This is a genomic window from Streptomyces sp. NBC_01571 (assembly GCF_026339875.1).
GTDB lineage: Bacteria > Actinomycetota > Actinomycetes > Streptomycetales > Streptomycetaceae > Streptomyces.
This window is the reverse complement of sequence record NZ_JAPEPZ010000005.1, coordinates 1-89,634: the sequence shown is the minus strand read 5'-3', so window position 1 is coordinate 89,634 and position 89,634 is coordinate 1. Positions and strand designations below refer to the sequence as shown.

The following is an 89,634-nucleotide window of genomic DNA, read 5'->3' as shown; positions in this document are numbered from 1 at the left end:
CCTCCGGAAGCCGAATACTCCGCTACGCTCCGTTTCGCGCGTCCCCGCGCGAAATGCTCCGCCTCCGGCGGGTGGTTTATGAATTCGCCCTCCGGGCGAAATTCATAAACCTGTGCCTCCGGCACGAAAGGCGTTGTATATGTGGGGTGTTGATGTTTCGAAGAGTGAGGTTTGACGGAGTGTCAGGGAGGTTTTTGGGTGCCGGTTGCTGGAATGTCCCTCCGGTCCATTCCAAGGAGTGTCAGGGATTCTCCGAATTCCCTGACCCGAAAATGAGTAGAGAACTCCGGAATTTCGTGGGACCAGTAAATCACGCAATTCCGGGGAGAGTTGGCCCCTCCGGGCCCAACTCGGCCGGAGGGCAAAGAGAGTGACGAGACGTGAGAGAACGGCTGCGAGGGTGTGGCACCCTCCGGGCACCCACACACCCCCACCCGGACGAGCACCCCAAGAGAGCCTGACGTATCCCCACGCGTATGTCGGCCAACAAGCCTCAGCGCCCTTCGTTCGAAAGTGACTCCACCCGTTGCCCCGCGCGGTCGTCCGAAGAAGGTCGTCGGCGACATAACTCGCCGAGGAGATGTGGTCGGCCTGGGGCCTGGAGTACGAGCTGCTGAGGCGATGTGACCTCGTGAACGGTAGGACTCAAACCTCAGATAGAGAAGAAGACGGATAATCGCAGGTCAGAGCGATGTTGTGACGCGGGATCTGCAGGGTCAGAGACGACAGATCCACTTGGAAACGTCGTCCGTGGCGAGACGGAACCTACCCAGAATGTCAGCTCTGCTGACATGACTTGCCCTCGAAATGTCAGCAGAGCTGACATTTCGAGGGCTCCCTGAGTCCCGTGTCGGTGTTCGAGCCCGCTTCGTGAAGATGTGTCACCCCGGGGGCGACATACGACGCGCCGAATGTCAGGGGTGCCGACATGCAAGTCAGCAGAGCTGACATACTGCCGCTGTCGAAAATCCGAAAGTGGGAGAGCAGCCACGTGTCATCCGCTCAGCCGAGGCGCCGTCAAGCCGCTCCGCGACCGAAGCCGGCGGAACTCGATCCCTCTGATCCACTGGCTGCCTTCGACGCCACGCTCGCCCCGGTGCGCAGTCTGGATGACCTGGCCCGCCAGTTCCCCGACCGGGACCTGGCGCTCAGCCGCAAGCGCGCACCGCTGGAGATGTACAGCAGCGAGGACAACCCCAACGCGTTCGCCCTGGACAGCCTGGAGTTCTTCCTTGTCATCAGCCAGTACTTCCGCGAGGCACTGCCCCTGCGGCTCATCTTCCTACTGATCGCCTGTCAGCGCGCTGGCGGCCGCATCGAGCTGACGCAGGAGGAAATGTCCAAGGTCCTGGACGTCAGCCGCCAGGCGGTCAACGAGGCGCTCCAGGAGATCATGACGCACGGGATCATCTTCAAGAGGTCGCGAGGCGTCTACCAGTTCAACCCGCCATACTCGTACCGGATCGGCGAGCTCGTCCGCACGATGGACGGTGGCAAGAAGTACGTGCGGGTAGAACAAGACGAAGTCCTTAACGAAGTCCGCCGCGACACCACGCTGCCAGACCTGGTGCGCTTCCCGTCACTGGATCACCTGCGGCGCGCCGTCGACGAGATGCGTGCCGAGCGGGCCGAACGACGGACCGAGCGGAAGAAAGCCCGACGAGCTGCCGAAGAGCCCGTCGACGGCCTGTGGGAGCTGCCTGGCGCAGCCGAGGAGGGGATGGCGCAGTGACTGCTAGTTCCATGCGTTTCGCGACAGTCAACGCCGAGGGCGTCGTCGCAGACCTGGACCTGCCGGCGACCTCATACCGGGCGCTGCTCAAGCTGCGTGCCCTCAGCGAAGCCGGCGGCCGCATCGAGATCGACCAGGCCGACCTCGCCCAGCGCCTCGACATCAGCCGCCCCGCCGTCACCGCGGCCCTCCGCCACCTCGACCTCGCCCAGCTCGTCAAGAAGACTCGGAACGGCGTCTACCAACTCAACGCTATGCTCGCCGGCTACCTCACCCCGGCCGACTGCGCAGCCGCCCTCGCCGATATGGACCCTGCCGAACGCCTCAACGCCCCCGACTTCGTCGAGCGGTACCACGAGGCCGTCAAGATGTACCAAGACCAACTCGCCCAGAAACGCCAGGCACGCGAGCAGCAGAAGAAGGCCGTCGCGGTACGCCGCGGAGCTCTGCACGCGGTCGGATAGGGATGGGCCGTGACGATCGTCGTGGGGCCGGGCACCCCTGAGTAGGTGGGGACGGCCAAAACGCCCTCGTCTTCGCGCGTCCTGCCGACGGGTTGGCCCGAACTGCTGCACCTGCTAGGCCGTCATCAGGATGGGTCTTCGGCTGAACAGCACGGGCATCTGCGGCCAGCGGGGTTCGCTCCAGGGCTCCAACTGCCCTCGCTGGAGCGCGCCGCCGTCAGAATGCTCAAGAGAGATCGAGACTGCCTCCCATGCCCATATCAAGCCCCATAGCGGCCTGGCGTAGATGGACTTCCAGACAGGCCGACAATTACGTCGAGGATGCACAACGAGCGCTGCACAGAGTCGGTTTCGAATGGGTTGTATTGCCCCTCCATATTCGCTCCGCTCTTCACTCTTATGCCCTCTGGGTCAGATGGGCTGCCCTCCATAGGCTGTGTCGCCTCATGGTCGTATTCATGGGGACCATCTTGACCGTGACGCGGCTGTCCCATGAGCCCCACTCTCGCGTTCTGGGGGCGTATTTTTTGCTAGCCGCGTTCGGCGGAATAGTCACTTTCTGGGCCCCAGCTCAAATGCGTCAACATCAGCTGGTGGCGGAGTGTGCTGAGGCGATCTACGCCGCTGCCGCAGCAGCGAACGCGGGCGGCAACGACCGGGCTGCGGCAATGTGGAAGGTCTCCATCAGCATGCGGTCCGTAGAGCGGGCCGTCTTCCGGGCCCGCCGCTCGCACCGCACCGTTGCACGAAGCCGACGATCTCGCCATGCCGTCCTGCGGCGGCACGCTGAACGCGTCGTGGCCACACTACGGGCCGCCGAGAACCAACTGGACGGAGACAGGCCCACCGCCGCCCTGGAACACCTCTCCGGGCTGCTCCTGCGGATCGCCGCCAGCAGCGCGGCCGGCCATACCGGCAAGCTCCTCCCGGACAGCCTCACCGAACCCCACAAGGACGACCACGTCCGCGACACCGAACTCTTGCGGATTGCCGCCGTCGTTCTCCTGACCCTGGCCGCCGTCGGCGGCGTGGTCGTCTTCAAGGTGCCCGATATCGCCGCCGTGAGCGTCATCATGGGCGTTGCCGTACTGTCCTCGATCGCGCTCTTCGGGCACGGCTGGACGCGGATGCTCAAGGTTATCGAGTTGGTGAAGCCGGGCTGAATCTCTTCCCGGCCGGGGCCGACCCCCTCTGCGTCAGTCCCGGTTGGTCTGGCAATGCCCTGAACGGTCCGGGTAGAGGTGCGTATCCTCCAGGGATCGCCCTGTGTGATCGGGAGGGGACATCAATGGCCGAGTACGCCGCCGGAGCGGACGACGGTGAAGAAGACGAGACGCCGGAGACCGGAGAGGACGCCGGGCAGAAGCGCGCGCCGTCCGACGCCGCAGCGGCGGCAGTCAGGGCTTGATCAAGTTCCGTAGGTGTCTGGTTCGGTTGTGATGCCCAGGATGTGAAGTGCTCGTTCGGGTTCGTTTCGAATCGCTCGGGTGGTTTTGGCGATGTTGTCGGATCCGAGGGTCTTCAGGACGCCGATGGCGAGGTTGCGGAGGGTTGCCATGGCGCGGGGTGCGGTGCCGGTGTGGACGGTGGAGGCGTCTTCGGCGAAGGTGACGTCCCTGATGTGGTGTGAGGAGTTCTCGATCCCCCAGTGCCCGCGGATCGCGGTGGCAAGGCCGGCGGGGCCGGTCTGGTGGGCGTCGAGGCTGGTGACGGCGTAGAGGCTCTCCCGGGTCTCGCGCTGGCCGGTTTGCTTGCGGCGGCGGTGGACACGGATGGCCAGGCGGCCGTGGGGGAAGGAGATCCCGCCGAGTTCGTCCGGGACGGCGCAGGTCTTGATCGAGCGGGACTCGCGCCTGCCGTGCCCGGTGGTGGAGGCGGTGTGCTGGACGGGAATATCGCGCCACGGCAGGTCCGCGAGCTGGCTGTGGGCGGTCGGCTGGTTGGTCTTGATCACGGCGATGTAGTGGGCCTTCTTCGTCTCGACCAGCCAGGAGACGTTCGCCTTGACCGAGTGCAGCGCGTCGAAGGTGACGACGGTGCCAGCCAGGTCCAGCGGTGCCAGGAGCGGTTGGAAATGTGTGGTTTCGTTCTTCTTCGCGCCCACTTCCACCTGCGCGAGGGTGACGACCGGGGCGTGGGTGACCGCGGAGAGCAGATGCCGGCGCTTCGCGGTCAGACGGGCTGATCCCTTGAGTGTCTTGCCGTCGACAGCGATCACACACGGCCGCCCGGACGCCGAGGGCGATGGCCTGTGGGCCGGCTCGGTGGCGACGCGGTGCCGGTCGGCGAGGTAGGCGCCCACCGCCCGGTCCAGGGCGTCACCGTCAACGGTCCCCAGCACCCGGCCGATCGTGGCCGGTGACGGAGTGCGTCGCCAGCCGAGCAGGTGACGCCGGATCCCGATCACTACCAGGAGTGCGTTCGAGGCGCGCTGGCCCCACTCGGCGAGTTCCTCGATGCTCCTCGCTCCCGACACGGCCGCACAGGCGCACACCAGCAAGATCGCGGTCAGTGAGTACCAACGGCCCCGCCGCGAGCGCGGATCGGGCACCGCATCGAGGTAGGAACGCAGATCGGCGACCTGACCGGCGTCCAGCGGACCCAGCCTCATCAGCACGGCAGGGACCGGAGAAGATATGGCAGCAGGCACGGGCCACCTCGTGATCATCGGGCGTAGGAACCACAATGATCACGAAACCCGTGCCTGCCCTGCTATCCACCCCAACCGACGACAGCCCGGCCAACCCTCACCACCCCGGAACTTGCAGCCGCCCTGCCTTGCCGTCGACAGCGATCACACACGGCCGCCCGGACGCCGAGGGCGATGGCCTGTGGGCCGGCTCGGTGGCGACGCGGTGCCGGTCGGCGAGGTAGGCGCCCACCGCCCGGTCCAGGGCGTCACCGTCAACGGGGGTCTTCGAAGTTAGGCGGGGTTGAGGTGTCCGCGGGCTCGGCGGGTGGTGACGCAGCGTGTGCGTAGGCGCTGGCTGTCGGCATTGCGGAAGCCGAATGCGTTGCGGGCGACGAGCTTGATGACGCGGTTGATGCCTTCGCTCTTGGCGTTGCTGTGGCCGGTGTCGATGAACCCGGCGATCTCGGGCCACCAGCGGTCGACGGTGGTGGCGAGGGTGCAGGCTTCGGGGATGTCTGAGTCCGCGCACCAGGTGAGGAACTTCCATCGGGCGTGGCCTACTTCTTCGCGGTCGGCGCCGGTTCGGGCCAGGGCGAGGAGGGTGCGCAGGCTCTCCTTGGCGATCCAGGCGGTCAGCAGCGTCTGCCCGATCGGCCCCTCGTCCAGCAGCGCGTTCCACATCGTGGCGAACTGCTGGTCGGTGAGGTCCTCACGGTTGCGCAGCAGCCGTCGACGGGCCTTCCATTCCGGGTCGGTGGCGCGTCCACGCCGGCCCCGGATCTCGGCGGTGGTGCGACGCCGTACAGCAGAGAGCATCTTGTTCGCGAGCTGGACGATGTGGAAGTGGTCAACGACCACGATGGCATCGGGCAGGCCGGTGCGGATCGCGGCCCGGTAGGTGGCTGACATGTCGATGGCGACGTAGCGGATGTTCTTTCTCCACTCCAAAGGGGTGGTGGACAGCCAGGCCAGGACGTCGGCGGCGGCACGGCCCTCGACCTGCCCGAGCAGGCCACCGGCCCCGAGCGCGTCGACGAACCCGGTGTGCCACCTCTCGCGCACCAGGTGCCACTTGCCGGTGTCCGCATCCTGTTCCCAGCGCGGCCGTCCGCGCCGGGTCTCGTCGACGCCCAGCACCTCCACTTCCGGCAGCGGCGCCTCGGTGACCTCGCGGGCGGCCGCGCGGAAGGCGTCCATCACCGTCGGCCAGGACACGTGCAGGTCACGGGCGGCCTGGACCACGGTGGAAGCAGCATCCCGCACCCGCAGGGCGGCAGCCCGGCGCAGCCGGCCGGTGATCCGGGCCCCGGCCGGTATCTGCCGAACCTGCTCGGTGAACGACTTCCGCTCGCATCCGGACTCCCGGCAATACCAACGCCGCTTGCACCACACGAACTCCAATCCCCGTTCTCCGTAAGGAAGATCACGTGGACGGGTGTACACGAGGCCCTTCACATGTGACGCGAACACGCCGCAGGAGGGACAGGCCCGGGCGGCTTCGTCCGCTGTGGTCAGATGCACCCGCCGGGTGCCGTCCATCAGCCGCTCAACGCTCTCGACGGCAAGGCCGTCCAAGTCGAGCAGCACCGCCGTATCGTTGTCCAAGCCCGTGGTTTCTGGTGATCAAACTGCCGGAGAACAGTCATGATCGCCGATGACCACGGACGCCCTGCACCCACGAGCCGACCACCCCCACGCTTACCCTCCGTGAGAACCCCGGAGGACGAAGGCTCACCCACCCCGCCTAACTTCGAAGACCCGTCAACGGTCCCCAGCACCCGGCCGATCGTGGCCGGTGACGGAGTGCGTCGCCAGCCGAGCAGGTGACGCCGGATCCCGATCACTACCAGGAGTGCGTTCGAGGCGCGCTGGCCCCACTCGGCGAGTTCCTCGATGCTCCTCGCTCCCGACACGGCCGCACAGGCGCACACCAGCAAGATCGCGGTCAGTGAGTACCAACGGCCCCGCCGCGAGCGCGGATCGGGCACCGCATCGAGGTAGGAACGCAGATCGGCGACCTGACCGGCGTCCAGCGGACCCAGCCTCATCAGCACGGCAGGGACCGGAGAAGATATGGCAGCAGGCACGGGCCACCTCGTGATCATCGGGCGTAGGAACCACAATGATCACGAAACCCGTGCCTGCCCTGCTATCCACCCCAACCGACGACAGCCCGGCCAACCCTCACCACCCCGGAACTTGCAGCCGCCCTGGGCGGCAGTGGCGAAGATCGTCGACAGCAGCAAGATCTACGCTGATCTCTTCAAGGACCTACAACTCGGCCCGGTGCTCCCCGAGATGAAGTGGATCTGCTGGGAATCGGAAAGGCCATCGCTGACCAGCGGACGAACGTTATCCCGTCTTCGGTCAACGCGTACGTGGCCGGCCTGCGCTCCATAACGCACATCAGCTGCACGGTCGAATGCTACGCATTATGGAAAGGAAGCTCTTCCCAGTACATGGTGTTATTTTGCTCCCCGACTGCAAATATACTGTTGGTCTGAGGGCTGAGGACTGGGTTAGCTTGGTGAAAGCGACGCTTCGAACACTCACGCCCGGGAAGTTGGCTGCAGCACGGCTCAGGTTGGGAGTTGCCGCCTTAGAGAAGGGGGAATTACCGCGTACATGTGCGGAATGCCGAAGTACTCGTCTTCACCTCCAACTGTCGGGTCGGACGTCATCGCACGTCCAACCGCCACGATCCCCGCGCCGGCCGCGACACTGGCTGGCCGCTAGGTAGGGCGCCGGGCCGGGCGCAAGAGGTTGGGGTTCTCGCGGCCTCCTGGGACGCGGATGATGACGACGAGACATGGATCGGATTCGCCGGCGCGCTGGACGGGTTCGATCCAGATGCTGGAGAAGAGGTTGGCCGCGCCCTCAGCTCCGACCGTTTTGTCGAGGGCGAGCAGGATGGCGAATCCGGCATTGGTGTTCTGGTATTCGGTGGCCTGCGCGACGTATTCACGCAGGGCGGTTTCGCTGGCATCGTCTTCTTCGATCTTGCATTCGACGTTGAATTGAACAGCGCCGAAGGATACGAGGATGTCTGTTCTTCCGCCCGCCTTGTCGATGACCTCCGAGTTGACGACTCCGAAGAGGGCCGAGAACTGCAGCACTTCTCGGTAGTGCTGGTGGAACAGAGCTTCGTCTACTTTTTGCTTCTTGCCGTCCTTGTCGCGCGTTCGAAGGTACTCGGTGTAGGAGCCTCCCATCTTCCGGCCGATGTCGTAGCACAGGTAGGCGTAGCGGATCGTGGTCTCAAGGAGCGTTGTGAACTCGTCTGAGACGCCGGGAAGCCAGTCGGGGGAATTCTTCAGCTGGCGCAGGAGCCGGGCTTTGAGACGACCGTACTTGGGGTCGGCGATGGCCTCGCGGACGTCTTCGTGTGTGCGCAGCCCAAGCTCCAAGCGGTCAAGGACATGCTCGGGCGTCTGCTCAACGAACGCAGTGAAGTCCTCGGAGAGTTGATGTGCCAGCCGCTGCCAGCGTCGTGCTTTTCCCGGATCACCCGCCCGCTGACTGGTGGCGTTCTCGGTGCTCTTCGTGCGGTGGAGGAGGGCGGCTTGGAGCCGCTGGGCCGCGGGGTCGTCGCGGAGCTCCTCGTCGTGGGCCACAGCGTGCTGGAGAAATCGCTGCCGGTGCTCGTGCTGGAGGAAGGTGTCTTCGATGACGGGCACCACCAGGGTCTCCACGGCGGCGGCCGCAGGGGCGTCCGTGAGTACGGCGACCGTGTTGTGCGCGGTGTATACGCGGAGCAGCGCCGTGAGAATGTCGTGCCCCTCGCCGTACCAGGGGTCGTCGGGTGCAAGGTGCGCAGCCGCGCCGTCCAGGAGGACGGTGAGTTCCGACCAGGCGAACACGTCGTTCTGGCGAGGGCGTGCCCAGGCTGGTGTGCGTGCGCGGTAGCGGTAGTCCCGGTAACGGTGCAGGGTCTCGCGCAGGGTGGCTGCGGCTGCGTGGACGCGCGTGGGTGCATCGGGGGCCGACAGGCCAAGGACAGCTTCGATTGCGCAGTGGTAGAGCTGGGCGTCCAGGCGGTCGGGGTCGAGAGTGATCAGCTCGGCCAGCCGGTCCTGAGTCTTGCGGAGTTGCTCGGCCATGGGGTCGTACTGGTCCTGTTCCAGGGCCTGGCGCAGGTCGCCGAGAGCGAGTTCGAAGGTGGCGTCCCGGCATGTGTGGTCGAGCATCAGGCAGCGTTCGAGGGCGTCACGCAGGCCGGCGCCGGGATGGTGTGCGTCGAGGACGCCAAGAAGGCGGGGGAGGCGGGTGGCCATGGCCTCGGGAAGGGTGGCCGGGTCCTCGGTTGCTTCGTCCATGGCGCCCAGGAGACGCGCGGCCTTGGTGACGCCGGCCAGGGTGAGCTGGACAAGACAGTCGGCGGCTTCCACTCCTATGAGTGCCACGGCCAGGTCGTCACCGGCATCCTGGGCTTCTTGGAGGCGGCCGAGTAGCACGCGGGTCAGCGGCAGGCCAAGTTCACGTGCCAGGGCAGGGCGGCTGGCGAGGACGTCGGTGGCACTGGCGAAGGCAGCATGGTTGCTGTTGGTCCTGAGGCCTGCCAGGACGGCGTCGTAGAGCGGCTTGCACGCTTCGGTACCGAAAGCCTCGAGGTGGTGCGCGGTCGCCTGGATGAGGTGATGAAGAAAGGGTCCTTCGCTGAGGTGGTCCGCGGCGGCGAGGACAACGTCGAGGCTTCCGAGGTCCTCCACCGTCGGCCCGGCACGCAACTGAGGGCCTGAAGCCTGGGCGGCCCACTGGGTGAGGCGCTCATCGATGAACTGCACGATGCCCTCCACCTCTCCCGTCGCTGGATACTCCTGATGGCCTGGTCTAGAAGAGCTGGCGCTTGCCGAGGCCGGTCACGGTACGGTCCTCGGGGTAGAACTCCCAAACGGCGTCGTCGATCGACGTGATCACGATCTGGATGCCGGGGTCGTCTGCCGCGGTCTCGTAGAGCGTCTTGATGCATTGGCGGGCGTTGTCGTGGGAGAGCTCTTCGGCTGTGGGCGCGTCGATGAGCAGCAGACCGGGGTGGGACATGATGCCGCGCTTGCGACCCACTTTGATCATTCCGATGATGGCCGCGATCCGCATGCGTAGTCGGTCGGTTGGGCTGAACGCGCTGAACGGGTGCTTTTTGCCGGTCTTGCGGGCGTTGAGGTGTCCCGCGAGGTTGAGGTCGACGCTGGTCAGGTTGGCCACACCGAGGTCGTGGGCGATGCGGACGATCTCACCGTTCAGTTCCGTGAACAGGGCCTTGCTGTGGTCGGCGACGACCTGTGTCAACGCAGAGGCGGCCGCCTCCAGAATTGTGTCGCTGTCGGCAGAGCCGTCCTCGGTATCCGAGGAGCTCGTTGTCGCAGTGACGTAGTCGCCTACCACCTCCGGCAGGCCCGTCCCGTTGCCGGTGGCGACGGCCAGGGCTCCACGCAGTTGGTAGACGGACTCCCGTGCGGATTCGAGACGGGTGTACCAGCTGCCGGAGCGTGCCGCGGAAAGGCGGGCATTCACCAGGTCATAGGCGGCGCGGCTGCTCTCGCAGGCCGCCGTGTTCCTCGCCACGCTCTGCCGGGCAGTGTCCTCGGCTGCGCGGGAGGCGTTTACACGCTCCTCCAGCCGAAGGCGCAGCGCCGCGCGCGTCTCCGGGTCGTCCTGAACCTCCGGCAGGGGGCTTGCGCACACCGAGCACCGGTGGTCGCTCTCTTCTGCGGTACGGCGGGCATCGTCGATCTCGTGATCGCAACGCGGGCAGGACTCCGGCTCAAGCGCCCCAAGCAGGAGCCGCGCTGCGCTGCTTTGCTCGGCCCGGCGGAAAGCCTTCTCGTCCTTCAGGCGGGCCTTACGCGCCGCGGCGTGGCCTTCTTCAGCCGCCTGGAGCCCAGCCTGGTCGCGGGCGACCTGGCGAGCAGCGGCATCGACGTCGGCGAGCAGGCCGGTCAGGTCGGGCTGGTCCGTTTCCAGCGCCGTCACCTTGTCCTCGGCGGCCCTGAGTGCATGGCGCAGCGGCTCAGTCTGCTGCTCGCGGGCCTGCGCGTCCTCGCGAGCCCGGCGCTGGACCCGGTTGCCCTCCTGGGTGTCCTTCTTGCGAGCTGTGGTGACCTGGGTCAATTCGGACGCGTAGGGCACGTCGAGGAAGAGCTGCATCAGCTTTACTGGCAGCTGGTTGTGGCCTGTCGGGCCCAGCAAGATGCTGGAATTGCCTGCGTTCAATGCAATGGCATAGAAATAGCTCGCCCAGCCGTGAATGTCCTCCCTGCTGTCGCGGTTGCCGTCCGCATCCTTTGGAGCGCCCGCCTCGGCCGTCCAGAGCGGCAGCGGCCGCAGCCCCAGACGGTCGAGCATGAATCGGTCGATGAGCGCCTTGACGCCGTCGGGTTCAGCGCTGGCTACCACGCGTACCCCAGGACCGGTCTCCTGGGAACCGATAAGCGCCGTGAGGTGCTCGAGGGCGTCGGCGCTCAGTAGCCGGCAGCTGGGACGGTCAGGTTTGTCGAAGGTCAGGCGGATGGAGGCAGCGACGCCGGCGACCTCAACATCCGCGCGCACATAGGAGAACCAGCCCACCGTCTCTGGTCGCTTGAAGGCGCCGAACCCGTCTCCGCGCAGGGCATAGCTCAGCGCCCACAGAAGGCTCGACTTGCCGGCGTTGTTCAGGGTGCTGGCGATCGCCCACGGTCCTGGCCCCAGCGTCATGTCGCTGGTGAAGGCGCCGTCGTTGTCGTCCGTATCGGTTTTGGTGCCTTCGCAGTACAGCCGGTGCACGACCAGTTGCCGACGCGCGGGCAACGGGCTGGTCAGCTGGATGCCGTGGGCCGACAGGACCTCGCGGACTCTCTTCACGTCAGCGGACGGCACTCGGGCGGCGATCTGCTCGTACAGCTCGCCGTCGGACGGGACCGGCAAAGGCTCTGTGGTCACGCGGCATCCCCCTGTTCTGCCTGCTCTACTTCGGCACGCAACCGGGCGAGGCGCGCGCGGGCCCGGTCGGCAATCGACGGGATGACCTCGTTCAGCGGGGTCTGGGCATAGTCGCGCTGCAGGTACTGCCGTTTGCGCAGTGCCAGAGCGGAGTGCCCGGTGGCTTCGGCCAACGCCCGGACAAGGCGAGCGCGCTCGGTGTACCAGGCCAGGACAGAGAACTGCTCCGTAGCCTGCTCGGCGAGATCGCGGCCCTTTGCCGTGAGGTAGTAGTTGTCCTGGAGGACCCGGCCGGTGGCGCGTCGCGGCACAACGAGGACCAGCCGCGGGGCGGCCAGGACGCTCATCGCCTGGTCGATGTACTCGAACGCCCCGAACAGATAGCGCAGCATTGGGATGGCGCAGATCTCCGGCTCGTCCGAATCCAGGATGCGGCCGGCCAGTTCCAGGTTGATGGCTTCCTTCTCGCGCTCACGTTCGTAGTCGTTGAGAAGCTCATCGGCCATGTAATCCGGGTTGCGCAGCCAAAAGTCCAGCTTCTGCAGCCGGCCCTCAGCGCGCAGCACAGCCACCGCATCCTTCGGCGCGGCCTGCTGCTCTGCTTCGTTCAACGGATCGGACACCGCTGCGATGAGCAGCAGCAGCCGAATCGCGTCGGAGAAGCGATCCCCCTCGTCATCATCCACTCACACACCGTAATGACTCGTGGTGTGATTGATCAATGCCCCTGCACTGACCGCTCAGGTCCTGTAGACAGCGCTTCGGATGGCCTGGTCGACCTGGCGGTCATCCGCCAGTTCGAAGAGGTGCTGTGCTCCCTCCGGTTGGGCGCGCAGCGCGGAGGCAACGACACTACGGCGCACCGGTGAGCAATGAGACCCCGTTGGCTGGTAGAGACGTAGTGCCCCAGGTCGACGAGGTTCTGGCCGCGACCCTGACTGCTCAGGGCGAGCCGGGCGTACGGGCGTTGGCGCTGCTGGGGGATGCGCGCCGGATCCTGGTCGGCAGCTTCCTTGAGCGGCCGGCCGAGGTCGTGGAGTCCTGCCTGCGGGTACGGCGGATGCCCTGCTGAGCACATCGCCTTGCGTAGTGACACCCGAGACTCAGGCTGTCACGGGGAGAACCGCTCCGGACGGAAGTCCGCGAGCAACTCATCTTTCTTCCCGCTGAGAATCTCTGCAGCAAGCAGCCGGCCGATAACCGGCCCGAGCGTGATGCCGCTGTGAGAAACGGCCTCGTAGTAGCCCGGCACAGACGGCAGCGCTCCCACCGAGGGAAATCCGTCGGCAGGGATGGGGCGGTTGCTCACCCGTGTCTGTGTGACGCGGGCGCTGCCGAGTTCGGGCACGACGTGCCGCGCCGATTCCTGGAGCAGCCGTCCGAGTTCCGCTGGATCTCGGCCCGTGCTGATGAGCGCGTCGATCTCGCGACTGTGGAGGACCACCGACGCGTCTCCGTCAGGACGGATCTCGATGTGAGGGGCGTGCATGGCCCGGTGGACCGGGACCTGAGCGCAGTCGAGCCGGGTGACGACGCCGGGTTCCCGACGCATCGGCAAGTGCCGCGCGATGAGCCCGGCGACCTGGGAGGCACTGGGACCTGCTGCGTTCACGACGGTGTCGACGTCGAGACGGCTCCCGTCGGACAGAGCAACGGTCCGGATGCACCCGTCGGCACCGGTGCCGACGGCACAGACCGCGACGCCGGAGTAGAGCTCGGCGCCGGACGCAACGGCCTGTCCGACCAGGCGGCCGACGAGATGACGTCCGTGCACCCAGGCTTCGTCTGGGTAGTACCAGACGGGAACCTCGCCGCGCATCGTGAGAGCGGGTTCGAAGCGACGGCGCACCTCGGCTCCCGTGCACACCTCGACCCGGTAGTCCCAGTCGGTCAGCAGTTCAGAGGTTTTCAGGACCTTCGCCTCGGCTACGGGATCGTCTGCCCAGCGCAGGTGGCCGCTGGGATGCCACCACGAGTCTGGCCCGATTTTCGCCGCAAGCTCACGATAAGTCGCCATGCCCGCCACGTTCAGGTCGAAGTACGACTTGCGCACGGTCTTGTTGCTGGCGTTGACCCACGAGAAAGACCAGTTCGTGACGCCTTCGCCTGGCTGGCCAGCATCAATGAAGACCACCTTGGCCCCGTGCCGGGTCAGGTTCCAGCCCACGCTGGCGCCGATGATGCCCACTCCGATGACAGCCACACGGTTAGGCCGCTTCACGCATCCGCACTTCACGAACGCCCCCTTCCCAAATCATCGGCGAACTGCCGTTTTTGACCGACCCGCCACCGCCTGCCCGGCTTCAACACCGCTCAACAGTCCCTTCCGCCCAGCGTTGGCGATACCCCGCGAGGCCCACGAAATGTGAAAGGCACTTACCCGGCCGACAGCGTCGTGCAGACCCTCGGCCGGCGCAGCCGAGCCCGGGGCCAGTCGACGATGGCCGCGCAGAGGCGGGGGTCGGTGAAGGTCTTGGTCCAGCCGCTGAAACTCTCGTTCGAGGCGATGGCGACGCTGTTCTTCTCCTCACGCTCCGTCAGAACCTGGAATAGCCGTTCAGCCGACGTTGCGCTCCGGGCTCTGCGCCGCCGCGAGGGCTGAGGACCGCCCTTCCCGATGACGTGGGCTGGTGCGGCCCGGGGGGTACGACCCCCCGGGCCGCACCGTGTCAACGGTGCCGGGGGTCGGGAAACCAGAGTCTGCAGGTACGCCACGGCGTCCTTCTCCTGGCCACCGGCGAGAGCATCGGCGTGCCAGGCGGCGGTAGTCGAACAGCGAATGGCTTCCACGCACTGTGCTTCGCCCCCTGTCGACTTTGCAGGACCTCTGCGACGATCTGCCAATGGTCGACAGAGATCGTTCGGCGCTGCGCTCGTCAGTCGGTGAAGCCGTTGCCCACCTGGCCTCGCTGACCCACAAGGAACTCACAGCGGCCTTCGGACAGCTGGCCATGCCTCAGGTGCCTGATAGTGCTGGGAACAAGCGTGAGCGGATCGAAGAGAGCTTCCGCCAGGTTCCCGATAGTGAGCTACCTCAGCTCGCACAACGTGCCATGGACCGCAGAAGTCTCCACTTGAGTCCCTCGGTCCGCTTCCACCTCGAGGACCTGCTGTGGGAAGAGAACGACCCACCCGAGATACCCAAGAAGATCCGCCGCGAACTGGCGCGCGCCCTCACCCTCTCGGAGCTGGCGCAGCACCAGGACCCCTTCATGGAATTGCTCGACCGTCTCTGGCTCGCTGAGGAGCCGGGCATCGATTTCAGTTCGCTGGTGAACGGATTTCGGCCGGCGGTGACGCTGAGGGACAGGGTCGAGCGCCATGTTTTCCGGGTCTTCGAAGTTAGGCGGGGTGGGTGAGCCTTCGTCCTCCGGGGTTCTCACGGAGGGTAAGCGTGGGGGTGGTCGGCTCGTGGGTGCAGGGCGTCCGTGGTCATCGGCGATCATGACTGTTCTCCGGCAGTTTGATCACCAGAAACCACGGGCTTGGACAACGATACGGCGGTGCTGCTCGACTTGGACGGCCTTGCCGTCGAGAGCGTTGAGCGGCTGATGGACGGCACCCGGCGGGTGCATCTGACCACAGCGGACGAAGCCGCCCGGGCCTGTCCCTCCTGCGGCGTGTTCGCGTCACATGTGAAGGGCCTCGTGTACACCCGTCCACGTGATCTTCCTTACGGAGAACGGGGATTGGAGTTCGTGTGGTGCAAGCGGCGTTGGTATTGCCGGGAGTCCGGATGCGAGCGGAAGTCGTTCACCGAGCAGGTTCGGCAGATACCGGCCGGGGCCCGGATCACCGGCCGGCTGCGCCGGGCTGCCGCCCTGCGGGTGCGGGATGCTGCTTCCACCGTGGTCCAGGCCGCCCGTGACCTGCACGTGTCCTGGCCGACGGTGATGGACGCCTTCCGCGCGGCCGCCCGCGAGGTCACCGAGGCGCCGCTGCCGGAAGTGGAGGTGCTGGGCGTCGACGAGACCCGGCGCGGACGGCCGCGCTGGGAACAGGATGCGGACACCGGCAAGTGGCACCTGGTGCGCGAGAGGTGGCACACCGGGTTCGTCGACGCGCTCGGGGCCGGTGGCCTGCTCGGGCAGGTCGAGGGCCGTGCCGCCGCCGACGTCCTGGCCTGGCTGTCCACCACCCCTTTGGAGTGGAGAAAGAACATCCGCTACGTCGCCATCGACATGTCAGCCACCTACCGGGCCGCGATCCGCACCGGCCTGCCCGATGCCATCGTGGTCGTTGACCACTTCCACATCGTCCAGCTCGCGAACAAGATGCTCTCTGCTGTACGGCGTCGCACCACCGCCGAGATCCGGGGCCGGCGTGGACGCGCCACCGACCCGGAATGGAAGGCCCGTCGACGGCTGCTGCGCAACCGTGAGGACCTCACCGACCAGCAGTTCGCCACGATGTGGAACGCGCTGCTGGACGAGGGGCCGATCGGGCAGACGCTGCTGACCGCCTGGATCGCCAAGGAGAGCCTGCGCACCCTCCTCGCCCTGGCCCGAACCGGCGCCGACCGCGAAGAAGTAGGCCACGCCCGATGGAAGTTCCTCACCTGGTGCGCGGACTCAGACATCCCCGAAGCCTGCACCCTCGCCACCACCGTCGACCGCTGGTGGCCCGAGATCGCCGGGTTCATCGACACCGGCCACAGCAACGCCAAGAGCGAAGGCATCAACCGCGTCATCAAGCTCGTCGCCCGCAACGCATTCGGCTTCCGCAATGCCGACAGCCAGCGCCTACGCACACGCTGCGTCACCACCCGCCGAGCCCGCGGACACCTCAACCCCGCCTAACTTCGAAGACCCTGTTTTCCGCAACCGTGGGGACTGGACGACAGAGGAGCTCTTCGCGAATCTCCGGGTGTTCGAGGCAGGGGACGCCAGATTCGCCCGCTTCCTGGAGGGCCTGGTGTCAGCAGACGTCCTCCTGGATGAGCACGCACAAGAGGCAACAGCCACCCTGATCAATACGCATCTTCGCCCCGCGGGGATCGAGTTGCGGCAGACCGGCAGCGATGGCGGCTATCCCCTCTTCACCATGGTGTCGACACGGTGGCACGGTACCCGGCGTCCGAAGAACATCATCTTCGCTTCTCGCGTCAAACCAGACATCCGCTTTCGATCATCCGTAGACAACGACATCGAGATCGTCGGGGGACACGCGGACGACACCCTCGTCTACGACCGGTACGTCCCCGCCGAGGGCCTGCGATGGCATCACCTGCACGCCTGGTGGCAGGACACCCACCCGACGAGCAGCGACACCGACTTCAGGGGAGACCTCTACAAGCGACTCCTCAAGAGCCTGCCCGAGAACTCTCCAGGCCAGAGGAACTTCTTCTCCGCATACCACCACCTCCTCGGTCCCTCTCCCGACGATCCGGCCCTCCTGCCCGAGGTGTGGCTCCACTGGGACCACAAAACCGTCCGCGAGCGCGGACCAGAAGCATTGCTGCGCTCACGGATGGATTTCCTCCTACTGCTGCCACACGGGCAGCGAGTAGTCATAGAAGTCGACGGCTCACAGCACTACACCCGTGATCGTGGCCGGACACCTGACACCGGCAAGTACGCAGAGATGGTCGCCGCAGACCGCGACCTCAAGCTCAGAGACTACGAAGTGTTCCGCTTCGGCCACGACGAACTCGCACGACCGGAGGATGCGAAAGCACTTCTGCAACAGTTCCTTCCAGAGATGTTCCGCCGCTTCAAGGTGAACCGCTGACGACTCATGGCCCGGTCCGGAGCCGCAACCAGGTTCCCGCAGCCCCGTTCGGAGAGTCCACCGACGCGATAACCGCGGACGGGTTCGCGTTCCCGCACGGGCAGATGCGATTCGGGAAGGCCAGCCCGGTCCTTACCAGTGAACAGAGTCACGTGCTCAGCTGGCGCGGGACACCATGCTGCTCTGGGCCGCTTCCAGTACAGAGAGCCAGGAGGTGACGTTCGGCTTGCGCCGCAGGAGAGCTCTGCGCTCGCGCTCGGTCATGCCGCCCCACACACCGAACTCGATACGTTCATCCAGGGCCTCGGCCAGGCACTCGGTGCGCACCGGACACCTTGCGCATACCGCCTTGGCCTGCTTCTGGCGTGGACTGTCCGCGAACAGGTCGTCCGCGTCGGAACTGCCACAGGCGGAGTTCTCTCGCCAGTCGGCCTTCGTACTCGTCATGACTTCGCCTCTCCCCCGTGACCGTTCAACCATAGTGCGCTGATGAAGGTGCCATCCCTGCTCACCTCCGGGCCGTCGTCGTGTGCACGGTGCGCCAACCTTGCCCCGCTCGACTGATTTACGCCCTTGACCCTGAGCGCGCCCGTGACCCCGAACGCGGTTACCGCCACGCGTGAACCCGCCCTGCACGACACTCTGCCCGCCAGCCGTGACACCGCTGAATACCTCTCGCGTCGACCGGCAGCCGAAGTACGAAACTCACGACTCGATTTTCATCGGCCGTTGTCGGACTCCAAGGCATGTTTCGCATGAGCTGCGGTAATGCGTCGCGTAGGAGTCCGGGACGTTGAGCTTCCCATGCAGTCCCAGACAACGGACGAAGAGCTGCCCCCAGCCTTGGCTGAGGGCAGCTCGTATGTATCAGGAGTGGACTTCCTCGACGTCGGGGTCCTCGCCGCTCTTGGCACCCATCCCAGAAGCGGGAAGCTGCTGCCGCAAGGGAGGGCGGCGTGGGTCTTGACCAGATCGCCCCCGTGGAAGACCTGGACCATGGTGGCGGTGGAGCGAACGTCGACCTTGCGGCCGATCAGCTTCCACGGCACTGAGTAGAGGGTGCGGCCGACCTTGATGTGGATGTCCGGTCTGACCGCGGCGGTGGACCAGCAGGCCAGCACGAACGGCTTGTCCGGCAACGGCAGCAGGGCTTTGGCCTCCACCGCCTCGAACACCGACAGCGGACTCGCGCCGCCCAGCGGGCGGCACTGCCGGCGACCGGCCGTGCCGGCCGACCACGTCAGGGCCTCGGCCTGGAAGTGCTCGGTTTCGCACGTGGGTGTCATGCGGTCAGAAGCGTTCCCACCAGTCGAGAATGTGGATCAGCAGCCACGTCCCGATGATCGGGATGGCGAAGTACGCCAGCCAGAACAGGGGCAATCGGTTGGCGTTCTTTGACATGGAAGCTGGCGGCATCGGGTCCGGTCGTTTGTACTTCAGATCATCCATCCTGCGCAGGAATGCCAAGTGGTCTTCACCCGGCCGCGCTGTCTGGTCCTCGGCCTCACGGTTGCCGCGCTCGCGTTGGATCTGCCGCTGGTAGGCCTCGTGCATGAACTGTTTGCGTCGTCTCGATGTCACGGCGGTCCCCCTGTCCGACGGTGATTGGGGCTGCTCGGTGATCTGCCGGGCGGTGCGCCATACGGCTTTCAGCGTACGAGCGCAGGGCTACTCCTGCGTGGGTTCCGGACGGAAGGCCTGCGCAATCATTGCTTACGGCTCCCAACTCGAACTGCACCAAGGCGTTGTGGAGGCGGCTTCACGTAGACGGTCAGCTGTCGAACCGGGACGGCCGAGTGCCGGCTTCGTGGGCGCGGCACCAGGCGTTGTGGAGTCGGCGCCCGCGGCGCAGCTGCCAGCGTTCGCCTTGGCAGCGCGGGCAGGCGCCGCGGCGGTCGGCCTTGCGTGCTACAGGTCGCCGAGGACTTCTTTGCGGGCAGCCTCGGCTTTGCGGTTGAGGGCGTTGGTCATCCGTACGGCGGCGATGGTGGAGAGAATGCCAAGCCCCACGAACAGCACCTGAGTGATCACGCTGACGATGTGCACGTCCTTCGTCGCGTTCGCTACCCCCAGGCCAACGAACCCGCCGCACGCCCATGCGAACCAAATCCGGAACTTCTCTACGCGCACGGCCTTCTGTATGTCGCCGTAGCTCATCGCGTCCCCCCTTGTCGTGTATGAGATCGCAGGATGCCGCGAGCAGCTCCCCGCCGTGTCGAAGTTGATCCAGCCGTGACCTCGCCAGTGGAGCACCCATCGGCCCTTCGGTACGCGCGCGCTCGGCCAGGCCAGGCCGATACACGCCCCCCATCACGGCGCGGTATGCGTCGTCCGCGACGAAGACGTCCAGGACCACGGCAAGCCGATCGCCGCGGTTCATACCCGCCTGCCTTCTTTGTGCTGAACGATGTGGGCATTCGCGGCCGCCATGCAGGCCTGCCAGCCTGCCCGGTCGAGCCACGAGGAACGGCCGATGAGGAGACTCAACCCGTTCCGCCCACACGGGCCGTACCAGGCAGCCCAACACGACGGATGGCGCCATGCTGAGCATGTTCGACGGCTTTGCGACGGCAGCAGTGACTTCCTCGACAGGCTCGACCCCGCGGTTCGCGCGGAAGATGAGGAAGCGCTGACCGGTTGTGTCCCCCGTCGTGGTCTAGCCGATCAAGCTGGCGGAATTCCCAGGTCGCGGTGCGAATCGCCCTCGACGAAAGCCCCGTTGGACTTCACCGAGCCAGGACCAGCGGTGATCGCCAGTCGGCCCGCATCAGCACGCACCGGAGACCTCCGAAGCGGAGGCGCCAGACCGTGATGGGGACACGACCCCCTCGTTGGCTCGCGGCCTATCCGCTCGGCGAACCGCCGGACGGCGGAGCCGGCGTTCTACTCGTGACGTCTCGGCAATTCGGGAGGATCTCTCTGCGGCTTTCGGCGCTCCTCTCGCTGACGGCCGCCGGGCGACGATGCTGCGCCCCGCGGCTGACCCGTCCCCCGGCCTGGCCTCGGCGCGCGGTCGGCGACTTCACGAACGACGTGCCGCCGGGGAGTCCTGGCCCCGGCGCGCCTCCCCTGGTTAGCGCGTGCCGGACGCCAAGGGGTACATGAGGGCATCTTGCCTCATTGTCAGTGCTCGCATTTACTCTCCTATCCGACATATAGGTCACCGGTCGGGAGGTCTTGTGAGCATCGCGGCGGTAGAAGATCTGGCAGGTGGCAGCGCGCCGGACTGGGTGGTGGAGGGCTGGGCCAACGCGGGAATGGCCGCTGGCGATCCCGCACGGGTGGTTGGGTACGTGCTCAGCCCCCTGCGCGGGCAGTACCTGGCGATCATGGATGTACTGGAGCAGTCGGTCGACCATCTGACCCCCGCGGAGGTGCGCGCGGCGCTCGCCGAGCAGGGGGCGGAACTTCCGCTCGCGACGGTGACCGCACGGCTGCGCGCGCTGAGCGATACGTTTCTGGCCGCTTCGGGCCGGCCGGACTCGGAAGTCGAGCGCTGGCACGAGCTGAACGGGGCGCGCTGGCGTTACAGCGCCACACCGCGGGGACGGCAGATGCAGCGACTGTGGACGCAGCTGGCCGGCGACGGTCTCGTGCCTCGGGAGATCCCGATGGACGGGCTGTCCAGGATTCACCAGGCGCTGGCCGCCATGCACGACGATCACGCGTCGGACGCCGCCCTGTCGGAGCTGGCGGGGCAGGTGTTCGTCGAGCACGACCATCTCGACGGGGCGCTGGTGGGCCAGGCGGACATGCTGGCGCAGTTGGCCGACCGGTTCGATCTGGACCTGGAGGCGACGGGTGAGCTGAAGCAGATGATCCTGGAGTACGCCACGCATGTGGTGGTCCACCTGAATACGGCCGTCATCCGGATCCACGCGGAGCTTCGCCGGCTGCGCCCGCGGTTCGGCGAGCTCGCGGCGGCGCGACGCGCGCAGTCTCCGGCCGGGGCGCTGGTGGCTCGCGGGGTGCTGGCGCCGGCACGGGGGCTGCGGGCGGAGGACTGGGACCATCTCCTCGGGTGGTTCTCACCCAGCACAGGGAAGGCAGCGCGCTTCGGGCTCCAGTTGGTGCGGGCGATCCCGATGCTCCACGCCAATCTCCTGCGGCACCAGAGCGTGGGCGGGCCTGCGACGCTGCGGGCGCGGGCCCTGTCGCTTGCCGTGGCCTGTCAGGATCCGCACCACGGCCGGGCGGTGCTGCGCCAGGCACTGGCTGACCGGCCGTGGACGAAGCTGCACACGATCGCGGAGTCCGACATGGGCGAGGTCGTGTCCTGGCACGAGGGCCCCCGGGTCGCGGCGCTGGCGATGCTGCGTGCCACGGGGCAGAGCTCTGCCCGAGGGGCTGTGACCGGGCGCAAGCCGCGTGACGAGAGCGAGGCGGTCCTGCGGCGGGCGGAGCGCGAGGCCCGGCACAGTGCCGCGGTAGCGGAAGTGCTGGCAGGAGCGGTCCCGTTGTCAGAAGACGCCTGCCGGCTGGCGCTCAGGGCGGTCATGGCCGCCGTGCGGGCGCCGGAAGTGACGGTGGGGCGCGTCGGACAGGCACAGGGAGTCGGGTGCACGCTCGTGGCCGCTCCCGGAGTGGTGGGGCGCGTGGACGGAGTGCGGTGGTCGGTACTGGTGCGAGGACGGAAGGTGCTGTTCCATTCCCCGGCTGCTGTCATGGCAGGGAGAGTCCCTGCGGGCCGCAGGGCCGCGCCGGCACCTGTGGATGTCCTGGTCGAGGCATCCCGGTGAGGGGTGTCCTCGGTGGGATGCCGGGCCGGCCGTTGGTCGAAGACGAGCAGGACGCTGTCGCAGCGCTGGTGCGACGGCTTCGGGCGCAGACCTGGCTGGTGGGTGGGCGCGACGACGAGCTCATCGAAGCGGTGCACCGACATGCCGCGGCGGTGCGGGCATTGCTGGAGGCAGTGGGCTGTGCGCTGACCGTCGAGCCCGACCTGGTGCGCGTGCACGTCCCCGTGGAACCCGTCGCGCTGATGTCCGGCGGCGATGCCCCGCAGGGAGTGTGGTTCTGGCTGACGGTCGCCGTGCTGGAAGGCCTGCATCCCAAAGTCCCACTGGGGCAACTGGTGGGCGCCGTGCGCGCGGCCGCGGCGGAGGCGGAGATCCCGGTGACGCAGTCGCTGCCCGAGTTGCGTGCGCTGGTGGCCGGTCTGCGCATGCTCTGTGAGCGCGGAGTGCTGAGCGAACTCGAGGGCCGCGTCGACGAGCTGATGGACGGCGCGCAGGATCCGCCTGTGCTGCTGCAGATCCACCATGCCCGTCTGCTGCACCTGTTGCCGCGCAACGTGCCGGTGGACGATGAGGGGCAGTGGGCCTGTGACCCTGGCCAGGATCCACAGGGTTGGCTGAATTCGCTGGTGCGTCCCGACGACGAGGCGGTTCGGGTGTGCGGCATGCTCGCCGACCGGGCCGTCGTTCACGTCTGCGACCTGGACGACGCGGAGCGGCAGTGGTTCAGCACCGCTCTGGCCCGCGAAGGGTCCGGGGTGGCGCAGGCGTTGGGACTGCATCTGGAGCACCGGCTGGAAGGCGCGGCGCTGGTGATGCCCGAGGAGATCTGCGATGCCCGGGGGCTGGGATCGTTCCGTTTCCCTCACCGCCAGCAGGGCGGCTGCGGCACCGTCCGGCACGCCACCCTGCTCCTCATCGACTATCTGACCGGTGAGGGCGAGCGGGGCGGGGCGGACGCACCGGGCGAGGGCTGGTACGGCGCCGCCGCTTCCTCGGTGGTGCGCCGCCTGGGTGAGCTGGCGGTACGGCACACGAGGTGGCGGGGAGAGTACCGGCAGCGACCCGAGCAACTGGCCGGTCAGATCCGGACGCTGCTCGAAGAGGCCGACCTGCTGCGTGTGGCCACGAGCTATGAGGACTGGTGGTGGCTGTCCCCCGCGGCGGCGCGCTGGACGGTCATCGCTCACGACACGCAGCCCGCTAACTCCCTGAACAGTGCCGTATCAGGAACGGAGACGCCATGAGCCGGTTGAGTATCCCTGCCCGGTGGTCCGACCGGTGGTGTCTGGCCGGCGCGGGGGTGGAGAACGTCGGGCAGTTCCCCCGGGAGGTCCTCGACTGTCCCTCGGGCCGGATCCTGGTGACCGGTCCGAACGGCACGGGCAAGACCACCCTGCTGGAAAAACTGTGCCCTCACCTGCTGGACCCCACCACGGTGCAGCACCTCAGCTCGGGGAAGAACCGGAGCACCACGCTGGAGTCCCTGATGAGATACGGCAGTTCGGGACGGCGCCGGGTCGGCTATGTGTGGCTGAGTTTTCGCCCGCCCCAGGCAGGTCCGGATACCGGCACCGGCATCGTGCACTACGGCCTGCGTCTGGACTACGCGCAGGGCACCAGCCCGTCTGTGACGCGGGCTGGTTTCCGGATGCCCCTCGTACCGGGTTCGGACGTCGACGATCTGAGCACGCTCAGCATCGAGGCGTTCACGCAGTACGTCACCGGGCACGGCGGCACGGTCTTCGACAGCCTGGACGGCTACGTGGCCGATCTCGCCGACCGTGTCTTCGGCTGTGCTCCCGCCCGGCTCCAGCAGATCGCCCGGCGTATCAAGAAGGTGCGCAACCCTGGTCTGCTCGCCGACCTGACGCCGCTTCAGGCCGAGCAGGAACTGCACGAGGTCCTGCCGCGCGTCAGCCCCGAGGTCCTGCGTGTGACCCGGCAGGCGCTGGCCGCCGCCGAGGCCACCCGCGCACGGTACGTGCGGGCTGGGAAGACCTCTGCCCTCCTCCAAGACCTCTCTTCGGCCTGGCTGTACGCCTGCGCACGCACGGTACTGAGCGAGACGGAGGACGCCCTGGCCCACACAGCGGTCCTTCTGCAGGCCGAGGGTGAGATCAAGGACGCGAACGCGCACGCCGAGGCTTCGGGGCGCACGCGTACCGAACTGGCGGCGCTCGTCGACCAACTCGACGTGGCGGAGCGGGAGACGGCCTCGCGCGCACAGGCCCTGGAACGGGATGCGGCTTCCAGCGATGTGGCCCGTGCCCGCGAGAAGGCCGAGGCAAGCGAAGCGCGGCACCAGCAGAGCGAGGCATTGCTGGACGCTCACTGCTCGGCAGCGGGGGCAGCCGCCACCCGTCTGGAGGTGGCGGTGGACGGTGTGCGCGAGGTGGTGGAGAGCGTGGCGCACGCCTGCGCGGAAGCGGGCGCGCCCGGCGTGGTGGCCTCACCGGTCAGGATGCGGCGCGTCGAGCAGGCCCCGGTGACGATCGGTACGCGCAGCTTCGGTCCGCTCACCGAGATCACTGCCGAAACCGATCCGAGCTCGGTGGAGGAGTCGGTGGCGGCTCTCGCGGATGCGGAACGCCGCCTGCGCCAGCGGGGTAAGAACGCCTCGGTGCTCATGCTGGCTCACGAGGCCGTCGAGGAGTTGCAGCAGGACGGCAAGGAGGCACGCGTAAGAGCGGACTCCGTCGCCGGGAGCGCGGACCGGGCCATCACCCGGCACCGCGCAGCTCACGATGACGCACTCGCTAAGGTGGCCGCTCTGTCGGAGGCCGTGCAAGCCTGGACTGTTTCGGCACAGAGCGCGGTGCGCATTCCCCTCTTCGACTTGGCAGCCATCGGGGCCCAGGCCCGGGCATGGAGGGAGGACGCGGAGTTCACCGCCGCGGTGCATGAGGCTGCCGCCCTGGGCAAACGCGTGAGCGCCGGTGCAGCCGGCGCCATCTCTCGCGGGCGGCAGCGAGGCGAGCACTACCGGCAACTCGCCGCGGTCACCCGGAAGGACGCGGCTCTAGCCGCAGAGCAGGCCCGGCTGTGGGCCAGCGGGAAACTGCCGTCACTGCCCGGTCCGGCATGGCTTGAGACCGCAGACGAGAGCGACTGCTTCGCCCTCGCTGTCGACTGGCGCCCTGGTGCCCTCCCGGCCGGGCCGGCCCGGAACGCTGCGGAAGCCGCCATGGCTGGCGCGGGCCTGCTCTCCGCACAGCTGTCACCGCGAGGCCTCAGGGGCGGCGAAGGCTGGCAGGTCGAGCCGCGGGGACCAGAACTACCCGTGGAGGACAGTCTCGCCTCCATCCTGACGCCTGTCCCTGGCCACCGGCTGAGCAACGTCGCCGAGGCCGTTCTGAAGCACATCGCGTACGCACCGACCGCCGACGGGAACGAGACGGGCACTCGGCCGGAACTGCTCATCGGCGCCGACGGCACCTACCGCTGCGGGCCTCTTCTCGCCCGGCCGCCGCACGCAGTACACGGCGCACCAGTTGCCCAGCACATCGGAAGCGAAGCCCGGCACGCCGCAGCTCTGCGGCGTGTTGCAGAGCTGCGGCGCGAGAGCGAGCGTCTCGAACTGCGGGCAGCGCGCCTGTCGCGGACCGCGGCTCGTTTCGCCGACTACGCGGAGCTGCTGAAGCAGCTTGCCGACCGCTTCCCCAACGAGCAATCCCGCGACGCGATGCAGGCAGAGACCATCCGTGCCGAGTGCGCCGTGTCCGAGCAGGAAGCCCGAAACCACGCGTGCGCAGAGGACAGACTGGCCCAGGAGAAGGAAGCACAGGCCCGAAAGGCGCTGATGCAGTGGCGTCAGCAGGCCGCCGGCTACGGGCTGCCCGACAGCCTCCCTTTGGTGCGCGAAGAGTGCGAGGCGTCCGGCCGCCGCGCCGACCTCTTCGACCGGGCCGCGCAGCAGATGCGCGGCGCCAGCAACCTCCTCGACGACGTGCGGGACGCGGCGCAACACGCGGCTGACACACACGACCAAGCCCAGCTCACCGGACGCGCGGCCCTGGACAGCTTCGGACAACTCTGCGATGCACGCGCCGCGCTGGAGGCCTGCCGGCAGCGCAGCGGTATGGACGAACTCACGCTGGTTCAGGAGGCGGTGGCGGCCCGGCAGGCACACACGGATGTGAGGGAGCGACTGAGGAGGGTTCGCAAGGAACTGGAGGAGGCGGCCTCCGAAACAGCCGCGGCGGGCCAGGCGCAGAAGGAGGCCGCACGCCGTCTGCAGGAGAGCCGGCCCCGAGCGGAGGCGTCCGTTGCGGCAGTGCGCCATTGCCTGACACTCGACGGCCTTGCTGAAGCCCTCTCGGCTACGGGAGGGGACGACGCGGCGGACCACGGCGGTGTCGCGTCCTGGCTCAAGGAGCTGCGCGCCCGCCTGCTGTCCGTCCCGCAGCCGCCCGCGGGCATCGAGGCGTGCGGCGACGCTCTGCGCCTTCACCTGGCCGCCGCTCCGGACGAGGACTGGCACCTCGGACACGGGCTGGCCCTCGAGCGCATGCCGAGCCACCGGTTGTCCCTGGCTGGACGGCGCATGTCCCCGCACGCCGCCGCGGGGATGGCTGCAGAACGCCGGGCGGAAGCAGAACGGGCCTACAGCCAGGCCGACGAGAACGCCCTGGAGAACTTCATCCTCGGCCAGATCCCCGCGGCCGTCGGCACCGCCTGGGTCGACCTGCAGGACTGGGTCGGTGAAATTAACGAGCAGATGAAGCTGGCCGCAGCTTCCTCCGGAGTCGGCGTCCAGATCAGCCTTGTCCTGCGCAAGGACCTGCCGCCCTCCCTCGCCACCATCCACCACCTGACGTGCGAAAAGGGAGATGCCGAACGCACCCCGGAGGAACAACGCCGCATCGGGCAGGAACTCCTGGCGGTGATGCGACTTGGCGAGACCGGGGCGGACACAACCGAACCCCGCAGCCAGGCTGACCGGCTGGCCGAAGCCATCGACATCCGCAACTGGATCAAGGTCCAGTACAAGATCACCCGGAGCGGCACGACCAAGCAGGAAACGTGGGGCGCGCGCGGCGTGACCGTCTCCAAGGGCGAGAGCCGCCTGATCGTCCTCGCACCCATGCTCGCCGCACTGGCCGCCGAGTACCGCGACCTGCCCCCGCACGCGGCACGCCTGTGCGCTCTGGACGAAGTCCCCGGCGACGTCGACGACCAGGGCAGAGACGGCATCGCCGCCTACCTCGAAAGCCTCGACCTGGACCTGATGAGCACCAGCCACAACTGGGACGGCTCCCCAGGCGCCTGGGACGGCATCGACATCTTCGAACTTGAGAAAGCCCCGAACGACACCGTTATCGCCTTCCCCGTCCGCGCCTACAGTCCCCTGCTCCAGCAGGCTACCGGCCACCCCGCGACGTCCCCGGCCGGCACGTCATGAGCCCCACTGCCAGCGACCGGGCCGACTGCCCCGCGCAGCTCTGCCACAACGGGGCATGCCGGAATGCTGATCTGGCCACTCTGCTCTCCCCCGACGTGCGCTGGCTGTGGGAGCAGATCGCCCTGCGAGCCGACCAGCGCGGGGACGCGGCCATGGACAGCCGCACGATCACGATCATCCCGCCGGATGCCTCCGCCCAGCGCGCCGCCGTCATCGGCCTGCTGGCCCCGCGTCCGCTGGCCGCCGGCCGCACCCACCGCATCGACCTGCAACGCTTCACTCAGGCTCTGCGGCGCCGGGGACCGCACCTGACGCCAGGCGCGGTAGCCGCCCACGCGCTCGGCAGACCCCTGGCCGACCGCGTCGCCGACAAGGCCCGGCTCACCGCCCGCCTCACCACCCTGCAGCACCTGCGCAGCCGTCTGGCGCGCGCCCTGCCCCCCGCCGCGCCGTTGCGGCCGGAGGACACCGGCTGGGACATCCTGCGCCGCCGCGGCAGCCTCGCCCGCCTCCTGCAGCACCCAAACCCCGAACGGCTGTTGACAACCGCCTTCGCCGTCCTGCACCAGTTGCCCGCCTCGGCACGCGCGGACCGACGCCTCCTGGCGCACGCGGCCGCTGGCAACCCCCACGCCCTGGATGCCGGCACCGAACTGGCGGCGCTCGTCCTCGCCGAAGCCGCCGCGGCCCGAGCCGACGCCGGGGCCAGCACATCGGTCCGGGAGGCCTGGGACCGGCTCGGCGTCGACCTCGACACCTTCACCGGCGGACTGCTCACCCTGGGCGTCCATCCCACCGGCTGGCACATCCCCCCCGGTCAGCCCAACTTCCTCATCCCGTGGGTGCTGCACCGCGCCGTCTGGCCCGCCCCCCGGCACAGCGAAGACCGGTGGGTCTTCCTCACCGAGAACCCCTCGGTCGCCGCAGCGGCCCTGAACGGCGCCCCGGGCACCGTACGGCTGCTGTGCACGGTGGGGACGCCATCGCGTACGGAACTGGACGCCGTCGCACGCCTGGCGGCGGCGGGGTGGCGCATCGCCGTGCGGGCCGACTTCGACTGCGCGGGTCTCGCTCTCGTACGCGCTGTCCTCGCCACCGTTCCCCAAGCCGTGGTGTGGCGCATGACAGCCGACGACTACACCGCCAGCCTGCACCCAGCACCCTTCGAACCAGGCGTCCTGGACGCCCACTGTCTCGGCGAGACCCCGTGGGACCCCGCGCTCGCCGCCGCCATGCGCGTATCCGGCCGACCCGCCTACGAGGAGGCACTAATCGAGGAGCTACTTGCCGACCTTCGCCGCGCATATCCGCCCCCCGTACAACGGACAGCACCAATGCGCCCCCGTGGAGCAACTGGGCCACGTTGATGCTCTGGACCAGATACCAGCCGATGCCGGTGCCGAGCAGAGCAGTGATCCAGGCCGGCCGGATGCCCATGGTGCGGAGGACTGCCCAGGTGAGGACGAAGTTCATGTGAGCGGTCACGTATTACGCGACCGTCGACAGTTCAAGGGCACGACACGCCGGATAACGGGTGAGGGGCCGGCACCCGGCCTGGCGGCGTGAGATCGCGTCGGCGCGGGCTTTATGCGAACAGGCTTCTACGGGCGAGCCATTCACGGGCGGACAGTGATCCTGCTTGTGCGGCAGCGCGGTTCAGGCGTTCGGCGTCCTGGAGATGGCCCTTGGCAAATCTGAGGTGGGCGAGGCCGTGCAGGGCGTGGCTGTTGCCGCGTCCGGCTGCGGCGTGTGCCAGGTCTTCAGCGCCCTGGCGGTCGCCTTGCCCATCACAGCGCCATGACATCCACTCCAGGGCCTTGGGGTGCTCGACCGCGGCAGCAGCACGGTAGAAGCACAGCGCGGCGGCGTGATCCCGGTGGTCTGAACTCTCGCGTGCGCGCGCGACGAGGACGTCGGCATGGCCACGGTCAGCAATGATCTGGCACAGTCTCGCCGCGTCGGTGACTTCTCCGGCAGCAACACGGGACCGAGCCAGGGCGAGAAGGGCGGCGGGGCTACTGTGCTGTGTGAGAGCGGCGCACGCCAGCTGTTCTGCGGTGATCCGGTCGCCTTGGGCCTCGTAGTGCCCGACGAGCCAACGAGCAGCCGACGGGTCGCCGTGGTCGGCGGCCCAGGAGTAGAGGCGTGTCGCATCGCGGCGCATGCCCAGACTCAGCAGGTGGTGGGTCAGGCGACGGTGACCGTATCGGTCACCGCTGACGGCGAACGCCCGGCGGGCCAGGCGTTCACTGTCCCCGTACTGTCCAGAAAGGCCAACAGCTGAGGAGAGCTCGCCGAGAAGTAATCCGGAGAGACAACGCTCTTCGATGAGTTCTTCCGCACGTCGGAACTGCTTGAGGGCGATGAGGCGGCGGATGAACCACGTGAGCAAGGAGGCGTCACTACCCGAGGCTGCCCTCAGATATAGCGCCTCACAGTCCGCCTGGTGAGTGCGCGCAGCCTCAGCGAGTTCCCGCATATCAGCGTCCGTGCGGGAGTGTGTCGCTGCCGCGACCCACAGAGAGGAGGCAGGAGGCTTCCTTTTCCTGGTTGTCCGGCTCTTCTCGTGAAGGATGTCAGCCAGCTGGTACAACGGGCTATCCGGGGATGGCTCACCTGGACGGGGCCGGTACCGTGTCAGCGGCCCTGGCAGCTTACGGCGCGGCTTGAGGACCTCGGCCAGGCTGGCGGTGAACCAGCCCTCGTCCAGCGTGTGCCATGTGGCCTCATCGATATAGCCCTCGGCTGCGGTCCGTAGGAATTCTTCGGTCAGCAGTGGTCCGTGTCCGCATCGGCGCGCGTCCATGGCGGCATGAAGGATGGCGCGAGCGGCCCCATCGGACTGTTCGTATCGGCGCACCAGGTGCGGGGCGCCGGCCAGGAACTGAGTGATGCGTCCGCTGGCGGCACGACTTCGAGCCAGTCTCAGGCGCGGGTCAGAGGCGACTAGCGCTGCAGCAGCAGCCAGTTCTCGCGCATTGAACGCGGGAGGCATCGTGATGGTCAGGGCAAGATCGGAAAGCTGATGCACGGCGCCCATTCCGTCGTGCAGTTCGTCCTCCTCCGCCGGTTCGTCCGCCAGGTGGTTCCAGTACGTCGGCCACATGGTGCCCAGGACTAGAACGGGGCCGCGCTGGCTGTCCGTCAAAAGGGCCTGAAGTGCTGATGCAACCTGGGTCGTGTAGTCCTTCACCATGAGATACAACTGGGCTTCGTTCAGCCACAGCACCGTGTGCGGCTCCAGCACGTCATCCTGCAAGGCGCGCAGGAGAGCTGCGGGCCGGTCCGGAGCCAGCGGATGCACAATGCGCCAAGAGGCGAGTTCGGCCCGCACCGCTTCCCAGCAGGCTCGTGTTTTCCCGGTGGAGGACCCGCCCACCACCATTACCAGGCGGCTCCCGTTGGCCGACTGAGCCACCATGCGCCGCAGCCGGCCGTCCAGGCCATCAGGGCGTGCAATGTAGGGAGGAAGCGCAGCGAGCGCACCGGATCCGACATCCGCATCCACAGCAGGGTGTACTTCCAAGCGCAGCGCATCGGAGGGCTGCAGTTCTCCGATCACATCCGACCGCGCGGGACGGCCGGGGCGGCTGGTTAGGGTCTGCACCTGTGCTGCCTGGCTGAGCTTTTCCGCCCCAGGCTGTTCATCGCGTTGGCGGACCACCACGGCAGACCGGGCCGGCGGATCGCCACGAAGCGCGACGCCCCTTGCACGCAGCCGGTTACGCAGCATGGCAGCGTCGATCGCACCGCCCCGTGGACCCCACTCCTGGGCAAGCTCCTCGACCATCCGGAACACTCCAGCGGCGTCTACCCCAGTGTCCGCGTGTAGCACCCGTTCCTGCAGCGCGGCGCACAGAGCGGGGTAGCGGAAGATTTCAAGTCCAGTGAGACGGTCGTGACGCTATGAGGTTTGTGGTGCGGGGTCGCGGCGCTTGGCCGGGTCGTTGATCCACGCCTGCTGGGGTATCCGTGGTGGTCGGGGGCGTCTGCCGAAGCGTTCGGGATGGCGGGCGTATGCGTCGGCGAGGGTGACGGCCCGCTGGTCTCGGACCTCCTCGGCGGTGCCGAAGTGCACGCTGGCGGGTGTATGCCAGCCGATGCCCGAATGTCGGTGTTCGTGGTTGTAGTACGCGATGAACGCATCGAACCACTCGCGGGCATGGGCCAGCGAATCGAACCGCTCGGGGTAGTCGGACATGTACTTCACGGTCTTGAAGTGGGCCTCGCTGTAGGGGTTGTCGTTGGAGACCTTCGGCCTTGAGTGCGACCTCGTCACCCCGAGGTCGATCAGCAGTTGAGAGACCTTCTTGGAGGTCATCGACGTGCCGCGGTCGGCGTGCACGGTCTCGGGCACGATGCCGTTGCCGGCGATGGTCTCCCGGATCAACTCCTCGGCCCGCACCGCTGATTCGGCGGCCTCGACGGTATGGCCGACGATGTAGCGGCTGAAGATGTCGATGATGACGTAGGCGTGATACCAGACGCCCTTGGCGGGCCCGGCCGCCTTGGTGATGTCCCAGGTGAACACCTGCGAGGGCCCGGTGGCGACCAGCTCGGGCACCGTCTTCGCCGGGTGGGTGGCCTGGCGGCGGCGGTCGCCGGACTGCCCCTTCTCGCGCAGGATCCGGTACATCGTGGAGACCGAACAGTGGTAGCGCCCGGCATCCAGCTCGCGGGCCCAGATCTGCGCGGGCGGCAGCTCGGCGTACTCGCCCGAGTTCATCAGCTCCAGGACCGCCGCCCGTTCCTCCGGTGTGAGGGACGAGGGCTGGACCTGCGGTTTCCTGGGCTTTCGCTCGGACGGGGGCCGCAGGCGGCGGTAGTGGGTGGCCCGAGAACGGCCGGTCAGCCGGCAGGCCGCCGTGACACCGAGCTCGTACTCGACGCCGGTGAACGCGTCGTCGACCACCGGTTCGGCGGCAGCGTTCAGTCCGCGCCCTCGGAGATCATTTCCAAGAGCGCAGAAGCTTTTCCCATGACCTCCAGCGCAGCCTTGTTCCGGGCCAGTTCCTTCTCCAGCCGTTCCACCCGGCGGCGCAGCCTCTCGTTCTCCGCCTCGGCTGCGGACCTCTTCGGCCTCGCCGGGCTGGTGCGCTTGTCAACCAGGCTCTCCAGGGCCCCGGCGTCCCGCGCGCCCCGCCATTCCTTGACGTGCGAGTGGTACAGGCGTTCGCGGCGCAGGACCGCACCCTTCTCGTTGTGGGGTGCGGCGTCGTACTCGGCCACGATCCGCAGCTTGTACTCGGGGCTGAAGGTGCGACGCTTCGGCCGCGCGGCCGGGTCGAGTCCGGCAGGGTTGGTGCTGGTCATGAAGGGGTGGTTCTCCTGTCGTGCCCTCTCAGGCTAACCCGACGAAGCGGGACGTCTCACCCAAGGCTGACAGAGAGGGTAGCGAGGACTGATCTGCTCGGTGGGCTCGATCTGGACGACGAGACGGCGAGCAATCCGGTAGGCGCTGCGATGCACCAACTCCTGTTCCGGAGCGTTGTCGTCGGACTCTGCGAGGAGATCACTGACAGTTTGCGTCAGGTGCTTCCACACACGGTGATAGGCCTGGCCCAGGCGGGGCATCTCTTGCAGGAAGTCAGCCACACTTTTTTGTGCAGCAGCGGATGCAGCCAGATCTCGCAATGCTTCCAGGCCAGTTGTAGGTCCGGAGGCAGTCAAGCCGAGACGGTGCCGGTCAGCGTCGATCTCGTCGCCGAAGGACTCCAGACTTGCCAAGCACTGGCCCATCGTCTTGCGCCACGGGCCACTACTGGACACCATCTCAAGCGTGCGCTTGACCTGGCGCTGTACGGCCAGCTCGTAGGAGCCCTGGCGGTTGAGGACGACGACGTCGTCCAACGGGAAGTCGTTGGCCTTCTGCAGGCAGACCGAGTCCGGCACCACATCGAGACCGGGAACCTGCACACCACACAGCAGGCCAACCAGATCCAGTGCCGCAACCCGGTACTCATAGATCGTGCCGCCCCCACCTGAGCCAATCGAGGAAGCCCCCCTGCTCACCGCTCACTCCTCGCTCAGCCAGGCCAACCACTCCAGGGAAGAATAGGATCCCTACACACCAGGCTGCCACGACGTCAGTTACGGCGGCGTCGGACGCTGCGCAGCCACCAGCCCAGGGCCGAACGCTGGCCGTCCTCTCTTGGTCCCGGCGGCTGGAACGGGGGAAGCGGTGGTGGAGATGGCCAGGACAGACCGGTTCCTCCCCCACGACAAAGACCGCAGGTGGTCCGACCGGAAGACGGAGTGCGTCCTGGTCGACGCGATCGAGCACGACCGCCGGCGGGCTCTCGTGCCGACGCTCCTGGGCCGGGGAGCTCGCACGGTCCACGTCCATGCATACGCGACCGACCCGGACAGCCTGGCCGACGCCGCAAACCTCGCCCGGCAGCTCGTCCACGCCCACGCCGCAGTACGGGCCCGGGTCGTCTCCTTCGTCGCGCCCGACCGCCCCGAAGCACTCGCAAAGAGCGGAACCCGCGTACAGCTCAAGGACTTCACGTCCGGGGCTGGCCCGGCACCCGGGCTCCCGGTCCAGGAGCACCACCTGCTCCCCGCGGGTTCGGGGAGTTCGCCGACGCGATGGCGCAGACGGGTTCGCGTTCCTGTACGAGCAGATGCGTGCCGGGAACGTCGGACCGGTCCTCAGCGTGCTGCACGACGGCCGGGTGGCCGGCGCCATCGGCCCGATGGAGATCATGCCCGACGCCACCGGGATGGTCCGCCTCCTGCCGCAGTACTTCGGCGTGCTCCCGCAACACCACGGCCGCGGCTACGGCCAGGCCTTGTGGCGTGCGGCGATGCAGCAGGGACACGAACGGCGCGGTCTACCAGATCCTCCAGACTCAGGTAGACGGCGCGTCAGACCGCCAGTGTGCGGTGGCGGGCCTGACGTCGTTCGGGGTCGTTCAACAGACGGAAGCCTCCCGACCTGTCGGGCAGTGGTATCAGTGGGTGTCTTTTGTTCCGCGGTACGTGCTGGTGTCGGCGGCCGAGGTCCCTTTCAGCGAGCCTTGCCGCACCGTCCTGGGCCGGTCTGGTCACGGAAATGGTGAGCGCCACTGAAATTGTTGGGCGATGTCGGCCGATTACCTGACAGTTGAGGAGTGGGTCCGGTAAGTCTGTGCAGGTGAATGACTCCACTCCGCCCGAGGACGGCGAGCCCACCTCCTTCGCCGAGAAGACGAAGACCTGGTATGCGAAGCACAAGCCGAAGGTCCGCGTCGCCCTCGGCTTGACTCTAGCCGTGGGCCTGGGCCTGATTGTGGTCGCTCACCGCCATGAGAGGCAGGTCGGCGGGAGGTACGACGCCGAGGGCACCGGGGATTGCGAGCCGGTCTTCGACCGTGACGCCACGGACGAGCCTCGTCGCTCCTTCTTTGACCCTGACCGTGATCCCTTCCTGCGGAGGCTCCCCGATGGTCAGCAAGCCAGCGGGGAGGCCAACGCGAGGTATAGGGAGCTGAGGGGCTGCGACCTTCCTCCTGGCTACACCTGCGTTCGCCCGTGGTCCTACGAGACCGCAGCCTGAGCACCTGAGCAAAGGTCACTGCGGCCTCTCATTCCCGTGCGGTGCCGACGAAGTCGCTGCAGGGCGCTCATCCTGCCCCCGACCTGCGCATTCGTCCGCCACTGGCGAGCGCCGTCGAGGGCCTCGTTGATCCTGGAACCGTGGCAGAATCCGATCTGCAAAATAGGACCATGCCTGTGATGTTGACCGACATGCCGCCCGACCGGCTGGACGCACTGGTGAAGCATCCGTTTCACCGGGAGACTGGTGAACGGCTGGTCAGTTTTATCAGCGACTTGCGTCAGTGCCACAGCCCCGAGGACTTCGTGGCCTTCCAGGAGCGACTCCTCGTTGCCACTCTCGCAGCCAACGAGGCACGGGCACAGCGGTCTCGGGTCATCAAGCGGCTGAGGAAGGGCGCCCGTCTTCCCGCCGATGCTCCCGAGCTCGTTGCCGGTGATCGGTACGACATCGAGGATTGGCGCCTGGAGTCAGATGTCCTTGAGCGCGTCGGCCGGCAGCTGCGGTCCATCGGCGACGCCATGGCCTGGCGCGCGTTTGGCTACGACCGCCGCTACATTCTCGCGCTGCGCCGCAACGAGTCGCCCGGCCCGATGACCCTCAGCAAGGAGGGAACGGTCCACGAGATTCAGTTCGCGCAGGAGCAGTGGAGCGAGCACCGCCGTTTCGCGATGCTCCACGACCTCACCAACTGCCTGCGCATCGGCGACGTGACCGTGTTCGACAACCCCCGGGAAGACGGCGAGCAGGAGATCTTGCTGTACGAACTCAAGACGAACCCGCGGCGGCGGGAGAGCGCGCAGCTCGTCCGCACGCGGATGGCGGCTGATGCCCTCCATACGAATGGGCCTCTGTCGGGGCACGAGAAGGCCCACTTCTTTGCCACCGGAGTTCCCTACAAGGCTCACCTGGACACCCTCCGCGATGCCTTCGCATTCGCCCACCAGGACGGCCTGAAGACGATGCGGGTGCCCGGGCAGCGCGGCCTGGTCGCAATGGATATCTCCGTGGCGGGCAACAGGTGGGGGATGCCCGAAGCAACCCGGCAGTTCGAATCGGCCTACACGGCGTTGCTCCGCCGTACCAGGCTGACTGGGCAGCGTGTCTGCTTCGGCAGCGGGGACCAAGCTGCCCGCAACACGTTGCTGCCGCCATGGGGCATCTATCCGCTCCAACCAGCAGAGTGCGCCGGCCTCATCGCCGATGTCCTGGTCTTTACCGTCACGACATCCTCCGACGGCTTCGTCGAAGAGGTACGCAAGGCTGGAATCGACGCGCGCTGGGTCGTGCCGGAAGGCAGTGAGATGGGCGCGAACGAAGCTGTCGTGGAAGTGGAGGGTTACGGGCACCGCGTCACGATGACGAGATGGGAGATCGAACGGTTGCTACTAGAGCTGACCGACCTGCCGACCTGGGCAGAAGGGATCAAACGGCTTCTCCGCCGAGGCCCGGCTGGCTGGCAGCCATGGCCGCACTTCCTCAACGAGCACCTGATATGGGACTGACCTGGATTGCTGCGCCAAGCGACTGCTCGTGAGGAAAACTGCCAGGCCAGCAGGTGTGCGCTGGGGCTACGCTCCCGGTCATGACGACTTCCGCCGCAGACTACGGCTGGCTACCGGACCACCAACTGCATGTGGTGTACACCTTGGCCCATGTGGACCAGCTGATCGACCACGTCACGCGGACCGTCCATGACTACTCCTACCAGGACCCGCTGACCCTCGCGGAGGTCGTGGACGGCGATCGGGTTCACATCAAGGTGACCGCTATCGCGCCGATACCTGAGTTGATGCCCCGCCTTGTCGCGGACGCCCTCACCCAGCTCCGCGCCGCCCTGGAACACACCTTGTACGCCGAGGTCGAGCACCTCCTGCAGCGCCGGCTGACTGACCAGGAGGCGCGAAGCATTGAAATGCCCGCCTGCACCGAGTCAGCCCGCTTCGATACCTGGCTCGCACACGGACGCCGGAGCCGACTGGCCCCACTTGCCGCCGGCGCTGTGCTCGCGGAGCGGATCCGAGCGTTGCAGCCCTTTCAGCGCCGCGACGTCGACGACCACCCACTCCGGCTCCTGGCCGAGCACACCAACCTGGCCAAGCACCGCACCCCAGCCGTCGCCGCCACCCGCCTCGGCGCCGTCTATCCCGACCGCCAACACCCCGATCTCACCGTCGCTCTCCCTTTGAAGCGCAACCCCCAGCCTGGCCATAGCCTTCGCCTCCAGCCCGGAGACATTCTGGCCAGCAGTCCGCGCAACACCAGAACCGAACTCTCGATCGTCCCGCCCGTCTGCCTGCAGCGTCCACATACCGGAGTGTGGACCATCGCGATTAAGGAACTCGGCTACCTCGAAGACTGGATCCGAACCACAGCCATCCCGATCCTCATCACAGGGTCCCGCCAGAGCACCCCGATCCCGCCCCAGCTCGACATCACGACCGGACACAGCGATCTCCGGCGCGCGCTCCTGTCAGCAGGTGCCATGCCCGCAGCAGAACGGGGCACCTTGAGCATTCAAGCCACACTGGCTCGCCGTGATCTTCCCGGAATTCTCTCCATGCCGCCAGTGAGCGCTGACCGAGAAACGATCGAAGCATGGGCGTCGTCCCTGGATGATGCGACGGTCGTGGGCACGGTCGCCCGTATCGCACTGGTGAACCCCGACCCGAGGGCGTTGCTGCACTATCTTGGCGAACTCTGCGCTGAGGCTCACGCCTACAAGAGCCGGGTGGGGGACAAGTCAGGAGGGCAAACACGGTCCGCCTGAGCCCGGGCCTCGGGAGCGGATCCCGGGGCTTCGGGCCGGGCCGCGCACCTTGGCCAGCGCCCAACTTGAGGGCCGGCCATCGCCGAGCACCTCGCGGACCGCCTCGAGACGAACAGGACTTCCCGCAGCCTCACGCCACCCGGCCTGACGTACAGGCACCGCGCCCGAGCCGAGCAAGACTATTCGGAACAGCAACGCAGCACTTCGGCCGCGGCAGCGGTGAGGATTTGGGAGAGTACAGCTCCAACACATCTGATCCACAGGGCCTTCGCAAGGAGAACAGTCGATGAGAACAAGCGCTGCCGTGGTCGTCATGCTCGGTTCCGGCGCGCTGCTTGTCGCTTGCACGGCGCCACAGACACCTGCTGGCGCGCCCGTCGTTCGCTCGGCATCCTCGACGGCATCAGCCGTGCGCAGCGCGGCGCCGTTGGCGGGTAAGGGTGCGGGTACGTGCACGATCTACCTGTACGGGCATGCTGCGCGTGCCGAGGTGTACAGCGCGGGCTCCAGTCCGGCAGGTGAATGCCGCAGCCTGGCCTCTTCCCTGTCCGGCGGCGGTAGCTTCTGGACCACGCAAGCCGTCGCCGTGCGCGGACTCGTGCCCGAGGTCTGCGCCGTGCAGAGGCACGGCGTCATAGTCGTCGTCCGAGACACCAGCAGCCAGATATTTGGGCAAAGCGTGTGCAGCAGCCTGCTGCAGGACGGCTGGGCGGAGGACTCGGCGGCAGAGCAGACCGCGCAGCAGCAGGACCAGCAGGCGGTACATGCCAGCGCCCAGGCCACCGCGCGGGCGGCGCACCAGAGCACCGCCAACGACGCGCTCGCCGCCCTCCAGGACTCCAACAGCGCCTTCAACAACGCGAAGTCGGTGCGCGACGATCTCACGACGGCCGACAAAGACCTTGCCCAGTTGCGCAAAGACGCCAAGGGCGGCAACGGCGAGGACTGCTACAACGTGGAGAACGTCGTCGGCTACGACGCGGAGAACGTCGTCGGCTACGACGTCACGAGCTCGGCCAGTTACGACGTCGACCAGGAGCAGCAGGGCATCAAGCAACTCCGCTCCAGGATCACCGACCTCAAGGACGCACAGGCGGAACTCACCGCCGACGGACTACCTGTGCTTCCCGGTGGCAGCACAGCCATCACCACGGCCGAGGCCCACCTCACAACGGCGATCACCACGACGAACAAGGCCATTGACGAACTCAACGCCGACATGAAGACCGCCTACAGCATCGCCAACGCACTCGGGACCGGCGACTGCGCAGACAGCGGCCCAGGCCAGGCGCCGCAAGGGCTGGCGCACATCTCGTAAACGAGGGCAGCCCTGGGCTGGCGCTACTGAGGGCGTCGGCGCAGCCGGAAGCGCGAGGCGCCCTACTCCCTAAAAGAGCGTTTTGCCCTGGCGGGGGTGTTTGGTAACTGGCGCGATGTCAGCCGCTTGGGGCGGCCCGTGCCGGCGTGTGAGGATCCGCCTGTGGAGTGTGATGTGTGTGGACGGCCGACGTGGCGGTGGCCGGTGTCGCCGACGGCCTGGGAAGAGGAGATCTGGTCCTGTTCCTGGTGCCATGCCGCCACCCATGTGGGCGGCGAGTGGTTCGAGATCTCGCGACCGCCGTACCTGCCCATGGGGATGCGCTGGGAGAGGGCTGTCGCGGATGGCCTTCCCGCCGGTGTCTCCCACGCCTTCGGGATTTTCGACAAGACGCTGTGCGGGATCCAGGAAACTGGCATGTCGCCGTCCGACCACTGGTGGCTGCCGGAACGGGAGGATGCCTGTGGTGCCTGTCGGGAAGCGGCGCGTGTCATCGATGACCGCTGGCCGCAGGCGATGAGAGATGAGGACGCGCGGGTCAGTGTGGCCCGGGGGCTATGAGTCCTTCCAGTTCGGAGTCGACTCTCGGGTGAGCCTGCCGCTCATCAGGTCGATCATTGCGAGGCGGATCATGGCTTCGGAGCGGTGCGGGTGGGTCTCGTAGTCGCGGGCGAGGCGGCGGTGGTGCATGAGCCATCCGAAGGTTCGCTCGACGACCCAGCGCCGCGGAATCACCTTGAAGCCCTTCTGGGTGGGGTCGCGGCGGGTGACTTCGACGTCGATGCCCAGGCGGGCGCCGTGGTCGATGACCTTGGTGCGGTAGCCGGTGTCGGCCCATACCTTGGGATTGCCGGGTGGTCGGCAGCGATATTCGAGAGCACATGTATGCCGCCGACGTTGTCGGAGACGTTGGCGGCGGTGACCAGCACGGCCAGGAGAAGGCCGAGTGTGTCGACGCCGATGTGACGTTTGCGCCTGCGATCTTCTTGCCCGCGTCGATGCCCTGCCCGGCGGCGGGCACGTTGGCTGAGGTCTTGATGCTCTGGGCGTCGAGGATGCAGGCGCTCGGCTCGGCGTCGCGGCCTTCGGCTTCCCGGACCAGTTGTCGCCGGAGGCCCTTGAGCTGATCGAAGACGCTGCCCTTCTGCCAGGCGGCGAAGTATCCGTAGACGGTTTCCCATGGTGCGAAGTCGTGTGGGAGGTAGCGCCAGGGAATCCCGGTGCGGTCGACGTAGAGGATCGCGTCCATGATCCGGCGCAGGTCTCCGTCGATGCGCAGCGTCAGCTGCTCGCGCTCGGGCTGGGCCCAGACGGTGCCCCACGGGTAGACGGGATCGTGGGACGGCCAGGCGATGGTGCGCAGCACTCACCGCTCCAGGAGTTCCTGGGCGTACGTAGGCCGGCTCATCAGCGGGTAGCGGCGCCGCGTGGCTCCGGCGATCTGAAAAGCCCGCTGATAGGGCATCCCGGTGTACAGAGCGAGCAGTTGGGCGTCTCGGGTCAGCGAAGACTTTGCCATGGTGACTCCCCATGGCCGTGCTACGTCCCGACGTCATTGCACGGCAGGGTGGTCGTGGCCGCCTCTTGTCGCACGAGGGTGGGGCGCAGCCCACTTCTGTCCCATCACAGGATGCCCGTCAGACAGTCGGGAGAGCACCAGGACAAGGCCCCTTGAGGACCAGCGAGGACGATGCCACACTCGTCAATCTTCCGGTCGGTGACGTTGCTGCGGCGCCAGGGTAGTTCACCCGACTGGTCCACCAGTCGAGGATTCCGGCAGGCCCCCGATCACGCAGGCGGCACGCGTAGCTGCGCAATCTGGCTGGCAGGCAGCCCCTTTCGCGCGACGATCTCTTCGGCCTTTTGTTCAATTTTCACTGCTGACGTGTCGTAGAGTTCCTGAATAGTGCGGTCAATAATCTCGACCACATCCAGGACGTCGGGGACGCGAATGACATCCCCGTGGCTTCCGGCGTTCCCTGTCCACTTCACCGCCATCAGAAGGTCGGAGACGTTCGAGAACTCAGGCTTGTCCCTCTTGAACTGTTCGATCCTTTGATGCAGCGGGATTACACGGCCCCTCGCATCATTCTTGGGAATTTTTTCGTGGTCCATCAATACTTCGACTGCGGCCCGGATTCGATTCGCGGCCGAACTCGGATCTACCCAAAGGATCGGCGATGCGGCCTCGATCGCCCACTGGATTTTTTCTGGGCAGTCACCGTAGCTCTGTATCAGCGGCAGTTCGGGCATGAAAAACAAGGGATGAAGAAGATCTTGATAGCCGTCGCGCATATTCTGTTGGTAGACGCTCGTCCGGCCCGTCACCCAGACGAGATCGCAAGTTTCTTTGTAGCAGCGCATCACGCATCGAAACGCTCCGTAAATAAACTCTGGATCCCAGTCTTCGCGGCCATGCCAGGCTTTACTCTGACTCGCCTCTTCCATGACAAGAGAATCAGCGACAACGGTCAGCCCAGAGCGCTTGCATGTCGGACAAGGGATGTAGGGCCATTCTGCTGGGTCATCAGACAGGCCCCGCGCTATCGCACGAAGGTCTTGGACGAAGTGGTTTGCCATGCCGCCTAGCTTGCCAGGCGCTGTTGCCCGCGCAGCAGGCTGTCCAGGACGACGTGGTGGGCTCTTCGCACCCACCAGACCGCCCTGACTGAGTGTTCCCCTTGCTCGACGTGCACAGCCGGCAGTGCCCCGGTGGCAAGCAGGCCTTCACAGCATCACCGTGGTCCTCACGGTCCGAAAGAACGCGCCGAAGCCCAGGACCAACCCCAGACCGCAACCTACTGAGCAAGCCCGGCGCAGCGCGACGTACGCTGCGGCGCCGCTGTGACACTCGCCGCGGCGAGCCACCTCGGTGACCGCCCGCGTTACTCATCCTGGGGCGACAACAGCAGCGTCACAGCCACCCTCCTACCGCGCTTCAGTTTCCAGGCGCAGGGTGGCGGCAGGCGGATCGAGGCGGGCGTCGAGGAGTGCCTTCGGTCCGCCGGAGCGGGATGGCCGCCCGCCATCCGCAACCCCGGCGCGAGTGATTCTGCGTGGGCGCACCGCAGCTCCACCCCGGCCCCAACGGTGCGATGGTCGCGCGACATCGGCCATCGCACCGCCACGGGCTCGAACGTGTTGCACCCGGGCGGCCCGGTAGCGGTTCTCTGCAAGGTCGCCCTCGTCGTCTCGCTGGTCAGACGTCGCCCGGGCGGGCGTTGACGTACCAGTCCGGGACGTGGTCGTCGGCCAGGGCCACGATGCGGAGGATCAGTGGAAGCATGTCCGGCACTGCGTCGGAGGCGATGGAACGGATCTCGCCCAGCACCCGGGCGAACTGGACGGAACCGAGGGGCACGTTCCAGGTGCGCTGCCGATTGAAGGGATAGTCCTCCAATCCTTGGTGTCGGTGGACCACCCGCAGGTCGAAGGCGATCTCCGCCTCGTCGCTGGGTTCGTCGACCACGCGGACCACGAACGAGAATTTCACTGCCGCCTTGCCGTTCTGATCCGGCGAGGTGAACAGCGCGCCGCGCGGATGTGCCCACGGTCGCATCACCATCGGCAGCAGACGCGTCGCGTCACTGGGCTCGGGCTGGGACTCGTAGAAGAGGAACCTGCTGCGGAGCATCCCGTCGACCACGCCCCAGAGGTCCATGCAGAGATCGTTGAGCTCCACAGCGATCCGTTCAAGAGAGTCCCGGCGCTCCAGTGCGAGCTCCGCGGCCGCATGCGACGCAGCGGTCAGGGCGGCGAGACGGTCCTGCATCTCGGCGATCGACGCCGCGTCGCGCAGCTCGGGCGGCTCGGCCAGGCAGGCGCGGACCTCCTTCGCGAAGTCGGCCATCGTCGGCCGGGCCTCCGGGGTGAGCGCGGTGCAGCGCTGCATCAGCCGGTCCAGCTCGCCCGCCCACGGCAACGCGATGTGCCCCTGGAGGCTGTATTCACCGCCGGCCCGGTACTCCCCCGGCAGCGGCCAGCGGGTCCGACGTAGCAGCACCCACATCGTCTTCGCCAGGGACCAGACGTCCGCCGGCCCGCCATCGGCCTTCTCACCGGGCTCCAGCATTTCGGGCGCGTGGAAGTTCGCCGGGCCGAGCTTCACCGCCGAGCTGGTGACATCGCTCTTGCCCGGGAAGGTGACCAGTCCGAAGTCGCCGATCTCCCACTGGCCGTCACGCGCGAACAGGTTCGACGGCTTGATGTCGCGGTGGTGGACACCCTGCTCCGCCAGGGTGGCCAGCGTCTCGGCATAGCCGGCAATGGCCTCCAGCATCGTCTCCTCAGCCGGGGTGTCACCGAGGGCCTCGTCCAGCGGGACGGCCAATGGCATGACGTACCAGCAGATCTCCCTCGGGTCTTCGGGCACGTGAGAGTCGACGAGCGGCACCACTCCCTCGCCGGTGTAGCCGCGCAGGAACGTGATCTCGTCGGCGAACCTCTGGCGGCGGTTCTTCAGCGACCTCCCGAGGCCGAACATCTTGATCGCGTACCGGCCGTCATCACCCTCGCGGCGCGCTTCCCAGACTTCACCGTTGCCGCCCCTACCGAGGTAACCGCGGCCGACGAGCGTCCACTTCCCCAGCCTGGCGCCTTCCTGCGGCTTCCAGTTCCTTCCCCCGACCATTCCCACGGTGCCTTCCGTTCTCACGCCGAACTCGTTCCGCAGCATTGTCCGCAACTTGGCGTTTGACCGGGAAGGCTTTCCCTCAACTCCCTGGGGCTGATCGTTTTGAACCGGCGTGCGTGCCACAGATCCACAGCTGCCCAGCCCACGGCCGCCCGGCCGGAGGCATCGGGCCGTCGAGGCCGGTGTGGAGGTGCGGGCGGCGACCTCCTCCAGCAGACGTGCGACGGAGCGTGGCAGCCGACACAGGACCGGGCGCCAGGTTTGTCCGGAGACGATCAGCGATCATGCAGCCGCAGCGTGTCGCACCACGGTGCGGAGCTCCTTGCCATGACCGCGCGAGTTCTTGCGGACCGTCTGTCACCTGAGCTCGACTGCGTATGAGCTTCCGCTGAATTCCCAGCCGTCGGTGCCTTCGCCGATGTCGGCGATGATGATGTCGTCGATGAAGCGGTCCTCGAAGCCGTCGTCGCGCAGGTCCCCGGCGAGCCACAGCGCCTCGATGTCGCTCCAGTCCCCGCGGCTCGCGTCGATGCGCAGGGGGGCGGCGCGGCGGGTGCCACGCTCACGTTCGTCGGCGCCGGTTTTGACGAGCCCGCTGATCTCGAACTGGCCGTCCTTGACGGTATCGGGGAGCGGTTCCGCGGGGACGAAGGCGACGTTCTCGTACGCGGTGTGGATGAGATCGCGGTAGCTGCGGCGGACGTTGTACTCGGAATCCGACAGCCACTTGATCAGGGTGTCGGGGCGGACGTCGAGGCCGGCGGTGTCCAAGGCTTCGTAGCCGCGGCGGGTGCCGGTGAGCTGGCTGAGCTGGGCGTGCCAGTGCTTGGCGCTGTAGGAGGCCAGGCGGTGGCGAGGGGTGACCTGGGCGCGCAGGAGATCGTTCAGCGCGGCGCCGAGGGAAGTGCCGTGTCCGGTGGGGCCGGCCATCAGTCGTCACCTTCCGGGATGAACGTGCCGGGCTGGATGAACTTGGCCTTCACCTCGCCGAACCCGGTGCCAATCCGGTACGTGTCGGGCGGGGTTTCGTCGGGGGTCCAGAAGATCGCGGCATCCACGTTGCGCAGGGCGATGAGGGTGTGGCCTGCCTGAACGGCCTTGAAGGCGACGGTCCAGTGGCGGACCGAGGCTTCGGCGACCATGCTCATGCGCCAGTCCGGCCGCCAGAACGGGGAGCGCGAGTCGGGCCGCTTGGGCCACAGCAGACGCAGCGCGATCGACAGGCGGGTCTTGTAGTTCTTGTACGGCTCGCCGCCGACTTTGATCAGGTCGGTGCGGGCGGCCCTGGCTGCTTCGTAGAACGGCTTGAACAGCGACTCGTTGATCTTGCCCGTCCACGAGTCGTGGATGACGACCGGTTCGGCGAAGTGGCCGTCGCGGTAGAGGCGTTCGAGCTGCTTGAGGTGCGGGGTGGTCACCCACACCCGTCCCTGCTCGTCGGGCCGGTCGATGAGACGCCCCAACGGATGCGGCATGTCCGTGCGCATCCAGGCGGGGATCTCGATGAGGTAGATCCCGGCCTTGGACTTGTCGAACGCCTCCAGCGGACCGGTGTGCAGCAGCCTGTTCGGAGCGAGCGGCACCGCGGAGCAGGCGGAGGGGAAGGAACCGTTGCGGTCGATCAGGCACATCAGACCGTCACCGAACGAGGCGGGGACGTCGAGCTGGTCGCGCCGCACGCGCTTGCCGTTGCGTTCGTGTGCGACGCGGGTGCTGGTCACGTCGGGGTGGACCCAGCGGGGCTCGCCGTCCATGTCTTCACTGATCAGGGGCCACGGTCCGCCGTCCCGGTCGTCCTTGCGGATGACCGGGACGGGGTGCATCTTCGACCGTTCCACCGAGTCCTTGAGGATCCGCAGAGCTGGGAAGACTGCTCCCTCCGGCTCGTCTTCCTCATCGCCCTCCACCAGGCCGTCATCGTCATCCCGCTCAGCCTCGTCGCTGTCCTCCGCAACCGGCGCGACCGCGCTTGCAGGAGCGGGGGCAGCCGCCGGAGTCGGCGCGGGGGTGCTGGCGGGTGCGGGCGCGTTGTAGGCGTGCAGCGCGGCGGCGAGGCTGCGCCCCTCGGCGTTGCCGGGCAGTTGGAGCCCGGCGGCAGCTAGGGCCCGCAGCGGTACGCGGAGTTCGTCAAGGTCCTTGATGTTGCCGGCGGCGAGCGCGGTACGCAGCGCGGCCAGCAGATGCGTTGCCTCGGCGGGCAAGCCTTGGAAGGCGCCAGAGGTGAAGGGAAGGGCGGCCGCCGCCAGTTCACGGTCGGTGTCGCTGCCCACCGTGGCCGAGACCATGTCGCCACCCGCACGCACACCGGCGGCCGCGGTGGTGCCGGCGGTTGTGGGGGTGTCGAGGAATCGGGCGTGCGCGAGGTCGGGGCGCAGGCGGGCATGGCCGATGACGCCCAGATCCCGCTCGGCGACCGTCACGTCCGTCTCCCCCGTGTCGGGGAGCGCGGTGAGGGTGAGGATGACGTCGGCGTCCAGCAGGTTCACGATGGCCGGGTCATCGGTGTCCACGACCGCGAGAACCGGGACGTGCTGGGTGCGGGCCAGTTCCCGCAGGACCTGGCTGGCGGCCGGGAGGTGTTCCCCCGACAGCGGCAGGCGCGGGTTGCGAGCCCGCTGCAGGCGGTCGACGACGACGAGCGCCAACTCCCCGGCCACGGGGACGGTCTCGGCGATGGCCTCGGCGGTCAGGTCGCTGCCGTCATCGATGAGCAGCGGCGCGTTCCTCAGCTGCTGGACGACCTCCTGCTCGTGCGGGGTGAGGGTGCCGGTCTTGAGACGGGCGTAGTCGCCGCCTGCTTCCGCGGCGATGATGCGGCGGGTGATGTCCGCGCGGTTGGGGCCCGAAGCCGCGTACAGGACACGGCTGTTGAGGGCGAGCGCCGTGTGCCGGGCCGCCCCGAGGCCGATCAGGCTTCCGCCGACCTGTGGAGGGGCGGCGACCAGGACCAGGCGTCCGGGGTGCAGACCGCCGGTGGCCGCGTCCAGGCCCGCCAGGCCGAAGGAGAGACCGGGCACTGATCCGGAGGTGATGACGTCACCGAGGGCATCGCCAAGTGTCGCGAGCCGGCGTCCGGCATCGCGGCTGGGAGTGGGCTGGCTGGTCACCGCGCCTCCTGCGGTTGCCGCAGCAGGCGCGGCCGGGTCGGATGGGCTGCTGTGGATCGGGCCGTCGGCGGGCAGCAGCACCGCGACGGGTGTGCTGCTGCGGCGGAGCACCTGGGGCTGGCCGCTGGCCGCCCGACTCACGAGGGTGCCGAACTCCTTCTGTGCCGCGCTCAGCACCCAGGAGGGGAACGCGCCGACCTTCCGCGCGGCCGGGAACCGGTCGAGCGGGGCGAGGAGAACCCGGTCTTCCTGCTTCGAGCCGCGGTGGATCAGAGTGGTGACCCCGTCGTCGTTAGCGCGTTTGACCAAGGCGTACAGGTCCCTGCGGGCGTCACTCGCGTTCATCGCAGACTCTGCTTGTGGTGACTGACTCACACGCCCTCCCGATGCTTAACTCCCCTTCATGATACCAAGAGTCACGCAACAGGATGACCAAAGCCACACTTCTACAGATCGAGTTCCACGCATAGGTGAGGGCTTGGGTCACACACGGAAGCCGGCACCCGACCTCCGGACGCGGTTCTACGCCCTCGTCATGTACGGCACCGCGGGCGCCCGTCACCACGCTGGCGGTCAGGGCGCTGCGGCAGCTCGCGAAACGTCAGGCCCGCTCGTCCCAATCGGCGGGACGCTGGGCAAGGTACGTAATGACCGGCCCCGCGTCGTCGAACCTCACGGTGATGCTCGTGGGGTCCTGGTTGATGTACACCGGCTGCTCCTCGTAGGCGCCGCGGACGTGCTCTTCGGAAAGGGCGGTCTCGGTACGCAGATCAGCGTGGCTCGCACCGAACACCTGCACTCGGACGTACCGGTACTCCATGACAACCTCCAGGGTGGGCAGGACTTCGGGTGAGATCGGGCGCGAGGGGGGAGCCCGAGTCGCGTTGCGGACTCTCTCCGGACAGATGCGGTTCGGGGTCGTTATCCCGGTGCGGGGTGGCGCTGGGACGCCGGTGGGGGCGTGTCGCTCCTGGCGCTGACAGCAGTCCCCCGCCCAGGGGCTGCTCCACGGACGCTCCGTTTGTCGGTCCCGTCCGTAGCGTTCTTGGTGTCGAAGGGCCCGCGCACTCGGGAGCGCCCTGGAGACACGGTCTTCGCTTGGCGGCCGGCCATGTCCCAGGAGCTTCCGGCGTCCAGGTCCCCCGGCCTCTCGTACGGGCACCAGGAGGTTCCTTGACCGACACTTATGACGCTACAGCACGGCACCGACAAGCACTCCGACCAGCACAAACGGGCACCGGGAACAGACGGCGGCAGGACGACGGGCCACGGATTTCGCACTGTCGGCCGGGTAAAGGGGACTGCCGTCCGATGACCGAGTTCGCCATCACGCCAGGCCTGTTGCTCACCCTCATGTTCGCGGTGGCCGCGGCCGCCGCCGTCTACCTCGACACCAAGAGGCGCAGCACCGAGGCCCCGCCCCGCGGGGATCTGTACATGGCGATCACGGCAGGTGCCGCTGTCGCGACCGTCCTGATGGGGATCGGTCTGGCCTCCCAGCCGCCGCAGGCCGTGCCAACGCCGATCGTTGCTCCAGCGCCGTCCTGTCCGTCCCCGCCCGGCAGTTGCTGACAGCAGCGAGTGGTCTGCGGCGGTCTCACCGGCCACCGAGCCCCGACGCCGGCCGGCGCTGCCCCGGGCCGGTGACGCCGGAGACCGCGCAACGCCCGTGGCTCGCCGCGGTCCAGGCGGCGAGACCGGTGAGATGGGGTACGCCGCCGACGGCGACGTCGACATGTCCTGCGCGGTGCGGCCGGAGACGGGCGCACCGACCTGTTCTCGCGCACAGAGCCAGGCAGCCTTGCACGTCGGGCCGGTATGACGAAGGCCGGGGTCGCCCATGGGCGGCCCCGGCCTCGGTTCACCGCGTCCCCGGACGAACGCACCTCTGCCGGGCAGGGTCAGGTCAGTTGCGCGGTGCCGGCTCCTGGTCTGCCTGTGTCTCCTTGTAGGCGAGGTGCCCGATGGCGGAGTACGCCTCGTTCAGCGCGGAGGCGAGTTGCCCTGCCGTGACGGATGCGCCTGCGTACTGCTGAGCCGAGGTGCCGAGCGTCTCGTGCTCGCGCGGCTCCTTGTCCCGAAGGCTCTCAGCGGAGGTCTTGAGCAGGGTCAGCGCTGTCCTCATCTCCCCTGCCACGCGCGTGAGATAGCTGTAGATCCGGTAGGCGTCCTGCGGGTACTCAAGTCCCCGGTACGTGAGGCCGGTGACCAGCTCGGCGAGGGAGCGGGCCGCGGCGACCGGCCTGTACTCCCCGGAGGCGCCCTGCGAGACCGGGCGATCGACCGCAGGGAAGGACCCACGCAGCAGGCCGGCTCGAAGCTCCGCCGCGAGGGATGCCTCCCTGTAGCGCTGGAGCACCTGGTCGAGCGCCACGCCCCGGTAGTCGGTCATCAGACGGTCCCGCTCCTGGAGGCCTTCGACGAAGGTCCTGAGCGCGGTGAGGGCTGTCGTCATCTCGCCTGCGGCGCGGGCGAGATGACGGTCGATGAAGGAGGCCTCCGCCGGGTATTCGATCTCCCTCCCCCGGTACTGGAGCTCGGTGATGAACTCGGCAAGGGACCGGGCCGCGTTTTCCGCGTGCTGGATGACGTCTTCGGTGGTCTCGCTCATACGGATCCGGTTCTCCTTGCTGGGCTGAAGAGGCTCGTGCGCCTGGTGAAGTGGGTGCGGTCCTGTACGGATGGCGCCGCTCTCATCCGGCGGGCTGGCGATGGTCGTCTGGCCCTGGCCCAGGGGCGTGGAGACGGGGGCGAGGAAGAGGTCCAGCACGGCGTTCAGGAGCTGCCTGCGGTCGGCTGCGGGCAGCTGCTCGACTCCCGCGAGCAGCAGTCGGGCATCGCCACCGGGAGCGCGGGCATGCCGGGCGAGGAAGAAGAACACCTGGGCAGGCCCGGTGCCAGGGCCGTCTTCGTCGGGTACGCGGGGCGTGTGCAGGCGGTAGGCGGCGTCCGCGGTCACCGCGAGCACGATCGGGTCCCCCTCGAGGAGTTTCGCCGTGAGGGACTGCCGGCACGGCGCGCACCGTTCGATGCTGGCGCCGATCAACGCGGCCGCGATCCCCAGGTCCGGCACGGCCGTCACGCCCCACCGGCTGGGGTCCGCCGGTTGGAGGTCCTCGGCCGACGGGCCGCTGGCATGCACGTGGAGGGTCCCCGCGTTGGCCGCCGCGTAGGCGGCACCGGAACGGCGGCTCCTGTTTCTCGCCCGGCTCTTTCGGCCGTGGCTCTTGGTCATACGGCTCTCGCATTTCCCGCGCCCGGCCCCATGACCCGATGCGCGTGGCGAAGAGCAGCATGCGGAAGGCTCAACGGCCCTGTGGCCGCCGGAAGTACACGTACACCTCGCACTGATGCTCACAGACCAGACCCCCTTGCGCGGGGTCCGCGGGCACCTTCGCCGTGGTGCACCCGGGTCATGGGCCAGGGTGCGGGCTTGGGCCGATGCGTCGGCCTGCCCGCACTCTACCGGTCCCCAACCCGGCCCGCGGGCCGATGGTCCAAGCGGCACGGAGCCTTCGCGTCCCGGCTCGGCGCAGTGCGGGTCAGCGGAGACGGGAGTCCACGTAGCCGTGGACCCGGTCGGGGTCATGGTGCATCAGTTCCGCCAGCTGCTGGCCGGCCCACAGCGCGAACGTGAGGGCGATCTCCCGGGCGTCCTCGATGTCGTGGTCGTGCCGGACGTAGTGCAGGTACGGCACTCCGATCCGGACCAGCTGCTCCGTCGCGGTGCGGCTGTCGGAGGGCGGGCCCAGCCTGTCCGCGACGACCGACATGATCTCTACCGCGGTGGGGCCAGCGGGGTGCGGGTGTGTCTGGCTCTGGCACACCTCGTCGCCGAAGTCGCGCAGCCACCGGTCGAAGCGGCTGTTGTCCTGGTCGAGGCTTTCGTGGAGGTAGCCGCACAGCTCGACCGCCAGCCATTCGACCAGTAGTAGGGAGTCCTCGCGCAGGGTGCCGGCCGCGCGCCAGCTCTGCAGTGCGGACGTCAGGTCGTCGTACATCTGCCGGTTGGGCAGCGGAGGTTCGTCGTCGCGGCTGCCCGGAGCGACGTGGTCGAGCGCGGTCGCCCTGATCAGCGTCAACGCCGTGGTGCGCGGTTCGGGCCGGATGGTGATCTCGGTCATTGCAGGATTCCAGTGGAAAGTGTGCCAGGGGAACGATCGACGGCGCGTGGGCCGACGCGGCGCACGGTCGCCCTGCGCGGCCGCGACAGTGCCAGGGTCTGCGCCCTCACCGTCCGGCTGTCTGCTTCTGGGTGGGGAGCGCCGCGAGCGGGGACCGGTGCCCCTTGGGGGTTGCGCGGACGGCTGCCCAGTCGACGCGGCGGCTTGGAGCGAGGCGGTCCAGGTCGGCCTGACGGTAGAGCAGGACCACGTCGCGCTTGTTCCACCAGGAGCGGGCGCTCGCAGCAGGGGTGAGAAGCCCGGCGCGCAGAAGGTGGTCGAGGTCCGTCTCCCGGATGCCGAGGACCTGAGCGGCGGCGTCGCGCAAGTGGAGCTTCCCGGCGGCCGAGGCACGTTCGACCTTCCGGCGGTCGGTGAGGTTTCCCAGGGCGAGCCCGCAGTACAGAGCGTGGCCCTTATGGTCTCCGACCACGGGCAGGTGGCCACGGCGTGCGAGTTCGGCGGCGGTTCCGGAGTGCACGGTCATGCCGAAGCGTTCGGCGAGCTGCTCCTCGGCGCGGGCGGCGCCGACGTCCGGCATCGTGCCCACCGCCTGCCGGATGGCGTCGATGCGGGCGAGCGCATCGTCGAAGACGGCGGCGGACCAGCGGCCGCCCGCGGCATCGGGGCCGGGGATGAGCCCGAGGCGCCGGGCGCGGCTGAACTGCCACAGTGCCAGACCGGCGTAGCCGGGAAACTGCAGCGGGCCGTACGTCGCGAGCATGCCGGCGGTGGTGGTCATGTGGGGAACTCCGTCCGAGGTGCTGCGGCTGCGCACCGGGGTCGCGCTGGATGTGCCGGAAAGGCAGTTGGGCGTCACCGGTAGGCCCCGTCCCACGTCTCCTCTTCGGCAAGAGCGTCAAGGCCGTCGTCATCGAGGTCGTTGGGTTCGGTGTCCTGGCGCTCCTCGTCCAAGGCGTCCAGGACCAGTTCCTGGTACTTGTCGTCGTACGGGTCGTACGGCTCGCGGGCCGCGTCGGCCATGTCCGCCCAGTACGCCGCCTCCTGCTCCGCCTCCCACGCGTCGCGTTCGGCCGGCGTCAGCGATGCCAGCCACGCCGCGTCCTGCTCCCGGCGGTCCGCGTCGGCTGCGTCGTGGTAGCCCCGCCAGACGTGTGCGGGCATGTGGGGTTCCGGGGAGCACCACCAGGTGCCGTAGCCGTCGAGCCGTTCGTGGCCGGCCGGGCGGGCGCACCGGCCGCCCTCGAGGGGATGGGCTGGGCGAGGACACAACGCGACGAGTTCCTTCGAGGGCGGGCGCGCGGTCGTTGGACGCGGTGCGCGGCGCAGTTCGGCGAGGACGTCGGGGAAGCGCCGGCCGCTGGTGCGGGCGAGCTCCCGGGCGTGGCGCTTGAGGTGGTCGGTTCCTGCTTGGTCACGGTCGTCTCCACAGCGGGACCCCACGCTCCCGCCGGACGTCGCGTGCAAGGGCGCAGCCGGACAGACGGGTGTTCAGGTGGTGCGGCGCGGGACCCTGGTGCGGTCCTTGTCCGGCGGCGCCGCCCCGGTGCGGCGTGGGCGCGAGGGGCAGCAGCGGAAACGGCGGTTCGCGGCATGCCGCTCTCTACGGGATCTACCGTACGGGGTGCCACCGACAACCGGAGCGCGACCGCGGTGATTGCGACCGCGTCCCGGCTCGGCGTGCAACCGGTGGCGCGTCCGCGGAGTCTCCTGTGGGGTGAGCCCACGTCTGCAACGGCGCCCGGTCGAACGGCGCGGCCTGAATCTCTGGCCGGTCGGCCCCGTCCTCGCTCTGGCCTTCGCTGTCGCCCTGCTCGTCGCGGGCGGTGTCTTCTACACCGCGTGGGAGCTCCTGGGAGCCCGCGGCCTGAAACCGGAGCACCGCCTCGACTCCTCGACCCTGTTCGATCTGGTGAAACTGTCCTTCGGCGTCGTCGCCGGCGCCGGGGCCCTGGTCGCGCTGATCGTCGCCTACCGGCGCCAACGCGTCGACGAGGACGGCGCCCTACGCGACGCCACCCGCCTGCACACCGAACGCTTCACCACCGCCGTCTCCCAACTCGGCGACAACGCCCCCGCCGTACAGCTCGGCGGCGTCCACGCCCTGGCCGGACTCGCCGACGACGCCCCCACCCGGGCCCTGCGCCAGACATGCATCGACGTCCTGTGCGCCTACCTCCAACTCCCCCACACCCCCGACCCCGGCACCGACAATCCAGCTGTCCAGGAAGAGCACCACCGCTACCTCGCCCTGCGCACCGTCCGCCACACCGTCCTACGCCTCATCGGCGACCACTACCGACTCCCCGCCGGCACACACGGCTCCTGGCAGGGCTGCAACCTCGACCTCGCCGGCATCACCATCGACGCCACCATCGATTTCAGCGGCGCCACCTTCAGCGAGGGCCTCGTGAACTTCCATCGCGCCACCTTCTCCAGCGGCGCCGTGGGCTTCGCCGGGGCTACCTTCTCCGGCAGCACCGTGCGCTTCGACGACGCCACCTTCTCCGGCAACCACATGGTCTTCATCAATGCGACCTTCTCCGGCAAAAATGTGTACTTCGGCAACTCCACCTTCTCCGGCAGCACCATGTACTTCGATGGCGCGACCTTCTCCGGCAGCACCGTGCGCTTCGACCGCGCCACCTTCTCGGGCGGTGACCTGCGCTTCACCGACACCCGCTTCTCCGGCGGCAATGTGAGCTTCGGCAGTGCCACCTTCTCTGGCAGCGACGTGGGCTTCGGCGGCGCCACCTTCTCCAGCAACACCGTGCACTTCGATCGCGCCACCTTCTCAGGCGGCGACGTGAACTTCGCCGGTGCGCTGGGCGATGCCCCGTCCGGGCTGGTACCTGGAGCAGGCGAGTCCCTGCCGCCTGGGCTGGCCCTGCCGAACACCTGGATGCCCTGATGCCGCACCGACGCGCCAACGGCAAGCGTGCCGATCTACTGCTCGCCGGCCATGCCCGCTGAACGGATCGGGCTATACGTTGGCCGCTCGCGTAGGTCGACGAAGAACCGCAGCCGGACGCCCGGTTCGCCTGGATCTCTGGTCGTGCGGTCGGCTGGTGCCGCAGCGCATCGTTGGGTGAGCAGGTCCTGGATGGCGAAGGCTGTCTCGTCGTCGGCGGCCGCGATCTCCACCACCGCCAGGCCCGGCTCTGCCACATGTGCGTCAAGGATTGCTCTCATGCCCGGCACGACGCGTTGGCGTGGCCGGCAGTTCTCCGATCAGGGGAGCATCACCCGACCGTGTGCTTCCCGGCGCAGTTTGATGATTGGCAACGGGCACCGGCGGCATGAAGTGCGTTCTAGGATGCGCGAAGGCTGGGGTCCCGGCGCCAACTGGCTGCTGGCCCACAGTTTCAGCCCGGTCTCGTAACGCTCTGGCGAGGCCGGGCTGACCACTTCTCGGCGCTGCCGGAGCTGGCCAGGCCCGCAGGAGAGCGGGGGAACGGAGGAGGGGCCCGACTGCGCCGGACCCCTCTTCACACGGTGGGATTCAACCCGAGGCTCTCGAAGGCCTGGGACATCCGCTCCGCGATGGTCGTGTCAGCCGCGGACGATGTTCTCGGCCTGGGGACCCTTCTGGCCCTGGCCCAAGGTGAACGTGACCGTCTCGCCCTCTACGAGTTCGCGAAAGCCGTTGCCGGAGATGTTGGAGTAGTGGGCGAAGACGTCCGGTCCGCCGCCGTTCTGCTCGATGAAGCCGAAGCCCTTCTCGGCGTTGAACCACTTCACGGTGCCGCTGGCCATACTGATGTCCTTCAAATCCTGCCGGAATTCCCGGCCCGTCTGGGTGCAGGCCCGTCCGCGAGCGGACGGTGCCCGGCATCCGTTCTACCCCGTGGCGGCTCAAGTACGCGGCTTTGTGTGCGGCGTAGCGTGCCGCGTCCCAGCCTGATACCTGTGCCGATCCGTGCTCCCGGTGCCCAGCAGGGCAACGGAAGCCGGGGTCACTTGCCCTTGGCGGCTTCCTTGAGCTTGGAGCCCGCGGACACCTTGACGCTGTATCCGGCCGGGATCTCCAGCGGCTCGCCGGTCTGCGGGTTGCGCGCCGTGCGCGCGGCGCGGTGCGTGCGCTCGAAGCTGAGGAAGCCCGGGATCGTCACCTTCTCGTCGCCCTTGGCGACGACGTCGCCGACGCTCTCGGCGAGGGCGGTCAGCACCGCATCGGCGTCCTTACGGGTCACCTCGGCGCGCTCCGCCAGCGCAGCCACCAGTTCGCTCCGGTTCATTGCTTTGCTCCATATTCCTGGATCAGCCCGGTCTGCGGCGTGCAGGCGGGACAAGCCGACATGCTGCCATCGGCCACTGACAACGCGACCCGCGGGGCAAAGCAGCAGTACCAATATCGCCCATAAGGGACATATGGCGCCGTCTCACGTGGAGGCGGCCCGGCGGGCCGCCCGGTCGTTCGAACAGCAGTACCGTGGCGGGGTGGCACAGACATACAACTTTCCCGAGGACCTTCGTACGGCCCAGGACGAACTTGATCAGGTACGCGGCGACCTGCAGCGCCTGCTGAAGCGGCAGCCCTGGTCTGTCGAACCGCTGCCCGCGTGGGACTCGCACGAGAACTCGTGGCGGCCGGCGTCGCGCCCTGATTCGCCTGGCTGGAACTCTGACGACCAGGCGACGCACGGCCAACTCCGGGTAAGGGAAACCGAACTGGCCGCGTTGATCGTCTGCCATTCGTTCTGGGAGACGGTCGAGCCGGCCGAACGGTCCACCGCGCGCAGCCAGCTCAAGCACCACCGCGACCACGCGCTCGCGGCATAAGCCACCATGGCCGCCGAGGCGGCGGTACGCCGATAGGTCTGTGCCTCGAAGTGTTCGAGCGCAGGCGTAACCAAGTCCCGCCGCGCTCGTTGGAATGGTGCGGAGCATGGGGAGAACACCTCTGGGGGTGCACATCTGGAGGCGTTTCTACGTCCCGTCCCACCTCGTCTCCGACGCGGCATCGGTGCTGGCGACACGGAGGGTGGGCAGGTTTCGGCCAACGTCTATCCGTGTGGCCGGTTTGTGGTGCATGGTGTGCATGCGGGCGCCGCGCTAATCCCCCGGGTGAGGCCCCCTTGCCGGGCCCTGCTGGTCGCTGCGACCGGCGGGGCCCGCCGCACCTCCCGGCTCCCCACGGGAGGCCATACGGCTGCCCTGGCGCTCGTATGCCTTCCGTTCCACCCGGGTGGCGTTTGCGCGATTTGCGGGCGGGACCCGCCGCGCTGCCCGTATCAACGCAGCATGTTCAAGATCGTGTTGCGGGGCCTGACCGCCGCCGCTCTCCTCACCGTGCCCCTCACCACCCCGGCCGCCGCGGACTCGGCCCGGCACGTCGCACTGCTGCCGCTGGCCTCCGCCGTCGACCTGCTGCCGGCTGCCGCCGAGTCCCGCGACGGCTACCAGCGCACCGCGTTCAAGCACTGGGTCGACGCCGACCGCGACTCGTGCAACACCCGCGTTATCTGCACACTCAAATCGGGATGGAGCGCAATGCCTTTGGTACATATGGATCTTAGCGCGGTGGTGGTCTTGAGGCACGTGAGGCACAGAGAGCGGAAGCGAGTCGCTCGCATCATTCCTCTGAGTTCAGGACTGAGCCCAGGACGCTATAGCCTCCGCCCGTGACCAACCATCGTGTCCAGAGCAACGAACCTGCGCGCGCCGAACTACCCCACTACCAAGAGATTCTGGACAACACGGACTGGGCTTCGCTCGAGACCCCATCAGGCACGGGTGAACTCCTGCCGACTGCCCTGGTACGACTTCTTCACGCGGACCCGCGTGTCAGGGCCACCGCCGTCGTGGATGCGCTGGGGGCAGTGACCCACCAGAACACCATCTACGAAGCCACCGTGCCTGTAGCGCTGTACGTCGCGACGGTCCTCAACCACCCGGCCACTGTTGCAGGCGGCTTCGAGCAGGATGCCGATCAGACACCGCACTACCTCACCCGCGTGGTGCTACTGGATTGGCTCAGCAGCACTGCCTACGACGCAGACGACGAATGCGTTGCCATCGGCGAGCGCAGTTCGGGCAGCGCGTTTCTCGACGAGTGTCCGGACATGCGTGCTTTTCGAGACCTGCGTCCCAGCTTCTACTCCGCCGTTCACCCGCTCCTCGAGCACGACGACGCGGACGTACGCGCGGCGGCTCTCGTCGCTGCCCTCCCCCTGGCAGAGCATCCCGTACTCGCTCAACACCGAACCGAACTGGTTGACCACGCCCGACGTCTGCTGAACACCAGCACCGACCGCTACAAACGCGACCGTGTCCTGGAAGCGCTGACGGCGTGGGGCCACGACATCAGCGGCCTGGAAAACGCAGACGATGTGGCAGTCCGTGAACTCCGAGCCCGGCGGATCGCCGAACGCTGGACGGGCGGCTGCTCAGAAGACCCGCCATTCTGACTCATGCCCCGCAGCGGTCCCGCATTGCACGGTCACTCAAGGTGCACGCACCACAGAAGCAGAAGCTGAGCCAGAACCAGCTTTCGTTGATGAAGCCCAGGTGGGCCCCTTGACAGGGCCACCACGTCCACGATGGATCGGATTCTCAAGGCACCGCGCGTATGGCCTTTCGTAGGGCGAGGTCGAACACCGCCGGTGTTCGGCCCGGCCCGGGGGCACGAGGGCGGTGACGTCATGTCGGATCGGGTCGGGAACGTCTCACGGACGCGTTACGAAGAGCTCGTCGCGGAAGCGCGCGAGCTGATCGCTCAGGTCACGAAGGCCCAGTTCGCACTGGGTGACAAGGCTCTGCTCATCGAACCGATGCGACCGGTGGGAGGGTCAGTGGCCAAGGGGGCGGACGACCTGTTCACGGTCGACTGGGACGACTCGTTCCGCGGCTGCGGGACCAGGAGTTCAGCGACGACGAACGTGAGACCGTCCGTCGTTCGATCGCCAAGGTCCGGGGAGCTGCCGACTGGCTGGAGGCCGCGCTGGAGACGGGCACGTTCCCCTGGACGAGCAGCTCGCCCAGCTCCTCAAGGGCGAGTGACAGCAGTGTCCCGCCCTCCCCGAGGCGCCGGTCAGGCCCGGCCCTTGTCCGAGCACTACGGCGACCTGGTCCGCGTCTCGCTCATGGAAGCCCGACCATCAGGACTCCAGACCAAGCAGCTGGTCGCCGCCACCCGTCTCTCTCCGTCGCAGGTCGCCCGGGGAGTCCGTCATCTGCGGGACGTCGGGGCCTCGGAGCACCTGACCCCGATCATCTGGCGCCGCAAGGACGGCTATCTCTTCTCCGAGGAACCGGCCGACTGGATCGAATACGAGAAGAAGCAGTTCCGTCTCGTCCTTGGCCGCCTCACCCGGTTGATCACGGGGACGCTCGACCCGCACCTCATGCGCCACCCCGACGACGAGTGGGCCCAGCTCGCATCCGCCCAGCTCACCGGCGTCCGCGCCACCCTCGCCCAGCTCTCCAAATGACCCCGGACCTCTCCTCATGCGAGCTTCAACGACCCGCCGTCGCCGCTATCCCTCCGACACCACGGTCGCGGAGTGGGCGCTGATCGAACCGCTGCTTCCCCTGCCGGCCTGCCAGACCAAGATGGGCGGCCGACCGGAGAAGTGGCCACGGCGCGACATCGTCGACGCGATCCGCTATCTCGTCGACAACGGAGTCAAGTGGCGGGCTTTGCCTGCGGATTATCCGCCCTGGCAGACCGTCTACTACCACTTCGCCGCCTGGCACCGCCGCGGCGTCATCGGCTATCTCCGTGATCAACTCCGTCGACAGATCCGCACGGGCCAGGGGCGATGCCCCTGGCCGGTGACGCTGATCCTCGACTCGCAGTCGGTCAAAGGCGCCGAGACAGTCTCCAAGGCCACCCGCGGGTTCGACGCCGGGAAGAAGATCAACGGCCGCAAGAGACACATCGCCGTCGACACCCTCGGGCTTCCGGTGATGATCACGGTGACGCCTGCCGACACCACCGACCGTGACGCGGCCCGCGAACTCCTCTGGCGGCTACGGGTCATGCAACCGCAGATCACGCAGGTCTGGGCCGACTCCGCCTACGGCGGCCAGCTCATCAACTGGTCGGGCAGCTTCCTCAACATGACCCTCAAAACGGTCTCCCGCCCCCGCGGCGCGAAAGGCTTCGTCGTCCTGCCCAGGCGCTGGAAAGTCGAACGGACCCTGGGCTGGATCATGAAAGCCCGCCGCAACGTCCGCGACTACGAACGTCTTCCGCAGCACTCAGAAGCCCACCTGACCTGGGCACTCATCACTCTGATGACCCGCCGGCTCACGCGCAAAGGCCCTCACGCCAGCTGGTCGAGAAGCTTGACCGGCCGACCCTCGCCCCACCTTGGGCCCCCTTGGCAGTCCTCACCCTGAGCTTCATCCCCGGCGCTGTGGAGCCGCCGAAGGCGGCTCCACAGCGCAAAGGCATGCCCGCACGCGCCCACGGACCATCAACGAGCCGGGATCTCAGCCAGACGCTAAGGAGGCAGACTGGTAGGAGGTCTAGCCTCCAACAATATCCGGGAGATCGTCGGAACTGGTGTCCGCTATGAGTTCGGCGAGCGTGAACTGGGCACTCTCGTCGGAGGCCCACGGATACTGGACGCGGACGAAGTAGGTGCGCTCGGAGAGCCGGAAGACTTGTCGCGTCTGCCGCTTCCGCTTTCTCTCGGTTCTAGCCTCATCGAAGGTGTCGATGAGGCCCCGCATCACGGCAAGAGCTTCAGCTTCGGTTCCTTCGACTTCACGGTAGACGCCGTAGGTGAAGGCTTCCGACTGGCCCGCAGCTTGCAGGATGGCCCATCTGGGCAAGGCGTTCTCCAGTTCGTGAGGTGGCCCGGCACACGGGCCGTCTCACTCCATCGGCCAACCGGCATCGAGCCGGATGATCTCGGCATGGGGACGCTATAGGACAGAAGTGCGGCCTGTGCCTCACACTACTGAAGGTTTCTGGGTTGGTCATGATCTAGTAACCGACGGGATCCCCTTTTCCAGAGATCTCAGACAGGCACTAAAGCCGACCAGGACCCAGCCGACTGGTTGCCACCCCTTGCGGACGCCCGCTGCACCTACACCGCGGACTGGGTGGCAACGAAGCTCCGCTGGCACTTGGTCGACGACCGGGAACGCGCCGCTCTGACCGGCTTGGCCGAAGGGTGCGGGCAACAGCCGGTGGAGTACGAACCGGCGCCCTAGCCGGGGGCCGCTGTCGGGGTGCGTGCGGCTCGCGAGCTCGTTGGCAGCGAAGGTCACTCTCCGAGTTGCTTCGTCAGAGCGCGGTTCACGAAGGGGTCTCGACCAGATACGTATGAGGGGCGAGGCCCGTATCCACTGCTCTGGTAGAGCGCCAGGGCACCGTGATTGCTGACACCGGTCTCCAGGACGATCTGCATGGCACCCCGGGAGGCTGCTTGGTCCTCCAGGCTCCGAAGAATGTGCCTGCCCAGGCCTTGGCCGCGCGCGGTAGCCGTCACGTACATCCGTTTGATCTCTGCGGTGTTCGCGTCGAGGAGGCGGATGCCGCCGCAGCCCACGGCCACACCGTCCCGGTCAGCGATGAGGAACAGCCCGTGCGGTGGGTCGAAGTGCGCGGCGGGGGTGTCGGCGGGGTCGTCGGCGAACCCGTAGGTGGCGACCTGTTCCCGGTACAGGGCCTGGGTGAGGCGGCGTGCGTCGGGATGGTCGTAGGGCACCTCCCTCAGCAGCCGGGCGGATTCGCTGGGCTGGGCAACGCTGAAGGTGGTCATGACACCGATAGTGCCCGGTCGACCATAGCGAGCGCATCAGCGCCGTCCGGGGAGTGGATGTGGGTGCCTGCCTGGCGGCGGATGCGGCGCAGGAGGCTGCGGCAGCGGATCGACTGAACGTGCGGCACGTGGTCGGCCAGTCGCAGCAGCGTGTGCAGGGTGGTTTCGGTGTCGTGCGCGAGGAGGTGGGCGCGCGCGAGGTGGATGCCGTGCAGGAGAGCGGAGCGCTGGAAGCCGCTGGTCGGACCGTTGTCGGCGAGTGGGGACAGGTGTTCGGTGGCTTCGGCGAGGAGTCGTCGTGCGTGGCCGGGGTTGGCTGCGGCGAGTTCGACGAGGGCGTGGCCGGTCTCGGCGGCGACCTGTTCGGGGGTGAAGTAGTACAGGGCTGGGGGGTCGTCGTCGCGGCGGTGCTGCAGCAGCAGGTGGCAGCGTTCGGTGGCGTTGCGGAAGGCGTCTGTGTCGCCGGCTACGGCGTACGCGGTGGCCAGCCGTCCCCATGCCCGGGCGCGGACGATGGGCAGGCTGCGCGCGGTGTGGTCGACGGCGGCTTCGGCGAAGCGCAGGGCGGCCGCGGGCTTGGCGCAGGCGGCGTGCTGGTAGGAGAGCATGCCCAGGACGTTGGCGACGGCGTGGGTGTCGCCGGCGGAGCGGGCGAGACGGATGGCGAGGAGCTGGTAGCGCTGGGCGGCGGCGTTGAGGTCGGCGTCGAAGGCCATCCAGCCTGCGAGTTGGGCCATTCCGCTGGCTGTGATCAGCAGACGGGTGCCGATGTCGGTGCTGTAGCGGCTGTTGCGTACGAGTTCCAGGACGCCCGCGAGCTCGCTGCGTACGTAGCGCTGGGGCAGGGCGCCGCCGCCGGCGGTGTCGTCGAGGCGGCGTAGCTGGCGCAGGTGGCCTTCGAGGGCGTCCATGAACGGGGGGATGACCTCGTCGGGGCCTGATCCCGGGAAGGTGTGGAGCGGTGCTTGGCGGGTGGCATCCCAGACGGCGCTGAACAGGGTGGTGTCGGTGGCCGGGTGGAGGACGGCTTGTTCCCGCGGTTCGGTGGCGGTCCATGCGGTGGCGGTGGCCAGGATCTCGGTCAGGGAGCGTCGGCCGAGGAGGTCGTCGGTGGCCGTCTTCTCCCGGTGGCTGGGGCGTTGTTCGTGTCCCCACAGGTCGGCTGTGGTGTAGGTATCGCCGGTGGCCTCGGTGATCACGGTGGCGACGAGGCGGCGGACGGTCTCGGAACGTGGCTGAGCGCCGTTCAGCCAGCTGCGGCCGGCAGTGAGGTGCAGGGCGGGTTCGCCGATGGCGTCCAGGCGCGGGTTGAGGGTGCGCACAAGTTCGCGCGGTGACCAGCCGGTGCACTCCAAGGCGTCGGCGAGGTGCTGGTTCTGTATGCGTCCGCCGGGCGCCGGTAACCGGTCCAGCGCTGCGCTGCGGAGAGATATCACAAGCAAACGGTAGGTCAGTCTGCGCGGGTTGGGCACGAATTCTCGGCTTTTCTCAGTCTCACCCTGACGTTCTCACCGTTCTCACCCGTCCCCTCTGCCGCAGCCTGCGGCGTCGCTGTCTGCTGGTGCACCCCGCCGGCGCAGACCGTGCCCGCGGCGCGGACGGCCGCCCCGCAGGGGCCGCCGTCCGGGATTCCCGCCTAGGGCGTGCACCGGGCACCGACCGGTGTGCGCAGGACCTGGAGAACGGCATGTCGCAGACCGCTCCTGCGGATTTGGAACTTGACCACGTCGCGGAGGCCCTGGCGCAGTACGTGCGCGGCGGCGGCCAGCTGTCGATCGCCGACGGCTCCGGGGTGATCGGACGCCTGGAAGCACAGCTCAGCGATGTTCTGGGCTTGTCGAACACGCTCACGTTCGCGTCGGGCACGGCAGCTCTGCACGCGGCCTATTTGGCCCTGGACCTGCCGCCCGGCTCGGAGGTGATCGGCGCCGTCAACACCTTCCATGCGTCGCTGACTCCGGCCGCGCACTGCCGGCTGAACGCGGTGCTGGTCGACGTCGAGCCGGACACCGGGACCATGTCGCCCGCCGCGCTGGAGGCGGCTATCGGACCGATGACCCGGTGTGTGACCGTCACCCACTACCTGGGGCACCCCGCCGAGATGGACAAGATCGCCGAGATCTGCCGTGCACGGGATCTGCGCCTGATCGAGGACTTCAGCCACGCAGTTCTGTCCACGTGGCAGGGGCGGCCGGTCGGCATGTTCGGGGATATCGCCGTCGGCAGTCTCCAGGCGCGCAAGACCCTGGTCGCCGGTGAGGGCGGCATCCTCGGCACCCGGCTGCGGTCACTGTACGAACGGGCTGTGCTGGCCGGGCACTACCGCGGCCGCGCCCTGGCCTTGGAGGACGAGGCGCTGCGGGTGTTCGGCGAGACCGGGCTTGGCCTGAAGATGCGCATGCACCCGCTGGCCGCCGTCGTCGCGCTGGCCAACGCTGAGCGGCTGGTGGAACGGGTCGCGGCCCGCACTGCGCTGTTGGAGAGGTTCAGCCGCCTCCTGGAGTCGGTGCCGGGTGTCCGGCCGCCGGTGGTGCGCCCGGGCGCGGGCATGGGCGGATGGTTCAGCTACCGGCCCCAGATCCAGACCCTGCAGCTGAAGCGCGGGGCGGATACGGACGGGTATCTGCGCAGGTTGCAGGCGGCCGGTGTCCCGGCGCACTACCCGTCGATCGGCTCGCTTCAGGACATGCCCATGTTCACCGACCCGGTCCCGATGCGGGCCGCCGCCGGGACCTGGTGTCCCCGGCTCTGCGGTCCGTTTCCCGGAGCGGCCGCCTTCGACTCGGGCCGGATCAGTGTGACCGTCACCCCTCACGACAGTCCGCAGACGATCGACGCGTACGCCGCCGCCTTCGCCGACGTCTCCCGGGACCTGGCCGTACGGGACGCCGCCTGATGGCCGCCCCGACGGCAGGCCGCTCGGAGCGGCTGACGACTCCCGAGCGGCAGCGGATCTTCGCCTGGTCCCGGGAGATCGACGCCAACCGGCGGCAACTGGAGAAGCGCTGGACGCAGCAGTTCGCGGCCAGCGGCTGTGTCGTCCTTCCTCTCCAGGGTGCTCCTGCACCGCTGGAGCATCTGGCGGAGGGCGGCGGCTTCCGGATCCCGGCCTCCCACACGGGTCAACTCGGCAGTGCGGCAGCGGACTTCTTTTCCGACATGGCGGTCCGCGACGGCTGGGCCTACCTGCGCGGTTTCGGCTACTACGCCGCCGACGCACAGATGTACCTGCCCGGCCGCGCCCCGTCCCCGGCCCGTCGCTTCTCGCTGGTGGCCGAGCGGTGGCCGCGGTACGCGGCGTTCGCCCGGCCGCTGGCCGACGGCGCGGCAGAAGAACCGGCCCGGTGGTATCCGTGGCTGGCCTGGCTGGCGTTCCTCGAAGCGGCCGTCAACGACGTGTGCACCGCCCGGTGGAGCGCGGCAGCCCTCGGACAGGAAGAGACGGCGGCCGTCCTGGACGGCCTTCTCGAAGGTCTCGCTGTGCTGCTGGCCGAAGCCTCCTTCAACCGCTGGCATCCGGCAGCCGGTCCGTGCGCTCCGCACACGTGGGGAGACCGGGCGGTTGCGCTGCTGGCCGACCCGCACGCCGCCGAGGTGCTCCACGGCGTCGGCGGGGAGCTGGCCTGTCGCGGCGCGGCGGCGGATGCGGTGCGCGCGGTGCGCGAGGGCGACGTGCTGTGGCAGGTCGCCGCCGTCGCCTACACCCGCTGGCCCGCGATCACCCACTCCCACCCCCAGGCGCCAGTGCTGCTGGTGAGCGAGGCGTTCGGCGCGATGGCCGTCGGCCCGTTGCTCGCCGGAATGCTCCCGGCCGCCGATCGGGCCAGGGTCCGGCTGGCCGTGAGCCGATTCTCCGTCCACGAGGCGGAGATGGCCCGCGTCGCTGCGGGCACGTGGCGGACCGGTCCACTGGATGCCGACGGCGTGGTGGTCGTGCACGTGGACGACAGCGTGTTCACCGGCCGCACGCACGACGGGCTGCGCGACAGCCTGACCGGCACCCCGGCAGCGGTGTACCTGGTGCCGCTCACCCTGGACGTCGGCACCCCGTTCAACCATCCCGAGGAACTCACCGCGCTAGGCCGGGACGTCGCCGACCACCTGGCCACGCTGGAAGAACAGGTGCGACAGGTGGGCGGGGTCCTTCCTGCCGCGCCGAGCCTGTGGGCTCGGCGCAAGCGTCCGGGCCCGCCCGGAGAGAGCGCCGTCGCGGCCTTCGCACGGGTGTCGGGCGGCTCGGACCGGCTGCTGGCGCTGCTGTGGGACCGGTACGCGCCGGAGGTCCGCCGTGTCTGACCCCCGGCTGCCCGCGGACAGCGCACCGGTGCCGGTGCCGGTTTGTGACCTGGTCTTCTCGGCCGCCGACGGGCGCCGCGCCCGGATGGTGTCCTGGCGGGCCTACCAGGTGATGGCCGCCGACGTGGCGGCACAGATCCGCGCTCAGCATCCTGGGCCACTCACGCTGGTCGGGGTGCTGCAAGGCGGCTGGATCACCGCGCAGTCGCTGGCCGACCTTCTGCCCGGCTCGCTGGTGCTGGCCGCCGCGGCCCGCCACCACGGCGGCCGCACCGATGGCATCAGCCTGTTCGCCGCCACGGACGGCCTGCTGACGCCGGCCACCCCACCGGCCGGGCAGCCGGTCGTCGTGGTCGACGAAGTCGTCGACTCCGGCCGCACCGCCCGCTACTACCTCAGCCAGCTCGCCCCGTACAGCCCGCAGCTGGCGTGCCTGGCCACGTCCGACCGTGCCGATCCGGCACCGCAGTTCGCCGCACGGACGATGAGCGACCTTCCCGCGCTGGTCCTGCCGTGGCGGGTCCTTCGCGACTTCGACCAGACCGCCGCCTGCCTGCTGGCCGCCGGCCCCCTGACCACGAAACAGATCGACGAAAGGCTGCGTGAACTCGGCCATGACCTCGGCCCCGACCTTCTCGAACCCCACCTCGCCGAACTCGCCCGCCGAGGACGGCTCCACCACCGCGGCTTCCACTGGCACCGGCTCTGATCTGGCGCGTGTGGCCGCCTTCTACGACGCGGACCCGGCCCGGGAGTGGCAGCGCACCCGCTCGAGCCCCTACCACCGGCTGGAGGCTGAGGTCATCCACCGCCAGGTCCTCGCCGCTCTCCCGCCGGCCGGCCGCATCCTCGACATCGGCTCCGGCCCCGGCGTCCATGCCCTGGCCCTGGCCCGCCGCGGCCACACTGTCGCCCTGTCCGACCTGTCCGCCGCGAGCCTGGCCGTTGCCCGCGACCGGTTCAGGGAAGCCGGACTGGAGGGGCAGCTGCTCGGCACATGGCACAGCCCAGCCCAACTCCTCGCCCCGCCAGGTCACTTCGACGCGGTGCTGCTGTTCGGACCGCTCTACCACCTACTTGACGACGCCGATGCCGCCGAGACGGTGCGCCGCGCAGCGGCCGCTCTGGCGCCCGGCGGCCGCCTGTACGCGATCTTCCTCACGCGGACCTCCGTCCTGCGTGACCTCCTCAAGCGCGGCCGCTTCACCGACATGACTGCCCTGGCCGCCTCCGGCTACCTCGGCCACGGCCGCTACCAGCCACCAGCAGGCGTCCCGGACACCGACTACATGCCGCCCACCCGCACCCACAGCCTTCGCGAGGCCGAAGACCTGCTGCGCGGCGCCGGGCTGGAAATCAGCGACCGCTACTCCCTGGAGGGCGTCGCGGCCTGGATGCGCCCCTACGTCGACCAGGCAGCCGCCGACCGGGCCGCATTCACGCAGCTGAGCGACGCTGTCCTGGCCACCACCGGCCTGCCCGAACTCGTAGAGGCCGGAGACCACTTCCTCCTGACCGCCACCCGCACCGGCCTTCCCCGCCCGCCCGCACCCGGACGCCGGAGCAGCGGACGCCCGGACAGCGTCGGACGGCACCGCACCGTGCTGGCCGACGCGACTGACTCGGTGTGCTTCGCACCAGCTGCGGTCCAGCACCGCGGCCGCCGCCTGCTCGCCCTCACCACCGGCCCGAGCTCCGCGCGCACCTACGAGCCGCGGCAGCTGCCCGGCCGGGCCCCCGAACCCTGGTACACCGGCGGCCGCAACCGGGTGATGCTGTGCCAGCTGCCGCACACCGGCCCCGTCCTGCTGGCCGATGCCCGCCCGCTGCCCGTCCCGGACGGCTGTGACGACGTCATGGGCCCAAGTCTGGTCAGCGACGGCAACACCCTTATCGCCTTCCTCAGCGCCCGTGCTGACGGCGGCCCGTGGCGGATCTACCGCACCCTCAGCCACGACGGCGGCTCCACCTGGACCACCCCGAAGACCGTGCTGGAGCCCAGCAGCGGACACGCGAGCGAGAGCGAACACGTCCTGATGCCCGCCGTCCTGCGACGCGGCGGCGCCTGGTGGATGTGGTACGCCGGGCGGGACGGCCACCACCGGCGCATCCACCTGGCCACCTCCACCGACGGCACCTCCTGGCAGCGCCACGGCATCGTCCTGGACACCGGCATACCGGGCGCACCGGACGCCTACGCGGCGGACTGCCCCGCCCTGGCGCCGACTGCCGACGGCGGGCTGCTGATGGTCTACGGCGCCGGCACCGCCCGATGCCTGGCCGCCGCACACAGCGTGGATGGGAAGAGCTGGCGGCCGCTGGGCACGATCCTGCACCGCGCAGGACCCGGTGCGCCGGACGCCCGTTACGCGTTCTATCCCGCGCTGGTCCCCGACCGGTCCGGGCAGGTCCGGCTGTTGTACGCGGGCGAGGACGAGACGGGGCACTGGTCGCTGCTCGACGCCGGACTCCTCGATCCCGATCTGCTCGCCCAGCGGCCGTCGCCCCTGGAGCTGACCGTGGCCGTCGACACGGCTGTCGCCCGGGTGCGGGCCGAAGTGCCTGCCGAGTCCTGGCAGATCACTTCCGACAGTCACGGCCCGGCCTGCTCCTACACCTCGCCGGACGGCGCCATCACACAGCTGCGGCCCAGCAGCGGCCCGGTCTTCGCCGCCCGCACCCCGGCTGGCCCCGTCATCGTCAAACCCGGGCGCTCCACGGCCTTCGCCGAACGGGAACACACCGGCCTGCAGGTCCTGGCGCGGCACCTGCCCGTCCCGGAGACCGCGCTGCACTACCAGGGCGACAACGCCACCCTGATCGTCGAGCACCTCGACGCTGGCGCCCTGCGCAACCTGGCCGTCACCGACCCGGGCGCCTTCACCCGCGTGCTCGGTGACCTGTCCGTGCGGCTGGTCCGCCTGATCACCGCCACCGCCCGCCCCTACCGGGAGCAGGACGCCGATCACTCACTGCAGACCCCCGTGGTGCTGTCCGGCTGGGTGGAGGACCTGGCCCGCCGGATGAGGCCCTGGTGGAACCACGCCCTTCACCTCAACGGCGAACCCACGCAGCTCACCTGCGCGGGGCTGGTGCACCTGGCCCGTCGTTCGCTGCCTCCGGGCGGCCACCTCGCCTACGGCACCGGGGACCTCCACCTCGGCAACGTCCTCGTCGACCGGGCTGACCCGCACCAATGGTGGGTGATCGACGCCGAGTTCGCCGGACTGCACGACCTCGACCAGTCACTGGCCAAACTTGTCGGGTCCTGCCTCAAGCACACGGGCCTGCTCACCGATCCTGCCGTCGCCGTCCGCGGCAACATCGTGGACATCACCTGCCGCCCCCTGGGTCCGCTCGGAGAACTGCTCCTGACCACACCCTGGCTGCTCGACCACTTCGAGGGCCTGCCCGTGGACCGCAGCCGCATCCTGGGCCTGCTCCTGCCCGACCTCTTCTTCCGCCTCACCCCACCAGGCACCCCCGCAGGGCCGGGCGGCCCGTTCGGGCTGGCAGCAGTCGCCCTCGGTGCCCGGATGACCGGCCACGGAATTGCCCGGTGAACCCCGCACCCGCCGTCGGTACCCCGGGCAGCCCCTACGGGCTGCCGACAGGCATCACCACGGTGCTCTTCGACCTCGACGACACCCTCGTGCCCTACCTGCCGTGCTGGACCACCGCCCTGGACACCGTCACCCAGCCCCTCGCCCACACGCACTCCGGCGTGAGCGGGCCGGCCATCGCCGCCGCCTACACGCGGGTGTCCGACACGCTGTGGCGCGACTACGAACAGGCACTCGCCCACCTCGGCCCGACGCCGGTCATCCGCGCCCACGTCTGGCGTACCGCGCTGCACGAGTGCGGTATCCAGCCGGACGAGAGGGAACTCGGCGCTCTCGTCGCCGACTTCGCCCGGCAGCAACTTCTCGCGATCACCCCCGACCGGCAGACCGCGGCACTGCTGGAGCGGCTCGCACTGCGCTACCGGCTCGGTGTGGTCACCAACGGCGACCGCTCCACCCAGCACGCCAAGCTCGGACACGCCGGACTCGACGGCGCCTTCGAGACGGTGGTGTGCGCCCTGGACACCGGAGCCCGCAAACCCGACCCGGCCCCGTTCCTCCACGCGTGCTCCGACCTGTCCGTCGCCCCCGAGCAGTGCCTGTACGTCGGGGACAGCTGGGCCAACGACGTCGTAGGCGCCCATGGTGCCGGGATGCACCCGGTCTGGATCTGTCCCGACACCGTCCCCGCGCCGCCCGGCCGGCCTCCCGCCGCTCGCTTCCCCGACCTCCCCTCCTGCCTGAACGCCCTGGCCGCGCATGCCGTCCGGCGTCCGGCCCGTGAAACGGAACCGACATGACCACCACCGTCCTGCCGGGCCGCCCGGCCACCCGCCCGGACCGGGCTCCCGTCTCCGGTGATCTGCTGGGCACAGTCCGCATCCCCGCCACTGAACTGCACGCCGCGGCCCGTGCGGGCGCCCACCCGGCGCTGCTGGACCGGTTCTTCCCGCCCTGCGACGCGCACGGAACCCGGCTGGGCCGCAGCGCCGCCTACTACCAGCCCCGCACCGCACTGCCCGCCGCCGCGGCGCTGGCCGGCACCCTCTCTCTCCTCGGCCACCACGTCCCCGGACAGACCACGCACCTGCGTCACGCCCTGCTCGACAACCTCCACAACCTCACCGCGGCCGGCGCCTACGCCCTCTGGCACCACCTCACCGACCACCCGGCCGCCCCAGGAGACCCCCGCCCGGCCGCCCTGGACCGCCTCCTGGACACGGCCACCGCCGCCGTCACGGCACTCCACACCGCGCACCCGCACCCTGAGCCCGACGCCGTCACACCCGCCGACCTGGAACTGCTCACCAGGCTGGAGGGCGGCTGGCGGTCCTTCCGGGAGCTCGACAACCACACCAAGATGATGAACGAGCTGCGGTTCCTCGCCGACCACGTCCTGCTGCCCCGCCCCGACATCACTGACCTGCTCGCCCCGCTGTACGGATCACTGTCCCTGGCCCTGACCGCCCGCGCCCTGCTGCCGCTGCTCGTGGACCGCCCCGTCCGAGTGCACCTGGTGCGGCTGGGCTTCCACGACCAGTCAGCCGTCCCCTACCTCGGCGCCGACGGCACCATCCGCCACCGCGCCACCGCCCCCGCACCCCAATGCGAGGCCCTGGCGGCCGCCGTCACCGACAGGACCGTGCTGGTCGTCGACGACAACTGCGGCTACGGCAGCACCCTGCGCGCCGCACGCACCCTCGTCGAGCAGCTCGGCGGCGAGGCTGTCACCCGCAGCGTCGAGTCCGCGTGGAGCCTCTACCACCGCAGCGGACTCCACGACATCGCCGACGCCGCCGACCTGCCGAGCCTGCGCCCCAACCTGCACCACAGCATTCAAAAACGCCTCATCGGCCACCTCCTGCGCGGCGACGCACACGAATACGCCCGCGACCCCGCCCACCAGGCCCACGGCACGCTGCACCAGCAGATGCGTGACTCCTTCGACCTCGCCCTGAGCACCGGCACCTGGAGCAGCGGCCAACTCGCCGCGATGCGCGCCGAACTCGGCCACGCCACCACCTGGGCCGAACCGCCTGTCCCCCGCCCGGCCGCACTCAACGTCGCCGCCTGAACCCGGGAGCACCCCGATGCCCGCCCCTTCCCCCGCACCCGCCCGCCGGTGGCGGGTCAACATCGACGTCCAGCACGGTACGGTCGCCTCCCACCCCGGCCTGCCGCCAGGCAGCCTGATCGCCGACGTGCTCGGCGACGGTGTGCCCGCCGCTGTCATCGACCTCGACCGCTCCACCGGCACCAGCACCAGTACCGCGCTGCTGGAGACCGCCGTCCGGCGCCACCCCGGACGCCTGTGGGTCGGCGGGCGGCTCACGCCCGGCGACCCGGCGATCCCCCGCCTCCTGGAAGCCGGTGCGGCCGGCGCCCTGATCGGCTCCACCGGCCTGTTCCCCGCTGGTCTTCTCCAGCCCGCCAACTGGCCCGACTTCGCCGCCCTCGCCCCCGCCGGCCGGCTGATGCTGTCCGTCGACGCCCTGGACGGCCGCGTCGTCACCGACGGCTTCACCCGTCCCACCGGCCTGCCCCTGGACGACACACTGGACGCACTCATCACCGCCACCAGCAGTGAACACCCCATCTTGGTCACCGACGCCGGCGCCGCCACCCGCCGCACACCACCCCCCTGGGCCGCCCTCGACCGTCTCGCGGCACGCCACCCGCACGCCGACCTGTGGTACGCGGGCGGCCTGGCCTGCTGGCCGGACCTGCAGCGGCTGTGGCATCTCGGCTGGGGAGCCGTCGTCGGCCGCGCCTACCTCACCGCTCCGCGCGGCCTGCCCGACACCACCGGCCATCACCACCGGACACCGCCCGTGACGCCGCATCCCTGACCGCCGAGCGCTCGTTACGCGCCTCGTGTGTACGACTGGGGCCGGCCGCATCATGCGGCCGGCCCCCATGCGTCGGTCCGGGACGCCGCTACAGCTGACGGACCGGCAGCCCGAAACGCTTGGCGAGTTCCGCCTTGATCTCCGCGACCGGCAGCGTGCGCTCCATCCGTGGCGAGTACAGCAGCGAGCTGACGATCGCCGCGGAGGCGCCCGCCTCCGTGAATGCCGCCGCCGCATGTTCCGCCGACCCGGCACCGCCGGAAGCGATCACCGGCAGGTTGACGGCATCCGCGATCGCGCGGGTGATCACCAGGTCGTATCCCTGGTGGGTGCCGTCCTGGTCGATGCTGTTCACGCAGATCTCGCCCGCGCCCAGTTCCTCGCCGCGGCGCGCCCACGCGATCGCGTCCATCCCGGTCGCCACGCGGGCGCCGTCGATGAACACCTCGTACCCGCTGGGAATCAGCTCCGTAGCGGGGACACGCTTGACCTGCATCGACTGCACGATGCACTGGCGGCCGAACTCGACCGAACCCTGGGTGATGATCTGCGGATCACGGACCGCCATCGAGTCGAGGCTGATCTTCTCCGCCCCAGCTGCCAGCACAGCGTGCATGTCCTCAAGGGAACGGATCCCACCGCCCACCGTCAGCGGCACGAACACCTGCTCCGCCACGGCACGGATCGTCACCAGGTCAGCCTGGCGGCGCTGAGCACTGGCGAGGATGTCGTAGAAAATGATCTCGTCGATGCCGTCCGCGTACATCGCGGCGGCGATCGCGGCCGCGTCGCCGACGTCGATGTTGTCCTCGAAGCGGCGGGCCTTCGTCACCCGGCCCTCGACGACGTCGAAGCAGGCGATCAGACGGGCCGTCAGGGTACTGGTGGTCAGCGCGGGCACAGTTCCTCCTGCGGCGTGTTGGAGAACCGCTCGAGCAGGTCCAGCCCGAGAGGACCGGACTTCTCGGTGTGGAACTGGGTGGCCATGATGTTGCCCCGGGCCACGGCGGAGGTGAAGGGCACCCCGTACTCAGTTGTCGCCGCCGTGTCGGCCGGGTCGTCGGGGTCGGCGTAGTAGCTGTTCACGAAGTAGAAGTGGCCCGCGCTGGGCAACGCTGCGAGGAACGGGTGGTCCGAGGCCCGGTGTACCTGGTTCCAGCCCATCTGCGGCACCCGGACCTGTTCACCGTCGAAGGCCTTCACAGTGCCGGGAATCCATCCCAGGCACCTCGCGTCCTGTTCCTCGCTGGCCTCGAAGAGGACCTGGAGGCCGACGCAGATGCCCAGGAAGGGCATATCGCCGTCCACGACCCGCTCGCGGAGCGCATCGGGCCATCCGGCTTCGGACAGGTACTCCATGGTGGTGCCGGCCGATCCGACACCCGGCAGGATGACCCGGTCGATGCCGTCGAGATCGTCAGGTGAGGTGAGCAGACGGTTCGGTACGCCGAGAAAGTTGAGCGCGTACCCCACGCTCTGGCTGTTGCCGGTGCGGTAGTCGATCACGCCGACCGCAGGTCGGTCGTAGTCCTGCATGAACGCCTCAATCTAAGGGCTGCCCGTGGGTGCCCTGGTTGAAGTAGCCGGCCGCATCGAACGCGGCGAAGGTCACTGTGAGTTTATCGACGCACGGCACTCAGTGGCGGCCTGTCCCGATCACCGGACACTGCAGGTCTGGCTCTGCACGCAAGAAGCGGAGTCGTTTATCGACGGCTGACCTGTCTCAACGAAGATTCCGTGATTCTCAGCGAAGGTGAATGGGGGCTCGTTAGTCTCACTGAAGGTTGAGCGCCTGCTCGGCCTTCGGGGCTGGGGGTGCGGTGGAAGCGCTGTCGCGTGCGTACGGCGATGAGGCGTTAGCAGCGTTTGAGCTGGACTTTCTCAGCGATGGAGAGCGCCGCAGGCTCCCTCTGGGAGCGAGTTGGCAGGTTCCGTTCGAGGTGGCCGAACCTGTCCGGCCGTTCCGTTGGGGCAAGGAAACGCCGGGCTTCGCCGGCTGGTACTACTCGGTGACCGTGCGGGATCACGTGGGGTATGAGTCGTGGCTGGAGCGAGACCGGTTGATCCTGCTCGACTGCGATCCGCAGGTGACGGCGATATCGTCGCAGCCTTTCTGGCTGCACTGGGACGACGGCCGGGGACGGCGTCGTCACGCTCCGGACTACTTCGTCCGGCTGGCTGCGGGGCGGGCCCGGGTCGTGGACGTTCGTGCCGAGGACGACATGGATGATCGGACACGGGAGGCCTTCGCAGCGACCGAGCGTGCTTGTGAGGCCGTGGGCTGGGAGTTCGAGTGGGCCGGCCGTCCTGATCCGGTGTTCATGGCCAACGTCCGGTGGCTGTCGCGGTATCGCCGGGCACGCTCCGGTCGGCCGGAGGCTGTGGCTGAGCGCCTTCTGGAGGTGTTCAGCGAGCCGAGGGGCTTATGGGAGGGCAGCGGACGGGTCGGCGACCGGATCCAGGTTCTGCCGGTGCTGTTCCACCTGCTGTGGTCGGGGAAGTTGAAGGCGGATCTGTCGGGAGGGCTGTTGGAGACCGGGAGTCTGGTCTGGGCGAAGGGGCGGCAGCGATGGGCCGGTTGACGCGTCCGCCGACTCTGGTGGTCGGTGAGAGAGTCCGATTCGATGGGCAGGTCCGGGGGGTTCTTGAGGTGACCGCCCAGGCCGTGGTCCTGGAGGATGCCGGGGATCCGCACCGGGTGGTGGCCTTGATCGAGCTGTTCGAGGCGGAGGACTTCGAGGTCTTGTTCCGTCCGGAGCGGATGCCGCTGCCGGCCTCTTCCGTTCTGGAGGCGCTCCCGGCGGCAGCGGTCACACAGGCACTGTGGTGGGAGAGCCACATCCTGGAAGTGGTGCACGGACTGCCGCCGGACGCGGAGCCCGGGACGGAACCGCGCGAGGAGTACGGGCCGGGCACGTCGCTGACCGGGCGGGAGAAGGCCAAGGCCTCGGAGCTTTCGAGGGCTGGGCACCCGGTGACGGCCAGCACGGTCGCCCGGCTGCGTCGCCGCTATCTGAAGGATGGGGTTGCGGGGCTGGCTGATGGCCGCGCGGCCCGCAAGCGGCCGGAGTTCGGGACGGTGGACCCCGAGGTGGTGGACGCGATGCGTCAGGCCATCAAGGAAGGCGTCGACTCCTCCACCCGGACCGCGTCCTACCTGATCTGGAGGACGAAGGAGATCCTAGAGCAGACCCAGGAAGGACATGCGGTTACGTGGCCGTCCCGGGCCACGCTCTACCGGTTGGTGGAGAAACTGACGGCGGGCACCCACGCAACGGGCTCGGCCGTCACACGCCGGTCGAAGGCCCACACGGCGGCTGTCCCGTTCGGGGAACTGACCGTCAGCGCCCCGGGCGAGGTCATGCAGATCGACTCCACCCCGCTCGATGTGATGGTCCGCCTCGACAACGGGGTCGTCGGCAAGGTCGAACTCACGGCGATGATCGACGTCGCGACCCGGACCCCGACAGCGGTCGTTCTCCGGCCGTCGACGAAGTCGGTTGACGCCAGCGTGTTGCTGGCCAGGACTGTTACTCCGGAACTGATGCGCCCGGGCTGGGTGGACGCGCTCAAGATGTCCCGCTCCGTTCTGCCGCACCGGCGGCTGCTGACCCTGGACGAGCGCCTCAAACACGCGGCCGCCAAGCCGGTGATCGTCCCGGAAATGATCGTCTGCGATCACGGGAAGGCGTTCATCTCACGCAACTTCCGAGCCTCCTGCCGGTTCCTGGAGATCGACTTCCAGCCGACCCACAAAGGCGCGCCCTTCGAGAAGGGCCACATCGAGAAAATGCTGGGCTCGGTCGCCACGATGTTCGCGCAGTTCCTCCCCGGCCACACCGGCCGCAACACCGACCACCGCGGCCGGCACCCGGAGAAGGAAAATCTGTGGTCACTGCCCGAATTGCAGGAACTGCTCGATGAGTGGGTCGTCGCAAGGTGGTTGAACCGCCCCCACGAAGGACTACGCGACCCCGACCATCCTGGCCGGCTGTTCACGCCGAACCAGAAGTACGCCGCGCTGATCGAGTCCTGCGGCTACGTCCCGGTCGCCCTCAGCGGCCAGGACTACATCGAGCTCCTGCCCGCGGCCTGGCGGGCCGTCAACGCCTACGGCATCCGGATCAACAACCGCACCTACGACGCCCCGGAACTCGGGCCGATGCGGCGCCACCATTCAGGCGTCACCGCCAAGCGGGGTCTTTGGGAGGTCCACCGCGACCCCTACGACGTCTCCCGGGTCTGGGTACGCAACCACCGCGGAGACGGCGGATGGGTCCAGGCGACCTGGAAATACTTGAACCGGGCACCTGTCCCCTTCGGAGACCTCGCCTGGGACCACGTCAGCCACCAGCTGCCCAAGGCCACCGAGGAAGAACTCGCCGAGGCCGTGGCCGCCTTGCTGACCCGCGCACATGCCGGCCCTACCCAAGTCGCTGAGGGAAAGAAGAGCAAGAAGAACAAGCCCTCCAAGCGGGACCGGCAGGTGACCGCTCGGACCAGAGCCACGGCTCCGGCCGTGATCTCTCCGCAGCCCGAGCCGTCCCAGGAGACCGCGGGCGAGCCCGTTGCGGAAGAACAGCAGGAAGACGAAGAACCGATGGCCGAGGTGATCCCGCTCGGGCTCTTCGACCCGCTTGAGGACCCCTGGAGACGCCCGTGAACACCCCGCTGGCCGACCGGCCGGACGACTTCGGCCGCTACCTGACGGTCCTGCCCGGCTGGCGCGCGTTCGTCGCGGCCTCTGTCGGCAAGCCGATGGTCATGCTCGGCGAGGCTGAGTACGCCGCGCTGGTTCATGAGGCTGAATCCGACGCACTGGCCAAAGACGAGAAGAACACCTACGACGAGGATCGCCTTGACCACCACGCCCGCCTGCAAGTGGTCGCCACCTCCACCGTCCGGCACACCGTCACCTGCGGCCGCCGCCTGGTCATCCTCAACCGTGGCGCGATCAGCGCCCGCCGAGGCCTGATTGTCACCGGGCCGGCCAACACCGGCAAGACGATCTCCCTGACCCAGCTCGGTCTGGCCCACGAACTCCAGGACCGCCGCCGTCACCCCGGCCAGGACGAACGCATACCGGTCATCTACATCACCGTCCCGCCCGCCGCGACACCCCGCATGATCGCAGCCGAGTTCGCCCGCTTCCTCGGCCTCCCGGTCCTGCGAAGCTCCAACATCACCGACCTCATCGAATCCGTGGTCGGCGTCTGCACCAAGGCCCGCAGCGGCCTCGTCCTGGTCGACGAGATCCACAACATCTCCCTGGACACCCGCACGGGAGCCGAAGCGTCCGACACGCTCAAGTACTTCTCCGAGCGCATCCCCGCGACCTTCGCCTACGCGGGCATCGACATCGAGAACAGCAGCCTGCTGACCGGCACCCGCGGCGACCAGATCGCCGCCCGTTTCACCTCGGTCGCCACCCATCCTTTCCCCTACAACGCGGAATGGAAAGGGCTGGTCGCCCAGATGGAAGCCAACCTGCTACTGCACCAGCACAAACGCGGCACTATCACGCGCCTGGACCGATTCCTCCACACCCGCACCGACGGCATGATCGGCACCCTGTCCCACCAGCTTCGCGGAGCCGCCGTCGACGCCATCCTCACCGGCACCGAAAAGATCACCAAAGCCGGTCTGCTGGCCGTCGATCTGGACATCGCCTCCCGCCGCAAGCGCCCGGGAGGCCCCTCGGCCACGAACGACGAAGGGTGCAGATCCAATCAGGGTTCCAAGGTCCACGAGCAGGCCGTTTCTTCAGCGCAGCAGGCCAGCGACGTGGGGCGGCCCCTCAAAGGATCTGCACCCAACCCTCTCTGTCAAAGTAGATCGAGTCAGGCATACTGGATGATTCATTGAGTCGAGGGCGGAGAAGGAGTAGTGCCCGGGTGGCCAGCACGAATGACCACGGGACCCCTGATCCGCAGGTAGAAGCCCGTTCGACCGGTCCGCGCCGGTATACCGCGGAGTACAAGGCGAGAATCCTCGCGGAGTACGAGACGTTGGACAAGAAGGACAAGGGCGCTCTGCTGCGGCGGGAGGGTCTGTACTCGTCGTTGATCACGACGTGGCGGCAGCAACGGGACAAGGGCGCCCGGGACGCGCTCGCCGCGTCGGCCGGACGGCCGAAGGCGGACCCGAGGGACAAGGAGATCGCGAAGCTGAAGGCGGAGAAGGCCCGCCTGGAAGCCGACCTCGCGAAGGCCCGCACCGTCATCGAGGTCCAGGGAAAACTCTCCGCGCTGCTCGACCAGTTCGCCACGGACAGCGCCCCGAACAGGAACGGCGAGAAGAACCGGTGACCGGGGCCCAGTTCGCGGCCGTGGCGTTCAACACCGCCCGCAACCAGGCTCTTGAAGAGCTCACCGGGCTGGTCGGACGCGTCCAGGCATGCGCCGCGCTCGGCGTGAGCCGTGCCACCTACTACCGCCGACACCGCCGAAGCCCCGCCCCGGCCAAGCCGCGGCCAGAACGGCGCCGACACCCCCGCGCTCTCGCGCCCGAGGAGGAGATACGGGTCCTCGATGTGCTCCATTGCCCGGAGTTCGCCGACATGGCGCCCGCCGAGATCTACGCGGTGCTCCTGGACCGGGGTGTCTACCTGTGCTCGGAGTCGACGATGTACCGGCTCCTGCGACGGCACGGCGAGGTCCGTGAACGCCGCCGCCAGGCCGTCCACCCACCCCGGACCGTTCCCGAGCTGGTCGCCGAGGGCCCGAACCGGGTCTGGAGCTGGGACATCACGAAGCTGAAGGGGCCGGTCAAGGGCGTCTACTACTGCCTCTACACGATCATCGACATCTTCAGCCGCTACACGGTCGGCTGGATGATCGCCGCGCACGAGAACAAGGACCTCGCGGAGCGGTTCCTGTCCGAGTCGATCGCCAAGTACGGTATCGAACCAGGACAGTTGACGATCCACTCGGACCGCGGGTCCCCGATGGTCGCGCAGAACGTTGCCCAGATGATGGCCGGTCTCGGCGTCACCAAGTCGCATTCGCGGCCGAAGACGTCGAACGACAACCCGTACAGCGAGAGCCAGTACAAGACCCTGAAATACCGGCACGACTTTCCCGAGCGTTTCGGATCCCTCGAGGACGCCCGGGCGTGGTGCACCCACTTCTTCACCTGGTACAACGAGGAGCATCGGCACTCCGGAATCGGCCTGCACACGCCCTACGACGTGCACTTCGGTCTCGCCGAGCAGCTCCGCGAGATGCGTGCCGACGTCCTCCAGGCGGTCTACGCGAAGCACCCCGAACGCTTCGTCCGCAAACCACCCGAGCCCCCCAAGCTCCCCGCAGCGGCCTGGATCAACCAGCCGGCACCAGACGGCCCACTGATCCCAGCACAGCGTTAAAACGATCTACCTGCCTTGATCGCTTTGACAGGTTCCGCAACGACGAACAGTGACACCATCCGCCCGCAGCACTCCACCGATCGCCCGCCTTCCCTTCCAGACCCGCCCAAGGGCCGGGGAAGGGGTCCGGTCCTTCATCACGCGGCTGGCCCAGGCAAACCAGCTTCCGCCTGCCTACCTGCGGAAGTTTCTTTGTGAACCGCCACTACACCGCGGGGCCCCGAGCTGGGACCGCTTAGCGACTGTCACTGACCGTGATGCCGACCAACTGCGACACACTCTTGAGACGGTGTCATGCGCGGAATGCGGTGCCTCCATATTGGCCAACTCACTTCGCGGCGTTCGCCCGAAGACGTGCTCCGCAGCTTGCCGAACGAAGGTCTACCGCAGGAGACTCCCGCGTTCCACTCCACCCGAACCGGTGCCTTGCCGCGTCTGCGGCAACCTGATGAAGATCCAGTTCGGACAACGTCGCCGCACCTGTTCACCGGCCTGTCGCCAGATTGCCTATCGAGCCCGTCAGCCGGCACCTGAGCCGACGCCTTGCCGTGTCTGCGGCAAGTTGATGGAGGCCCAGTATGGGCAGCTTCGCCAGATGTGTTCGCCTGCCTGTCGGCAGACAGCTCTCGCGGCTCGTCAGCCAGCCCAAGAGCCACTGCTGACTCGCCGGGCCACCGCTCGGCCCCGCACTCCGGGCATCTGCGCGGCTTGCAGGCGTCCGTTGTCCGAGGAGTCAGTCAAGAAGGGTGGCCTGACCTGCTCGCACCGCTGCCGCCAGAAGGCATACCGCCAGCGCAAGGCGATGCCGCCCGAGTAGCGGATCATCCTGCACCGATCATTCTCACCGGCACAGTCGATGCAGATTCGCTGAGACAAACCGCTGAAGCGTGAACCTTCGCTGAGACGAAGATGGATCAGCGCAGCTTCGGTGAGATCGGATCAATCTTCGCTGAGACGGGTCAACGGCTTCGGGAGTCACTTGGCGGCCCCGTCTCTTGATCAATGTCGATGAGTTCGGGAGCCACCATGCTTGGTCGATGCACGGGGCGACGGCGGCGTAGGCGCTGAAGCTCCGTCGGGTCGAGTGCCTCGACTGATGACACGGCCCGGCACGGCCGTTGGGCGGCTCGTACCGGGGCGAGGAACTTCTGCGGCATGCCGGGCTTAGAGGTCGCGCGGATAGGCGCGGTTGGGGACCCCGACAACAGAACGGGCACAGGTCCCGATGATCATGGAGTTGCGACGCTCTGTGACCACTGAGGAGACCTGTGCCCGCGCTGCCATCATGGCTCACCGAACCGCTCTGGGACCAATTCGTGGCTCTGCTGCCCAAGCGGCCGGAGTTCCATCCGGACCATCCACTCGGCTGCCATCGGCGGCGCATCAGTGACCGGATCATCTTCGACAAGATGCTGCAACTGCTGCGCTTCGGCTGCTCCTACGAGGCGATCGCCGACACGGCCTGCTCGGCCACCACGATCCGCACCCGCCGCGACGAGTGGATACAACTCGGCGTGTTCGCCCAGCTCAAGAAGATCGCGCTGGACTCCTACGACCGGATCGTCGGCCTCGTCCTCGACCAGATCGCCGTGGACGGCTCCATCACCAAGGCGCCCGGAGGCGGCGAGGCAGCCGGTCGCTCACCAGTCGACCGCGGCAAACAGGGCCTGAAACGCTCAGGCATGACGGACGGGTACGGCATTCCCCTGGGCCGTGTCCTGGCCGGCGCCAACCGCCACGACTCCCCGTTGCTCGCCCCGACCCTGGACCGCCTGGACGACCTGGGGCCGTTACCCGACGACATCACCGTGCACCTGGACGCCGGCTACGACTCGGACAAGACCCGCGAGCTGCTCAGCGAACGCGGCCTGCACGGCCGCATCGCACACAAGGGGGAGAAGGCGCCCATCCAGGCCAGCAGGCGCTGGCACGTCGAACGCACCCATGCCTGGCAGAACGCCTTCTACCGGCTCGCCCGCTGCTACGAGCGGCGCGCCACTGTCATCGACGCATTCTTCGACCTCGCCGACACCATCATCACCGTGCGTAGCCTGATTCGACGGGCATGGACAACACACCGCTGGGACGAACGCCCGAACCGCCGGCCGTGACCGCACGCCTATCCGCGCGACCTCTTAGTGACGCGAGAACATGAAGATCGTTAACCAGGCCATGAAGACACCCACACACACCCTTTGTGCCCTTGCTCTGGCGGCGGCCGCTCTGTCCGTCTCCGGAGCCGCGCAGGCAGCCGACGGCCCCTCTATCGAGTTGACCAACCAGTTCAATGGCGTGACGCTGACCGCACTCTCTCAAGAGGTCGTGGACGAGGCGACTTCCACTTCCGGAACCCAAGCCGACATGACGATCGTCGTCGCACGCCCGCTCGACACCCAAAACGGGCTCTACACGGCCGATATGACCGTGATCTTCGACGCTGTGCCCCGCGCCTAGTAAGCCCAGACCGAATCACTTGTGAGGCTGCGGAGGTTTTGCCTGCCTGGTCAGGCCCGGCAACAACAACCACGCCCTCGCAACTGCGGGGCCCTGCCCGAACCGGGCGGGATGCCACGGCGTCGGCACCGTATGTGAAGCAGTGCCGACGCCGTGGGATGTGCAGGGCTGGTCTGAACAACCCTGCCGTCGGGTGCAGCGCAGTCGCCACCAAGAGCCCCCGGGCCACCAAGACACCGAAGCACGGCGGGGCGCGCTGACGCCGGAGCGCGGCCCAACCGACGCGTACCCTCCACCAGGCCGACGGGAGTGCCGCGAGGTGCCTCCCCTTCTCGTGAACACCGCCTATTCGCGCGAGCGTGCGACTCCCAAGGTCGCGCCAAAACGACGTCGCTACTCGTGTACAAAGCCAGCAGGTCCGCAGGCTGCTTACCTGGTCACCCTGGCGGCCAACGCCGTGTGCGTGGCTGCCAGGTCCGTTCCGCTCGGCGCGGATGCCGGACCATCTCCCGCGCGCCACGTCCCTGGAAGGCCCCCGGCCGGGAGTGAAATGGGGTGAGGCAGGCCTGTGCTCTGAACAGCCGCGCACGGCCCCGTCGTCCCTCCGCGCGGCGCGATGGCAGCGCTGATGCCCACCTGTTTTCCGGTGCCGTCCCGGGCATGGGCGGTCCTCGGCGGTGTCGTACCCGGCACCGACGGCCCGTTGTCGGACCCTGCCGGTAGCGTCGTATGCGTCAGGACTCATCGATGCACGTCAAAGAGCCCTGGAAACGCGGACTTTGCTTGGCGGCTGCCGCATCCCAGGGCTCTCTGTGCGTCTCAAGTCCCCCGACACCCTTGTACTCGCAGTAGGAGGAACCCTTGACTGTCATTGAAGCTACAGGATGCCTACGACAGACCCCACGACCAGGGAAAACAGTCCGCGGCCCGGAGCGCCCGGCATCGGCGGTATCGAAATTGCGGAGACACCGGGCTTCTGATGATCACGCTCACCGTCACCCTCAGCATTCTCCTCATCCTTGTCCTCAGCGGGGGCGCGGCGGTCGCCGTGTACCTCCACTCAAAGAAGGGCAGCACCGCCATTCCGCCCAGGGGCGACCTCGGCAAGGCGATCGCAGCAGGCGTTGGCATCGTCACGGCTGTGGGGGTCCTGGTGGGGATCGCCCTGGTGGTCAGCCAGGCGAGCCCGCCCGGTCCGGCCAACGTCGGTCCCTCGGTGACCTGTTCGGCCCTCTCCAGCAGGTGTTGAGAGGCGCTTCACGGTTCTCGTAGTGGTGCCGGTGGCCGGGTGGCCACCGGCACCATTGCGTTCGGATCCTCACGCCCCACGTGTCGACGCGCTGGTTCACCGGCCGCGGAGTCGGGTCGCGGTCACGACGGCGTGCCGGGTGGTTCCCGCCGCGATTTCGACGACAGCTATTCCGTGGGGAACGGCGGTGTAGGGCTGCCCGGCGCTGCTGTGCCCCGTCGGTCCTGGCCCGACGGCGGCCAGGAGCGGGCCGATCCGCGCGGCGAGCGGCGTGGTGAGTCTCTGGGTCAGTGCGGTGCGTCCGTCGGGGAGTCGGACGGCCAGGGTGCGGGGCCGTGTGGCTGGTCCGGTGTAGCCGACGACGTGGGCGTCGATGGTTTCCGCGTGTCGGATCTTCTGCCACGCGCCGCTGCGGCCGGCGCGGTATGGGGAGGCGGCGTGTTTCGCGACGAGCCCCTCGACACCCTGGTCCTGGAGGGTGTTGTACCAGGTGAGCGCCGTGTGCCGGTCGCTGGTGGCGGACACGGCCTGGATCGGCGAGTTGGCGGGCAGTCCGGACAGAACATCGAGGAGGGCTGCGCGCCGTTCGCGGTACGGACGCGCACGAACGTCTCCGAAGGGCGGGGGCAGCTGCAGGGCGTCCCAGACGATGTAGTGCGCGGGGCGCCGGCTGGCCAGGAGGCGGGCTCGGGATGGTGAGGATGCGGCCCGGGCCTGTGCGGCTTCGAAGCTGATCCGGCCGTCTTCGGTGGCGATGACGGCCTCCCCATCGAGGACGGTCCCGGTCGGGAGCGGCAGGCCGGCGAGGGCGAGGTCGCCCCACACCGCGGTGACGTCACGTCCTGAGCGGGCCTGCAGCCGCACTCCTCCATCGGTCCGCCACATGAGCGTGCGGTGGCCGTCGACCTTCATCTCGAAGACCCACCCCGTTCCGGTCGGCAGTGCCGGAACAGGCTGTGCGAGGGCAACGGAGACGGGCCAGTCCACCCGTCCAGCCTGCGACGGCCGCAGCCGTGCTGCTCGCTGGGCGCTTCGGGAAGCAGACTCGGGGCCCGGCTCCTACGCTGGTGGGGGCTCGGGGCTGTCATGGAGGTCCGTCATGCCCCGACCCTTGTGGAGCGGTGCCATCAGCTTCGGGCTGGTGACCATCCCCGTGAAGCTGGTCAGTGCCACCGACGATCGTTCGGTCCACTTCCACCAGGTCCATACCGAGGACATGGGCCGGGTGCGGGTGCGCAAGTACTGCGAGGCGGAGGACCGGGAGGTGTCCGCGGGCGAGATCGGCAAGGGCTTCGAGGTCGCCAAGGACACGCTGGTCGCGGTCACGGACGCGGAACTGGAGGAGATGCCGCTCCCGACCCCGAAGGCCATCGAGATCGTCGCGTTCGTGCCGGCTGCCTCGATCGACCCGGTCCGGCTCAGCGGGGACAGCTACTTCCTGCAAGGCGACGGTCAGGTCGCGGCGAAACCGTATGCCTTGATCGCGAAGGCGTTGGCCCGCAATACGAAGGTGGCCGTCGCGAAGCTGGCGTGGCACGGGCGGGAACGGCTGGTGCTGTTGCGGGTGCGGGACGGGGTTCTGGTCGCGCACGTGCTGAAGTGGGACGACGAGATCCGCGACCCCGCCGAGCTCGCCCCCAAGGAGCCCGAGGTCACGGACTCGGAGATCGACGAGGCCGTGCAACTGATCGACTCGATGACGACGGACGACATCTCCGGCTACCGGGACACCTACCGCGAGGCCCTTGAAGCAGTCATCGAGGCGAAAGCCGAGGGCCGGCGGCCGCCGGAGCCCCGCACGGGAGACGAGGAGCAGGGCGGGCAGGTGCTGGACCTGATGGCGGCCCTGCAGGAGAGCGTCCGTAAGGCGCAGGCCGCGCGCGGCGACGACAGCGGGGACGCCGAGATCCACGAGATGCCCGAGTCCAAGCCGAAGCCGAAGAAGAAGACCGCGGCTACGAAGACCGCGAAGAAGGCCCCCGCCAAGAGGGCTGCGAAGAAGACCGCGGCCACGAAGAAGCTGGCCCGGCGCCGCGGCGCCTGACCCGCCCCCCCGGCCGGTGCCCAGCGGCCGGCACAGCTTCGAGGACCTCTGACCGAACGCGTATCAGCAGCCTGTGATGCGTGTCATAGGGGTGCGGTCCGAGGCTGAATTCAGGGCCTGTCCCGCCTCGGGGGAGGCAACCAGTGTGGCGGGATGACCGAATCACCCATTCGCACGCTTGTGCGATTTCGAGTTATGGTGCGAACCTGGAAGGGAGGGGGCTGGCGAGATGCAGGAGGTGCGTGAGCTGTGGATTTACTCATCTGCACGTCGCGTCCGGCTACTCCGCCCGCTACGGCGCCGCCCTCCCTCACGTCCTGGTCCAGCGTGCGGTCGAGCGTGGGATGACGACGCTCGCGCTGACCGACCGCGACACGGTCGCCGGGACTGTGCGCTTCGCCAAGGCCGCCGCGGCCGCCGGTATCCGGCCCGTCTTCGGTGTCGACGTCGCCGTCGCCCCACTCCGTACGCCCGCCCCGCAGACCGCCCGTGCGCGCACACCGGTACGGGGCGGCGCGCATGTCGTGGAGCCGCTGCTGCGGGTCACGCTGCTCGCGCAGAATCTGGCGGGGTGGGCGCGGCTGTGCCGTCTGGTGTCCGCCGCGCACGCCGAGGCTGACGGCGGTCTGCCGGTCGTGTCGTGGCCGGTGCTGCGTGAGTACGCCGACCGCGACCTGGTGGTACTGCTCGGCCCTTCCTCCGAACCGGTGCGGGCTCTGTCCGCGGGCCGTCCCGACGTGGCCGAGCAGCTGCTCGCACCGTGGCGGGAACTGGCTGACGAGAGACTGCGGCTGGAGGCGGTGTATCTGGGCCTGCAGGGGACGGGTCCGGGGTCGCTGCGGCTGGCCGCGCGCACGGTGGGCCTGGCCGGTGAGCTGGGCGTGCGCGCGGTGCTGACGAACGCGGTCCGCTACGCCGACCCCACGCAGCACCGGCTGGCCGATGTGCTCGATGCGGCGCGGCTGCTGCGGCCCGTAGACCGCCGGCACCTGGACGGCGGCGAGCGGTGGATGAAGGACCCGACTGCCATGGCCGCGGCCGCCGAGCGTGTCGCGGAGGCCGCCGGTACCGGCCGGTCAGGCGCCGCCCGGCTGCTGGCCGAAACAGAGACCACGGGGCAGTCCTGTGCCCTGACTCCGGCCGACCTCGGCCTGGGCAGACCGCACTTCCCCGAGCCCTCCGTCGTCGGCGCCGGCAGTGAGCGGGATTCGGCAATGCGGCTGCTGCGGCAGCGCTGTGAGGCCGGGATGGTCGCCCGCGGCCTCGACAGGGACGAGCCTGCAGTGCGGCAGCTCGACTACGAACTCGACGTCATCGGCCGCCTCGGCTTCGAGCCGTACTTCCTGGCCGTCGCACAGGTGGTGGCCGACACCCGGGCCCTGGGGATCCGGGTGGCTGCGCGCGGCTCCGGGGCCGGCTCGATGGTCAACCACGCACTGTTCGTCGCCACAGCCAATCCGCTGCGGTACCGGCTGTTGTTCGAACGGTTCCTCAGCGAGCGCCGGACGTCGCTGCCGGACATCGATCTGGATGTGGAGTCCGCGCGGCGCCTGGAGGTGTATGACGCGATCATCGACCGGTTCGGGCCGGAGCGGACCGCGGTCACCGGCATGCCCGAGACCTACCGGGCCCGGCACGCCCTGCGGGACACCGGGCTCGCCCTAGGCCTGCCGCCCCAGGTCGTGAACGAGGTCGCGAAGAGCTTTCCGCACATCCGGGCCCGCGATATCCGCTCCGCCCTGGCGGAGCTGCCGGAACTGCGGCAACTCGCTGCCCGAGCAGATCAGTTCGGCCCGCTGTGGGAACTCGCCGAGGGCCTGGACGCGCTGCCCCGCGGCTACGCGATGCACCCGTGCGGGGTGATCCTGTCGAACAGTTCGCTCCTGGACCGGCTCCCAGTACAGCCGACGCCAGCCGGCTACCTGATGGTGCAGGCCGACAAGGACGACATCGAACTGGAGGGCTTCGGCCTCCTGAAACTGGATGTCCTGGGCGTCCGGATGCAGAGCGCGATGGCCCATGCAGTCACGGAGATCCACCGCACCACCGGCCAGCAACTCGATCTCGACAACCCCGACCACGTCGACCTCAACGACCGCCTGGCGTTCGAACTCATCCAGGCCTCCGACACCGTGGGCCTGTTCCAACTCGAGTCCCCTGGTCAACAAGACCTGGTGGGAAGACTGCAGCCACGCCACATGGATGACGTGATCGCCGACATCTCCCTGTTCCGGCCCGGGCCGGTGTCCGGGGGCATGCCCGCCCTGTTCATCGCAGCCCGGCACGGCGCCGAGCCCCACTACCCGCACCCAGACCTGGAGCCGATCCTCAACGACACCTACGGCGTGGTGATCTGGCACGAGCAGATCATCGCGATCCTGTCCAAGATGACTGGCTGCGACCGGGCCGCAGGCGACGTCGCCCGCCGCGCCCTCGCGAACCCCGAACGGATGCCGAAGGTCGAAGCCTGGTTCAGGCGCACCGCGGGCGAGCGCGGGTACAGCACCACGGTGCTGGATGAGGTGTGGGAGACCGTCTCCCAGTTCGGCGCGTACGGCTTCTGCCGCGCCCACGCCGTCGCCTTCGCCGTTCCCGCACTCCAGAGCGCCTTCCTGAAAGCCCGGTATCCAGCGTTCCTGTACGCCGGACTGCTGGAACACGACCCCGGGATGTGGCCGCGCCGCGTCCTCGTCTCCGACGCCCGCCGCCACGGCGTGCCGATCCTGCCCGTCGACGTCAACCACTCCCGCGCCCAGCACAGCGCCGAACAGACCGACCACGGCTGGGGGGTACGCCTCGCGTTCAGCACCGTGAAGGGCATCAGCGAAGCGGAAGTCGGCCGGCTCGTCGGCGGGCAGCCGTATGCCGGTCTGCAGGACCTGTGGCAGCGCGCCCGTCCGTCCCTGCCGACCGCGCAGCACCTGATCCGTGTCGGCGCACTCGACGGGCTCACGGGCGGCCTCACGCGGCGGGATCTGCTGCTGCAGGCTGTCGAGCTGCACCGGCAGTCTCGCGCCCGGGCCGCCACCGACGGTCAGCTACCCCTCGGTGGGGAACTGGTGTCCGCCGAGCCGAGCGGACTGCCGGAGATGACCAGCCGAGACAAGCTCGACGCGGAGCTGGAGACGCTCCAGATCGACGTCACCCACCACCTCATGGACCACCACCACCGGCTCCTCAACGAGCTCGGCGCGACCGACGCACGGCAACTGCGCGCGATGGTCCCCGGGCAGAAGGTGCTCGTCGCCGGTGTCCGGGCCTCCACACAGACCCCACCGATCCCGTCCGGCAAACGGGTCATCTTCCTGACGCTCGAGGACGGTGCGGGCCTGATCGACCTGGCGTTCTTCGAGGACTCCCACGAACAGGTCGCCCACACCGTTTTCCATTCCGGGCTGCTGCTGGTGCGGGGCACCGTCGAGGCCCGCGGCCCGCGTCGCACCGTGGTCGGTGAGATGGCCTGGAACCTCGAAGAGGTCGCCGCGGCCCGCCGCGACCACGGCCCGCAGGCCGCACTCGACCTCCTCGGCCGCACCAACCCCTCCCCCACCCCGGCGGGAACCGCCGCGCCGCAGCGCACCCTTCAGGACGGCACCGCGGGGGCTCGCCTGCATCCGTACGCGGACCTCCAGCCTGCCGGGACCCGCTCGGCCGACCTGCGCCGCCTCGGCCACCGCAGCCCCGGAAGTGCAGGGTGATCGCCGTGAGCGGCCACGGCCACCGGACCGTCCTGCATCTCCGCTTCGTCCTCCCGACGGATGGCGGCGCTGGGCTTCTTGAGGGTGTGCGCTCGCTGCTGGAGAACATCACACCGCGTGTGCAGATCATCGAGGCGGACACGGCGGTCTTGGACGTCACTGGCGCCCTGCCGTACTGGAAGCGCGACGCACGGGGCCTGACCGAACTGATTCAGATGCGCGCGCTCGCGCTCCTGGGTCTGCACAGCGCTGCGGCCGTCGGTCCCAACCGGATGCTCGCCGCGATGGCCTGCAACCTCACCCCGCCCGGCCGGCGCACCGTCATCGACCACTCCCCCGACGCCGTCGCCGTGTTCCTGCGGCCGCGCCCGGTCCAGGAACTGCCCGGCGTGGGCAGCAAGGTGGCCGCGACGCTGGCCTCCTACGGCGTGCATAGAGTCGGGGACGTCGCCGACCTGCCGCCGGCCACGCTGCAGCGGCTGCTCGGGGCCCGTGCCGGCCGTACCCTCCACGAACGCGCCCTCGGCCACGACGCCACCATCGTCGACCAGGCCCCCACAGCGGCGAGCATCAGCACCGAGCACCGCTTCACCCGCGACGAACTCGACCCGGCCCAGCACCGGGGCGCCCTGCTCGCCCTCGCCGACGACCTCGGCACACAGCTCCGCGCGTCTGGTCAGATCGCGGCAGGCCTGACCTGCACGATCCGCTACGCCGACCACACCGGCACGCGCCGTAGCCGCACCCTGCCCGAAGCCACCCAGCACACCGTGCTCCTGGCCCGCACCGCCTACGCGGTCTACGAATCCCTAGGTCTGCAGCGGGCCCGGGTCCGCAGCATCGCGTTGCGCGCTGATCCCTGTGTCCTGACGGCAGGGCGACCCGGCAACTCACGCTGGACAGCGGCGATGAGAAGCCGCTGGCGATCGAAGCCGTCGCCGACCGGGCCCGCACCCGGTACGGGAACCCTGTCATCTACCCGGCCGCTCTAGCGACTGGCGTGCAGAGCAAGCGGCAGGCTCAGATCCCGGCTGTACGGGGCCAGATGGTCAGGCGAGCGGAAGGTGCCCCAGCGGCCGCCCTGCATCGGCCTGAGCCCGGAGCAGGGCAGCGATCTCGGAGTCGCTGGTGAAGACGGAGCCCCTCCACCACTCCGGCACGGGCACCGGTGCAAGGCGCACCTCGGTTCCGTAGGTGCGGGCGGCATCGAACAAGGTCTGCAGAACGCCGAGTCCGCCAGGTTGAGCGCGCCTATGTGAGCGGACCACGTTTGTGTGGCCTCGTCGTA

General features: G+C 68.5%; 75 protein-coding genes and 4 pseudogenes. 42 read left to right on the top strand and 37 right to left on the bottom strand.

The window, feature by feature from the left end; translation table 11 throughout:
- Positions 1–1,096 precede the first annotated feature (1,096 nt).
- The 3 genes from OHB41_RS50585 (at position 1,097) to OHB41_RS50575 (ending at position 3,359) form a co-directional block, all read left to right on the top strand.
- Positions 1,097–1,732 (top strand): helix-turn-helix domain-containing protein, encoded by a 636-nt coding sequence (locus OHB41_RS50585; RefSeq protein ID WP_266709364.1) that lies wholly within the window; start codon positions 1,097–1,099, stop codon positions 1,730–1,732.
- Between the two features lie 11 nt (positions 1,733–1,743).
- Positions 1,744–2,196 (top strand): MarR family transcriptional regulator, encoded by a 453-nt coding sequence (locus OHB41_RS50580; protein WP_266709362.1) that lies wholly within the window; start codon positions 1,744–1,746, stop codon positions 2,194–2,196.
- A 593-nt stretch (positions 2,197–2,789) separates the two neighbouring features.
- Positions 2,790–3,359, top strand: coding sequence for a hypothetical protein (locus OHB41_RS50575; RefSeq protein WP_266709360.1), 570 nt, complete (start codon positions 2,790–2,792; stop codon positions 3,357–3,359).
- A gap of 245 nt (positions 3,360–3,604) precedes the next feature.
- Here OHB41_RS50575 and OHB41_RS50570 read toward each other — a convergent pair whose 3' ends face one another.
- From OHB41_RS50570 to OHB41_RS50545, 6 genes are all read right to left on the bottom strand, one after another.
- A complete protein-coding gene (locus OHB41_RS50570; RefSeq protein WP_266709368.1) occupies positions 3,605–4,807 on the bottom strand; it encodes an ISAs1 family transposase in 1,203 nt (400 codons plus the stop codon).
- Positions 4,808–5,119: 312 nt separating this feature from the next.
- Positions 5,120–6,433 (bottom strand): ISL3 family transposase, encoded by a 1,314-nt coding sequence (locus OHB41_RS50565; protein WP_266696430.1) that lies wholly within the window; start codon positions 6,431–6,433, stop codon positions 5,120–5,122.
- On the bottom strand, positions 6,367–6,876 hold the full coding sequence (locus OHB41_RS50560) for a transposase family protein (RefSeq protein ID WP_266709366.1): 510 nt from the start codon (positions 6,874–6,876) through the stop codon (positions 6,367–6,369). The genes OHB41_RS50565 and OHB41_RS50560 overlap by 67 nt, the downstream gene beginning before the upstream one ends.
- 684 nt (positions 6,877–7,560) lie before the next feature.
- The gene (locus OHB41_RS50555; RefSeq protein WP_266709358.1) at positions 7,561–9,612 is read right to left on the bottom strand and encodes a hypothetical protein; all 2,052 of its coding nucleotides are present in this window, start codon (positions 9,610–9,612) and stop codon (positions 7,561–7,563) included.
- A 46-nt stretch (positions 9,613–9,658) separates the two neighbouring features.
- Positions 9,659–11,746, bottom strand: coding sequence for a hypothetical protein (locus tag OHB41_RS50550; RefSeq protein WP_266709356.1), 2,088 nt, complete (start codon positions 11,744–11,746; stop codon positions 9,659–9,661).
- Entirely contained in the window at positions 11,743–12,432 is a 690-nt protein-coding gene (locus OHB41_RS50545) for a hypothetical protein (protein ID WP_266709354.1), read from the bottom strand. Before OHB41_RS50545 ends, OHB41_RS50550 begins: the two co-directional genes overlap by 4 nt.
- A 197-nt stretch (positions 12,433–12,629) precedes the next feature.
- Here OHB41_RS50545 and OHB41_RS50540 point away from each other — a divergent pair, with 197 nt between their 5' ends.
- Complete coding sequence (locus OHB41_RS50540; RefSeq protein WP_266709352.1) at positions 12,630–12,818, top strand: hypothetical protein; 189 nt, start codon at positions 12,630–12,632, stop codon at positions 12,816–12,818.
- 39 nt (positions 12,819–12,857) lie between these two features.
- Here OHB41_RS50540 and OHB41_RS50535 read toward each other — a convergent pair whose 3' ends face one another.
- Entirely contained in the window at positions 12,858–13,949 is a 1,092-nt protein-coding gene (locus OHB41_RS50535; protein ID WP_266709350.1) for an NAD(P)/FAD-dependent oxidoreductase, read from the bottom strand.
- Between the two features lie 230 nt (positions 13,950–14,179).
- Positions 14,180–14,308 (bottom strand): annotated as a pseudogene (locus OHB41_RS50530) (ATP-binding protein); the annotation flags it as partial.
- A 281-nt stretch (positions 14,309–14,589) separates the two neighbouring features.
- Here OHB41_RS50530 and OHB41_RS50525 point away from each other — a divergent pair.
- The 3 genes from OHB41_RS50525 to OHB41_RS50515 all read left to right on the top strand — a co-directional run bounded on the left by OHB41_RS50525 (position 14,590) and on the right by OHB41_RS50515 (position 17,476).
- Positions 14,590–15,105 carry a hypothetical protein gene (locus OHB41_RS50525; protein ID WP_266709348.1) on the top strand — a complete coding sequence of 172 codons (516 nt, stop codon included), beginning with the start codon at positions 14,590–14,592 and terminating at the stop codon, positions 15,103–15,105.
- Between the two features lie 126 nt (positions 15,106–15,231).
- The gene (locus tag OHB41_RS50520) at positions 15,232–16,545 is read left to right on the top strand and encodes an ISL3 family transposase (RefSeq protein WP_266696430.1); all 1,314 of its coding nucleotides are present in this window, start codon (positions 15,232–15,234) and stop codon (positions 16,543–16,545) included.
- Positions 16,472–17,476, top strand: a complete 1,005-nt coding sequence (locus tag OHB41_RS50515) for an AbiJ-related protein (RefSeq protein ID WP_266709346.1) — start codon at positions 16,472–16,474, stop codon at positions 17,474–17,476. Before OHB41_RS50520 ends, OHB41_RS50515 begins: the two co-directional genes overlap by 74 nt.
- 156 nt (positions 17,477–17,632) lie before the next feature.
- On the opposite strand, the gene OHB41_RS50510 is transcribed toward OHB41_RS50515, so the two are convergent.
- The 4 genes from OHB41_RS50510 to OHB41_RS50495 all read right to left on the bottom strand — a co-directional run bounded on the left by OHB41_RS50510 (position 17,633) and on the right by OHB41_RS50495 (position 19,633).
- Entirely contained in the window at positions 17,633–17,923 is a 291-nt protein-coding gene (locus tag OHB41_RS50510; RefSeq protein ID WP_266709344.1) for a WhiB family transcriptional regulator, read from the bottom strand.
- Between the two features lie 272 nt (positions 17,924–18,195).
- Entirely contained in the window at positions 18,196–18,762 is a 567-nt protein-coding gene (locus OHB41_RS50505; RefSeq protein ID WP_266709342.1) for a Mu transposase domain-containing protein, read from the bottom strand.
- Positions 18,763–18,766: 4 nt separating this feature from the next.
- Positions 18,767–19,030, bottom strand: coding sequence for a hypothetical protein (locus OHB41_RS50500; RefSeq protein WP_266709340.1), 264 nt, complete (start codon positions 19,028–19,030; stop codon positions 18,767–18,769).
- A 354-nt stretch (positions 19,031–19,384) separates the two neighbouring features.
- Positions 19,385–19,633 (bottom strand): hypothetical protein, encoded by a 249-nt coding sequence (locus tag OHB41_RS50495; protein ID WP_266709338.1) that lies wholly within the window; start codon positions 19,631–19,633, stop codon positions 19,385–19,387.
- Between the two features lie 1,022 nt (positions 19,634–20,655).
- On the opposite strand from OHB41_RS50495, the gene OHB41_RS50490 reads away from it, so the two are divergent.
- From OHB41_RS50490 to OHB41_RS50475, 4 genes are read left to right on the top strand one after another with little or no spacing between them, the layout of a single operon-like run.
- Entirely contained in the window at positions 20,656–22,215 is a 1,560-nt protein-coding gene (locus tag OHB41_RS50490; protein ID WP_266709336.1) for a DUF2397 family protein, read from the top strand.
- A 17-nt stretch (positions 22,216–22,232) separates the two neighbouring features.
- The gene (locus OHB41_RS50485) at positions 22,233–23,459 is read left to right on the top strand and encodes a DUF2398 family protein (protein WP_266709334.1); all 1,227 of its coding nucleotides are present in this window, start codon (positions 22,233–22,235) and stop codon (positions 23,457–23,459) included.
- Positions 23,456–27,616 (top strand): SbcC/MukB-like Walker B domain-containing protein, encoded by a 4,161-nt coding sequence (locus OHB41_RS50480; RefSeq protein WP_266709332.1) that lies wholly within the window; start codon positions 23,456–23,458, stop codon positions 27,614–27,616. The genes OHB41_RS50485 and OHB41_RS50480 overlap by 4 nt, the downstream gene beginning before the upstream one ends.
- Entirely contained in the window at positions 27,613–28,983 is a 1,371-nt protein-coding gene (locus OHB41_RS50475) for a DUF2399 domain-containing protein (RefSeq protein WP_266709330.1), read from the top strand. Before OHB41_RS50480 ends, OHB41_RS50475 begins: the two co-directional genes overlap by 4 nt.
- A gap of 218 nt (positions 28,984–29,201) precedes the next feature.
- Here OHB41_RS50475 and OHB41_RS50470 read toward each other — a convergent pair whose 3' ends face one another.
- The 4 genes from OHB41_RS50470 to OHB41_RS50455 form a co-directional block, all read right to left on the bottom strand.
- Entirely contained in the window at positions 29,202–31,406 is a 2,205-nt protein-coding gene (locus OHB41_RS50470; protein ID WP_266709328.1) for a hypothetical protein, read from the bottom strand.
- A 114-nt stretch (positions 31,407–31,520) separates the two neighbouring features.
- Positions 31,521–32,528 (bottom strand): IS3 family transposase, encoded by a 1,008-nt coding sequence (locus OHB41_RS50465; protein WP_266709326.1) that lies wholly within the window; start codon positions 32,526–32,528, stop codon positions 31,521–31,523.
- Between the two features lie 17 nt (positions 32,529–32,545).
- Positions 32,546–32,929: a hypothetical protein gene (locus OHB41_RS50460; RefSeq protein WP_266709324.1), complete on the bottom strand. Its 384-nt coding sequence runs from the start codon at positions 32,927–32,929 to the stop codon at positions 32,546–32,548.
- Positions 32,930–32,962: 33 nt separating this feature from the next.
- On the bottom strand, positions 32,963–33,628 hold the full coding sequence (locus OHB41_RS50455; protein ID WP_266709322.1) for a hypothetical protein: 666 nt from the start codon (positions 33,626–33,628) through the stop codon (positions 32,963–32,965).
- Positions 33,629–34,754: 1,126 nt separating this feature from the next.
- On the opposite strand from OHB41_RS50455, the gene OHB41_RS50450 reads away from it, so the two are divergent.
- The 5 genes from OHB41_RS50450 (at position 34,755) to OHB41_RS50430 (ending at position 39,805) form a co-directional block, all read left to right on the top strand.
- Positions 34,755–35,156: a hypothetical protein gene (locus OHB41_RS50450; protein ID WP_266709320.1), complete on the top strand. Its 402-nt coding sequence runs from the start codon at positions 34,755–34,757 to the stop codon at positions 35,154–35,156.
- Between the two features lie 41 nt (positions 35,157–35,197).
- Positions 35,198–36,661 (top strand): hypothetical protein, encoded by a 1,464-nt coding sequence (locus tag OHB41_RS50445; RefSeq protein WP_266709318.1) that lies wholly within the window; start codon positions 35,198–35,200, stop codon positions 36,659–36,661.
- A gap of 80 nt (positions 36,662–36,741) precedes the next feature.
- Complete coding sequence (locus tag OHB41_RS50440; protein WP_266709316.1) at positions 36,742–37,926, top strand: hypothetical protein; 1,185 nt, start codon at positions 36,742–36,744, stop codon at positions 37,924–37,926.
- A gap of 286 nt (positions 37,927–38,212) precedes the next feature.
- The gene (locus tag OHB41_RS50435; protein ID WP_266709314.1) at positions 38,213–39,244 is read left to right on the top strand and encodes a hypothetical protein; all 1,032 of its coding nucleotides are present in this window, start codon (positions 38,213–38,215) and stop codon (positions 39,242–39,244) included.
- A 204-nt stretch (positions 39,245–39,448) separates the two neighbouring features.
- Positions 39,449–39,805, top strand: coding sequence for a hypothetical protein (locus tag OHB41_RS50430; protein WP_266709312.1), 357 nt, complete (start codon positions 39,449–39,451; stop codon positions 39,803–39,805).
- Here OHB41_RS50430 and OHB41_RS50425 read toward each other — a convergent pair.
- The 7 genes and pseudogenes from OHB41_RS50425 to OHB41_RS50395 form a co-directional block, all read right to left on the bottom strand.
- A pseudogene (locus OHB41_RS50425) lies at positions 39,800–40,610 on the bottom strand (IS5 family transposase). The gene OHB41_RS50430 and the pseudogene OHB41_RS50425 overlap by 6 nt on opposite strands.
- Positions 40,611–40,763 (bottom strand): hypothetical protein, encoded by a 153-nt coding sequence (locus OHB41_RS50420; protein ID WP_266709310.1) that lies wholly within the window; start codon positions 40,761–40,763, stop codon positions 40,611–40,613.
- A 269-nt stretch (positions 40,764–41,032) separates the two neighbouring features.
- Positions 41,033–41,824: a DUF4145 domain-containing protein gene (locus tag OHB41_RS50415; protein ID WP_266709290.1), complete on the bottom strand. Its 792-nt coding sequence runs from the start codon at positions 41,822–41,824 to the stop codon at positions 41,033–41,035.
- Between the two features lie 619 nt (positions 41,825–42,443).
- The gene (locus OHB41_RS50410; protein ID WP_266709287.1) at positions 42,444–43,898 is read right to left on the bottom strand and encodes a serine/threonine protein kinase; all 1,455 of its coding nucleotides are present in this window, start codon (positions 43,896–43,898) and stop codon (positions 42,444–42,446) included.
- Positions 43,899–44,234: 336 nt separating this feature from the next.
- Positions 44,235–44,807, bottom strand: a complete 573-nt coding sequence (locus OHB41_RS50405; RefSeq protein WP_266709285.1) for a hypothetical protein — start codon at positions 44,805–44,807, stop codon at positions 44,235–44,237.
- Complete coding sequence (locus tag OHB41_RS50400) at positions 44,807–47,329, bottom strand: DnaB-like helicase C-terminal domain-containing protein (protein WP_266709283.1); 2,523 nt, start codon at positions 47,327–47,329, stop codon at positions 44,807–44,809. Before OHB41_RS50400 ends, OHB41_RS50405 begins: the two co-directional genes overlap by 1 nt.
- 256 nt (positions 47,330–47,585) lie before the next feature.
- The gene (locus OHB41_RS50395) at positions 47,586–47,804 is read right to left on the bottom strand and encodes a hypothetical protein (RefSeq protein WP_266709281.1); all 219 of its coding nucleotides are present in this window, start codon (positions 47,802–47,804) and stop codon (positions 47,586–47,588) included.
- 491 nt (positions 47,805–48,295) lie between these two features.
- On the opposite strand from OHB41_RS50395, the gene OHB41_RS50390 reads away from it, so the two are divergent.
- On the top strand, positions 48,296–48,556 hold the full coding sequence (locus tag OHB41_RS50390) for a hypothetical protein (protein ID WP_266709279.1): 261 nt from the start codon (positions 48,296–48,298) through the stop codon (positions 48,554–48,556).
- 334 nt (positions 48,557–48,890) lie between these two features.
- Here the strand turns inward: OHB41_RS50390 and OHB41_RS50385 are convergent, their stop codons facing one another.
- The 4 genes from OHB41_RS50385 to OHB41_RS50370 all read right to left on the bottom strand — a co-directional run bounded on the left by OHB41_RS50385 (position 48,891) and on the right by OHB41_RS50370 (position 52,575).
- Entirely contained in the window at positions 48,891–50,219 is a 1,329-nt protein-coding gene (locus tag OHB41_RS50385) for a hypothetical protein (protein WP_266709277.1), read from the bottom strand.
- 307 nt (positions 50,220–50,526) lie between these two features.
- Positions 50,527–51,108 carry a hypothetical protein gene (locus OHB41_RS50380; protein WP_266709275.1) on the bottom strand — a complete coding sequence of 194 codons (582 nt, stop codon included), beginning with the start codon at positions 51,106–51,108 and terminating at the stop codon, positions 50,527–50,529.
- Positions 51,109–51,214: 106 nt separating this feature from the next.
- Positions 51,215–51,889, bottom strand: coding sequence for a hypothetical protein (locus OHB41_RS50375; RefSeq protein WP_266709273.1), 675 nt, complete (start codon positions 51,887–51,889; stop codon positions 51,215–51,217).
- A gap of 74 nt (positions 51,890–51,963) precedes the next feature.
- Positions 51,964–52,575 carry a hypothetical protein gene (locus tag OHB41_RS50370; protein WP_266709271.1) on the bottom strand — a complete coding sequence of 204 codons (612 nt, stop codon included), beginning with the start codon at positions 52,573–52,575 and terminating at the stop codon, positions 51,964–51,966.
- 250 nt (positions 52,576–52,825) lie between these two features.
- Here OHB41_RS50370 and OHB41_RS50365 point away from each other — a divergent pair, with 250 nt between their 5' ends.
- Positions 52,826–54,019: a pentapeptide repeat-containing protein gene (locus OHB41_RS50365; RefSeq protein WP_266709269.1), complete on the top strand. Its 1,194-nt coding sequence runs from the start codon at positions 52,826–52,828 to the stop codon at positions 54,017–54,019.
- A 35-nt stretch (positions 54,020–54,054) separates the two neighbouring features.
- Here the strand turns inward: OHB41_RS50365 and OHB41_RS50360 are convergent, their stop codons facing one another.
- The 3 genes from OHB41_RS50360 to OHB41_RS50350 form a co-directional block, all read right to left on the bottom strand.
- On the bottom strand, positions 54,055–54,300 hold the full coding sequence (locus OHB41_RS50360; RefSeq protein WP_266709267.1) for a DUF6207 family protein: 246 nt from the start codon (positions 54,298–54,300) through the stop codon (positions 54,055–54,057).
- Between the two features lie 360 nt (positions 54,301–54,660).
- Positions 54,661–54,864, bottom strand: coding sequence for a cold-shock protein (locus OHB41_RS50355; protein ID WP_266709265.1), 204 nt, complete (start codon positions 54,862–54,864; stop codon positions 54,661–54,663).
- 200 nt (positions 54,865–55,064) lie between these two features.
- Positions 55,065–55,346: an HU family DNA-binding protein gene (locus tag OHB41_RS50350; RefSeq protein ID WP_266709263.1), complete on the bottom strand. Its 282-nt coding sequence runs from the start codon at positions 55,344–55,346 to the stop codon at positions 55,065–55,067.
- 202 nt (positions 55,347–55,548) lie between these two features.
- On the opposite strand from OHB41_RS50350, the gene OHB41_RS50345 reads away from it, so the two are divergent.
- From OHB41_RS50345 to OHB41_RS50320, 6 genes and pseudogenes are all read left to right on the top strand, one after another.
- Positions 55,549–55,890: a DUF8825 domain-containing protein gene (locus OHB41_RS50345; protein ID WP_266709261.1), complete on the top strand. Its 342-nt coding sequence runs from the start codon at positions 55,549–55,551 to the stop codon at positions 55,888–55,890.
- A 462-nt stretch (positions 55,891–56,352) separates the two neighbouring features.
- The gene (locus OHB41_RS52215; protein WP_323138643.1) at positions 56,353–56,736 is read left to right on the top strand and encodes a hypothetical protein; all 384 of its coding nucleotides are present in this window, start codon (positions 56,353–56,355) and stop codon (positions 56,734–56,736) included.
- Entirely contained in the window at positions 56,733–57,518 is a 786-nt protein-coding gene (locus tag OHB41_RS50335) for a hypothetical protein (RefSeq protein ID WP_266709259.1), read from the top strand. The genes OHB41_RS52215 and OHB41_RS50335 overlap by 4 nt, the downstream gene beginning before the upstream one ends.
- A 419-nt stretch (positions 57,519–57,937) precedes the next feature.
- Positions 57,938–58,009: pseudogene (locus OHB41_RS50330) on the top strand (hypothetical protein); the annotation flags it as partial.
- A gap of 145 nt (positions 58,010–58,154) precedes the next feature.
- Entirely contained in the window at positions 58,155–58,541 is a 387-nt protein-coding gene (locus OHB41_RS50325) for a hypothetical protein (protein ID WP_266709257.1), read from the top strand.
- Between the two features lie 16 nt (positions 58,542–58,557).
- Complete coding sequence (locus OHB41_RS50320; protein WP_323138642.1) at positions 58,558–59,454, top strand: IS5 family transposase; 897 nt, start codon at positions 58,558–58,560, stop codon at positions 59,452–59,454.
- Positions 59,455–59,583: 129 nt separating this feature from the next.
- Here the strand turns inward: OHB41_RS50320 and OHB41_RS50315 are convergent, their stop codons facing one another.
- The 3 genes from OHB41_RS50315 to OHB41_RS50300 form a co-directional block, all read right to left on the bottom strand.
- Complete coding sequence (locus OHB41_RS50315; protein WP_266709255.1) at positions 59,584–59,892, bottom strand: hypothetical protein; 309 nt, start codon at positions 59,890–59,892, stop codon at positions 59,584–59,586.
- Between the two features lie 437 nt (positions 59,893–60,329).
- On the bottom strand, positions 60,330–60,827 hold the full coding sequence (locus OHB41_RS50305) for a GNAT family N-acetyltransferase (RefSeq protein WP_266709253.1): 498 nt from the start codon (positions 60,825–60,827) through the stop codon (positions 60,330–60,332).
- Positions 60,824–62,263, bottom strand: coding sequence for an NsdA family TPR-like regulatory protein (locus tag OHB41_RS50300; protein ID WP_266709251.1), 1,440 nt, complete (start codon positions 62,261–62,263; stop codon positions 60,824–60,826). Before OHB41_RS50300 ends, OHB41_RS50305 begins: the two co-directional genes overlap by 4 nt.
- A 251-nt stretch (positions 62,264–62,514) precedes the next feature.
- Between OHB41_RS50300 and OHB41_RS50295 the strand changes: the two genes are divergently transcribed.
- The 7 genes from OHB41_RS50295 to OHB41_RS50265 are packed head-to-tail and all read left to right on the top strand — an operon-like array spanning position 62,515 to position 71,535.
- Positions 62,515–63,723 (top strand): aminotransferase class V-fold PLP-dependent enzyme, encoded by a 1,209-nt coding sequence (locus OHB41_RS50295; RefSeq protein WP_266709249.1) that lies wholly within the window; start codon positions 62,515–62,517, stop codon positions 63,721–63,723.
- A complete protein-coding gene (locus tag OHB41_RS50290; RefSeq protein ID WP_266709247.1) occupies positions 63,723–65,123 on the top strand; it encodes a hypothetical protein in 1,401 nt (466 codons plus the stop codon). Before OHB41_RS50295 ends, OHB41_RS50290 begins: the two co-directional genes overlap by 1 nt.
- Entirely contained in the window at positions 65,116–65,832 is a 717-nt protein-coding gene (locus OHB41_RS50285; protein ID WP_266709245.1) for a phosphoribosyltransferase family protein, read from the top strand. Before OHB41_RS50290 ends, OHB41_RS50285 begins: the two co-directional genes overlap by 8 nt.
- Positions 65,738–68,686 carry a methyltransferase domain-containing protein gene (locus OHB41_RS50280; protein WP_266709243.1) on the top strand — a complete coding sequence of 983 codons (2,949 nt, stop codon included), beginning with the start codon at positions 65,738–65,740 and terminating at the stop codon, positions 68,684–68,686. The genes OHB41_RS50285 and OHB41_RS50280 overlap by 95 nt, the downstream gene beginning before the upstream one ends.
- Positions 68,683–69,486 carry an HAD family hydrolase gene (locus OHB41_RS50275; RefSeq protein WP_266709241.1) on the top strand — a complete coding sequence of 268 codons (804 nt, stop codon included), beginning with the start codon at positions 68,683–68,685 and terminating at the stop codon, positions 69,484–69,486. The genes OHB41_RS50280 and OHB41_RS50275 overlap by 4 nt, the downstream gene beginning before the upstream one ends.
- Positions 69,483–70,760 (top strand): phosphoribosyltransferase, encoded by a 1,278-nt coding sequence (locus tag OHB41_RS50270; RefSeq protein ID WP_266709239.1) that lies wholly within the window; start codon positions 69,483–69,485, stop codon positions 70,758–70,760. Before OHB41_RS50275 ends, OHB41_RS50270 begins: the two co-directional genes overlap by 4 nt.
- A gap of 16 nt (positions 70,761–70,776) precedes the next feature.
- Positions 70,777–71,535 carry a HisA/HisF-related TIM barrel protein gene (locus OHB41_RS50265; RefSeq protein ID WP_266709237.1) on the top strand — a complete coding sequence of 253 codons (759 nt, stop codon included), beginning with the start codon at positions 70,777–70,779 and terminating at the stop codon, positions 71,533–71,535.
- An 88-nt stretch (positions 71,536–71,623) separates the two neighbouring features.
- Here the strand turns inward: OHB41_RS50265 and hisF are convergent, their stop codons facing one another.
- Together hisF and hisH are read right to left on the bottom strand one after the other, a co-directional pair.
- Positions 71,624–72,436 carry an imidazole glycerol phosphate synthase subunit HisF gene (gene hisF, locus OHB41_RS50260; RefSeq protein ID WP_266709235.1) on the bottom strand — a complete coding sequence of 271 codons (813 nt, stop codon included), beginning with the start codon at positions 72,434–72,436 and terminating at the stop codon, positions 71,624–71,626.
- Positions 72,424–73,071, bottom strand: a complete 648-nt coding sequence (hisH, locus tag OHB41_RS50255; RefSeq protein WP_266709233.1) for an imidazole glycerol phosphate synthase subunit HisH — start codon at positions 73,069–73,071, stop codon at positions 72,424–72,426. Before hisH ends, hisF begins: the two co-directional genes overlap by 13 nt.
- 284 nt (positions 73,072–73,355) lie before the next feature.
- Between hisH and OHB41_RS50250 the strand changes: the two genes are divergently transcribed.
- The 8 genes and pseudogenes from OHB41_RS50250 (at position 73,356) to OHB41_RS50215 (ending at position 82,604) form a co-directional block, all read left to right on the top strand.
- A complete protein-coding gene (locus tag OHB41_RS50250; protein ID WP_266709231.1) occupies positions 73,356–74,117 on the top strand; it encodes a TnsA-like heteromeric transposase endonuclease subunit in 762 nt (253 codons plus the stop codon).
- Positions 74,105–76,198: a TnsB C-terminal domain-containing protein gene (locus OHB41_RS50245; RefSeq protein WP_266709229.1), complete on the top strand. Its 2,094-nt coding sequence runs from the start codon at positions 74,105–74,107 to the stop codon at positions 76,196–76,198. Before OHB41_RS50250 ends, OHB41_RS50245 begins: the two co-directional genes overlap by 13 nt.
- Positions 76,199–76,293: 95 nt before the next feature.
- Positions 76,294–77,400, top strand: a complete 1,107-nt coding sequence (locus tag OHB41_RS50240) for an AAA family ATPase (RefSeq protein ID WP_526025126.1) — start codon at positions 76,294–76,296, stop codon at positions 77,398–77,400.
- A gap of 29 nt (positions 77,401–77,429) precedes the next feature.
- Positions 77,430–78,901, top strand: a pseudogene (locus tag OHB41_RS50230) (IS3 family transposase).
- A 49-nt stretch (positions 78,902–78,950) separates the two neighbouring features.
- Positions 78,951–79,718 carry a TniQ family protein gene (locus OHB41_RS52900; protein ID WP_526025125.1) on the top strand — a complete coding sequence of 256 codons (768 nt, stop codon included), beginning with the start codon at positions 78,951–78,953 and terminating at the stop codon, positions 79,716–79,718.
- 451 nt (positions 79,719–80,169) lie between these two features.
- Entirely contained in the window at positions 80,170–81,012 is an 843-nt protein-coding gene (locus OHB41_RS50225) for an IS5 family transposase (RefSeq protein WP_266709223.1), read from the top strand.
- Between the two features lie 40 nt (positions 81,013–81,052).
- On the top strand, positions 81,053–81,355 hold the full coding sequence (locus OHB41_RS50220) for a CS1 type fimbrial major subunit (RefSeq protein WP_266709221.1): 303 nt from the start codon (positions 81,053–81,055) through the stop codon (positions 81,353–81,355).
- A gap of 979 nt (positions 81,356–82,334) precedes the next feature.
- The gene (locus tag OHB41_RS50215) at positions 82,335–82,604 is read left to right on the top strand and encodes a hypothetical protein (RefSeq protein WP_266709219.1); all 270 of its coding nucleotides are present in this window, start codon (positions 82,335–82,337) and stop codon (positions 82,602–82,604) included.
- Between the two features lie 96 nt (positions 82,605–82,700).
- On the opposite strand, the gene OHB41_RS50210 is transcribed toward OHB41_RS50215, so the two are convergent.
- Positions 82,701–83,591, bottom strand: coding sequence for an ATP-dependent DNA ligase (locus tag OHB41_RS50210; RefSeq protein ID WP_266709217.1), 891 nt, complete (start codon positions 83,589–83,591; stop codon positions 82,701–82,703).
- A gap of 112 nt (positions 83,592–83,703) precedes the next feature.
- On the opposite strand from OHB41_RS50210, the gene ku reads away from it, so the two are divergent.
- The 3 genes from ku to OHB41_RS50195 all read left to right on the top strand — a co-directional run bounded on the left by ku (position 83,704) and on the right by OHB41_RS50195 (position 89,338).
- The gene (ku, locus tag OHB41_RS50205) at positions 83,704–84,648 is read left to right on the top strand and encodes a non-homologous end joining protein Ku (RefSeq protein WP_266709215.1); all 945 of its coding nucleotides are present in this window, start codon (positions 83,704–83,706) and stop codon (positions 84,646–84,648) included.
- Between the two features lie 242 nt (positions 84,649–84,890).
- Positions 84,891–88,346 (top strand): DNA polymerase III subunit alpha, encoded by a 3,456-nt coding sequence (locus OHB41_RS50200; RefSeq protein WP_266709213.1) that lies wholly within the window; start codon positions 84,891–84,893, stop codon positions 88,344–88,346.
- 5 nt (positions 88,347–88,351) lie between these two features.
- Complete coding sequence (locus tag OHB41_RS50195; RefSeq protein ID WP_266709211.1) at positions 88,352–89,338, top strand: DNA polymerase Y family protein; 987 nt, start codon at positions 88,352–88,354, stop codon at positions 89,336–89,338.
- 57 nt (positions 89,339–89,395) lie between these two features.
- Here the strand turns inward: OHB41_RS50195 and OHB41_RS50190 are convergent.
- On the bottom strand, positions 89,396–89,634 hold a 239-nt coding region (locus OHB41_RS50190; protein ID WP_266709209.1), incomplete at its 5' end, for a hypothetical protein.

Coding starts and splice junctions, on each gene's coding strand:
- OHB41_RS50570 (WP_266709368.1), bottom strand. CDS start 4,807: ATGAGGCTGGGTCCGCTGGACGCCGGTCAGGTCGCCGATCTGCGTTCC.
- OHB41_RS50305 (WP_266709253.1), bottom strand. CDS start 60,827: ATGACCACCTTCAGCGTTGCCCAGCCCAGCGAATCCGCCCGGCTGCTG.
- OHB41_RS50580 (WP_266709362.1), top strand. CDS start 1,744: ATGCGTTTCGCGACAGTCAACGCCGAGGGCGTCGTCGCAGACCTGGAC.
- ku (WP_266709215.1), top strand. CDS start 83,704: ATGCCCCGACCCTTGTGGAGCGGTGCCATCAGCTTCGGGCTGGTGACC.
- OHB41_RS50320 (WP_323138642.1), top strand. CDS start 58,558: ATGCGAGCTTCAACGACCCGCCGTCGCCGCTATCCCTCCGACACCACG.
- OHB41_RS50475 (WP_266709330.1), top strand. CDS start 27,613: ATGAGCCCCACTGCCAGCGACCGGGCCGACTGCCCCGCGCAGCTCTGC.
- OHB41_RS50290 (WP_266709247.1), top strand. CDS start 63,723: ATGGCCGCCCCGACGGCAGGCCGCTCGGAGCGGCTGACGACTCCCGAG.
- OHB41_RS50560 (WP_266709366.1), bottom strand. CDS start 6,876: ATGAGGCTGGGTCCGCTGGACGCCGGTCAGGTCGCCGATCTGCGTTCC.
- OHB41_RS50390 (WP_266709279.1), top strand. CDS start 48,296: ATGACCGAGTTCGCCATCACGCCAGGCCTGTTGCTCACCCTCATGTTC.
- OHB41_RS50400 (WP_266709283.1), bottom strand. CDS start 47,329: ATGAACGCGAGTGACGCCCGCAGGGACCTGTACGCCTTGGTCAAACGC.
- OHB41_RS50420 (WP_266709310.1), bottom strand. CDS start 40,763: ATGGCAAAGTCTTCGCTGACCCGAGACGCCCAACTGCTCGCTCTGTAC.
- OHB41_RS50525 (WP_266709348.1), top strand. CDS start 14,590: ATGGTCGACAGAGATCGTTCGGCGCTGCGCTCGTCAGTCGGTGAAGCC.
- OHB41_RS50360 (WP_266709267.1), bottom strand. CDS start 54,300: ATGAGAGCAATCCTTGACGCACATGTGGCAGAGCCGGGCCTGGCGGTG.
- OHB41_RS50470 (WP_266709328.1), bottom strand. CDS start 31,406: ATGGTCGAGGAGCTTGCCCAGGAGTGGGGTCCACGGGGCGGTGCGATC.
- OHB41_RS50240 (WP_526025126.1), top strand. CDS start 76,294: ATGGTCATGCTCGGCGAGGCTGAGTACGCCGCGCTGGTTCATGAGGCT.
- OHB41_RS52215 (WP_323138643.1), top strand. CDS start 56,353: ATGTTCAAGATCGTGTTGCGGGGCCTGACCGCCGCCGCTCTCCTCACC.
- OHB41_RS50265 (WP_266709237.1), top strand. CDS start 70,777: ATGCCCGCCCCTTCCCCCGCACCCGCCCGCCGGTGGCGGGTCAACATC.
- OHB41_RS50280 (WP_266709243.1), top strand. CDS start 65,738: ATGACCTCGGCCCCGACCTTCTCGAACCCCACCTCGCCGAACTCGCCC.
- OHB41_RS50215 (WP_266709219.1), top strand. CDS start 82,335: ATGATCACGCTCACCGTCACCCTCAGCATTCTCCTCATCCTTGTCCTC.
- OHB41_RS50395 (WP_266709281.1), bottom strand. CDS start 47,804: ATGGAGTACCGGTACGTCCGAGTGCAGGTGTTCGGTGCGAGCCACGCT.
- hisH (WP_266709233.1), bottom strand. CDS start 73,071: ATGCAGGACTACGACCGACCTGCGGTCGGCGTGATCGACTACCGCACC.
- OHB41_RS50405 (WP_266709285.1), bottom strand. CDS start 44,807: ATGGCCGGCCCCACCGGACACGGCACTTCCCTCGGCGCCGCGCTGAAC.
- OHB41_RS50495 (WP_266709338.1), bottom strand. CDS start 19,633: ATGAGCTACGGCGACATACAGAAGGCCGTGCGCGTAGAGAAGTTCCGG.
- OHB41_RS50500 (WP_266709340.1), bottom strand. CDS start 19,030: ATGCACGAGGCCTACCAGCGGCAGATCCAACGCGAGCGCGGCAACCGT.
- OHB41_RS50350 (WP_266709263.1), bottom strand. CDS start 55,346: ATGAACCGGAGCGAACTGGTGGCTGCGCTGGCGGAGCGCGCCGAGGTG.
- OHB41_RS50460 (WP_266709324.1), bottom strand. CDS start 32,929: ATGACCAGCACCAACCCTGCCGGACTCGACCCGGCCGCGCGGCCGAAG.
- OHB41_RS50515 (WP_266709346.1), top strand. CDS start 16,472: ATGCCGACAGCCAGCGCCTACGCACACGCTGCGTCACCACCCGCCGAG.
- OHB41_RS50435 (WP_266709314.1), top strand. CDS start 38,213: ATGAGAACAAGCGCTGCCGTGGTCGTCATGCTCGGTTCCGGCGCGCTG.
- OHB41_RS50375 (WP_266709273.1), bottom strand. CDS start 51,889: ATGACCACCACCGCCGGCATGCTCGCGACGTACGGCCCGCTGCAGTTT.
- OHB41_RS50380 (WP_266709275.1), bottom strand. CDS start 51,108: ATGACCGAGATCACCATCCGGCCCGAACCGCGCACCACGGCGTTGACG.
- OHB41_RS50385 (WP_266709277.1), bottom strand. CDS start 50,219: ATGACCAAGAGCCACGGCCGAAAGAGCCGGGCGAGAAACAGGAGCCGC.
- OHB41_RS50355 (WP_266709265.1), bottom strand. CDS start 54,864: ATGGCCAGCGGCACCGTGAAGTGGTTCAACGCCGAGAAGGGCTTCGGC.
- OHB41_RS50270 (WP_266709239.1), top strand. CDS start 69,483: ATGACCACCACCGTCCTGCCGGGCCGCCCGGCCACCCGCCCGGACCGG.
- OHB41_RS50485 (WP_266709334.1), top strand. CDS start 22,233: ATGCCGGGCCGGCCGTTGGTCGAAGACGAGCAGGACGCTGTCGCAGCG.
- OHB41_RS50505 (WP_266709342.1), bottom strand. CDS start 18,762: ATGACACCCACGTGCGAAACCGAGCACTTCCAGGCCGAGGCCCTGACG.
- OHB41_RS50480 (WP_266709332.1), top strand. CDS start 23,456: ATGAGCCGGTTGAGTATCCCTGCCCGGTGGTCCGACCGGTGGTGTCTG.
- OHB41_RS50440 (WP_266709316.1), top strand. CDS start 36,742: ATGACGACTTCCGCCGCAGACTACGGCTGGCTACCGGACCACCAACTG.
- OHB41_RS50510 (WP_266709344.1), bottom strand. CDS start 17,923: ATGACGAGTACGAAGGCCGACTGGCGAGAGAACTCCGCCTGTGGCAGT.
- OHB41_RS50295 (WP_266709249.1), top strand. CDS start 62,515: ATGTCGCAGACCGCTCCTGCGGATTTGGAACTTGACCACGTCGCGGAG.
- OHB41_RS50220 (WP_266709221.1), top strand. CDS start 81,053: ATGAAGATCGTTAACCAGGCCATGAAGACACCCACACACACCCTTTGT.
- OHB41_RS50415 (WP_266709290.1), bottom strand. CDS start 41,824: ATGGCAAACCACTTCGTCCAAGACCTTCGTGCGATAGCGCGGGGCCTG.
- OHB41_RS50245 (WP_266709229.1), top strand. CDS start 74,105: ATGGGCCGGTTGACGCGTCCGCCGACTCTGGTGGTCGGTGAGAGAGTC.